Source organism: Pseudothioglobus sp. nBUS_23, from assembly GCF_051201565.1.
Lineage (GTDB): Bacteria > Pseudomonadota > Gammaproteobacteria > PS1 > Pseudothioglobaceae > Pseudothioglobus.
The window spans coordinates 1,605,817-1,721,159 of record NZ_CP179200.1 but is presented as its reverse complement, the minus strand read 5'-3'; the positions used below and the strand labels follow the sequence as shown (position 1 = coordinate 1,721,159).

107 protein-coding genes, 2 tRNA genes and 1 pseudogene (2 of these 110 only partly in view) are annotated in these 115,343 nt (G+C 38.6%); 75 read left to right on the top strand and 35 right to left on the bottom strand.

The window, feature by feature from the left end:
• From ACMAZA_RS08765 to ACMAZA_RS08665, 21 genes and pseudogenes are all read left to right on the top strand, one after another.
• Nucleotides 1-385 carry the 3' end of an ABC transporter ATP-binding protein gene (locus ACMAZA_RS08765; protein ID WP_435188794.1) on the top strand. Its footprint begins 668 nt before the window's first position, so 385 of the gene's 1,053 nt are visible here — the last part of the coding sequence; its start codon lies beyond the left edge, outside the window; it ends in the stop codon at nt 383-385.
• A gap of 13 nt (nt 386-398) precedes the next feature.
• A complete protein-coding gene (locus ACMAZA_RS08760; protein WP_435188792.1) occupies nt 399-884 on the top strand; it encodes an ester cyclase in 486 nt (161 codons plus the stop codon).
• A gap of 11 nt (nt 885-895) precedes the next feature.
• The gene (gene hisD, locus ACMAZA_RS08755; protein WP_435188790.1) at nt 896-2,206 is read left to right on the top strand and encodes a histidinol dehydrogenase; all 1,311 of its coding nucleotides are present in this window, start codon (nt 896-898) and stop codon (nt 2,204-2,206) included.
• A 54-nt stretch (nt 2,207-2,260) separates the two neighbouring features.
• Nucleotides 2,261-3,028, top strand: a complete 768-nt coding sequence (locus tag ACMAZA_RS08750) for an SDR family NAD(P)-dependent oxidoreductase (protein WP_435188789.1) — start codon at nt 2,261-2,263, stop codon at nt 3,026-3,028.
• Nucleotides 3,028-4,040, top strand: a pseudogene (locus tag ACMAZA_RS08745) (LacI family DNA-binding transcriptional regulator). Before ACMAZA_RS08750 ends, ACMAZA_RS08745 begins: the two are co-directional and overlap by 1 nt.
• 10 nt (nt 4,041-4,050) lie before the next feature.
• The gene (locus tag ACMAZA_RS08740) at nt 4,051-5,019 is read left to right on the top strand and encodes a nuclear transport factor 2 family protein (RefSeq protein WP_435188787.1); all 969 of its coding nucleotides are present in this window, start codon (nt 4,051-4,053) and stop codon (nt 5,017-5,019) included.
• A 3-nt stretch (nt 5,020-5,022) separates the two neighbouring features.
• Nucleotides 5,023-5,988, top strand: a complete 966-nt coding sequence (locus ACMAZA_RS08735; RefSeq protein ID WP_435188785.1) for a cupin domain-containing protein — start codon at nt 5,023-5,025, stop codon at nt 5,986-5,988.
• Nucleotides 5,989-6,010: 22 nt separating this feature from the next.
• Nucleotides 6,011-7,138 carry a cobalamin-independent methionine synthase II family protein gene (locus tag ACMAZA_RS08730; RefSeq protein WP_435188783.1) on the top strand — a complete coding sequence of 376 codons (1,128 nt, stop codon included), beginning with the start codon at nt 6,011-6,013 and terminating at the stop codon, nt 7,136-7,138.
• Nucleotides 7,139-7,140: 2 nt separating this feature from the next.
• Nucleotides 7,141-7,833, top strand: a complete 693-nt coding sequence (locus ACMAZA_RS08725; RefSeq protein ID WP_435188781.1) for an alpha/beta fold hydrolase — start codon at nt 7,141-7,143, stop codon at nt 7,831-7,833.
• The gene (locus ACMAZA_RS08720) at nt 7,818-8,525 is read left to right on the top strand and encodes an RraA family protein (RefSeq protein ID WP_435188779.1); all 708 of its coding nucleotides are present in this window, start codon (nt 7,818-7,820) and stop codon (nt 8,523-8,525) included. The genes ACMAZA_RS08725 and ACMAZA_RS08720 overlap by 16 nt, the downstream gene beginning before the upstream one ends.
• Before the next feature lie 58 nt (nt 8,526-8,583).
• A complete protein-coding gene (locus tag ACMAZA_RS08715; RefSeq protein ID WP_435188777.1) occupies nt 8,584-9,564 on the top strand; it encodes a hypothetical protein in 981 nt (326 codons plus the stop codon).
• A gap of 205 nt (nt 9,565-9,769) precedes the next feature.
• Entirely contained in the window at nt 9,770-10,999 is a 1,230-nt protein-coding gene (locus tag ACMAZA_RS08710; protein WP_435188775.1) for an ABC transporter substrate-binding protein, read from the top strand.
• Nucleotides 11,000-11,091: 92 nt separating this feature from the next.
• Nucleotides 11,092-12,117: a carbohydrate ABC transporter permease gene (locus ACMAZA_RS08705; RefSeq protein ID WP_435188773.1), complete on the top strand. Its 1,026-nt coding sequence runs from the start codon at nt 11,092-11,094 to the stop codon at nt 12,115-12,117.
• Between the two features lies 1 nt (nt 12,118).
• Complete coding sequence (locus tag ACMAZA_RS08700) at nt 12,119-13,000, top strand: carbohydrate ABC transporter permease (protein WP_435188771.1); 882 nt, start codon at nt 12,119-12,121, stop codon at nt 12,998-13,000.
• Between the two features lie 3 nt (nt 13,001-13,003).
• Complete coding sequence (locus tag ACMAZA_RS08695; protein ID WP_435188769.1) at nt 13,004-14,608, top strand: GMC family oxidoreductase; 1,605 nt, start codon at nt 13,004-13,006, stop codon at nt 14,606-14,608.
• Nucleotides 14,609-14,610: 2 nt separating this feature from the next.
• A complete protein-coding gene (locus ACMAZA_RS08690; protein WP_435188767.1) occupies nt 14,611-15,624 on the top strand; it encodes an ester cyclase in 1,014 nt (337 codons plus the stop codon).
• 68 nt (nt 15,625-15,692) lie between these two features.
• Nucleotides 15,693-17,213, top strand: a complete 1,521-nt coding sequence (locus tag ACMAZA_RS08685) for a trimethylamine methyltransferase family protein (protein WP_435188766.1) — start codon at nt 15,693-15,695, stop codon at nt 17,211-17,213.
• A gap of 95 nt (nt 17,214-17,308) precedes the next feature.
• On the top strand, nt 17,309-19,723 hold the full coding sequence (locus ACMAZA_RS08680; protein ID WP_435188764.1) for a GcvT family protein: 2,415 nt from the start codon (nt 17,309-17,311) through the stop codon (nt 19,721-19,723).
• A 17-nt stretch (nt 19,724-19,740) separates the two neighbouring features.
• On the top strand, nt 19,741-21,057 hold the full coding sequence (locus ACMAZA_RS08675) for a M24 family metallopeptidase (RefSeq protein ID WP_435188762.1): 1,317 nt from the start codon (nt 19,741-19,743) through the stop codon (nt 21,055-21,057).
• A gap of 32 nt (nt 21,058-21,089) precedes the next feature.
• Nucleotides 21,090-22,139 (top strand): aldose epimerase family protein, encoded by a 1,050-nt coding sequence (locus ACMAZA_RS08670; RefSeq protein ID WP_435188761.1) that lies wholly within the window; start codon nt 21,090-21,092, stop codon nt 22,137-22,139.
• Between the two features lie 25 nt (nt 22,140-22,164).
• Nucleotides 22,165-23,220: an alcohol dehydrogenase family protein gene (locus ACMAZA_RS08665; RefSeq protein ID WP_435190500.1), complete on the top strand. Its 1,056-nt coding sequence runs from the start codon at nt 22,165-22,167 to the stop codon at nt 23,218-23,220.
• A gap of 20 nt (nt 23,221-23,240) precedes the next feature.
• Here ACMAZA_RS08665 and ACMAZA_RS08660 read toward each other — a convergent pair whose 3' ends face one another.
• Genes ACMAZA_RS08660 through ACMAZA_RS08645 form a run of 4 tightly spaced genes read right to left on the bottom strand, consistent with a single transcriptional unit; the run spans nt 23,241 to nt 27,667 of the window.
• Nucleotides 23,241-24,593 carry an NAD(P)/FAD-dependent oxidoreductase gene (locus ACMAZA_RS08660; RefSeq protein WP_435188759.1) on the bottom strand — a complete coding sequence of 451 codons (1,353 nt, stop codon included), beginning with the start codon at nt 24,591-24,593 and terminating at the stop codon, nt 23,241-23,243.
• A gap of 37 nt (nt 24,594-24,630) precedes the next feature.
• A complete protein-coding gene (locus ACMAZA_RS08655; RefSeq protein ID WP_435188757.1) occupies nt 24,631-25,377 on the bottom strand; it encodes an SDR family NAD(P)-dependent oxidoreductase in 747 nt (248 codons plus the stop codon).
• Complete coding sequence (locus ACMAZA_RS08650) at nt 25,355-26,122, bottom strand: SDR family NAD(P)-dependent oxidoreductase (protein WP_435188756.1); 768 nt, start codon at nt 26,120-26,122, stop codon at nt 25,355-25,357. The genes ACMAZA_RS08655 and ACMAZA_RS08650 overlap by 23 nt, the downstream gene beginning before the upstream one ends.
• A gap of 3 nt (nt 26,123-26,125) precedes the next feature.
• Nucleotides 26,126-27,667 (bottom strand): trimethylamine methyltransferase family protein, encoded by a 1,542-nt coding sequence (locus tag ACMAZA_RS08645; protein ID WP_435188754.1) that lies wholly within the window; start codon nt 27,665-27,667, stop codon nt 26,126-26,128.
• 170 nt (nt 27,668-27,837) lie between these two features.
• Between ACMAZA_RS08645 and ACMAZA_RS08640 the strand changes: the two genes are divergently transcribed.
• Genes ACMAZA_RS08640 through ACMAZA_RS08625 form a run of 4 tightly spaced genes read left to right on the top strand, consistent with a single transcriptional unit; the run spans nt 27,838 to nt 32,735 of the window.
• Nucleotides 27,838-29,286 (top strand): aldehyde dehydrogenase family protein, encoded by a 1,449-nt coding sequence (locus ACMAZA_RS08640; protein ID WP_435188752.1) that lies wholly within the window; start codon nt 27,838-27,840, stop codon nt 29,284-29,286.
• The gene (locus ACMAZA_RS08635; RefSeq protein WP_435188751.1) at nt 29,286-30,272 is read left to right on the top strand and encodes a membrane dipeptidase; all 987 of its coding nucleotides are present in this window, start codon (nt 29,286-29,288) and stop codon (nt 30,270-30,272) included. The genes ACMAZA_RS08640 and ACMAZA_RS08635 overlap by 1 nt, the downstream gene beginning before the upstream one ends.
• A gap of 7 nt (nt 30,273-30,279) precedes the next feature.
• A complete protein-coding gene (locus ACMAZA_RS08630) occupies nt 30,280-32,022 on the top strand; it encodes a hypothetical protein (RefSeq protein ID WP_435188749.1) in 1,743 nt (580 codons plus the stop codon).
• Nucleotides 32,004-32,735, top strand: coding sequence for a hypothetical protein (locus ACMAZA_RS08625; RefSeq protein ID WP_435188747.1), 732 nt, complete (start codon nt 32,004-32,006; stop codon nt 32,733-32,735). Before ACMAZA_RS08630 ends, ACMAZA_RS08625 begins: the two co-directional genes overlap by 19 nt.
• 1 nt (nt 32,736) lies before the next feature.
• Here ACMAZA_RS08625 and ACMAZA_RS08620 read toward each other — a convergent pair whose 3' ends face one another.
• Nucleotides 32,737-34,116 (bottom strand): L-serine ammonia-lyase, encoded by a 1,380-nt coding sequence (locus ACMAZA_RS08620; RefSeq protein WP_435190499.1) that lies wholly within the window; start codon nt 34,114-34,116, stop codon nt 32,737-32,739.
• Between the two features lie 164 nt (nt 34,117-34,280).
• Here ACMAZA_RS08620 and cysC point away from each other — a divergent pair, with 164 nt between their 5' ends.
• The 6 genes from cysC (at nt 34,281) to ACMAZA_RS08590 (ending at nt 41,333) form a co-directional block, all read left to right on the top strand.
• Nucleotides 34,281-35,285: an adenylyl-sulfate kinase gene (gene cysC, locus ACMAZA_RS08615; RefSeq protein WP_435188745.1), complete on the top strand. Its 1,005-nt coding sequence runs from the start codon at nt 34,281-34,283 to the stop codon at nt 35,283-35,285.
• Nucleotides 35,286-35,316: 31 nt separating this feature from the next.
• Nucleotides 35,317-36,255: a 2-hydroxyacid dehydrogenase gene (locus ACMAZA_RS08610; RefSeq protein WP_435188743.1), complete on the top strand. Its 939-nt coding sequence runs from the start codon at nt 35,317-35,319 to the stop codon at nt 36,253-36,255.
• 162 nt (nt 36,256-36,417) lie between these two features.
• Entirely contained in the window at nt 36,418-37,542 is a 1,125-nt protein-coding gene (gene gcvT, locus ACMAZA_RS08605; RefSeq protein ID WP_435188741.1) for a glycine cleavage system aminomethyltransferase GcvT, read from the top strand.
• Nucleotides 37,543-37,561: 19 nt separating this feature from the next.
• The gene (gene gcvH, locus ACMAZA_RS08600; protein ID WP_435188740.1) at nt 37,562-37,933 is read left to right on the top strand and encodes a glycine cleavage system protein GcvH; all 372 of its coding nucleotides are present in this window, start codon (nt 37,562-37,564) and stop codon (nt 37,931-37,933) included.
• 22 nt (nt 37,934-37,955) lie between these two features.
• Entirely contained in the window at nt 37,956-40,808 is a 2,853-nt protein-coding gene (gcvP, locus tag ACMAZA_RS08595) for an aminomethyl-transferring glycine dehydrogenase (protein WP_435188738.1), read from the top strand.
• A 6-nt stretch (nt 40,809-40,814) separates the two neighbouring features.
• Nucleotides 40,815-41,333, top strand: a complete 519-nt coding sequence (locus ACMAZA_RS08590; RefSeq protein WP_435188736.1) for a glycine cleavage system protein R — start codon at nt 40,815-40,817, stop codon at nt 41,331-41,333.
• A gap of 19 nt (nt 41,334-41,352) precedes the next feature.
• Here the strand turns inward: ACMAZA_RS08590 and cysQ (ACMAZA_RS08585) are convergent, their stop codons facing one another.
• The 5 genes from cysQ (ACMAZA_RS08585) to ACMAZA_RS08565 form a co-directional block, all read right to left on the bottom strand.
• Complete coding sequence (gene cysQ, locus ACMAZA_RS08585; protein ID WP_435188734.1) at nt 41,353-42,123, bottom strand: 3'(2'),5'-bisphosphate nucleotidase CysQ; 771 nt, start codon at nt 42,121-42,123, stop codon at nt 41,353-41,355.
• A gap of 18 nt (nt 42,124-42,141) precedes the next feature.
• On the bottom strand, nt 42,142-43,347 hold the full coding sequence (locus ACMAZA_RS08580; RefSeq protein ID WP_435188733.1) for a M24 family metallopeptidase: 1,206 nt from the start codon (nt 43,345-43,347) through the stop codon (nt 42,142-42,144).
• A gap of 127 nt (nt 43,348-43,474) precedes the next feature.
• Nucleotides 43,475-44,341 (bottom strand): DMT family transporter, encoded by an 867-nt coding sequence (locus ACMAZA_RS08575; protein WP_435188731.1) that lies wholly within the window; start codon nt 44,339-44,341, stop codon nt 43,475-43,477.
• Between the two features lie 29 nt (nt 44,342-44,370).
• Entirely contained in the window at nt 44,371-45,234 is an 864-nt protein-coding gene (locus ACMAZA_RS08570; RefSeq protein WP_435188729.1) for an urea carboxylase-associated family protein, read from the bottom strand.
• Between the two features lie 41 nt (nt 45,235-45,275).
• On the bottom strand, nt 45,276-48,899 hold the full coding sequence (locus ACMAZA_RS08565; protein WP_435188727.1) for a hydantoinase B/oxoprolinase family protein: 3,624 nt from the start codon (nt 48,897-48,899) through the stop codon (nt 45,276-45,278).
• A gap of 157 nt (nt 48,900-49,056) precedes the next feature.
• Between ACMAZA_RS08565 and ACMAZA_RS08560 the strand changes: the two genes are divergently transcribed.
• The 9 genes from ACMAZA_RS08560 (at nt 49,057) to cfa (ending at nt 58,832) form a co-directional block, all read left to right on the top strand.
• Complete coding sequence (locus tag ACMAZA_RS08560) at nt 49,057-49,953, top strand: DMT family transporter (RefSeq protein WP_435188725.1); 897 nt, start codon at nt 49,057-49,059, stop codon at nt 49,951-49,953.
• Nucleotides 49,954-50,172: 219 nt separating this feature from the next.
• Nucleotides 50,173-51,279 (top strand): 2Fe-2S iron-sulfur cluster-binding protein, encoded by a 1,107-nt coding sequence (locus ACMAZA_RS08555; RefSeq protein ID WP_435188723.1) that lies wholly within the window; start codon nt 50,173-50,175, stop codon nt 51,277-51,279.
• Nucleotides 51,280-51,300: 21 nt separating this feature from the next.
• Entirely contained in the window at nt 51,301-52,551 is a 1,251-nt protein-coding gene (locus ACMAZA_RS08550) for a sarcosine oxidase subunit beta family protein (protein ID WP_435188721.1), read from the top strand.
• A 19-nt stretch (nt 52,552-52,570) separates the two neighbouring features.
• Nucleotides 52,571-52,855, top strand: coding sequence for a sarcosine oxidase subunit delta (locus ACMAZA_RS08545; protein WP_435188719.1), 285 nt, complete (start codon nt 52,571-52,573; stop codon nt 52,853-52,855).
• Nucleotides 52,852-55,890: a glycine cleavage T C-terminal barrel domain-containing protein gene (locus ACMAZA_RS08540; protein WP_435188718.1), complete on the top strand. Its 3,039-nt coding sequence runs from the start codon at nt 52,852-52,854 to the stop codon at nt 55,888-55,890. Before ACMAZA_RS08545 ends, ACMAZA_RS08540 begins: the two co-directional genes overlap by 4 nt.
• Nucleotides 55,877-56,473, top strand: coding sequence for a sarcosine oxidase subunit gamma (locus ACMAZA_RS08535; RefSeq protein WP_435188716.1), 597 nt, complete (start codon nt 55,877-55,879; stop codon nt 56,471-56,473). The genes ACMAZA_RS08540 and ACMAZA_RS08535 overlap by 14 nt, the downstream gene beginning before the upstream one ends.
• Nucleotides 56,474-56,500: 27 nt before the next feature.
• On the top strand, nt 56,501-57,085 hold the full coding sequence (locus ACMAZA_RS08530) for an HD domain-containing protein (RefSeq protein WP_435188714.1): 585 nt from the start codon (nt 56,501-56,503) through the stop codon (nt 57,083-57,085).
• 15 nt (nt 57,086-57,100) lie between these two features.
• On the top strand, nt 57,101-57,613 hold the full coding sequence (locus ACMAZA_RS08525) for a disulfide bond formation protein B (RefSeq protein ID WP_435188712.1): 513 nt from the start codon (nt 57,101-57,103) through the stop codon (nt 57,611-57,613).
• An 82-nt stretch (nt 57,614-57,695) separates the two neighbouring features.
• On the top strand, nt 57,696-58,832 hold the full coding sequence (cfa, locus tag ACMAZA_RS08520) for a cyclopropane fatty acyl phospholipid synthase (protein ID WP_435188711.1): 1,137 nt from the start codon (nt 57,696-57,698) through the stop codon (nt 58,830-58,832).
• Here cfa and thiE read toward each other — a convergent pair.
• On the bottom strand, nt 58,822-59,394 hold the full coding sequence (thiE, locus tag ACMAZA_RS08515) for a thiamine phosphate synthase (protein ID WP_435188709.1): 573 nt from the start codon (nt 59,392-59,394) through the stop codon (nt 58,822-58,824). The two genes, cfa and thiE, sit on opposite strands and share 11 nt — an antisense overlap.
• A 3-nt stretch (nt 59,395-59,397) precedes the next feature.
• On the opposite strand from thiE, the gene lptC reads away from it, so the two are divergent.
• Entirely contained in the window at nt 59,398-60,348 is a 951-nt protein-coding gene (gene lptC, locus ACMAZA_RS08510; protein WP_435188707.1) for an LPS export ABC transporter periplasmic protein LptC, read from the top strand.
• A complete protein-coding gene (lptA, locus tag ACMAZA_RS08505) occupies nt 60,341-60,826 on the top strand; it encodes a lipopolysaccharide transport periplasmic protein LptA (protein ID WP_435188705.1) in 486 nt (161 codons plus the stop codon). The genes lptC and lptA overlap by 8 nt, the downstream gene beginning before the upstream one ends.
• Before the next feature lie 9 nt (nt 60,827-60,835).
• On the opposite strand, the gene adk is transcribed toward lptA, so the two are convergent.
• The 4 genes from adk to cysS all read right to left on the bottom strand — a co-directional run bounded on the left by adk (nt 60,836) and on the right by cysS (nt 65,031).
• Nucleotides 60,836-61,489 carry an adenylate kinase gene (gene adk, locus ACMAZA_RS08500; protein ID WP_435188703.1) on the bottom strand — a complete coding sequence of 218 codons (654 nt, stop codon included), beginning with the start codon at nt 61,487-61,489 and terminating at the stop codon, nt 60,836-60,838.
• 15 nt (nt 61,490-61,504) lie between these two features.
• Nucleotides 61,505-62,749 carry a 6-phosphofructokinase gene (locus tag ACMAZA_RS08495; protein ID WP_435188702.1) on the bottom strand — a complete coding sequence of 415 codons (1,245 nt, stop codon included), beginning with the start codon at nt 62,747-62,749 and terminating at the stop codon, nt 61,505-61,507.
• A gap of 241 nt (nt 62,750-62,990) precedes the next feature.
• Nucleotides 62,991-63,674 (bottom strand): GMP/IMP nucleotidase, encoded by a 684-nt coding sequence (gene yrfG / locus ACMAZA_RS08490; protein WP_435188700.1) that lies wholly within the window; start codon nt 63,672-63,674, stop codon nt 62,991-62,993.
• Nucleotides 63,649-65,031 carry a cysteine--tRNA ligase gene (cysS, locus tag ACMAZA_RS08485; protein WP_435188698.1) on the bottom strand — a complete coding sequence of 461 codons (1,383 nt, stop codon included), beginning with the start codon at nt 65,029-65,031 and terminating at the stop codon, nt 63,649-63,651. The genes yrfG and cysS overlap by 26 nt, the downstream gene beginning before the upstream one ends.
• 158 nt (nt 65,032-65,189) lie before the next feature.
• Here cysS and ACMAZA_RS08480 point away from each other — a divergent pair, with 158 nt between their 5' ends.
• Nucleotides 65,190-65,354, top strand: a complete 165-nt coding sequence (locus ACMAZA_RS08480; RefSeq protein WP_435188696.1) for a rubredoxin — start codon at nt 65,190-65,192, stop codon at nt 65,352-65,354.
• Between the two features lie 37 nt (nt 65,355-65,391).
• Complete coding sequence (leuB, locus tag ACMAZA_RS08475; RefSeq protein WP_435188694.1) at nt 65,392-66,465, top strand: 3-isopropylmalate dehydrogenase; 1,074 nt, start codon at nt 65,392-65,394, stop codon at nt 66,463-66,465.
• Here the strand turns inward: leuB and ACMAZA_RS08470 are convergent.
• Nucleotides 66,462-67,130 carry a DNA-3-methyladenine glycosylase family protein gene (locus tag ACMAZA_RS08470; protein WP_435188692.1) on the bottom strand — a complete coding sequence of 223 codons (669 nt, stop codon included), beginning with the start codon at nt 67,128-67,130 and terminating at the stop codon, nt 66,462-66,464. The genes leuB and ACMAZA_RS08470 overlap by 4 nt on opposite strands.
• Before the next feature lie 45 nt (nt 67,131-67,175).
• Here ACMAZA_RS08470 and ACMAZA_RS08465 point away from each other — a divergent pair, with 45 nt between their 5' ends.
• The 8 genes from ACMAZA_RS08465 (at nt 67,176) to nadC (ending at nt 73,028) form a co-directional block, all read left to right on the top strand.
• Nucleotides 67,176-68,063, top strand: a complete 888-nt coding sequence (locus tag ACMAZA_RS08465) for an NAD(P)-dependent oxidoreductase (protein ID WP_435188691.1) — start codon at nt 67,176-67,178, stop codon at nt 68,061-68,063.
• 87 nt (nt 68,064-68,150) lie between these two features.
• Nucleotides 68,151-68,702 (top strand): ADP compounds hydrolase NudE, encoded by a 552-nt coding sequence (gene nudE, locus ACMAZA_RS08460; RefSeq protein WP_435188689.1) that lies wholly within the window; start codon nt 68,151-68,153, stop codon nt 68,700-68,702.
• Nucleotides 68,699-69,358, top strand: a complete 660-nt coding sequence (gene aat, locus ACMAZA_RS08455) for a leucyl/phenylalanyl-tRNA--protein transferase (protein ID WP_435188688.1) — start codon at nt 68,699-68,701, stop codon at nt 69,356-69,358. The genes nudE and aat overlap by 4 nt, the downstream gene beginning before the upstream one ends.
• A 32-nt stretch (nt 69,359-69,390) precedes the next feature.
• On the top strand, nt 69,391-69,522 hold the full coding sequence (gene lptM / locus ACMAZA_RS08450; protein WP_435188686.1) for an LPS translocon maturation chaperone LptM: 132 nt from the start codon (nt 69,391-69,393) through the stop codon (nt 69,520-69,522).
• A 12-nt stretch (nt 69,523-69,534) separates the two neighbouring features.
• The gene (gene lysA, locus ACMAZA_RS08445) at nt 69,535-70,788 is read left to right on the top strand and encodes a diaminopimelate decarboxylase (protein ID WP_435188684.1); all 1,254 of its coding nucleotides are present in this window, start codon (nt 69,535-69,537) and stop codon (nt 70,786-70,788) included.
• Nucleotides 70,775-71,074, top strand: coding sequence for a ribosome assembly RNA-binding protein YhbY (gene yhbY / locus ACMAZA_RS08440; protein WP_435188682.1), 300 nt, complete (start codon nt 70,775-70,777; stop codon nt 71,072-71,074). The genes lysA and yhbY overlap by 14 nt, the downstream gene beginning before the upstream one ends.
• A gap of 51 nt (nt 71,075-71,125) precedes the next feature.
• A complete protein-coding gene (gene lpxB / locus ACMAZA_RS08435) occupies nt 71,126-72,214 on the top strand; it encodes a lipid-A-disaccharide synthase (RefSeq protein WP_435188680.1) in 1,089 nt (362 codons plus the stop codon).
• Nucleotides 72,204-73,028 (top strand): carboxylating nicotinate-nucleotide diphosphorylase, encoded by an 825-nt coding sequence (gene nadC / locus ACMAZA_RS08430; protein WP_435188678.1) that lies wholly within the window; start codon nt 72,204-72,206, stop codon nt 73,026-73,028. The genes lpxB and nadC overlap by 11 nt, the downstream gene beginning before the upstream one ends.
• Here nadC and cysQ (ACMAZA_RS08425) read toward each other — a convergent pair.
• Nucleotides 73,025-73,780 carry a 3'(2'),5'-bisphosphate nucleotidase CysQ gene (gene cysQ, locus ACMAZA_RS08425; RefSeq protein ID WP_435188676.1) on the bottom strand — a complete coding sequence of 252 codons (756 nt, stop codon included), beginning with the start codon at nt 73,778-73,780 and terminating at the stop codon, nt 73,025-73,027. The genes nadC and cysQ (ACMAZA_RS08425) overlap by 4 nt on opposite strands.
• 92 nt (nt 73,781-73,872) lie before the next feature.
• Here cysQ (ACMAZA_RS08425) and ACMAZA_RS08420 point away from each other — a divergent pair, with 92 nt between their 5' ends.
• The gene (locus ACMAZA_RS08420) at nt 73,873-74,568 is read left to right on the top strand and encodes a Type 1 glutamine amidotransferase-like domain-containing protein (RefSeq protein WP_435188675.1); all 696 of its coding nucleotides are present in this window, start codon (nt 73,873-73,875) and stop codon (nt 74,566-74,568) included.
• A gap of 59 nt (nt 74,569-74,627) precedes the next feature.
• On the opposite strand, the gene ACMAZA_RS08415 is transcribed toward ACMAZA_RS08420, so the two are convergent.
• From ACMAZA_RS08415 to ACMAZA_RS08375, 9 genes are all read right to left on the bottom strand, one after another.
• Nucleotides 74,628-74,704: transfer RNA gene (locus ACMAZA_RS08415), tRNA-Ile, on the bottom strand.
• A 10-nt stretch (nt 74,705-74,714) separates the two neighbouring features.
• Nucleotides 74,715-76,583 carry an RNA polymerase sigma factor RpoD gene (rpoD, locus tag ACMAZA_RS08410; RefSeq protein ID WP_435188673.1) on the bottom strand — a complete coding sequence of 623 codons (1,869 nt, stop codon included), beginning with the start codon at nt 76,581-76,583 and terminating at the stop codon, nt 74,715-74,717.
• Between the two features lie 88 nt (nt 76,584-76,671).
• Nucleotides 76,672-77,634 carry a ribose-phosphate pyrophosphokinase gene (locus tag ACMAZA_RS08405; protein ID WP_435188671.1) on the bottom strand — a complete coding sequence of 321 codons (963 nt, stop codon included), beginning with the start codon at nt 77,632-77,634 and terminating at the stop codon, nt 76,672-76,674.
• A 94-nt stretch (nt 77,635-77,728) separates the two neighbouring features.
• A complete protein-coding gene (locus tag ACMAZA_RS08400) occupies nt 77,729-78,202 on the bottom strand; it encodes a glutathione peroxidase (RefSeq protein WP_435188669.1) in 474 nt (157 codons plus the stop codon).
• 101 nt (nt 78,203-78,303) lie between these two features.
• A tRNA-Gln gene (locus tag ACMAZA_RS08395) sits at nt 78,304-78,378 on the bottom strand.
• Nucleotides 78,358-79,209 (bottom strand): 4-(cytidine 5'-diphospho)-2-C-methyl-D-erythritol kinase, encoded by an 852-nt coding sequence (gene ispE / locus ACMAZA_RS08390; RefSeq protein ID WP_435188667.1) that lies wholly within the window; start codon nt 79,207-79,209, stop codon nt 78,358-78,360. Before ispE ends, ACMAZA_RS08395 begins: the two co-directional genes overlap by 21 nt.
• A gap of 1 nt (nt 79,210) precedes the next feature.
• Nucleotides 79,211-79,753, bottom strand: a complete 543-nt coding sequence (gene orn / locus ACMAZA_RS08385; protein WP_435188665.1) for an oligoribonuclease — start codon at nt 79,751-79,753, stop codon at nt 79,211-79,213.
• A complete protein-coding gene (gene trpD, locus ACMAZA_RS08380; RefSeq protein WP_435188664.1) occupies nt 79,750-80,772 on the bottom strand; it encodes an anthranilate phosphoribosyltransferase in 1,023 nt (340 codons plus the stop codon). Before trpD ends, orn begins: the two co-directional genes overlap by 4 nt.
• Before the next feature lie 2 nt (nt 80,773-80,774).
• Nucleotides 80,775-82,025, bottom strand: coding sequence for an aminopeptidase P N-terminal domain-containing protein (locus ACMAZA_RS08375; RefSeq protein WP_435188662.1), 1,251 nt, complete (start codon nt 82,023-82,025; stop codon nt 80,775-80,777).
• Nucleotides 82,026-82,072: 47 nt separating this feature from the next.
• On the opposite strand from ACMAZA_RS08375, the gene ACMAZA_RS08370 reads away from it, so the two are divergent.
• Nucleotides 82,073-82,789 (top strand): 16S rRNA (uracil(1498)-N(3))-methyltransferase, encoded by a 717-nt coding sequence (locus ACMAZA_RS08370; protein WP_435188660.1) that lies wholly within the window; start codon nt 82,073-82,075, stop codon nt 82,787-82,789.
• A gap of 18 nt (nt 82,790-82,807) precedes the next feature.
• Here ACMAZA_RS08370 and proC read toward each other — a convergent pair whose 3' ends face one another.
• The gene (gene proC, locus ACMAZA_RS08365) at nt 82,808-83,638 is read right to left on the bottom strand and encodes a pyrroline-5-carboxylate reductase (protein ID WP_435188659.1); all 831 of its coding nucleotides are present in this window, start codon (nt 83,636-83,638) and stop codon (nt 82,808-82,810) included.
• 66 nt (nt 83,639-83,704) lie between these two features.
• Between proC and ACMAZA_RS08360 the strand changes: the two genes are divergently transcribed.
• Together ACMAZA_RS08360 and bioA are read left to right on the top strand one after the other, a co-directional pair.
• Entirely contained in the window at nt 83,705-84,373 is a 669-nt protein-coding gene (locus tag ACMAZA_RS08360; protein ID WP_435188657.1) for a phosphoglycolate phosphatase, read from the top strand.
• Nucleotides 84,373-85,614 (top strand): adenosylmethionine--8-amino-7-oxononanoate transaminase, encoded by a 1,242-nt coding sequence (gene bioA / locus ACMAZA_RS08355; RefSeq protein WP_435188655.1) that lies wholly within the window; start codon nt 84,373-84,375, stop codon nt 85,612-85,614. Before ACMAZA_RS08360 ends, bioA begins: the two co-directional genes overlap by 1 nt.
• Before the next feature lie 5 nt (nt 85,615-85,619).
• Here bioA and priA read toward each other — a convergent pair whose 3' ends face one another.
• Complete coding sequence (gene priA, locus ACMAZA_RS08350) at nt 85,620-87,581, bottom strand: replication restart helicase PriA (RefSeq protein WP_435188653.1); 1,962 nt, start codon at nt 87,579-87,581, stop codon at nt 85,620-85,622.
• Between the two features lie 53 nt (nt 87,582-87,634).
• Here priA and ybeY point away from each other — a divergent pair, with 53 nt between their 5' ends.
• Nucleotides 87,635-88,075 (top strand): rRNA maturation RNase YbeY, encoded by a 441-nt coding sequence (ybeY, locus tag ACMAZA_RS08345; protein WP_435188652.1) that lies wholly within the window; start codon nt 87,635-87,637, stop codon nt 88,073-88,075.
• Nucleotides 88,076-88,082: 7 nt separating this feature from the next.
• On the opposite strand, the gene ACMAZA_RS08340 is transcribed toward ybeY, so the two are convergent.
• Complete coding sequence (locus tag ACMAZA_RS08340) at nt 88,083-88,940, bottom strand: LysR substrate-binding domain-containing protein (RefSeq protein ID WP_435188650.1); 858 nt, start codon at nt 88,938-88,940, stop codon at nt 88,083-88,085.
• A 103-nt stretch (nt 88,941-89,043) separates the two neighbouring features.
• On the opposite strand from ACMAZA_RS08340, the gene ACMAZA_RS08335 reads away from it, so the two are divergent.
• From ACMAZA_RS08335 to ACMAZA_RS08325, 3 genes are read left to right on the top strand one after another with little or no spacing between them, the layout of a single operon-like run.
• Entirely contained in the window at nt 89,044-89,463 is a 420-nt protein-coding gene (locus ACMAZA_RS08335; protein WP_435188648.1) for a rubrerythrin family protein, read from the top strand.
• A 59-nt stretch (nt 89,464-89,522) separates the two neighbouring features.
• On the top strand, nt 89,523-90,827 hold the full coding sequence (locus tag ACMAZA_RS08330) for a (Fe-S)-binding protein (protein WP_435188647.1): 1,305 nt from the start codon (nt 89,523-89,525) through the stop codon (nt 90,825-90,827).
• A gap of 22 nt (nt 90,828-90,849) precedes the next feature.
• Nucleotides 90,850-91,428 (top strand): DUF3501 family protein, encoded by a 579-nt coding sequence (locus ACMAZA_RS08325; RefSeq protein WP_435188646.1) that lies wholly within the window; start codon nt 90,850-90,852, stop codon nt 91,426-91,428.
• Here the strand turns inward: ACMAZA_RS08325 and tilS are convergent.
• On the bottom strand, nt 91,425-92,606 hold the full coding sequence (gene tilS, locus ACMAZA_RS08320) for a tRNA lysidine(34) synthetase TilS (RefSeq protein ID WP_435188644.1): 1,182 nt from the start codon (nt 92,604-92,606) through the stop codon (nt 91,425-91,427). The two genes, ACMAZA_RS08325 and tilS, sit on opposite strands and share 4 nt — an antisense overlap.
• A complete protein-coding gene (locus tag ACMAZA_RS08315) occupies nt 92,587-93,537 on the bottom strand; it encodes an acetyl-CoA carboxylase carboxyltransferase subunit alpha (protein WP_435188642.1) in 951 nt (316 codons plus the stop codon). The genes tilS and ACMAZA_RS08315 overlap by 20 nt, the downstream gene beginning before the upstream one ends.
• Before the next feature lie 67 nt (nt 93,538-93,604).
• On the opposite strand from ACMAZA_RS08315, the gene ACMAZA_RS08310 reads away from it, so the two are divergent.
• From ACMAZA_RS08310 to ACMAZA_RS08300, 3 genes are read left to right on the top strand one after another with little or no spacing between them, the layout of a single operon-like run.
• Nucleotides 93,605-94,213: a LysE family translocator gene (locus ACMAZA_RS08310; protein ID WP_435188640.1), complete on the top strand. Its 609-nt coding sequence runs from the start codon at nt 93,605-93,607 to the stop codon at nt 94,211-94,213.
• 17 nt (nt 94,214-94,230) lie between these two features.
• On the top strand, nt 94,231-95,130 hold the full coding sequence (locus ACMAZA_RS08305) for a DMT family transporter (RefSeq protein WP_435188638.1): 900 nt from the start codon (nt 94,231-94,233) through the stop codon (nt 95,128-95,130).
• 19 nt (nt 95,131-95,149) lie between these two features.
• Entirely contained in the window at nt 95,150-95,758 is a 609-nt protein-coding gene (locus ACMAZA_RS08300; protein ID WP_435188636.1) for a LysE family translocator, read from the top strand.
• An 8-nt stretch (nt 95,759-95,766) separates the two neighbouring features.
• On the opposite strand, the gene ACMAZA_RS08295 is transcribed toward ACMAZA_RS08300, so the two are convergent.
• The 4 genes from ACMAZA_RS08295 to ACMAZA_RS08280 all read right to left on the bottom strand — a co-directional run bounded on the left by ACMAZA_RS08295 (nt 95,767) and on the right by ACMAZA_RS08280 (nt 101,614).
• Entirely contained in the window at nt 95,767-95,961 is a 195-nt protein-coding gene (locus ACMAZA_RS08295) for a DUF1289 domain-containing protein (RefSeq protein WP_435188635.1), read from the bottom strand.
• Nucleotides 95,962-96,000: 39 nt separating this feature from the next.
• Nucleotides 96,001-98,418, bottom strand: coding sequence for a GcvT family protein (locus ACMAZA_RS08290; protein ID WP_435188633.1), 2,418 nt, complete (start codon nt 98,416-98,418; stop codon nt 96,001-96,003).
• 14 nt (nt 98,419-98,432) lie between these two features.
• Nucleotides 98,433-99,989 carry a trimethylamine methyltransferase family protein gene (locus ACMAZA_RS08285; protein ID WP_435188631.1) on the bottom strand — a complete coding sequence of 519 codons (1,557 nt, stop codon included), beginning with the start codon at nt 99,987-99,989 and terminating at the stop codon, nt 98,433-98,435.
• Nucleotides 99,990-100,114: 125 nt separating this feature from the next.
• Nucleotides 100,115-101,614 (bottom strand): CoA-acylating methylmalonate-semialdehyde dehydrogenase, encoded by a 1,500-nt coding sequence (locus tag ACMAZA_RS08280; protein WP_435188629.1) that lies wholly within the window; start codon nt 101,612-101,614, stop codon nt 100,115-100,117.
• 331 nt (nt 101,615-101,945) lie between these two features.
• On the opposite strand from ACMAZA_RS08280, the gene ACMAZA_RS08275 reads away from it, so the two are divergent.
• The 12 genes from ACMAZA_RS08275 to ACMAZA_RS08220 all read left to right on the top strand — a co-directional run.
• Nucleotides 101,946-102,842, top strand: a complete 897-nt coding sequence (locus tag ACMAZA_RS08275) for a sugar ABC transporter substrate-binding protein (RefSeq protein ID WP_435190497.1) — start codon at nt 101,946-101,948, stop codon at nt 102,840-102,842.
• Between the two features lie 93 nt (nt 102,843-102,935).
• Nucleotides 102,936-104,042, top strand: coding sequence for an ABC transporter permease (locus ACMAZA_RS08270; protein WP_435188627.1), 1,107 nt, complete (start codon nt 102,936-102,938; stop codon nt 104,040-104,042).
• Nucleotides 104,042-104,806, top strand: coding sequence for an ATP-binding cassette domain-containing protein (locus ACMAZA_RS08265; RefSeq protein WP_435190495.1), 765 nt, complete (start codon nt 104,042-104,044; stop codon nt 104,804-104,806). Before ACMAZA_RS08270 ends, ACMAZA_RS08265 begins: the two co-directional genes overlap by 1 nt.
• A 9-nt stretch (nt 104,807-104,815) precedes the next feature.
• Nucleotides 104,816-105,796: an inositol 2-dehydrogenase gene (gene iolG / locus ACMAZA_RS08260; RefSeq protein WP_435188626.1), complete on the top strand. Its 981-nt coding sequence runs from the start codon at nt 104,816-104,818 to the stop codon at nt 105,794-105,796.
• A gap of 11 nt (nt 105,797-105,807) precedes the next feature.
• Nucleotides 105,808-106,629, top strand: a complete 822-nt coding sequence (locus ACMAZA_RS08255) for a MurR/RpiR family transcriptional regulator (RefSeq protein WP_435188624.1) — start codon at nt 105,808-105,810, stop codon at nt 106,627-106,629.
• Nucleotides 106,630-107,427, top strand: a complete 798-nt coding sequence (gene iolB / locus ACMAZA_RS08250; RefSeq protein ID WP_435188622.1) for a 5-deoxy-glucuronate isomerase — start codon at nt 106,630-106,632, stop codon at nt 107,425-107,427.
• The gene (locus ACMAZA_RS08245; RefSeq protein ID WP_435188620.1) at nt 107,427-109,340 is read left to right on the top strand and encodes a bifunctional 5-dehydro-2-deoxygluconokinase/5-dehydro-2-deoxyphosphogluconate aldolase; all 1,914 of its coding nucleotides are present in this window, start codon (nt 107,427-107,429) and stop codon (nt 109,338-109,340) included. Before iolB ends, ACMAZA_RS08245 begins: the two co-directional genes overlap by 1 nt.
• The gene (gene iolD / locus ACMAZA_RS08240) at nt 109,337-111,193 is read left to right on the top strand and encodes a 3D-(3,5/4)-trihydroxycyclohexane-1,2-dione acylhydrolase (decyclizing) (RefSeq protein ID WP_435188618.1); all 1,857 of its coding nucleotides are present in this window, start codon (nt 109,337-109,339) and stop codon (nt 111,191-111,193) included. The genes ACMAZA_RS08245 and iolD overlap by 4 nt, the downstream gene beginning before the upstream one ends.
• Before the next feature lie 2 nt (nt 111,194-111,195).
• The gene (locus ACMAZA_RS08235) at nt 111,196-112,362 is read left to right on the top strand and encodes a phytanoyl-CoA dioxygenase family protein (protein ID WP_435188616.1); all 1,167 of its coding nucleotides are present in this window, start codon (nt 111,196-111,198) and stop codon (nt 112,360-112,362) included.
• Nucleotides 112,363-112,389: 27 nt separating this feature from the next.
• Nucleotides 112,390-113,295 carry a myo-inosose-2 dehydratase gene (iolE, locus tag ACMAZA_RS08230; RefSeq protein ID WP_435188615.1) on the top strand — a complete coding sequence of 302 codons (906 nt, stop codon included), beginning with the start codon at nt 112,390-112,392 and terminating at the stop codon, nt 113,293-113,295.
• Nucleotides 113,292-114,419: a Gfo/Idh/MocA family protein gene (locus ACMAZA_RS08225; protein ID WP_435188613.1), complete on the top strand. Its 1,128-nt coding sequence runs from the start codon at nt 113,292-113,294 to the stop codon at nt 114,417-114,419. Before iolE ends, ACMAZA_RS08225 begins: the two co-directional genes overlap by 4 nt.
• A protein-coding gene (locus tag ACMAZA_RS08220; RefSeq protein ID WP_435188611.1) for a PfkB family carbohydrate kinase crosses the window boundary here: on the top strand, nt 114,412-115,343 show its 5' portion. It continues 64 nt past the right edge of the window; only the first 932 of its 996 coding nucleotides appear in the window; the start codon lies at nt 114,412-114,414; the stop codon falls past the right edge of the window. Before ACMAZA_RS08225 ends, ACMAZA_RS08220 begins: the two co-directional genes overlap by 8 nt.

Below are 115,343 nucleotides of genomic sequence, written 5' to 3'. Positions count from 1 at the left end.
CAAACCCGCCAATAGTTTCGTTGCAAGCTTTATTGGGTCGCCAGCTATGAATCTATTGAAAGGCTCAATTAAGGATGGTGTTTTCACGTGTGAAGGCGTAAAGATTGATGGTTTGAGTAAAAAACACAAGGGCAATGTGACTCTTGGTTTTAGAGCAGAGGATGCAGTTATTGTTAAGTCAAAAGGTGCTATTTCTGCTCCAGCATTTTCAATGGAGCTTCTTGGAGATATGACAATGGTATCCATCAAATCTGGAGGAGAATTGATTTCAATTAAGTCTGACAAAAACTATCACGTTGATATAGGTTCAAAGGTTATGGCTAATATTTCTGCAAATTTATGCTTATTGTTTGATAGTGAAACTGGACAAATGCTAGACAGCTAGTTAGAGAGATATTATGAGTTATGATGAAAAATCCCAAAAAACCCTTGCAGTAATCAAGGCAATGGAAGAGGCTTTAGGGGCTAATTCAAATAGTATGGATAAGCATTTTCATAAAGATTTTCGATGGATGGGCAATCAAGGATGTGGAACAAAAAATAATCTTGAAGAGTTTCGAAACAACTGGCAGCTCCCTTTAAGAGCAGCTTTTACAGATAGAATCTATAAAACAGACAAGTTTCTTGTGGATGGTGAATGGGCTTCTTGTTTTGGGCACATCGATGCTGTTCATAGTGGAGAATTCATGGGCATTAAACCTACAAATAAGCGCGTGAAAATTCATTACACAGATTTTTGGGAAGTTAGAGATGGCCTCATTGTTGATAATTGGGTCAATGTAGATTTCCCAAGTATTCTTGCCCAACTTGGAGTTGATGTTTTTAATGGCCAGGGTTGGGAGGCTTTTGATCGGGGTGAGGCCGAACCACCCAAACCTAATTAATTGGAATTACTATGGCAATATATTATTTAAAAAAAGGAAAAACTGCTGAAGATAAAGCAATCGACGATGCTCAGGTAAGTGAGGTAGTCAAAAATACTTTAAAAGTCATTGAAGAAAAAGGTGATGCTGCTGTTAGAGAGTTCTCAGAAAAGTTTGATAATTATTCACCAAAATCATACAAACTAAGCTCAGCTGAGATTGATAATCTTATTTCAAATGTGTCTGATAGAGACATGAAAGACATTAAGTTTGCTCAAGAACAAGTGAGGAACTTTGCACAAGCTCAAAGAGACTCGATGCAAGATATTGAAGTTGAAACAATGCCAGGAGTTATTCTTGGACACAAAAATATTCCTGTTCAGTCAGTAGGCTGTTATGTGCCAGCAGGGAAGTTCCCAATGGTTGCCTCTGCACACATGTCAGTAGTTACAGCTAGTGTTGCAAAGGTTCCTAGAATTGTAGCTTGCACTCCGCCCTATCAAGGTCAGCCTAATGCAGCGGTCATTGCTGCAATGCATCTTGGTGGAGCTCATGAGATTTATGTCATTGGTGGCATTCAAGCTGTTGGTGCTATGGCCTTAGGCACTGAAACGATTGCCCCAGTCGATATGCTGGTCGGTCCAGGTAATGCATATGTGGCTGAAGCTAAAAGACAACTCTTCGGACGAGTTGGAATTGATCTTTTTGCTGGTCCAACAGAGACTATGGTGATTGCAGATGAGACAGTAGATGCTGAATTGTGCGCAACTGATCTTCTTGGTCAGGCTGAGCATGGCTATAACTCGCCAGCGGTCCTTGTAACCAATAGTCAAAATCTTGCAGATGAGACTCTTAATGAAATTGATAGAATACTCACCATTCTTCCTACAGCCGATACTGCTGGCGTTAGTTGGGAGGAGTATGGTGAGGTTGTTGTTTGTGACACCTACGATGAAATGCTTGAGGTTGCCAATGAGATTGCCTCTGAGCATGTTCAAGTAATGACTGATCGAGATGACTGGTTCCTGGAAAATATGCACTCTTATGGTGCATTATTTTTAGGACCAAGAACTAACGTATCAAATGGTGATAAGGTGATTGGAACTAACCATACGCTTCCTACAAAAAAAGCGGGGCGCTACACTGGCGGTCTATGGGTTGGTAAGTATCTTAAAACACATAGCTACCAAAAAATTACAACGGATGAAGCAGCTGTCAAGATTGGCAGATACTGCTCAAGACTCTGTATGCTTGAGTCTTTTGTGGGTCATGCAGAGCAGGCCAACATAAGAGTTAGGCGTTATGGTGGTGAAGATGTGCCCTATGGTAAAGCTGCTCAATAAGTCTAGTTTGCACTCAACCAATAAAGCCCTTGTAGTTAGCAAGGAGCGCAATAAATGATTGATTTACCTAAGACGCCTTCATTAAGACTGGATGGCCTTAGGGCGTTAGTAACTGGCGCTTCATCAGGAATTGGCTTAGGATGTGCAGTTGCTCTGGCTGAGGCCGGAGCTGATGTTGTCTTAGCCTCAAGAAATATTAAAGCTTTAAGTGAAGCAGCTGAGGCAATTATCATGAAAGGATTCAGTGCAGAGACTTTACAGATTGATATCTCAGATTTAGTCTCAATTGATACTGTTTTAAAAGAACAAAAGCCTTTTGATGTTTTGGTTAATAGTGCTGGCTTGGGTCGACATACTCCCTCGTTAGAAACATCCGCCGAAGATTTTGAGGCGGTAATGGATGTAAATCTTAAGGGAGCATACTTCCTTACACAGTCTATTGCAAAAGCTTTAATTAAAGCAAAAAAGCCTGGATCGTTGATTAATATATCTTCTCAAATGGGCCATGTTGGCGGGGTTGATCGAGCAGTATACGCGGCCTCAAAACATGCTGTCGAGGGGTTTACAAAGGCAATGGCTATTGAGTGGGGGAGGCATCAAATTAGAGTGAATACCATTTGTCCAACATTTATTCGAACGCCCTTAACACAGTCTACATTTGACAATCCGGATCGCAAAAAATGGATAGAAGACAAGATTAAACTAGGTCGAGTTGGAGAGGTTGAGGATGTGATGGGAGCAGTGGTCTTTCTTGCGTCAGATGCATCTAGCATGATCACTGGCTCTGCTTTGATGATAGACGGAGGATGGACTGCAGACTAATGGAAAATAAAAAAGTTACATCATTGGAGGTCGCTAAATTAGCCGGTGTTAGCCAGTCTGCTGTTTCTCGCGTGTTTACCCTGGAGCGTCATCTTCTAAAAAAACAGACGAATTAGTTCGTAAGGCGGCAGCAAAGCTTGGCTATAGGCCAAATGTTCTTGCTCGTTCATTGATAACAGGAAAGTCAAGAATTATTGGGCTTGTTGTGGCCTATCTTGATAATTATTTTTATCCAGAGGCATTAGAGCTTCTATCCAGTGCTCTTCAAAAGAAAGGATATCACGTTCTTATATTTATGGCTGGAAATACTGAGGATGATATTGAGGATGCAGTTGATGAAATATTAGACTATCAAGTTGATGGAATTATTGCTGCATCTGTTTCTATGTCCTCTGACTTGGCAAAAAGATGTGGATCAGCTGGAGTCCCTGTTGTCCTATTTAATAGATCTCAAGATGATGAAAGGTTCTCTGCAGTCACATCTGATAATGAGCTTGGTGGTCAGAAAGTTGCACGATTTCTTATGGCTGGGGGCCATAAGAAAATTGGATATATTGCGGGTTGGGAAGGAGCTTCTACGCAACGAGATCGAGAAAAAGGATTCGTAAATGAGCTAGCCAGAAATGGACAAGAGCTCTATGCTCGCGAAGTTGGCAACTTTAATACAGATGAAGCTAGACAAGCTGCAAGAAAAATGTTTACCAAAAAAGATTATCCAGATGCAGTTTTCATTGCTAATGATGCAATGGCCATTGCAGTGATAGATGTAATTAGGTTTGAGCTTGGACTAAAAGTCCCCGAGCAGGTCTCTGTTGTTGGATATGATGATGTCCCCATTTCATCATGGCCAGCCTACGACCTAACAACTGTTCGTCAACCTGCAAATCGAATGGTAGCAGAAACCGTTTCAATATTAATTGAAAGTATTGAGAACAAGACTACAACCGCAAGAAGAATTGAAATTGATGGCCCACTCATGGTCAGAGGGTCTGCAAGAATGTCTGAAAAATAGGAGATAATTAATGGAAGGGTTCGATTCAAAGTATGCAAATTTTCCAGATTGGATTAATGGCATAACTCATGAAATTTGGGAAGAGAGAGGTATTGATAAACTTCTGTATCTATATTCAGATGATATTATTTTAAGAGCGCCACCCTCTCTGGTGATTGGCAATAACACAGTTATCGATGCCACCAAGGCAACATTATTTGAGTTTCCTGATCGTAAGCTTTTAGGAGAAGATGTAATTTGGTCAGGCAGTCCAGAGAAAGGGATGTTGTCTTCTCATCGAATTATTTCAACAGCCTCCCATCTCGGAGATGGCTCATTTGGAAATGCAACTGGTAAAAAAGTTGTATTCAGGACCATTGCAGATTGTCATGCAATCAACAACCAGGTAAATGATGAGTGGCTAATAAGAGACCAAGGAGCTATTGTTAGACAGCTAGGCATGACTCCGCAGGATTTTGCTAGAAATCAGATAGATCAGGAGGGGGGTGTTCAGCAATGCCAGCATCCATTCAATGATTCGATGGATTTGGCTGGACCATACACTGGAAAAGGTAACCAAAATGAATGGGGAGAGAGATTCGTTGACATATTGGAGCGTATTATGAATTCAGATTCCTCAGTCTTTAGGTCTCAATATGACCGGGGCTGTCATCTTGAATATCCAGGAGGCGTCAGTGGTCATTCATATAATCATGCAGAAGAGTTTTGGATGGGTCTTCGCTCCTCAATGCCAAGTGCAAAATTTACAGTAGAGCATCAAATCGGACGCGAAGATGAACAGCTTTCTCCAAGAGCCGCGGTTCGATGGAATCTCAAAGGTAAGCATGATGGATGGGGGGTTTTTGGTGAACCTACAGGGGCTGATTTATATGTTATGGGAGTTACCCATGCAGAGTTTGGACCGTGGGGATTAAGAAGGGAATACACTCTGTTCGATGAAACAGCTTTATGGAAGCAAATAATAATCAAAACAGGCTAATTTATGACCTCGAAAGAGATGGAAAAATTTATTGTGAGATATGCTGATTTAAAGCCATGTAAGACGGCATTTATTGATGCCCATACGCCTGGCTCAAATCAAAAAGAAAATTTTACAATTATTGGTTCTGGGGTTTCTGAAAGCCCTGATCAACATGTTCATATTAAGGAGACTCCTGGCTTTAATATTGGTGCAGCTGGTCAGCCACCAGGCTGTACTAATTCATTACACTCTCACACTACAGCAGAAGTTTTTTATGTCCTTAAAGGAAGGTGGCGTTTCTTTTGGGGCCGTGATGGAAAAGATGGTGAAGTGATTGCGAATGAAGGAGACTTGGTTAATATACCTACTGGTGTTTTTAGAGCATTTAAAAATATTGGTAATTCCTATGGAATGTTAATGGCAGTTCTCGGAGGTGATGATGCGGGAGGCGGAGTGACATGGGCTCCAGAAGTCATCAATAATGCCAAAGAATATGGTTTGATATTGGGTGAAAATGGGTTGCTTTATGACACTAAAAAAGGAGAGTCGCTACCAAGCCATGTTAATCCAATGCCTCTTTTAAGTGAAGACGAGCTAAAAGATTTTCCTATCGTTACAACCGAAGAATTTCAAGAAAATTTTTTTGTTAGTGCAGCAGATCTCTTTGAAAGCTCAAAAAAAGGCTCAGTCAATGTCATAGGTAAAAACGGAATATTAAAAGATAGACCCGGTTTTGAAGTTGACTTTATTACAAATAATTCGTTTATTGATGAGTTTGATTTTCCAGACCAGTATCAAGTTAATATGATTTCAAAGGGTAGCTGGTCTTTAGAGTATGAAGGTGGTAGTTCAGAATTGTCAGAGGGGGACACATGCCTCATAACGCCAAACCTAACTTATAGAATGGTTCCATTAAACTCAAATGATGCCAGTCTTTTTCGGGTGACTAAGACTAATGATATAGCAGGGCCAACATGGAGAATGTAGTATTTATTTTAAGGAGATTGATTTGAATAAAATTTTAACCAGTCATGTCGGCTCACTGCCAAGAAGTCAGGGGGTGGTCGACTTTATTTTCGCTAGAGAAAATAATAAAAAATATGATCAAAATAGCTTTGATGAATGTATGCAAAGAAACGTTTTGAGTACAGTTGAAAAACAAAAAAACTCTGGAATTGACATTGTTAGTGATGGCGAAACCTCCAAAATTTCATATGCTACTTATGTCAAAGATAGATATACCGGTTTTTCGGGAGATAGCCCAAGAAATGCACCAGAAGATTTAAAGCTTTTTCCAGGATTTCTTCAAAGACTTGCAGATGAGGGAGGTACGCCACAATATGCTAGGCCAATGTGCACTGGAGAAGTAAAATCCAAGGGTCAGGGAGAGCTTCAAAAAGATATCGCCAATTTAAAAAATGCAATGAAAGCTCATGGAGTTGAGAGGGGTTTTATGAATGCAGCCTCACCGGGTGTCATTTCTTTATTTCTGCAGAATGATTTTTATGCAACTAGAGATGCCTACCTTGCAGCACTTGCAGATGCTATGAGAGAAGAATATGAAACGATTGTCGCTTCAGGATTAGACTTGCAACTTGATTGTCCGGACCTGGCTCTTTCGAGACATATGCTATTTAGTGATCTATCGGATTCGGAGTTCATAAAGATCGCAGAGTCGCATATGGAGGCTTTAAATCATGCTCTAAAAAATGTCCCATCTGAAAAAGTAAGAATTCATATTTGCTGGGGAAACTATGAGGGCCCACATGTCTGTGATATTGACATGAATAAGGTGTTTGGAACTTTAATGAAAGCGGATGCTCAATACACATTATTCGAGACCTCAAATCCAAGACATGCTCATGAATGGACAGTCTTTCGTGATCGAAAGAAAGAGATACCAGATGACAAAATACTGGTTCCTGGAGTTGTTGATACGACAACTAACTTTATTGAACACCCAGAGCTAGTCGCTGAGAGGATCAATAAATTTGTCAACATTGTCGGCAAGGAAAGAGTTATAGCGGGCTCTGACTGTGGCTTTGGAACCTTTGCAGGATTTGGAGCTGTAGATCCTGATATTGCATTTGCTAAGCTGAAGTCACTATCTGAGGGCGCTTTAATTGCAAGTAATTAGTTGTGAAAAGTCTAGTTATGGTTCCGGGAATGATGTGTGATGAAAGAATCTTTTCCCCACAAATAGAAGCACTGAGTCAGAACCTTGAAGTAACTATTGCAGATATTTCGAATTTTTCATCAGTCAGGGAGTTGGCCTCAGATGTGTTAAAAAAGGCTCCAAAAAATTTTTCACTCTTAGGGCATTCAATGGGCGGCATTGTTGCTATGGAAATATATTCTCAAGCACCTAATCGGATTGAGAAACTCATACTTATGGATACAAATCCTAAGGCTGAACTAGACGAAGTTAAATTAAAGCGAGAACCCCAGATAAGAGAGGTTAATCAGGGCAAGCTTCTCGAAGTGATGCGAGATGAAATGAAACCAAATTATCTTGCCGAAAGTGAAAACAAAAGGAGCGTTCTAAATGTTTGTATGGATATGGCGTTGACCCTAGGGCCAGATGTTTTTATTAATCAATCAAGAGCCCTTCAATCAAGGTTAGATCAACAGGATACTATTCAATCAATTAAAATCCCTGTATTGATTCTGTGTGGCTCGGAGGATAAATTATGTCCTGTGGAAAGGCATGAGATGATGCATAATATGATTACTGATTCAGATTTAAAAATAATAAATAATGCGGGCCATATGCCTACATTGGAGCAACCCAGAGAAACAACGGAGGTAATAAAAGAATGGCTGATGAGATAGATTCAGATTTACTAAAACTGCTTCAGTCGGTCGATACACCAACTGTCTGTAATGCGATTGAGGTTGCTCAAGGCAAACGGGGCTTTTCCCAATTTACTAGAGGAACGATGCTTTGTTCTGATGCAGACGGTGGAGCTATGGTTGGTTTTGCTAAAACTGCAAAGATTGCAGCAATAGAACCACCGAAAGAAAACCCAGAAATTATTAAAGAGCGAAGAATGAATTACTATCGCTATATGTCTGAAATAAATGGACCAACAGTTGTAGTTATTGAGGATCTTGATTTTCCAGACTGTATCGGAGCTTATTGGGGAGAAATTAATACTAAAGTACACAAGGGGTTTGGACTTTCAGGAGCTCTAACCAATGGAGTAATGAGAGATTTAGGTGATCTTGCAGAAGGCTTTCCGGTAGTCGCTGGTTCAATAGGCCCTAGCCATGGTTTTGTGCATGTCCGCGAGATAGATACCCCTGTAAATGTCTTTGGAATGACGGTGAATCCAGGCAACTTAATCCATGCAGATCGTCATGGAGCAGTTCTAGTTCCGAATGAAGTAATACCTATTTTGAAAGATTCAATTCATAAGCTGTTTGCTTCTGAAAGGCTCATATTAGACCCTGCAGAAAAAACAGAATTTAGTTTTGATGATTTTAAAAGAGCATGGGAAGATTTTGAAAAATCCCGTACCTAGTTTTATTCTATAGATCATTGAGTTACCATAAAGTTTATTTATTTTAATAGGAAAAATTATGTCGATATATGACCGTTCATTCTATTTGAAATATGCAGCGGCATTGAGCCATCCGGGAGACTTCTCTTCCAACATTGCGATTTTTTTTGGTGAGGATGCTGACATTAATGTTGTCCATCCGTTTAATCAGCTCAAAGGTGCAGAAATATACCTTAATGAATTTCTCCTGCCGCTCCAACATTCATTCGAAGGACTCTATAGGCGTGATGATATCTTCATGGCAGGAGAATTTGAGGGACAAAATTGGATCAGCTCAACCGGGTATTATGTTGGTCAATTCGAAAATGATTGGATCGGCATTAAATCGACAAAAAGTCTGAGTTATCTGCGCTATGGTGAATTCCACCGTATCGAGAATGAACAAGCTGTAGAAAGCTATATTTATCTAGATATTCCAGAACTGATGATTGCCTGCAATCAATGGCCTTTGGATATGGGTCCAGGGTATTCCCGAGGATACACCGGTCTGATTCAGGGCCCCGCGTCACGAGATGGCGTCCTAATAAATTCTCTAGACCCTGCTGAGGGGCAGCAAAGCTATCAAATTGTTACCGATATGCTCAATAAATTAGCGACTAAGAATGAGGCCTGGCGTCCTTATTGGCATAAGAATATGATGTGGTATGGACCAGGTGCATTCGGTTCTTTTATTGGCGTTGAGGAGTTTGCTTCATTTCAAGTGCCGTTTGAATCCCAGTTTGAAGGGTGGTCAGGTGGAACAAAAAATAATGGCTTTACAAAACACTTCACAAGATTTGGCGAGGGCAATTACACCTGCTCAGGAGGCTGGCCATCATTGACCGGTGTTAACGTTAAACCATTCCTAGGTCAAGGCCCAACCAACGAGCGAGTTTTTATGCGTGTTTGTGATTGGTGGCGTCGTGAAAATGAGCTCTTAGTTGAAAATTGGGTATTTGTCGATGTTCCACATGTATTGTTGCAGCTCGGCTATGACCCGTTGCCAAAATGGCAAAAGTAGTGGAATTCTGAAAAATAGTGTTCAATAATGAGGCTAATTAGTATTAAAAAAATTCTAAAGGAATATTCTGAATACGAATGCAAAATTATTTATATATTAATATAGACTGTGTTATAATTCATTGCAATCGTATGCAAAATGAAGATTTAAGGTCATTCGATGTGATACTAAGAGTATTTAATTGAGTATAAATAGGAGAGTAAATATGTTTTTAAGAAAAATTGCTACAGTTGTAGCGTTAACAACATTAGCTTCTAGTGCCTGGGCAGGATGTGGAGCATCCGATGGCCGTGTAAGCATTGTTGGAAATGAGTTCCCAGCGATCCAAACTGTTGGTGCAGGCGCTATGGAATGTGCTGGTGGAGGTGTTACAGTTGAGAAAAACTTAACTGCTGATCACCAAAAAATTAATGTGCCAGGTATGCAAGGTAATCCAGCTGAATTTACAACAGCGATTGTTGCAAACTCATCGATTGTTGCACTAATGAATAATGATGTGATTAGACCGCTTGATGATCTAGTTGCTAAGCATGGTCAAGGCCTAAAGAAGAGCCAGCTAATCACTGTTGATGGAAAGATTATGGGTATTGCCTTCATGGCAAACGCTCAGCATTTAGTTTTCAGAGCAGATGTCTTAGATCAGTTAGGTATTGCGCCGCCAACAACTTATGAAGAGATGTTAGTTGCTGCTGCGAATATACGTGCAAGTGGAATGATGGAGCATCCAGTCGGAGGTGCTTATGCTGCTGGTTGGAACTTAGCTGAAGAATTTGTCAATATGTACATTGGTCAGGGCGGTGAGTTCTTTAAGCCTGGTTCTGCTGAGATTGCAGTTAACAATCAACATGGTGAAGATGCACTTCACATGATGAGAGCGTTATCAGATTACATGAACCCAGACTTCTTGACTCACGACTCAAATGCAACGAGTGCTGAATGGAAAGCAGGTAATGTTGCGCTTATGAATATGTGGGGCTCTCGCGTTGGACCACTTAAGAGTGATGAAGTAGATCCAACAGTTGCAAATAATACTGATATTGCAGGTCCAATGACAGTAGGCGGTGGCTCAACTCCTGCTTCAACACTATGGTGGGATGGATTCACTGTTTCTAAGAACATTTCGGATGCAGATGCAGAAGCTACCTTTATGGCTATGATGCATGCAATTCGTCCTGAAATGCTAAACGATGAAACTTCTCCGTTAGCGGTTTGGCTAATTGATGGTTATCAGCCAACAGATGCTGCCAAGGGTGTATTTGCTGCAGCTGCAATGGGAACAACTCCATATCCAATGTTGCCATATGCTGGTCTAATGCATTCAGCAGCAGGTAAGGAGCTTGTTGATTTCATGCAAGGAAAAGAAACAGCTAGTCAAGCACTGGCTGACTTAGAAGCAGCTTACACAACTGCTGCTAAAGAAAAAGGTTATCTCTAAACTTTAATGTTTTGATCTCCTAAGTAGGGGCATGTTTATAGCGTGCCCCTTCTTTTTATGAAATATAGAGTGTTAAACCATAATTAACTTGTATGAAGCATAAGACTTTTTTTTGGTTCTTTTTACCTACAGCGCTTGCGATGATTTTATTCATAGCGTTGCCCCTAACTTCTGTTGTGAGCCAGTCATTTCATGCCCCCCATGACGAGGTATTGCTTGTTTCTGAAATCTGCGATCCATTCGGCTGTGAGACAGAATCGACTATTGACCATCAGGCAACCGAACAACTGAAGAAAGATCAGCCCTTAGGAAAGTGGGTTGGATTTGAAATCTATACTGATCGAAACCATCTAGCCTTTAAAGAGGTTGCCGAGTTTTGGGAAAATAGGACAAGCTTCACTGGTTTTATTTCCAGTCTTAATAATCTTCAATTTTATAGGGCAATGGGATTCACTTTGACTTATGTCATTGTGGTAACCCCTTTGGTTATATTGTTTGGATTAATAATTGCACTGGCAGTGAACTCGCTGCATCGACACCTTAAAGGGCTTATGGTGTTCTTTTCATTGCTTCCAATGATTGTAACCCCCCTTGTTGGTTCTTTAATTTTATTTTGGATGATTGATGCGAGAGGAATAGTTGGCTCAGGACTCCAAGAGATATTTTCAGATCCAAATCTATCATTAAAGGCATCAACTGGGCTAACTTGGGTAACGCTGATTGTTTATGGCGTGTGGCATTCCGCACCTTTCGCGTTTATTGTTTTTTATGCTGGTCTTCAAACGGTTCCTAAAGAAACTTTGGAGTCGGCAATGATTGATGGCGCTACTCGTTTTCAACAAGTTATTCATGTTGTAGTTCCTCATCTGTCGCCACTAGTTGCTTTCGTGGCATTAATTCAACTGATGGATAACTTTCGAGTATTTGAGCCAATAGTTGGTTTTAGTGCATCAGCACATGCAACCTCACTCTCATGGATTATATGGAATGATATTGGTCAAGAAATCAGACTTTTTTCGTCTGCAGCAACGACATCAGTTCTGACAATCATCGGAGTTGTTATTCTTCTAATGCCAGTTTTGATAAGAACGTGGCGTGAATTTAATCCGGACAAATGATATGACTTCTAATCAAATTAAGAGACCATTGGGACTTCAGTTATTGATTTATGGCTTTGTGTTGCTTTGGTTAATTCTGGCCGCCTTTCCATTCTTTTGGACAATGTGGGGATCCTTTAAGGTAGAGTTAGATTTTTTCTCAAAGGGAGACTGGAAACATGCCATATCAGGGATTAGAACGCAGGCGGTATATGGAGAATCTTTTACAGGCGCAGGCTATGAGGGTGCATGGATTCAGGAAGAGTTTTGGCGCGCTTTTCTTAATACAGCAATAGTCTGTTTTTTTACTGTACTTACCTCACTAACTATTGCTACTTTGGGAGGGTACGCGCTTTCTAGGTCAGGCTTCCGTTATTCATTTTGGCTTCTAATAATAGCTCTTGTTTTTCGTGCTTTACCGCCAATAACTTTGGTTTCAGGATATCTTCCTCCATTTTATGCGTGGAATGTTTGGGGTTTATTGCCCACTACCATCATTGTGTTAGTGGCAATAAATCAGCCATTTACTCTGTGGATGCTTCACTCATTTTTTCAAACGATTCCGAAAGAGCTTGATGAAAGTGCTAAAGTAGATGGTTGCACACAGTTTCAAGCATTCAAAAATGTGATTATTCCTGTCATGTGGCCTGGAGTAATTACGGCGGGCCTTTTCTCATTTCTTTTAGCTTATAATGATTTTGCTGTCACAGCTGTTCTTTTAAACCAAGACAATCAAACAATGGTTCCAAAAATTGCTAGTTTTATGGGTACAACTCAAACAGAGGGTAATGTGATGTTTGCTGTAGCAGCAGTTGTTTCATCTATAATCCCATTATTTCTTCTAGTATTATTTTTTCAGAGGCAACTAGTAAGCGGACTTACGGCGGGAGCTGTCAAGGGATAAACCATGGAAACATTCGATTATATTGTTATAGGCGCAGGTTCTGCTGGTTGCGTATTGGCTAATCGTCTCAGTGAAAATCCTAATAATACAGTTTGTCTTATTGAGGGCGGCGGAAGTGATAAAAGTCCTTGGGTCAAAATTCCTGCCGGCCTCTCTGTTGCTTATGATCATAAAAAACTTGATTATGCCTACAAGGGCGTTCCTCAAAAGCACTTAAATGACCGAGTCATCACGGTTAACCGAGGCAGATGTCTTGGGGGTTCAAGCTCTATTAATGGCATGATTTATATCCGAGGCAATAAGAATGATTATGATAATTGGGAAAAACTTGGATGCAAAGGTTGGTCTTATAATGATGTTTTACCAATCTTTAAATCTCTTGAAAAAGATCAAACAGGAGGAGATTCAAAGTACCATTCCAAAGATGGAGAGTGGCCAGTTGTTATGCCACAAGATATTAATAAGACTGCTAAACGCTTTGTAAAGTCTGCGGCTCATGTAGGCCTCTCTCATAACACTGATTTCAATGATGCCTCTCAATTAGGCCTCGGTATTTATAAGGTAAATCAAGATAAGGGGACTCGGGTAAATTCTTACAGAGCCTTTATTGAGCCCATTATTTCGAGATCTAACCTAACGACAATGACTCATGCAAGGGTAGAATCAATTGAAATTGATGGCGATACTGCCAAATCCATTAAACTTCAAGTTAACGGTGTTGATAAAGAATTGTATTGTAATAAAGAAGTAGTGCTATCTGCTGGCGCTATCGAGTCACCAAGGATACTTTTGTCTTCTGGAATAGGCAATAAGAAGGAGCTTGAAAAGGAAGGAATTACATGCCACCATAATGTTCCTGGAGTTGGAGAAAACCTTCAGGACCATTTGGATACCATGGTAACGGTTCGCTCAAACAAGGCAGAATCTATTGGAGTTTCGTGGAGATCATTTTTACCTCAAGTAATGACCTCGCCTTTAAGCTTTCTTTTGAGAAGAATGGGTTGGTGGACGAGTAATTTTGTTGAGGCTGGCGGTTTTGCAGCTACAAAACTAGGAACACCTGAATATCCAGATGTCCAGTTTCACTTTACGCCTATATATCGTAGCCACCGAGGAAGAAAATTTGAGTTCGGTCATGGCTACTCATTGTTTACTTGTTTATTGAGGCCTCATAGCAAGGGTTCAGTTAAGTTAAAGAGTGATGGTAACAAATATCAAGTCCTGATTGATCACAACTTTTTATCTGACTCTAGAGATGAGGCAAATATTGTTGAGGCCATCAAAAAAGCGAGAGAAGTTTTGTCATCTAAAGAGTTTGATGAGGTGCGAGGAGAGGAGATGGCTCCAGGACAATCTGTTCAGTCAGATGAGGAGCTATTGGCTTATATTCGTCGGACATCCCTTACAGTTTATCATCCAGTTGGAACCTGTAAGATGGGCACCGATGATTTAGCAGTCGTCTCACCAATTGATTTAAAAGTAAAAGGTATGAGTAACCTTAGAGTGATCGATGCCTCGGTCATGCCAAGCATTGTGAGTGGTAATACCTCTGCCCCAACGATGATGATTGCTGAGCGAGGAGCTAGAATGATATTAAATGGGATGTGAATATGAATCAGAATTTTCAAAAAGAAAAAAACTTAGTTTTAGATTATTACAAAGCCTTGGATAAGGCTGAGGGTGATGAAATTTCAAAAGTCTTAAGCAGCCATATTGGTAAAGACTATCTTTGGAGAGGGTTTCACCCTTTTAATGAACAATCTGATGTAGAACAATTATCTAAAGTTTTCTGGCAGCCATTACGCCATGCCCTTAAAAATATGCAAAGAAGAATGGATATTTTTATAGCTGGTAGAAACCAGATAGATGGATTTGAATCCGTTTGGGTCGTTTCCATGGGTCACTTGATGGGCTTGTTTGATAATGAGTGGCTTGGCATTCAGCCATCAAGAAAAATGACTTTTCTGCGTTACTGTGAATTTAATAAAGTTCAAGATGGCAAGATTACTGAAACAGCCATGTTTTTTGATATCCCTCATGTGATGATTCAAGTTGGTTTAACTCCTTTCCCGCCTCAAACTGGAGCACATCTTGTTCAGCCAGGACCAATGACTCACGAAGGTTTACTTTTTGATCCGCAGGATGCCGCTGAGGGTGAAAAAACTCTTGCCTCAATAAATTTCATGGTTGAGGATATGAGAGATTGGAAGCATACTAATGAATTACCTCTAGTTGACGAGCTTAGAAGAAGCTGGAAAGAAGATATGATCTGGTGGGGGCCTGCTGGAATTGGAGCAACCTATACCATTGAAAGATATGCCGAGCAGCATTCAGGGCCATTTAGAGCTTCTTTTAAAGATCGGATATCTAATGGACATCTTTGCAAATTAGCTGAAGGCCATTTTGGTGGCTTTTTTGGATGGCCTAATCTTACACTCACTCCAACAGGTGGCTTTATGGGTATGCCTGCAACTGGAAAGCCAGGCGATATGAGAGTCATAGATATGTACAGGAGGGAAGGAGACATGCTTGCTGAAAATTGGATCTTTATTGATCTGTTGCATTTTTGGAAACAACAGGGCGTTGATATTTTAGAAAGGATGGCTCAAAATCCAAGAAATTAATTTTTTCTTGTGTTGAGATGTAAATTCATTTAACATCCAAATTCTATACATCATTAGGTTGAGTGCCAGTGAGAAGAGGTAGAAGTAAAAACGTTAGAGAAGTTACAAACTTTCAGCAGGCTCCTTACGGTCAAAAAAAGAATCCCTTTCAACCTATGTCAATCTTTTCAGAAGATGAGATTGAGTCAATTCATCAGGCGTCATTGAAAGTGTTGTGCGACACAGGGATGGATATTCAGTCACCGCGTGCAGTCGAAATTCTCAAAAGAGAAGGCGCAATGATTGGGGGTGATGGAAGACGTGTTAGGTTTGATCCAGACTTCGTGATGGAAAAAATTTCCACTACCCCAAGTGAATTTACTCTTCATGGCAGATATAAAGAGAGGCATGTTCATGTTGGAGGTCAGTCCTTTATCAATACCATGGTCTCGAGTGCTCCAAACGTTTCTGATCTTGACAGAGGACGTATCTTGGGTAACTTTGAAGATTACTCAAACCTGATCAGGCTTGGTGAAATCTTGAATACTGTGCATGCTCTAGGCGGTTACCCAGTTGAGCCATGCGACTTAGATGTCAGAGAGCGCCATTTACATGCGGTATCAGCTGCCGCTCGATTATCCACAAAACCTCTATTTGGTTATGCTATTGGCAGTGAGAGAATGTTAGATGCCATTGAAATAGTTCGAATTTCAAGAGGCATTGATCAAGAAACGCTTTTAAAAGAGCCTTCAATTACGACTGTCGTCAATGCGAACTCACCTCTAGTTTATGATAAAGCCCTTATGGAGGGAGCAATCGAAATGGCTGAGCATAATCAGCCAGTAATCTATACCCCATTCACTTTGGCTGGCGCTATGGCGCCTATTACTGTTGCAGGAGCTCTTGTCCAGCAGAATGCAGAGTCTCTTGCTGGACTTACTTTTCATCAATGCGTAAATCCAGGTGCTCCGGCAATTTATGGAAGCTTTACATCTAATGTTGACATGAAATCAGGCTCCCCTGCCTTTGGGACGCCAGAATATACACAGGCCACAATTGTAAGTGGACAGCTTGCAAGAAAATATAAAATCCCACTTCGCGCCTCTAATGCAAATGCCTCGAATGCTGCAGATGAGCAGTCCGTTTATGAATCTCAGATGTCATTATGGGCCTGTCTTTTAGGGCAAGTCAATTTTATCCTACACGGACATGGTTGGATTGAAGGCGGGCTCTGTGCGTCTTATGAGAAGGTCATTTTGGATGCAGAGATGAGTCAAATGATGGAGGCTTTTTTAACCCCCTCTCCTGTCAATAAAGACACGCTTGGTGTTGAGGCAATTGCGGAAGTGGGTCCTGCCGCTCATTTTTTTGCAGCTCAGCAAACATTGGATCGATATGAAACAGAACACTACAACCCTCTATTGTCTGATTGGAGAAATTTTGAGTCATGGAGAGATGCAGGCTCTGAGACTGCTTCTCAGCGCGCTAATAAAATATGGAAGCAGCTCTTGGCTGATTACAAAGAACCTAAACTTGCATCTGAGGTTGAAGAGGAACTCTCAAGTTTTGTAGATAAAAGAGTATCAGAAGGCGGCGCACCACCTTTATAAGGAGCTAAATTTTTTCAATATTTTTGACTAAATTTTTTAACTTGAGTTTCGCTGTTTTTTAAATTAACATTTAATTTTAATTAGATAGATTTATTATGAAAGATCAGGCAAGAGTGGTTGTAATTGGAGGCGGCGTTGTTGGCTGCTCAATCCTTTTTCACCTTGCAAAAATGGGATGGAAGGATGTCATTCTTTTAGAACGAGATGAGCTAACTTCGGGTTCAAGTTGGCACGCTGCTGGCTCGTTTCATACAGTCAGTTCTGATCCTAATGTTTCTAAACTCCAAGACTATACAATCAATCTATATAAAGAAATTGAAGAGACCTCCGGCCATTCAATTAGTATGCATACGACGGGAGGTTACTACTTAGCCTCAAATCAAAATTGGCATGACTACCTTAAACGAGAGCGCTCTAATGCAAGATCATTGGGTTTAAATCAGGAGTTTGTCTCTCTTGATGAGGTTGTAGAAAAGCATCCATTAATTGATCCTGATCATTATGTTGCTGCCCTTTGGGATCCATCTGATGGTGACATTGATCCTTCAGGAGTTGTCTATGCTTATGCCAAATCAGCTAGAGTTCATGGCGCAGAGTTTTATACGCATACACCAGTTATAGAAACCAATCAAAGAGCAGATGGTTCGTGGGATGTTGTGACCGAAAAGGGCAATATCCATGCAGAACATATTGTAAATGCTGGCGGTCTTTGGGCTCGTGAGCTGGGTCGTATGTCTGGAATACATTTGCCAGTGGTGCCCATGGAGCATCACTACTTAATTACTGAAGAGATTGACCAAATTGCTAACTTAAAGGATGGCCAAAGACTGCCAAGTTGCATTGACTTCGAGGCCAATATTTATACCCGTCAAGAGAGCACTGGCATGTTGCTGGGAACTTATGAACCTCGATCAACCCCATGGTCTTTGGATGGCACACCACAAACCTTTGGACATGATCTACTAGAGCCAGACTTGGACCGAATTGCCGATCGATTGGAGCTTGCATTTGAGAGAATCCCGGCATTAGGAACAGCTGGCATTAAGAATATTATAAATGGCCCATTTGTTTTCTCACCTGATGGAAACCCGATGATTGGTCCTGTTCCTGGTATGAAAAACTACTGGACAGCTGTTGGCGTCATGGCAGGATTCTGCCAAGCAGGTGGCGTTGGTAAAACATTAGCCGAATGGATGATTGAGGGTGAGCCGTCAGTTGATGTTTGGGCTATGGATATTGCGCGATTTGGAGATTTTGCAACGCCTGAATGGGGCGTAATCAAGTCTTCTGAAAATTATGAGCGCCGCTTTGTGATGACTTTCCCTAACGAAACCTTGCCTAAAGGAAGGCTTCAAAAAACTACTTCAATCTATGATCGCTTGACTCAAAAAGGTGCAGTATGGCAGGATACTTTTGGACTTGAAAATGCTCTTTGGTTTGCTAACTCCCCTGAGGATGCTTATGAAGAGCCAACCTTTCAAAGGTCAAGATCTCATGATTATGTGGCTAAGGAAGTTGAAGCGGTTAGAGCCTCTGTTGGAGCAAGTGAAGTAGCGAACTTTGCTAATCATAAGTTTACGGGTAAGGGTGCTAAAGCGTTTTTGAATAAGGTATTAGCGGGTCGAATTCCAAGCCCTGGAAGGGTGAATCTGACACCTATGCTTTTAGAGAGTGGAAAGCTGAACGGCGACCTCACAGTCGCCTGTATTGATGAAGAAACCTACTATTTGTTTGGCTCAAGCGTCGCCCAAAATATGCATCTTCGCTGGTTTGAGAAGCATCTTGAGGGGGTTCAAGATGTTGTTTATAAAAATATGACAGATGACTTTCATGGCATTGCAATATCGGGTCCAAACTCTCAAGAATTGTTATCAAGGCTTACTCGAGAAGATGTGCACTCTGAAGCATTTAAATTCAGAGATATCAGGGACACATTTATTGGAGGCGTGCCATCACTCTGCGTAAGAATTTCATTTACAGGAGAGCTTGGCTATGAGATCTATGTGGCCCCTCAGTACCAACTGAAACTCTTTGAGGCTATAGAAGATGCTGGAGCGGACCTGGATCTCAAGTGGTTTGGCGGAAGAGCGTTGATGTCTATGAGGCTTGAGAAGAGTTGGGGCGCATGGACTATGGACTTTAGGCCAGACTTTACAATAATGGAGTCAGGGCTTGATTTTTTTGTGGACTGGGACAAGGACTTTATAGGCAAAAAAGCAGCCTTAACTGAGAAAAAGAATGGACCAAGCAAAAAGCTTTCAGTAATTCAAATTCATACTGATACCGATGTCAGTGGTGACGAGGCTGTAATGCATAATGGTGAGTGTGTCTCTTATATTACTTCAGGGGGCTATGGACATTCGGTTAAAAAATCTCTTGCCATGACCTATCTTCCAGTTGAATTAATTGAGTCCAATGCAAAACTTGAAGTCGAGATATTGGGAGAGTTCAGAGAGGCATCTATTGTTATGGAGCCCCTTTATGATCCGTCTGGATCTAAAATGAGGTGACGATTGAGGATTATTAAATGAGTTTTACAGCAGCTAAAAGACATCATGCAAAAATAGGCTCTCACCTAAAAGGTGAAGAGGATATTTACAGTCTAAATAAACATGCACTCGGTCCAGGAGAGCTTGCTGAGTCAGAATGGCTAAAGGCTGGGTTAGCCAATCCAGATATGACCAAAATTAGGGATTATCGACTCAAAAGAGTTCGAGAAAAACTTGTTGAATTTGACTGTGCCGGTATTCTTCTCTATGACCCATTAAATATTCGCTATGCAACGGACAGCACCAATATGTCTTTGTGGACATCCCATAACGCTGCTCGTTACGCGCTTGTTATGACTGAAGGCCCTGTCATTATTTTTGAGTTTGATGCACATGAGTTTCTTTCTAATCACAACCCCTTAATTACTGAAGTCAGACATGCCGTCACGTATCTATATTTTACTGCTGGAGATAAGAGTAAAGAGAGGGCCAAGATATGGGCATCTGAAATTGTTGATATAGTCAAGGAGCATGGCAAAGGCAATAAAAGATTGGCTCTCGATCACTGTGCACCTGAAGGGATTCACGAGCTTCAGTCAAATGGCCTAGAACTTGCAAATGGTGAAGAGGTGATGGAGCTCGCTAGGCTCATTAAGTCGGATGACGAGATGATGGCCATGAGGCGCTCAATCTTTTCATGTGAAAAGTCTATGGAGCTGATGCGTCATCATTTTAAGCCAGGCATAACTGAGCAAGAGCTTTGGAGTCGTTTTCAAATGGAGGCAGTTTCAAGGGGGGCAGAGTGGATTGAGACTAGATTACTCGCTTCGGGCCCCAGAGCAAACCCTTGGTATCAGGAGTGTTCATCTCGACCTATATTAAGCGGCGAATTAATGGGTTTTGATACAGACCTAGTTGGCTCTTACGGCTACTGTACTGATATGTCTCGGACATGGCTATGTGGTGATGAAAAGCCTAATGATGAGCAAAGAGAAATCTATACCATGGGCTATGAGCAAATTCAAAACAATATCGAGTTGTTAAAACCAGGCACCACATTTAAAGAGTTAACACTGAACTCTAAAGAGTACTCAAAGGATGAGTTTCGCCATTACTCGGTCCTTTTTCATGGCGTAGGTTTGTGTGATGAGTTTCCTGCAATACCATTTAGCTGGGAGCTCAATGAGAACAGTTTTGACGGGGTTCTTCAGCCTGGGATGGTGATGTGTGTTGAGACTTATGTTGGAAGATATAGCGGAGGACCTGGTGTGAAACTTGAAGAGCAGGTGTTAATCACTGAAAGTGGCTATGAACTATTAACAAGTTATCCATTTGAAAAAGATTTGTTAAGCTAAACTTTAAGAGATTAATTTCTACTCAAGAACATATGAAAATTACCAAAGAATTAATTTCTAGCATAGATAATCAGGCTATTTATCTTGTTAGTATTACAAATGAAAATAATTTCAGTGTTTCATTTTCAAATTTCGGTGGCTATATCCATCAAGTTTTAATTCCTTATGAAAATAATCCAGAATTAACTGAGGATGTAATTCTCGGCTATGAAGATCCTTTAGGTTGTATAACGGATAGAAGCTTTTTCAATGTAATTACTGGAAGAGTCTGCAATCGAATGAAGGATGCTAAATTTACACTTAACAATAAAAAATATAAATTAAATAATAACAATGGAAATAATCATCTTCATGGAGGAAGCACAGGCTTTAATAAGAGGCTTTGGTCGATAGATTCAATTGATGAGAATAAAGACGAAGTCATCGTATCAATGTCCTATCTATCTTCACATCTAGAAGAAAAATATCCTGGTAATTTATCCTGCACTACTCAATATAAGTTCAATAGCAAGAACGAATTTTCAATTTGTTACTCGGCTACGACAGATGAAGACACTATTGTCAACATTACGAATCATAACTATTGGAACTTTCATGGTCACAATGATTATTATGGAAAAATTCTTAACCATAGTGCTCAGATTTTTGGGAATCAGGTTTGTGAGGTAGAGTCAGACCTAATACCCAATGGCAATCTCTTAAATGTTGCTAATACCAAATATGACTTCCTAGAAAGCAACCCTATTTCGAAAGAGCTTATAGATCAAGGCGGTATTGATATTAACTATGTTGTTAATAACGAAAAAGAAATGAAGCCAGTGGCAAGGGTATGGAGTAATCTAACAGGGATGGGGGTTCAGTACTCAAGTGACCAACCTGGACTTCAGTTTTATACGGGTGGCAACATGCATCCTGAGTACCAAGGCAAGAATCAGAGAACTTATGGAAAAAATTATGGTCTTTGTATGGAAACTCAATTTTTTCCTGACGCAATCAATCAGGATAACTTTGAAAGCCCAATTTTAAAAGTGGGCGAAACCTACACTTCAAATACTATAATTAAATTTTCAAATAATAATTAGAAGCATGAGCATAATCCCAAAAACAATGAACGCAGTTTTGACAACTGGCCATGGTGGTTATGAGGTGCTTGAGTACCGAAATGACATTGAAGTCCCCACCCCTAATTCAGATCAAGTTTTGATCAAGGTTTTAGGGGCAGGTATCAACAATACCGATATTAACACCCGAACTGCTTGGTATTCAAAGTCAGTCAAAGGCGAAACCAACGCTAGTAATTCCCAAGGGGAAGATGGAGATGGAAGTTGGTCTGGTGAGCCTTTAGAATTTCCAATCATTCAGGGCGCAGACTGCTATGGAGAAATCGTTATTGTTGGAGATGATGTCGATGCTGGTCGAATTGGTGAGCGAGTATTGGTTAGGACAATGCAGCAGTATGCAGTAGATTACAGGCCCTATGAGTGCTGGACAATGGGCTCTGAGTGTGACGGGGCTTTTGCTCAGTATATGGTCGCTTTTAGTGATGAAAGTTTCAAGGTTGAAAGTAATTGGTCGAATGCGGAACTGGCATCTATACCCTGTGCATACTCGACAGCAGAAAACCTAATGGAGCGTTCAGGTGTTAAAGAGGGTGAAGTTGTTCTTATAACTGGAGCTTCTGGAGGTGTTGGGTCAGCTGCTATAAAGCTGGCTAAGAGACGGGGCGCTAGTGTTGTTGCGGTTTCAAGTAAAGCGAAGTCAGATTTAGTACAAGAGATCGGTGCAAATGCCGTTGTTAATAGAGAGGATAAATTAACAGACTCTATAGAAAATGAGAGTATTGATGTGGTTATTGATCTAGTTGCAGGGGAGCGCTGGGGAGATTTGCTAGATGTATTAAAAAAAGGTGGAAGGTATGCAGCAGCTGGGGCTATCGCAGGACCAATTGTTGAACTTGATATTAGAACACTTTACTTAAAAGACTTGGTTTTGATAGGGTGTACTTTTCAAGATCGAAAAGTTTTTGAAAATTTAATTGGATATATCGAAAGAAACGAAATAACACCCCTCGTTTCTAAGACTTATCCTTTAAAAGATATTATTGCTGCTCAAAAAGACTTTGTATCAAAGAAGTATGTGGGTAAGTTGGTTCTCTTGCCATAATGAAGAGTTATTAGAATAAGTTATTTTTCTTTTCCTGCCATAAGCTCTTTCCAACGCATATAGCTATTAACACCAAACCACATGAATGGTTTCGGCATTAATTTTTTTGGCCCTTCTTCGTCAACAAAGTCGGGAATAAGGCTATTGACGGTTCCAGTTATTTTTTCAGCTGTAATGACACCAATCGCAGTTCCTTTGGCAGTCCCAAGACCATTTTGACAGCACGCAGAGTAGATGCCTTCGTCAACCTCACCCTGAGCAAAGACGTTGTTGAGACTCAGGCAAAGACGTCCTCCCCATGAGTAGTTCATAGACACTTTATCAAGCATTGGAAAGCGTGCTTTAAATGATTCATTATGACTATTAGCAGCTGCACTCATAAATGAATCTGAGGCTTCCATGCTTGGATTGTATGACCATCTATTTCGAACCAGGATTCTATTACCGCCGATTCCAGAAATGCGCCTTACTGAAGAGCCCATAGCGTCAGCTGAAGTTAATCCCCAATCTTGAGTGCCGCCCAGCATATTTGACTCTTCAGAAGTTAGCTCTCTTGATAGGGATGAGTAGGTAAAAATAGTCATTAACCTATTCTGAAAGTATCCAAATTTTTCAACTAATCCGTTGACTGCTAAAATAACTTTTGGGCTTGATATTGATCCAAGACTGGTTTTAGCTTTCCATACTTTTTGTCCATCATGCATTCCTTCCTCTTCAAGAGAAATGACCGGAGAGTTTTCATAAATCGTTGTATTGGGACTCTTAGAGACGCCATCTGCTAGTGACTGAATATAAAGCGCTGGTTGTAGCATTGCAGTCCCTGGTGTCCATAGACCGTTTAGATAATAATCTATTCCAGTCAGGTCTTTCATTTCTTGAGAGTCTAGCATCTTATAGCTTTCACTTGTCTTGTCCAGATGCTTTGCATACTCTGTATTGAAATTCATTCCTTTTGGGGTGGCTGCTGCGTTCGTTTTTCCAACCAGCTGAATTGCCTCAGTAGGCATTTCGTATTCTTCAGAGGCGCTTTTAGCAAATTCAATTGCAGAGCGATTAATGAGAGTTTGTTCACGATCTTTATCTAGGCTTCCTACGTAATCATCTGAAGCTAAGTTGTGTGGTAAGTCAATCATAAAGCCCGAGTTTCTACCAGCGGGGCCTTCCGCAATTTCACAGGCTTCGAGCAGAGCAATTTTTGCTTTATAATCGATTTGAATTAAACGCCTAGCTGCAGAGAGGCCAGCAAAGCCTCCGCCAATAATCAAGAAGTCTGCATTGAGATGATCTGAAAGCTTTGGATTGACCTTCCTCTCAGGAAGGATTTCTTTCCAGCCTGTATCACCAGGATTTTTAGGAAGCTTAATCTGACCCATTTCTAATTTAATCTACCGACAAAGTTCATAAATTCTCCTAAAGAGTTGGCAGGCTAATTTTTGCCATCCTGCCTCCATCAATAGTATATACCTGCCCTGTTACAAAACTTGATTCTGTTGATGCAAGCCAAGCAACTAAAGAGGCAACTTCTTCTGTTTTGCCTGTTCTATTTACTGGGTGGATACTTCCAATATTATTTCTAAATTGCTCTGAATCTGGCATCGAATTAATAAATTCTTCGTTCAACTCGGTATCTATCCATCCCGGCGCTACTGCGTTGCATCTCACATCATCCTTCCCATGGTCAACCGCTATGGCGCGCGTAAGACCATGAAGCCCTGCCTTACTTGCACAGTAGGATGCGTGATTCGGATTAGCGCCAATACCTTCAATTGAACCAATATTCACAATAGAGCCTTTTGACCTGATCAGAAAAGGCATGCAAACCTTCGTAAGCAAAAAAGGAGCTGTAAGATTTACCGCCAAAGTTTTATTCCATTCTTCAAGAGAAGTATCAAGAATTGATGACTCTTTCATCATTCCAGCATTATTAACTAAAACATCAATACGACCATGCTTTTTAATAATGGCATCAATGCTCACAGAGCAGTCTTGTTCTTTACTTAAATCAAACTCAAAAGAATCAAAGAGACTTGAGTGACCTCTTTGAATAACACACACGATTGCACCTTCCTTTTTCAGTCGTTCTGCGCAGGCCAAACCAATCCCTTTTGTGGCTCCTGTAACAACGACAACTTTATTAGTAAACCGCTTTTCCACCATTGATCTCCACTAAGGATCCACAAATATATCGAGCTTCATCTGAACTGAGAAAAGCCACAACATCAGCAATCTCCTCCGGCTCAGCAATATGGCCAATTGGAACTGATTGATTTAATTCTCTAATAGCATCATCAGGATTTAATCCTCTGATCTCAAAGCCCGTTCTCAGCATTGGCGTATTGACTTCATTAGGGCATACTGCATTAATTCGAATGTTTTGATGTGCGTGATCTCTGCCCAAGCATTTTGTCATTGCTGCCAAGGCTGCTTTTGTCGTACAGTAAATTAGATGATTTGGTCCTGGGTTAATTCCCCAGCATGATGAAATATTCACGATAGAGCCTCCACCAGACTCAACCATAAGGGGAATCGATGCTCGAATTAATCTAAATGGAGCCTCAACGTTAATCTTCATAGAAAGCTCATAATCCTCATCACTGGTTTGAGTAATATCACCACGCCTCATTAAGCCAGCATTATTAATGAGTATGTCAATGCTACCCAGTTTTTCTTTGACCTCAGTAGCAAGGTTATCAGAATAATTTTGATCCAGTAGGTCTCCAGGGAATGCCATTGCCTTTCCATTGCCGCGATTGATTTCATGCACAAGTTTGTTAGCCTGTTCTTCGTCCTTATCAGCAATTGCTAGTGTCAAACCTTGCCGTGAATATTTATTTACTATAGCTTTTCCAATGCCGCCATTGGCTCCGGTCACAAGAACAACATTTGATTTATCTTTGTCCATAGTCTAATGCTCCTGATTCAGCGCCTCCATTTTAGGAATTGTTGTTTCCCTTTTAGCGATGTAATCCAAGAGCTCTTCATCTTTTGCTTCATCCAGCTTTGGTTCTTGATAATCTTCAAGTAGTTTTTTTGCTCCTTCAAGTCCTCTTTGAATTGTATCTTTGCTTCCATCAGCCTGCCATTGCTCAACAGAATTATTGTCAAATAGTTTAGGCATAAAAAAGGCCCTTTGAAAGTTCTCCATTGTGTGCTGATGACCCAGGTAATGACCACCAGGACCTACATCTCTAATCGCAGCTAGACCCTCCTCAAAGTCGTCCCATCGAACTCCTTCAGCCATTCTATATCCCATTTCACACTGCTCTGCATCCACCACAAATTTTGCCATTGAGCAGTGCATTCCTGCCTCATTCCATCCTGCAGAATGCCAAATATAGTTTGCACCAGATAAAAGAACAGCCATCATTGTTGATGCACTCTCATATCCTGATTGAGCATCGAATACTTTTGAGCCACCCAAAGTATTTGAGCTTCTCCAGGGAACTTTATAATGTCTTGCCATTTGACCAATCATAAAGTTCATTAGAGAGATTTCGGGCGTCCCTGCCATTGGAGCACCAGACTGCATTGATACTGTAGCTAAATAATGACCATAGATCGCAGGTGCTCCTTTTCGGATAACCTGAGTGTATGCGAGTGCTGATAAAGCCTCCGCATTGACTTGTGCCACAGTTGGAGCAACACTGGCTGGAGTGTTAGCGCCACCAAGAACAAAAGGAGAGCAGAGCACTGGCTGATTGTGGGCAGAAAAAACTCTCAGTGCAGAGAGCATAGTTTGATCCCATACCAGTGGAGAGTTTCCATTAATATTTCCAGTAACAACGGCATGACTATCTATGAACTTTTCACCAAAGAGAATCTTGCACATCTCAATTACATCTTCAGCATTCTTGCCACTACTAGTCATCCCCATAAAGGTTTTATCAGAGTGTTTCATGGATGAATAAGTGATTCTTAGATGCCTATGAGAAATTGCATGATCCATGGGTTCTACGATGTGATGGGCGCTTGAATGAATAGCAGGGAGCATGTGAGAAAGCTTATGAAAATTAGCAAGATCATCCAGCGTAGGCATGCGCCTATTATTTTCAAGGTCGGTAAGGAAAGGCGCCCCTGTCATTGGGACAAATATAGAGTTATTACCACCAATTTCTAGTGACTTCTCTGGATCTCGCGCATGCATTGTGATGCTTTCTGGAATAGACGCTATTAGTTCACGAATCAGGCCTCTATCGAAGCGCACCCTCTCACCCTCTACATTAGCTCCAGCTTCCTTCCATTGTTCTAGTGCAATAGGATCATGAAATTCTACACCAACCTCTTCCAGAATGGATAATGAAGCATCATCCATTTTCTCAATCTGCTCTTCATTCATCGGCTCAGTAAGAGGGATATTTCTCTTCAGAGTAGGGAGCATTTCAATTTTTACTTTCAGACGGTCAGATCTTCTTGCTGCTCGACCGAGTCTTTCTGCAGAGGTTGACATATCGTTATTAGACTATATTTAATATAGGTATCGTAGATTAATTATTTAGTTGATGCAACAGTTTTTTTTCATAGAAAGGTGAAAAATACTATATCAACTAAAATGCTTATATTCTTGATATATCAATAATTAAGAGTAAAATTTGCCATTTTGAAAAATGAATTAAAATAATGTCTAATCTTTCTAATAACTACATAGCGGGCGACTGGGTAAAAGGCGCAAGTTCAATCTCGAATATTAATCCATCCAATACAAATGATATTATTGGAGAATTTGCTCAAGCTAGCAGTGCTCAATTAGAGGATGCTCTCAATTCGGCGCAGGTTGCACAAAGACAATGGGCTGCAACAGGCCTGGAGCAGCGTCAAGCCGTATTAATGAAGATTGGTGAAGAGATGATGGCTCGCAGTGCTGAGCTCGGTGAGCTCCTTTCTAGAGAGGAAGGCAAGCCTGTAGCAGAGGGCAAAGGAGAAGTTTACAGGGCAGGCCAATTTTTTACTTACTACGCAGCTGAAGTTTTAAGACAGGGTGGTGATACAGCTGATTCAGTCAGACCGAATATTGAAATTGATGTTCGTCGTGAGCCTATGGGGACTGTTGCAATTATCTCACCATGGAACTTTCCAACTGCAACAGCGAGCTGGAAAATTGCGCCAGCACTAGCCTTTGGCAATGCTGTTATATGGAAGCCTGCGAACCTAACACCTGCAAGTGCGGTAGCATTAACTGAAATTATCTCAAAGCAAGACATTCCAAAAGGTTTATTCAGCTTGGTCATGGGGTCTGGATCATCAATCGGTCAATCATTAGCTGAGAGCCCTAAGGTGCACGCAATAAGCTTTACTGGTTCTTACGACGTAGGTCTTCAGATTGCGAGTGCGGCGTCAAAAAATTTAACAAAGTTTCAGTTAGAGTTGGGCTCTAAGAACCCTCTCGTTGTAATGGATGATGCGGATATGGATGTTGCAGTTGCAGCAGCAACAGCGGGTGCTTTTGGATCTACTGGACAAAAGTGTACCGCGTCATCAAGGCTGGTCGTTCATGCCTCCATTCATGATGAGTTTGTGGATCGTATGAAAGAATCAACTTCTGCTCTCAAGGTGGGGGACGCTCTTCAAGAGGGAACTCAAATCGGTCCAGCTGCAAGTCAGCAACAACTTGACTCTAACCTTAAATATATGGCACTAGCTAAAGAAGAAGGATGCGAAGTCGTCTGTGGTGGAGAAAAACTCGAACTAGATAATCCAGGTTTCTATATGCAGCCAGCCTTATTAATTGGTGGAAACAACTCAATGAGGGTTAATCGGGAAGAGCTTTTTGCGCCTATGGCATGTGTCATTAAGGTTGCGGACTATGATGAAGCACTATCAGTTGCAAATGATACTGACTTTGGACTGGTTTCAGGGATTATCACCCAGTCATTGTCTACAGCAAGCCACTTCAGAAGAAATGCAGAGAGTGGATGCGTTATGGTTAATCTTCCAACTGCTGGCACAGACTATCATGTCCCGTTTGGTGGTAGAAAAAATTCAAGTTTTGGTCCTAGAGAGCAAGGTTCATATGCTAAAGAGCTTTATACACAGGTCAAAACCTCTTATATTTTTAGCGGTAATCCATAATGTCTCATCCTTCATTATTTATTGATGCGCTTCAATACAATAATTGGAGTGAGGAAATATTTAAGCAAATTAACCAAGGTGGTCTAAGCGCTGTTCACGTTACAATTTGTTACCACGAAGACTTTCAAGAGATGGTGCAAAATGTGATTGATTGGAATCGTCGTTTTGAAGACTTCTCGAATTTGATTTTCCTGGGTCGAACAGCGGCCGATGTAGTCAAGGCCCAGAAAGAAGGAAGAACAGCTATATTTTTTGGTTTTCAGAACTGCTCACCGATTGAGGATGATATTGGTCTAGTCGAAGTGTGTCACCAGCTTGGTGCAAGATTCATGCAGCTAACCTATAACAATCAAAGCCTTCTGGGGACTGGCTGCTACGAAGAGAATGATCCTGGAATTACTAGAATGGGTAAACAGGTCATCAAAGAAATGAATCGTGTTGGTTTGGTGGTTGATATGAGTCACTCTGCCGAGAGGTCAACTCTCGAGGCAATAGACATTTCAGAACGTCCAATTGCAATCACTCACGCCAACCCAACTTTTTGGCACCCTGCTTTAAGAAATAAGTCAAATGAGGTTCTTAAAGCGCTTGGAGAGAGTGGAAGTATGCTTGGATTTTCCGTCTATCCACATCATCTCAAGGATGGATCTGATTGCACATTAGAAAGTTTTTGTAATATGATTGCTGATACAGCTGATATTATGGGCATTAAAAATATTGGAATTGGTACCGACCTTTGTCAAAATCAGCCTGACAGCGTAGTTGAGTGGATGAGAAATGGCACGTGGACCAACGATCGTGATTATGGTGAAGGGTCAGCAAGTTTTGCTGGCTTTCCAGACCAGCCTGAGTGGTTCAGAGACAATCGTGATTTTGTAAATATTGCAACAGGACTTCGTTCTGTCGGTTTTTCAAATGATGATGTTGATTTAGTGATGGGCAAAAACTGGTTAAATTTTTTCGAATCTTCTTTTGAACCTTTATAATAAATTTATGTCTAGTGAATCTGTATTAATTGATATCGAATCTGATTTTATGAGATCACCCGAAAAGGTTATGCGCCTTGATAGAATGGGTTCTTCATTTCCTACTCGGCTGAGCTTCATGAGAACTCTCATTAGGCGGATGTCGAAGGAGAATTGGCAGTTTAAGAGGACGCTTCGTAAGGTTGATAAAGATGGATATGGCGTCAGTGTTTATTCTGCCATTACGCCAAAAAGAACTTATTCATTAATCGCATTCACTCAAGAGATACCTGCTGACATGAGAACAGACAGGGTTATTGCTGAGGTATGGGATGCGACATTCAGTCTCTTTGACGGTGTGCCGACGCAAGAGGATATTGATTATTTAGCTGAAAATACCCCCCTTCAAGAAGGCGGAAGATACAGGCCGAGTGAGCTTGTTTTGGCAAGAGCAAATAAAAGTCTAAGAGTCTTTGAAAATATAATTAGTGCTCTGGCTTCAGGTAATCAACCTGATATTGAGTTGATATCTTCGGTTGGCTACCTAATGAGAACGACTGCGGTCTATGGCAGCGGCAAATTTGGTTGTGCCGATAGAGCAAAGATTGCGGATCGACCTGAGTGCAGAGCACCATTTCAAATTGAATTATTGGCAGTCTATTTGATTCGATGGTTTACTATTGATTTGGTTGAAGAGCTTGCTAAGGAAAGAGGCGGAAAGCAGGCAGTTCGTTTGGATCAAAACATTAGTAGGTTCATTGGTGTTGGAAACTCAACTGGGCTCGGTATGGCACCTTTTTTACTGAAGCATCCAACCCTCATTCACAACTGGGTTGTTGCAAAAGAAACAGCATTAGCAAGAGTCAGGTCTATTGAAACTGCATTACCAGGAACCCTCGAGGTTTTCCTAAAGTCTCTGCTTCAGGCGAGTCAACATATTGATGAATGGAGTGTTGCCGACGAAGTTCAAACAGCAAGAATTACTTGCCTGACTGATGAAATACAATCGCTCAGAATGTGGTGTGAAGATGAGTCAAATATTTTTAGACCTTACCCATGGAATGGAATTTATCAGTTCGTTGAGGACAACTTTTCTCTGGAGTGCCAAGAGATGATTGTTTCATTAATAATTGAGCCTCATGGCTCAATTGTGGATGACCTTGCAGACACAATGTCGACAACTACAATACCCAAATTTAAGGCAGCTATGAGCTTGGCTCAACTTAAGGAAGTTGTTGCTGATGCATACAAATGGGCAACAACTATTGATTTTAGTTTAGAAGAATCCCAGCACCACTTTTGGTATTACTCAGAGGATAAATTAGAGCCAAGATTTGGATCGAAGGGTGTTGATGATGGCGTTGATCAAGAAATGCCGCTTGCAATTGGTCGTGATGTTCATGACTTAAATGAGGTATTAGCAACCACTGATGAAGATATGCCGATAGGTGAATTTGCAATGAATTATCCTCAGTTCAGACATATTATTCGCCGAATTCAGAATACTTTTGAAAGACCTTATTCTGAAGTTCAAGATAATTTACTCAGTGAGTCTATGAGGCCGTTAGACTTATTGCGATTCAAATTGGCATTCTTTGGTGCCTCAAAGTTTGATCCAAAGTCTGATCTCTGGACTCGCATTTCGATGTATCAGGGCGCTCCACTACCAGAGCAAATTCAAGATCCAAACCATGACTGCTGGTCTTTTCCAATTGCTGGGCGTTCTCAGTCTTACCCATGCATTAGTTGTTCATGCCAAAAAGCGATTTAACGATTTCGTTAAACGAAGTTCTGTTTTATTTCACTCGTGCCGGGTTTGGTGTTAAAGCACCTATTGGTGTTTCAGAAGATTTTGCAAGAAGTAATATTTGGGCTGCACAAAATGGCTTTGATCCATCCGAGTGCAGTATTCTAGCGCTGGATAATCTTGATCTAAAAAAAAGTAGTCTCTCAATCAAATTTGAAAAAAATAGTAAGAGTAGTCATCTTTTTTGCACAGAAGAAAAGGTATTGTCATCTTTAGAGGCTTCAGTAAGCTGTGTTGACTGGATTGAATTCAATGGCCTTGATGGTGAGTTAAAAATTTCCAATGTCGACTGCCCTTTTCTCATTATTGCCTCTCTTGGAGCGAGCCAGTGTTCAGGGGTCAAGGCGTCTTGGACAGATCAATATAACAACAGTTTTGAAGTAAATTTCATTGATGATAGTAAATGGGAAATGATCTCTTCATCAGAGACTTCAATAGAGTTGAGCCATTATGCTGATGTTTATATTTCCTCTTTGGATGCTGTTAAATCTAAGATTCAAAATGGAAAAAACAAAACATTTAATCTTGAAAATGAAAAGCTAAAAGTCCTGAACAATGGAGTCAAAGTTGGAGAAAAATGGCCAGAAATCTATGAGTATTTTTCTCGATGTCTCGTTAAATCAAGCGCTGAATCAAGAGCTTCTGGTGCAGGCGCAGGTCTAGTCGATACTGACTAAATTAGCACTCAATAAAGCTTACTGCTAAACCGCCGAGAGAGGTTTCTTTATACTTGTTAGACATATCAAGGCCTGTCCTCTTCATGGCTGCAATGCATTGATCCAGGGATATTAAGTGCTCACCGCTCTCTCTTAAGGAGAGTGAGCTTGCTGTATAGGCTTTAACCGCTCCAAAGCCATTTCTTTCAATACATGGAACCTGAACAAGTCCCTTTACTGGATCACAAGTCATACCGATATGATGTTCAAGAGCCATCTCAGCAGCATTTTCAATTTGTTCACTTGTGCCACCTCTTGCAGCGCACAACCCTGCGGCTGCCATAGATGATGCAGAGCCAACCTCACCCTGACATCCAACTTCCGCTCCAGAAATTGAACTATTATGTTTGATTAGGCCACCAATAGCAGAGGCTGATAAAAGGAATTGCCTGATTTGCTCTGGCGTAGCTGCCTTGTGCTTGTAGTAATAGTATAAAGTCGCCGGTACAACCCCTGCAGCACCATTAGTAGGAGCTGTAACAACCATATGTCCAGCAGCATTTTCTTCATTAACAGCCATGGCATATGCGCACAGCCAATCGCTAGAGCCAGCATTTTCTTTATCATTTTGAAGGCTCTCATGTAATTGCTTTGCTCGCCTTTTGGTATTCAGTCCTCCAGGCAAAATCCCCTCAGTTGTTAGGCCTCTCTCAACACAGGTTTTCATTGCATTCCAAATTTTGTCTAGCTCTTGATTCAGTATCTTTTCTGGAATATTTTCTAGCTCATTGGCTTGCTTCATTTCCCAAATCGTTTTGTTATGTTCTTTTGACATTTCAAGCATTTGATCTGAATTGTCAAATGGGAATGGATAAGCTGAACTTGGCTCTGCAGCAATTGGTGCTTCAACATTATCAATTTCTTCTAACGTAGATATAAAACCACCTCCTATTGAAAAATAGGTATTTGAAATTAGCAAGTTATCAGATTTATCGAGTAGTTCAAAAACAATGCCATTTGGGTGTTGCTTTAATGAGTTGCGAGTATCGAAAATAATATCCTCTCCAGCAAAGAAGTTTGCTTGCATGTCATCAGTAATTTCTATAGTCTTTGAATTCCATGTTCGGTCAATGACCTCATCCATATTCTCATCAATTATGGTATTTGGGAGGAAGCCATTAAGGCCTAATACGACTGCCCTATCGGTAGCATGACCGACACCAGTATAGGCTAATGAATCTTTTAAAGTGCATCTAACATGATAGCCATTGTTGCTAGGATTTGTCTCAATAAAATGACGCACATCACTCAGAAATGCATTAGCCGCAACCATAGGACCCATAGTATGAGAACTGGAGGGACCAATGCCAACTTTAAATAGGTCTAAAACACTGATAAACATGGTAAATTTAATGACACAAAAAATTGCCATTCTACATTATGAAATAAACTCTAGCCATTAAAAAATTCACTAAATGTTGAATTGTTTTAGAGCACTTTTATCATCAAGTAATTAACTATAATACAAACACTAACTCCATATTTTATTGACAAATAAGCTACAAAATGAATGACCATTTAAATCGACTTCATAGCCTTCTTGATAGATTTCATGCTGGAAATGAAAAAGCTAGTCATCCTGAGGCTCAGCCTAGTGAATCAGATCAGTTAGCAGCTTATATCGTTTGGCTTGATATTGAACCAATGATACCCGAGCGAACTTATAGTATTGATTTTCAGACTGAGACTACAACTGTCCAAGTAACTGATCTTAGCTTTAAAATTGATGTCAATTCACTAAGTCAGCTTGCAGCCAAAAAGTTGGAGCAAGATGAGATTGGTTATTGTAAGCTGTCCCTGGGTCAGAGGGTTTCTTTTGATACATACTCTAGCAATCAAAAAACAGGCTTTTTTACAGTTTTGGATACATTTAACAATTCGATTATTGGCGTAGGATTAATTGATTTTTCTTTAAGGCGCGCTCAAAATATCAGCTGGCATAAAACAAATATTACACAAGAGATTCGTTCTAAAAATAAACAGCAAAAGCCATGCGTTTTATGGTTTACAGGGCTTTCAGGTTCAGGAAAATCAACTATTGCCGACGAACTTGAGAAAAAACTCCATGAGCTTGGGAAGCATACAATGCTTCTCGATGGTGATAATGTTCGTCATGGCTTGAATAAAGATTTAGGATTTACAGACCAAGATAGAGTTGAGAATATTCGCAGAATTGCAGAAGTTTCAAAACTCATGGTTTCTTCTGGATTAATTACTATAGTTTCATTTATATCACCATTTCGTTCTGAGCGTTTAATGGCGAGGAAATTATTTAACGATGGCGAGTTTATTGAAATTTTTATTGATACTACAATTGAAGTTTGTGAAGCTAGAGACTCTAAAGGACTCTATAAAAAAGCAAGAGCTGGACAATTAAAAAATTTCACAGGTATTGACTCCAATTATGAGGAACCTGAGATGTCAGAAATTGTTCTTCAAAATAGTGACTCAAATATTGATGATCTTGTGGATAACATTCTTGATTATCTTAGAACAAACTCAAATATATAATAATTAATTAACTATTTAATTAGCATCTACAATGGCAATATTATTAGCATCTACTGATTTCTGGGAAGATATGGAGGTTTGGTCTAGTGGCCTTCAAGATGCTATGCCAGAGATGGATGTTAGAGTCTATCCGGATGAGGGGGACGTTAATGATATCGAGTATGCAGTCGTCTGGAAACATCCAAGAGGAATTCTCACAAGATACCCGAATTTAAAAGCAATCCTATCATTAGGTGCAGGAGTGGACCATGTCATTAGTGATCCTGAATTGCCCGATGGGCTTCCTATAGTTCGCCTGGTCGATAAAAAATTAACCCATGAAATGATCCTTCATTCTCTGCACTGGGTTTTGCATTTTCATAGTGACCAGTATCTTTATAGAATTCAGCAACAAAGTCGTGAATGGATTCAGCAAAGCTCAGTGCAATCAGAAGATCGTACTATTGGAATCATGGGTCTAGGCAACATTGGCAAAGCAATTGGCGACTCACTTATTAATTTAGACTTTAAGGTTATTGGTTGGGGCGCAAGTCCAAAAAGTTCACTTGGGGCTATTGAATATTATTATGCCCAGGAGCAGCTATCTGGGTTTCTTAGTCAAACTGATATACTCATTAATGTTTTGCCATTAACTGAAAATACTAAAGATATATTGACCAAATCTGAGCTTAGTTATCTTCCTAAAGGCTCGTTCATCATTAACATCGGAAGGGGCGGTATTATTAATGAGAATGACCTGTTATCTATATTAGATACAGGGCACATAGCTGCTGCAGCTTTGGATGTTTTTGCAGAAGAGCCACTCCCTGAAAATAATTCACTTTGGAATCATCCTTCTGTCTATGTGACTCCTCACATAGCGGGTCAAAGCAACCCTAGCTCTGCGGCAAAAACAATTGCTGAAAATATTCGACTTTTAGAAAAGGGTCAAGACCCCTATCCCATCTATAGCTTGAATAGTGGGTATTAATCAAATCTGCATTTAGCTAAATTACTTGACAAAATTTGATTCTAAATTAGAAGATTTACATTTAGTTTCTAGTAATCAATTTATTTATATGAATTCATGGGCAATTGAATTCAACTAAAAAGACTAATCTTATATAATATTGTTTTTTTGAGACAAAATCTAATGTCTATTGGAAGTGAAATAAGAATAACTCCATTCCATCAAATGCATGTTGATGCAGGAGCAAAAATGGTTCCTTTTGCGGGCTATGAAATGCCTGTGAGTTACCCCCTTGGAATAAAAAAAGAGCACAATCACACAAGAGAAAGGGCTGGGCTGTTTGACGTATCCCACATGGGACAAATTAGATTATCTGGTGAGCATGCAATGAGTGCCTTGGAGTCATTAGTTCCAGTTGACATTATTGATTTGCCCTTAATGAAGACGCGCTACGCCCTTTTCACAAGTGAAAATGGCGGCGTATTGGATGATCTCATGGTTACAAATCTTGGAGATAACACTTTATTTCTAGTTGTCAATGCCGCATGTAAATATGATGACTATGAGCATTTAAAGCGCCACCTGGGTTCAAGCTGTGAATTAGATTTACATGATGATTTAGCTTTGTTGGCCTTGCAAGGTCCAAAAGCTAATAAGGTTTTAAGTGAGCTTGCTCCTTCGGTCAAAGAGATGACATTTATGACTGCTAAGCAGGTGAAGATTAATGAAATCGATTGTTTCATTACGCGCTCTGGATATACAGGAGAGGATGGTTTTGAAATCTCAGTGTCAAATCAAGATGCTGAAAGCCTTGCAGATATTTTATTGTCAAGTGAAGAGGTTGAATGGATAGGATTGGGTGCAAGAGATTCATTACGTCTTGAAGCAGGCTTATCTCTCTATGGGCATGAACTTGATACTAACCACAGTCCAGTTGAGTCCTCCTTAAATTGGGCGCTTTCAAAAGTAAGAAGGCTAGGTGAAGAGCGCGAGGGTAATTATTTAGGTGATAATATTATTTTAAAGCAACTTGAAAATGGTTCTGATACAAAAGTAGTTGGCTTACTACCAGAAGGAAGGATGCCGGTTAGAGATGGAGCAATAATTCAAGATGAAAATGGAACTCAAGTTGGATATGTCACAAGTGGGGGTTTTGGCCCAACTTTAAATAAGCCAATATCTATAGCAAGACTAGAGACAAAAGTATCAAATAGCCAGTCCAAACTTTTTGCGCTGGTCAGAGAGAAGAAAATAGCAGTCGAGATTATAAAACTGCCATTTGTTAAACACAACTATTACAGAGTTTAAACATTAATAAGGAGAGGTAATGAGTATTAAGTATTCTAAAGATCATGAATGGGTTGATGCTAAAGAAGATGATTTAGTAGTAATTGGAATCACGGATTTTGCTCAAGAGCAATTAGGTGATTTGGTTTATGTTGAGCTGCCTGAGGTTGGTGATGAGTGCACAAAGGGTGAAAATATATCTGTCATTGAATCAGTGAAAGCTGCTTCTGATCTGGTTGCACCTGTTTCTGGCTCAATTATTGAGGTGAACAGCAGATTAGAGGATGAGCCAGAGATTGTGACTGAGGATTCAATGGGCGAAGGTTGGTTTATTAAGGTTAAGTTATCAGACCCAGCAGAGCTTGATGAGTTGATGGATGAAGAGGCATACAACGCATTTATTGAAGAATAGAAGAACTGAAAGAGAGAAGTTAATGAAGGATAAGATTGAAGATTTATTGAATAATGACGCTTTTACCAATAGGCATATTGGATCATCAAGCGCACAAAAAAATCAAATGCTCGATTATCTTGGTTTTGATAACTTAGATAAATTAATTGATGAAATAGTGCCAGATGTTATTCGTCGAAAAGAGCCAATGAATATTGCTGATGGGATGTCAGAGCTTGCTGCACTTAAACAGCTAAGAAATCTAGCAAGAATGAATATTCGATACAAGTCTTTCATCGGTCAGGGCTATTACAATTCAATCACCCCTCCAGTCATTCAGCGAAATGTTGAAGAAAATCCAGCTTGGTACACTTCTTATACGCCCTATCAGCCTGAGATTTCTCAAGGCCGTCTTGAGGCATTAATGAACTATCAAACCATGGTTTCAGATTTAACTGGTATGGATTTAGCCAACGCCTCCATGCTTGATGAGGCGACTGCTTGCGCTGAAGCAATGACATTGAGTCATCGCGTTAGCAAGTCAAAAAGTAATGTTTTTTTTGTTGCAAATGATTGTTACGCCCAGAACCTTGAGGTTATTAAGACAAGAGCAGAGCCATTGAACATTGAAATAGTTTTTGGTGATCCTCTAGTTGATTTAAAAGGTCTTGATTGTTTTGGTGTTCTGCTTCAGTATCCAAATACCTATGGGGCTTTTAGTGACTATTCAAAATTGATAGACTCTATTCATGAAAAAAAGGCACTTGTTACTGTGAGTGCGGATCTGCTTGCATTAACTCTGCTTAAACCACCTGGTGAAATGGGCGCAGATATTGTGGTTGGGAATACTCAGAGGTTTGGAGTTCCAATTGGGTATGGCGGCCCTCATGCTGCTTATATGTCGACTAGAGACAAATTCAAACGTTCTATGCCAGGCAGAATTATTGGTGCGTCAGTTGATACAAAGGGAAGGCTTGCTTATCGATTGGCACTGCAAACTAGAGAGCAACATATACGCCGAGAGAAAGCGACAAGTAACATTTGTACTGCTCAAGCACTATTAGCTATTATGGCTAGTATGTATGCAGTCTATCATGGTCCAGAGGGACTTAGAAACATAGCGCGTCGTATTTATAAATATGCCAGTGTTTTTGCTGATGGCATGAAAGATATGGGATTTAATGTCATTAATGACTCTTATTTCGACACCCTCTCTATTGAAGTTAAAAATTCAGATGCAGTAGTGATGCAAGCTGAAAAAAATGGCTACAACATTAATGTATTCAGTAAAACCCTTGTCTCAGTTTCATTTGATGAGCTCAGTACTCCTGAAGACATAGAGTTCTTATGGAGAATTTTCAATACTGAGTCTGAATTGAGCGCACAGTTATTATTTGAAAAAAATAAATCAAAAATCAAAAAGAATTTAAAGAGGGAATCTGATTTTCTGACGCATGATGTTTTTAATACTTATCGCTCGGAAACCAACATGATGAGATATATTCGTTATCTGGGAGATAAAGATATCGCACTCGATCGTTCTATGATTCCGTTGGGCTCTTGCACAATGAAACTGAACGCAGCAGCAGAATTGATTCCAGTGAGTTGGCCAGAATTTTCTCAAATTCATCCCGCTGTTCCTATGAACCAGGTGATTGGTTACCAGCAAATGATTAGTGAGCTTGAGGAGATGTTGTGTGAGGCGACTGGTTATTCAGCAATTTCACTTCAGCCCAACTCTGGTGCGCAAGGAGAGTATGCTGGATTAATTGCAATAAGAGGATATCATCGAAGCAGGGGTGATGAAAATCGAAATATCTGTTTGATTCCATCATCAGCTCATGGCACAAATCCTGCTTCTGCTCAGATGGCTGGAATGAAAGTTATAGTGATTGATAGTACAGATGATGGCAATATTGATCTTGATGATTTAAGAGCAAAAACGAAAGAGCATGAAGAAAATCTAGCTGCAATAATGATTACATATCCTTCTACTCATGGTGTTTTTGAAAAAGATGTGAGAGAGGTATGTGATATTGTTCATGATGCAGGCGGCCAAGTATATATTGACGGCGCGAATATGAATGCTATGGTTGGGCTCTCTGCTCCAGGGGAGTTTGGCGGGGATGTTTCTCACCTGAATCTTCACAAAACGTTTGCTATACCTCACGGTGGAGGGGGTCCGGGTGTCGGCCCAATTGGAGTGAAAGAACATCTTATAGATTTTTTACCAAGAACGCCACTCAATAATACTGATGTTGGTAGTATTTCAGGTGCCCCTTGGGGATCAGGCAGTATCCTCCCTATAAGTTGGATGTACATCGCAATGCTCGGAAAAGATGGCCTTTATGAGTCAACATGCAACGCTATCCTAAATGCAAACTATATCGCTAAGCGACTCGGGGAGCACTATCCGATTCTTTATAGTGATGAGAATGGACGGATCGCACACGAGTGTATTATTGATATTAGACCGATTAAAGACTCAGTAGGAATAAGCGTTGATGATGTCGCTAAGCGTCTAATAGATTTTGGTTTTCATGCCCCTACAATGTCTTTTCCAGTTGCTGGAACGTTGATGATTGAGCCAACAGAGTCTGAGTCTTTGGATGAGCTTGATCGGTTCTGTGAGGCAATGATTCAAATAAGAAAAGAAATCAAGAAGGTTGAGTCGGGTGAATATTCTACAGAAGATAATCCATTAATTAATTCGCCACACACTTTAGAAATGGTAACATCAACCCAATGGGAGTTTTCGTATTCCAGGGAAGAGGCAGCATATCCTGTCGAGAGTTTAAGGCGAGTGAAGTACTGGCCGCCAGTTTCTAGAGTGGATAATGTCTATGGTGATAAGAATTTAGTTTGTTCTTGTCCAAGTATTGAAGATTATAAGTAGACTTTTATGAAATCATTTTTGATTAGCGTTTTGGGAGACGATAAGCCTGGGCTTGTTGACGGCCTGTCAAAGATTATTGTTTCAAACAATGGTGACTGGATTGAGAGCAATATGTCTAGTTTTGAAGGCAAATTCGCTGGAATTCTTAAAGTCAACGTGCCATCAAGTGACGCTTCTAAACTAAAAAAAGATTTAACTTCCGCATCTTTAGGTCTTCAAATTGCTTGTGAGGAAACTCTGCCAATTGATGAGCTGAGTAATGTTAAAAGTTATAGCATCGAGCTTATTGGGCAAAATCATGTTGGAATTATTAATAAACTTTCCCACGTTTTGGCGGACGAGTTGAAAGCTAATGTTGAAGAGTTAAAGACTGAAATTATTGATGCCTCGATGTCAGGAGAGCAGCTTTTTAAGGCTCAAATTACACTTCATATACCTAGTGATCTTGATGAGCATCTTGTCAGAGACAAGCTCGAGCTTATAGCTGATGAGATGATGGTAGAGATTTATTCATACGAGAGCTAGGTCAGCTCTAGAACTTCAATTAAAAATTTCCATGTGCAATAAAAGCGCTATTTCTATAGCTTTGTTTGCCATAATTGAATGGTTCGCTATTCGGCATTAAGACTTTGCCACCTGCGGACCTTAATACAGCATCTCCCGCTGCAGTATCCCACTCCATTGTTGGGCCAAATCTAGGATATACATCTGCTTCACCACAGGCCACCAGACAAAATTTCAATGATGAGCCTATTGAAATGGTTTTGTTGACATTGTTAATTGTTAGCCATTCATCTGTGGTCTCATCACGATGAGATACACTCGCAACGGCTACAGGGCCAGAATTTGGAACCGCTCTTATTTTAATCTCCTTAGTGTCACTCGCTGACTCCTCAAAAGCGCCTGTCGAGATTGATGCAAAGAACATACGATTAAGTGCTGGTGCAAAAACAACCCCTAAAGTTGGGATGCCATTTTCAATAAGGCCAATATTCACAGTAAAAGAACCAAGGCCATCTTTCTTTAGAAACTCTTTTGTTCCATCAAGCGGATCAATCAGAAAAAATTGATTACTAGCCTCTAATTTATGGCTATTGGTATTCTCTTCAGATACTATTGGGATGTCAGGAGTGATTTTTTTGAGTCTACTTAAGATGACTTTTTCAGCAGCCTCATCTGCAAGAGTAACCGGCGATCCATCATGCTTATAGTTAACATCAATAGAACTTTCATAGATCTTCATTATTTCACTGCCAGCGTCTCTAGCCACTTCTCGCAATTCAGTGAGTAGTTCGGAATATTCTATGTTTAGCATTTCTTAATAGGAGTGATGCTACTTGATAATGTTATGCTCTGGCCCAAACGGAAACTTAGTGATGTCATATGCACTGTCCTCAGTCAAAACCATCACATCATGCTCTCTGTAGCCTCCGGCACCAGGTTTACCTTCAGGAATCATGATCATAGGCTCCATGGATACGACCATATTTTTTTGAAGGACGGTATCGATATCTTCTCTCAGTTCTACGCCTGCTTCACGGCCATAGTAATGAGATAGAACACCAAATGAATGGCCATAGCCAAATGTTCTACTTTCAAGCAAGCCATACTCTTCAAAAATTTTATTAAGTTCAAGAGCTATATCTTTGCAAGCAACCCCTGGCTTGATTAGTTTCATCCCCTCTTCATGAACTTTTACATTGATCTCCCAAAGCCTCAATGACTCATCATCAACATGGTCATAAAACAGGGTTCTTTCAAGTGCAACATAGTAGCCCGCAATCATTGAAAAACAGTTAAGACTGAGGATGTCTCCTTTTTGAACTTTTCTTGTTGTCACAGGGTTATGCGCACCATCAGTATTGATTCCAGACTGAAACCAAGTCCAGGTATCCATGAGCTCTGAGTGAGGATAGCGTTTAGCAATTTCTCGAACCATAGCTTGAGTAGAGTGAAGAGCCACTTCGTGCTCAGGAACGCCCTCTTTAATCGCTTCAACAAGAGCCGCCCCACCAATATCACAAACGTTAGCACCCTGAATAATGTGAGCTATTTCTTCATCTGATTTAACTGATCGCATTTTCATGCAGTCAACAGAAATATCAATAAATTGTGATTGGTCAAATGCAGCCTGGAGTTTATCTAGACGCTCCTTGGTGATATGATCAAACTCAATCCCGATTTTTCCACCATTATTCACAATCTGCTGTAGTGCGTAAAAAAAGCTATCCTTTTGCCAGTCTGTATAAACCAGGTTGTCTCCAAACGTTCTTCTGAATGGCTGACCACCATCAATATTTGCTGTCACCGAAGTTACTTTATCTTGAGTAACAACCAGTGCGTATGGCCTCCCAAAAGAACAGTAAAGGAAGTCACTGTAGTAATTGATGCCATGTATAGAGGTAAAGATTACTGTGTCTATATTGCTTTGAGCCATATGTGCCCTTAGTTTTCTTTGTCTATTTTGGTATTCTTCATCACTAAATGTGTGAACTATATTCTCACCATTAGGAATGTGAATTGTTCTTGGCATGTTCATAGTAACTCCTGTGTTTGCGTTAATTTGTGCGGATGTTAGACAATTTCGCTAAGTATAGCAAGCTTTTTATAAACAAAATATTTTAAGTTTTTATACATGAAGTGATGGTTTTTTAAAAGATTTAAATTTATTGTGATTTTTTTAAAACAGTTTCACGAACGAATGTATAAAGTCCTGAGGCTACTACAATCGAAGCTCCAATTAGAGTTAAGCCATCTGGATTCTCATCAAGAATGATAATTGCAAGCAACATAGCAAAAACTATCCTTGAATATCTAAAAGGAGATATAACTGACATTTCACCAATTCTTGAAGAGATAACAAGAGAGTAATAAGCAATTACACCAAAGGCAGATGCGCCAATAAAATAAATAATTTGATTAGATGTAGGAAGTACCATTGGCGAGTTAAATGGAATGATTAGAATGCCTGAGATTCCAAAAGCTATGAAGGCATATAGTGCTATTGTTACCGAAGGAAGTTTAACTTGCATAGCGCGAGTTGCTAAATCTCGAGCTGCAAGAAAGACGGATCCAAGTATTGCAAATATTGATGCTGGCATAAATCCCTCGAAGCCAGGACGAACAATCAATAATACACCTATAAAGCCAATAAATACAGCTGTCCAACGCCTCCAACCTACTTTTTCTTTAAAAAATACTACAGCACCAATTGTTACTAATAATGGCGATATTTGTAGAATTGCTGTGGCAGATGAAAGAGGTGTTAAAGCGATTGCTGTAACAAAAAAAACTGCTCCTAAGAGTTCACAAATTGTTCGAATTATTACGTGTTTATTTAATAAATCTTTATGAATAATTGGTGCATTCTGTAGAAGTGCAATAATGAAGAATATAAATGTACCAGTAAACCCAAGAATTATTATTACTTCTGATATTGGAAAATAAGTTGAGAGCAATTTAATAAAAAGATCCTCAAATGCAAAACCTGCCATAGCGAGAATCATAAATAAAATGCCCTTTAAGTTCTCCATCTTAATTCATCCTAATTCAAAGTTGAATTTTAACTGGAGCCGTGATTTCTTGAGTACTTATTTATTGCTTGGGGTGACCATTGTTTTACTGCCCCTTCAACTGGTTTAAAAATCTCAACTTGCAGGGGATAGCATGCAGCCGCATCACTCGAGTGACTGGAGCTGCAATCACCACCTGGACATGCTGACAACCCGCAAACAAGATCAATTTCGGCAAAGAATTCTATATAGTCATCGGGGCGAACTGGACTAGCTTTCATAAAATACTGATGCGTATCTTTGGTAAATCCAGTGCACATAAAGACGTTAAGTACATCATGAACAAGATGCTCAATTTCATTAATTGGTTTTTGTTGATGAGATGAAAGTGCCCTGCATAAGTTAGAGTGACAACAGTAATGGTACTCCTCACTATTAAGAGCAACATGGGTATAAGGGTCACAACGAGTTCCAATGACATCATGGACGCTACCACCATCATCATCGTAACCATACCAATCCAAAGTGTCATGAGTAATAGTGGCCATCGGTCTTAGAAATGGCAGGTTTGAATAAAGTCTATCACCAGTGCTTACATGAGTCCCGTAAAGCGCTCGTGTTTTGCCACTGAAGAATCGTTCATTCATATTATTCTTATGCCATAGATTTAAATCACCGACCTGTGGGCCTTCTCGACTAATAATTCGAAAAAAGTATCCAGCCGGAACTTCAAAAGTTTTTGCATCTCTTGGGGGAATAATGATGGACTCCACGAGATCCATATTTGAACTGGCATTTATATAAAAATCTTGATCAAAGGCTGGCAGATTATCAATAGGATAAGAAATGACTGGCTTCATTGCTCGTCTAATTTCAGCGTCATTGGGTTCTGGGCTTAGGTTAATTGTTTTCATAGTTGTCTCCTATTAATAGAGCTAAATTTGTTGTCTCTAGTTTATATGGTTTTTCCAAAACCACCACCTCCAGGCGTTTTAAGTATAAAGAGATCATTTTTACCTACTTCAATTTGTCCTTTAGTTTCAAGATGTGTCACGCTCTCATCAGAATGAATGACATAGTTTTCACCAAGAGCACCTGACCCTCCTCCAGATAAGCCATATGGCGGTATTTTTCTATGACCCGCGATGACATTAACTGTCATTGGTTCAAGAAAGCGCAGCCTTCGATCTACTCCATTTCCCCCAGGGTGCAAACCTTTGCCACCTGAACTTTGCCTGATACTAAAGGATTCCAGTTTCACTGGGAAGCGCCATTCCAAAACCTCAGGGTCAGTGAGTCTTGAGTTAGTCATATGGGTATGAACTGCACTACAACCTGGCTGATTGATACTAGCCCCTGAGCCACCACAGATAGTTTCGTAATTTTGAACTTTGTCGTTACCCCAAATAAAGTTATTCATTGTTCCTTGTGAAGCTGCATAATTTCCAAGAGCACCAAGCAAGGTATCAACAATGTATTGAGATGTTTCCACATTGCCTGAAAAAACTGCAGCAGGGTATTCAGGGTTAATCATTGATTTTTTGGGAATGACTAAATTTAAAGGTTTTAAGCATCCCGAATTTAGGGGGATATCATCATCGACTAGGCAGCGAAAAACATAGAGTACTGCTGCATAACAAATTGCGCTGGGTGCATTATAGTTTCCTGGGTGTTGGTCGCTAGTACCTGTAAAGTCAATAGTTGCAGATCGATTCAATTTATCTACTCTGATAGATACTGAGACTTGATGACCATCATCCATCTGGTAGGTAAAACTTGAGTCACTGAGAACATCTAGCACACGTCGAACCGATTCCTCTGCATTGTCTTGTACGTGACCCATATAGGCATGAACGACCTTTATTCCATATTGCTCAATGACTTTTTGAAGCTCTTGAGAGCCTTTTTCTGCCGCTGCAACTTGAGCCTTTAAATCCGCAATATTTTGAACTATGTTTCTTGCAGGGTAGTCCGCTTGAGTCAATAAGTCAGTTATTTCATCTTCAAGGAATATACCTTTAGAGACGATCGTAAAGTTGTCGATTAAAACACCCTCCTCCTTAATATGAGTTGAATTTGCTGGGGCTGAGCCCGGAACTGTCCCTCCTATATCGGCATGATGCCCTCTTGTTGCAACATAGAAAATCACCTCCTCATTCGAGTCATCAAATACAGGCTTTATTAGGGTGATATCTGGCAAATGAGTGCCACCATTGTAAGGCGCATTAATTAGAAAGGCGTCTCCAGAACTCATAGTCAGTGAATTTTCACGAATAATAGTTTTGATGGATTCACTCATCGAACCTAAATGAACTGGCACATGAGGTGCATTTGCAACGAGCTCACCTGTCGGAGAGAATATTGCACAGGAAAAGTCTAGACGCTCTTTGATGTTCACAGATGAGGCCGTATTCTCAAGAACCATACCCATTTGTTCTGCAACATTCATAAATAAGTTATTAAAAATTTCTAACATGATAGGGTCTACACTTGTTCCAATTGCATTCTGCCTCAGAGCTTTTTGTGTACGAGTTAAAATTAAATCCTTACTGTCTTTGAGGATTGCCTCCCAGCCTGGTTCAATTATGAATGTTGAGGTTGGCTCAATAATGACAGCAGGTCCAGAGATTTTTTCATTTGGTTTGATGTTGTCTCGATTATAAAAAATAGTTTTTTCGAGTTTCCCATTCATAAATACATCTTGAGTTGTTAGAGACTCAGTGATTAATGTATTGTGAGAATTTACCTGAGAATTCAATTGCCCACTTTGACATGCCACCTCTGTCTGAATTGATTCAATGATGATGGCCTTTTCTGGCGATATGAATCCAAACCTTGAAATATGAGTCCTCTCAAAGTTTGATTTCATGACTGAAAAGTTAGCAAATGTAACTGGTAAGGATGTGTCCGAATCTTTATATCTTAGATAGACTCGATCAGTATATTGGAATAGTTTTTCGTTTAAGTTTTGAGAAACTAGCTCTTGTCGACCATTGGCATGAAGCTTTTTAAAGTCCTTATTCAATAGATCTATTAAGCTTGCCTCTAAAGGTAATTCAACTGCTAAATCATTGATTGTGCGGCTATCAGCAAGTCCAATACCGTAGGCAGATAAAACCCCTGCATAGGGATGGAGGTGTATTTTTTTGATGCCTAATTTGTCTGCTACCATGCACGCATGTTGTCCTCCAGCCCCGCCAAAACAAGAGAGTGTGTAGTCGCTGACATCATAACCACGCTGAACTGATATTTTTTTGATTGCATTTGACATGCTATCAATAGCAATGGATAAAAAGCCTTCGGCAACTTCGAGCGGAGTAACAGTTGTCTTAGTGCTTGATGAAATTTCTGTAGCTAGAGAGGTAAATTTTCTTTTAACAATATCAATATCAAGTTTTTGATTGCCATTAGGGCCAAATACGTTTGGAAAGTAATCTGGGTTTAACTTGCCAAGCATCACGTTACAATCTGTGACTGTCAAAGGACCACCGTTGCGATAACAGGCTGGACCAGGAAAAGCTCCAGCTGATTCTGGACCGACGCGATACCTCGCTCCATCGAAATGAAGAATAGAGCCTCCACCTGCTGCAACAGTATTGATGAGCATCATTGGCGATTTGAGTCGGACACCGGTAACCTCAGTCTCAAGAGTTCTCTCATATTCTCCGCTGTAGTGACATACATCAGTTGAGGTGCCTCCCATGTCAAAACCTATCAGTTTTCTTAGTCCAATTGTTTCTCCAGTTTTGACCATTCCAACCACGCCGCCTGCTGGACCTGAAAGAATAGCATCCTTCCCTTGAAAATAATTGGCATCGGTTAAACCGCCATTGGATTGCATAAACATTAATCGACCATAGTTCGATTGGCTGGGTCCAAGTTCAGCTCTCACTTGATCAACATAGCGACGCAGAATAGGAGACAAGTAGGCATCGACTACTGTGGTATCTCCTCGAGGTATGATTTTCATTAGTGGACTTATTTGATGACTTACAGAAATTTGGGTAAACCCAATTTCTTCAGCAATTAAGCTAATTTGCCTTTCATGCTCTTGATATCGGTATCCATGCAACAACACAATTGCAATAGATCTAAAGCCCTTAATAAAGGCCTCGGTTAATATTTTTTTTGTATCTATAGTGTTAAGCTGTTTTAATACTTTCCCTGCCTTATCAACTCGTTCATCAATCTCAACCACTTCAGAATATAGCATTTCAGGGAGCTGAATATCTAAAGAAAATAATTTAGGTCTTTGTTGGTATCCAATTCTTAAAATATCTGCAAACCCTTTCGTGGTTGCCAATAGTGTTTTTTCTCCTTTTCTTTCAAGGAGTGCATTGGTAGCAACTGTAGTGCCCATTTTGATAGACTCAATTTGATGAATTGGAATAGCTTCTTTATCTTTTAACGATAACAAGTCTCTAATGCCCTGAATTGCAGCATCCTTATAGTGCAGAGGGTTTTCAGATAACAGCTTGTGGCTTGAAAGCTCACCATCTGGATTTTTACTGATGATATCAGTAAATGTTCCACCTCTATCAATCCAGAATTGCCACTTTGGTTTTTCACTAATATTCATCAAAAACTTAAATCAATTGACTCGATACATGAATTATATAGGCAAAAAATTATTGTGATTTTCTTAACTTGAGTATTAAAAAATGATTGACATGAAATTATTTTAGGAACAAAATGCGGGAATTAGTTTTAGTCAAATATTAAAAGGGGTTAATCAGTTGAAGAATAGCTATTTACTGGGTTTTTTTCTTGTTGTTGTAAGCGGTGTTATCTGGAGCTTTGGAGCGCCACTCGTAAGATATCTCGAAGATGCCGAAAGTTTTAGGCTGCAGTATTTGCTATACAGAGGTTTAATCATAACTTCAGTCATACTCATATTTGTTCTTTTTAGGGAAGGAAGGAACTTTTTCCAGACCTTCAAGAGAATAGATTCATGGAGCCTTATTGGTAGTCTTGTTATGTCTGTTACATTCTTTGGTTGGATTTATGCATTAACTACAACCACAGTCGCAATCACTCTGCTCATGCTTGCCGTGTCCCCAGTTTTGTCAGCATTTTTGGGATACCTTATTCTTGGCGAGAGACTGAGTAAAAGCACACTACTTAATATGCTCATTGTAGCGATAGGCATTACCATAATGGTTTGGGATACTGATAAGTCAGCAACCATCATCGGCGTTATCTACGGATTTTTTGTAGCTCTAGGTTTTGCTATATATACCATTACGATCAGAAAGAACCCTGAGGTTCCTAAGTTATTAACCCCTGCTCTTGCTGGATTCTTTTGTATGATCTGGGCAACAATTCTTATTCTTTTAACTGGTAGTGGCTTTGAGATGCCATCAGCTAATATTGGTATCAGCATGACACACGGTCTTGTTGTTGGTATTGGTCTAATATTGTATGGGCTGGGTGCAAAATACCTGCCTAGTGGAGAGCTCGTCATGCTCTCTCTGCTTGAAGTTGTATTGGGTATTTTTTGGGCATGGCTTCCAGTTCTTGGAATTCATGAAGTCCCAACAAGAAATACGTTGATTGGAGGGTTAGCAATTTTATTTGCGATCATTATGCAGGGAGTCTATGCTCGAAAAAAACACCACATTCCAATGCCATAAACTACTGTATTAACTGTGTTTTTTTGTTTTGAATGAAAGATTGCTTTAGCAAGCTTTAATTGTTAAAATTCCCACATTTTTATCTAATAACAATTCAATAATTAATTAGATATATTTACATTTTTCGTAATTAATAATTACCTACATGAACCAGCGTTTATAGAGTTATTAATAGACTCTGATGCTACAATTGAGTGTTTTAGAATGGGCGTAAGTTGAATGAACGAATTAGTCTTTCCAAACATTAATATAGAGGGCCTTGCTCGATGGACGGGAGATGTTTCTCCGCTGGAATGTATTCATATAAAAGATGAAACACATAATGTAAAAAGTTTTACCTTTAAATCGAAGAAGGATGCTTGGTTTCAATTTTTACCAGGGCAGCACACAACCCTTTTTCTGAAAATTGATGGAAATGATGTGATGCGAACTTACACTATTGCATCAACTCCAACAAGACCTAACACCATTACTATTACAAACAAACGAATGGCTGAGGGTGTTGTGACAAACTGGATGCACGATAATTTGAAAGTTGGTGACTGTGTTGATGCTCTTGATATCGGTGGTTCTTTCAGCGTAGCACTAGATAAGCCAAAGCCTAAAATTTTGTTTTTATCAGGGGGAAGTGGCATTACTCCAATGCTCTCGATGATAAGATATTTTTATGATCTTTCAATCGATGTGGATATTGCATTTGTTCATAATGCACAATCTGAAAAGGATTTGATTTCAAAAGACGAGCTTGAATTTTATGAATCAAACCAAAGTGATTTGAAAAGCCATTATGTTTGTGATGTTTCTAGTGAGGGTTGGCAAGGACCCACTGGTTTTTTGAGCCACGAGATGCTCCTCAAGCTTGTTCCAGATTTTGTGCAAAGAGAAATCTATTGTTGTGGACCAGAGCTTTATATGCAGAATGTGAAAAAAATACTTGAATCAGCTGCTTTTGATATGAATTTCTACCACCAAGAGAGCTTTGATATAGAGAGTTCAACTGCTCAAAAAAATATGGCAATCAATGCCGAATTGCCGGAACATAAAGTTACAAAAAGTGAAATAAATGAATATAATGTCACGCTTAAAAAGAGCGGCGATGTTTTGCCTTGTGGAAGCAATACAAGTATCTTAGTTTCTATTCAAAAACAAGGTATTACTGTTCCATTTGCATGCTCACAAGGTTTGTGTGGAACTTGTCGAACAAAAATGCTAGATGGAACTGTTGAAATGGATGCTCAAGGCGGACTTTTAAAGTCGCATGAACAAGAGGGATATATTTTGACTTGTTGCTCTTATCCAACAAGTGATATTGTGCTTGATTTATAGATTATTAGTTGAGTTAACGTTATGCAAAAAAAATATTCATGGTATTCGCTATTAAAAGCAGGATTAGCTAACCAGGACTGGGATAAGGCGATACCATCATCAAAGCCTAAATCAAAATATGATGTCATTATTATTGGCGGTGGCGGACATGGTCTTGCTACAGCTTACTATTTGGCTAAAGAGTGCGGTATTACTAATGTAGCTGTAGTTGAGAAGGGTTATATAGGTGGAGGTAATACTGGAAGAAATACGACAATTATTAGATCCAATTACTTGAGAGATGAAGCATCCAGTCTTTATGAGCACTCAATGAGACTTTGGGAGGGATTAAGTGAGGATTTAAATTTCAATGTTATGTTTAGTCAAAGAGGTGTATACAATCTTGGACATACACTCCAGGACATGAGGGATATTGAAAGAAGAGTCAATGCAAATGTTTTAAATGGTGTCGATGCTGTAGTTGTTGACCACAAAGAAATCAAAGAACAAATTCCAATAATTAATACATCGAAAAATGTCAGGTATCCAATTATGGGTGCTTCTTTTCAGGCTCGTGCAGGGGTTGCTCGACATGATGGCGTAGCCTGGGGGTTTGCTCGCGCTGCATCAAACCTTGGTGTCGATATTATTCAAAACTGTGAAGTAATTGATATTGAAGTTGAAGAGGGTCGCGTCAAAGGAGTTAAAACTACTCAGGGCGATATATTAGCAGACCGTGTAGGATGCGTTAGTGCTGGCCACTCATCTGTCATAGCAAGAATGGCTGGATTGAGATTACCTGTAGAAAGTCATCCATTACAAGCTTTTGTTTCGGAGGCAATGAAGCCAATTCTCCATACTGTTGTCATGTCCAATGCTGTTCATGGGTATGTTAGTCAGAGCGACAAGGGCGACCTAGTTATTGGCGCTGGTATTGATGGTTATAATTCTTATGCTCAACGTGGCAGTGCGAAAATAGTCGAACATTGTGCTGCAGCAATTCTTGAATTATTTCCAATTTTTTCTAGAGTTCGTATGAATCGTCAGTGGGGAGGAATTGTGGATGTCTGTCCTGATGCCTGTCCTGTGATTAGCCCAACAAAGGTTCAGGGGCTTTATTTCAACTGCGGTTGGGGTACAGGGGGCTTTAAGGCCACTCCTGGGTCAGGCAATGTTTTTGCTCATACAATTGCTCAAGACAAGCAGCATGATTTAGCTGTGCCATTTCATATTGATCGCTTTACAACGGGTGCTCTGATTGATGAGCATGGCGCTGCTGGCGTAGCCCACTAGTTTATTTGAAGGTAATATTATGTTTTCAATTCACTGTCCATATTGCAAAGAACCTAGAGACCAAAATGAATTTTCACCTGCAGGAGAAGCGTTTATAGCAAGACCTGAAAATCCTGAAGCCTTAGGTGATGAAGAATGGGCTGATTATGTATTTTATAGGACTAATTTAAAAGGTGACCACTGGGAGCAATGGGTACATACTTCTGGGTGTCGAAAATATTTTTTAGTTAAAAGATCTACCATTAGTCACGAAGTTATCGAGGTTGCGACTTTTGAGGAAATAGATAGCGAGAACGCGTCATGAGAATAGAGAAACATTCAAACAGCCTTATCGATTACAACCAGCCCTTAAGCTTCGTTTTTAACAATAAAGCCTATAAGGGTTTCAAAGGCGATACTTTAGCGTCAGCCCTAATTGCCAACAATGTTTTATATTATGCAAGAAGTTTCAAATACGGACGAAAGAGAGGCATTATTGGTGCTGGAGTTGAGGAGCCAAACGCCCTAGTTTCGCTTGAAATTGGTGGCAGATATACGCCTAATATGAAGGCAACTGAAATCATGCTTTATGATGGCTTAAGTGCGGTCAGTTCAAGCAACCCGCATTCGATTGACTTTCGTGCAATGATTAAGCCACTGCATCGTTTTATGCCAGCTGGTTTCTACTATAAAACCTTTATCAAGCAGAAGGTTTGGTCAATTGTTGAGGATCGTCTCAGGTCATTATCAGGCTTCTCAAAAGCGCCTTCAGAGATTGACGAAGATGTTTATGATCATATTTTTCAACATACCGAGGTGCTCGTAATCGGCGGTGGTGCTGCAGGAATGAGCGCCGCACTTGAGGTTCTTTCTAGTTCAAAGAAAGCCAGAGTTATCTTGGTAGATGAGCGAGAGAATTTAGGTGGTGAATTAACCAATGAATTTACAACTGATCAAACTGCAACTCTTTGGTATCAAGAAACTAAAGAAAGACTTTTAAAGTATAGAGATGAAGCAGGCTCTAGGCTAAAAATTCTAACATCTGCAACTGCTTATGCATGGTATGACCATAACTATATTGAAGTATTGCAGACTATTGGAACTGGCCAGTCAATGATTCAAGAGGGCGTTCAGTCTGCAAGAAAAGTACTTCATAAGATTAGGACTAAAGAAGTCATCTTGGCGACAGGTGCGCATGAGCGCCCTATGTTGTTTGAGACAAATGATTTGGCAAATATTATGTTAAGTCAGTCTGTAAGACGATACGTAAACGAATTCAATGTAGTTGCAGGAAAAGAAATTGTTTTATATGGTAATAATGACAGTATTTACAATACCGCAATTGATTTAAGAAAACATAATGTTGAGTCTAAGGTCATTGACGTTAGAGCATCTGGCGTCGAAAGTGACATTGTTTTAGAGGCAAGAAATTTAGGAATAGAAGTTTTTCAAGGTTTTGCTATTCTTAAAGCAAAAGGCAAAAGTAGAGTTACTGGTATTGAAATCTCTAAGGTGGAAATGCAAGCTAAACCTCCACATTGGAAGTCAAAATGGAGGTTGACTGGAGATACTCAAACTTTAAATTGCGATTTATTAGCAACGTCAGGAGGATTTAATCCGGTAGTGCATTTAGATTGTCATTGCGGTGGAAAAACATATTTTGATGAAAATTCACAATCATTCTTGGCACAAAAAGATCGCAAGAATAGACAGTTATGTGGAGCTGTAAACTCTATAGGGTTCTGGAAAGATGCAATAGCTGATGCAAAGAATAAAGCACAATTAACTCTGCTCTCTCTGGGTGAAGATAATAAAGTCAATCCACAAGAACTCACTAACCAAAGCCGCAATTATTTCAATGTTGATCAGTTTTTTACTCCACTTGAAATTCTCAATAAGCCAAAAGTTTTTATTGATCTTCAAAACGACGTCACTACTTTGGACGTTTCACTTTCTATTAGAGAGGGATACCAATCAATAGAGCATATTAAGAGATATACTGCAATGGGCTTTGGAACTGACCAAGGAAAAACTGGAAATATTAATGGTATTGCTGTAGCCGCAGAATTTCTTGATGCCCCTATGTCTGAAGTTGGCACGACTACATTTAGACCAGCTTATACAGGTGTTGATTTTGGAGCAATGGCTGGAAGAGAATTAGGGGATTTTTTCGATCCACAAAGGTTCACAACAATTCACGACTCACATGTCAATAGTGGTGCTGAATTTGAAGTGGTTGGGCAGTGGTATAGGCCATGGTATTATCCAAAAGATGGTGAGGACATGCATCAAGCCGTTAATAGAGAGTGTCGTGCTGTTAGAACTTCACTCGGAATGATGGATGCTTCAACTCTTGGAAAAATCGATATTCAAGGTAAGGATGCTAGAGAATTTTTATCAAGAGTCTACACCAATGCATGGATGAAGTTAGCACCAGGTAGCTGTCGCTATGGGCTCATGTGCAATGAGAAAGGAATGATTATTGATGATGGTGTTTCAACTTGCATTAATGATAACCATTTTATTATGACAACTACAACAGGTGGTGCTGCAAGTGTATATTCGACACTAGAAATGTGGCTTCAAACTGAGTGGAGTCATTTAGATGTGCATCTAAGTAGTGTAACAGATCAGTTTTCAACAGTTGCTGTGGTTGGGCCGAATGCGCGCAAATTGATGAAAAAGTTATGTTCAGATGTTGATTTTGACAGCAAAAATTTTAAGTTTATGCAGTGGCGCCCGGGAACTGTCTGTGGTGTTAAAGCAAGAATTATGAGAATCAGCTTTTCTGGTGAGCTGGCTTATGAAATAAATATTGAAGCAAACTTTGGGCGTTTTATATGGGATGAGGTTGCTCGTGAAGGTAAGGAATGGAACATCACCCCATATGGAACTGAATCAATGCATGTTTTGCGGGCTGAAAAAGGCTTCATTATAGTGGGGCAGGATACAGACGGTTCAATGACGCCGATGGATGTTAATATGAACTGGATTCTAGCAAAGAATAAGCCTTTTTCTTATATTGGGCGTCGTTCATTTAGTATATCCGCACTAAAATCGGAAGATAGATTGCAATTAGTTGGCCTTCTAACCAAAGATGATCAGGTTGTGCTTCCTGAGGGAGCACATATTATTAATAATAAGGGCGTCTCTGTTGGTTATGTAACTTCAAGCTACTACAGCCCAGCTCTTGGAAGATCAATCGCATTAGCTCAACTTAAAGGTGGACTTTCAAAAATGTCTGAGACTGTCCTTGTGAAGATTGTTCAGGAAAAGCAGGGCCTTAAGGAGATACCTTGTGAAGTTTCAAGTAGTGTCTTTTATGATACTAATGGAGAAAAGGTAGATGGCAATGAGTAAAAATAGTAGTCATGAGAATATGGAACCAGAATTCAGATCAACTTTCAATACACTAATTGACGAAGAAGGCTTTTTAGTCAACCAGGAAGGCGTCAGTTGTCAAGAAGTGATAGATCAATCTCTACTCATTTTAAGAACATCTAAAGACTCTAAAATGAATATCAAAGTAGCAAAAGATATTTTTAATATAGAGCTTCCTGGGCCATTACTAGCGACCTTTGGCGATTCAGATTTAAAATGCTTTTGGGTCAGTCCAGATGAATTTTGGATCTCCCTAAGCGCTCAACAAATGTTGGAAATTGAAGAGAAGACTAATAAACTTCCTCTTGGTATTTCTATCACAAACAATTCAGCTGCATATGGAACTCTTGAGTTTAGAGGCGATAAAACCACTGACCTATTGAGTCGATGGATGAGTTATGATCTCGAAGGGTCCCTTCAAGATGGAAAAGCTGTTTCAACTACTTTTGGACAAGCACCAGTTTTTGTCTATCGTGAAAAAAAGAATATATTTATGATGATCAGACATTCATTTTCACACTATGTCGCCGGATTATTAAAGGACAGCGCTAAAAGAATTTAGGGCCAATATTACTGTAAGATGTTAGCCATGGATAAAGTCAATTTTATTTGCATGGAGGATGGCACAGCGGAAGAGTATGCCTTCCTTGATACACTAGAATCTCAATATGTTCAAGACTTACCTTCTAGGCTTATTGATGCTCTAAAGGCTTTGGATTCAAGTCTATCAGGCTATCAAATTAGTCGATTAGAACACTCTCTCCAAGGTGCAACTAGAGCACTATTAGCTAAAGAGGATTTAGAAATGGTGATGGCAGTTTTATTTCATGATATTGGTGACTCTCTTGCACCATACTCGCATTCTGAAATGGCCGCTGCTATTCTAAGGCCATTTGTTTCAGAGAAAATATATTGGATTATTAAGCATCATGGAGTATTTCAGATGTACTATTACGCTCATCACTCAGGCGGTGATAGAAATGCCAGAGAGGCATTTATTGACCACCCTTGGTATGCTGAGGCAGTAAGGTTTTGTCATGATTATGATCAAAACTGTTTTGATCCCAATTACGATTCAAAGACATTGGAGTTTTTTATACCTATGGTAAATGAGTTTTTTTCACGACCTAAGCTCGATGACCCAGAGAGAGTTGCCAGGTTTGGTCAGGAATAAAGCAGAGAAATATTGATGAATTTATTAATAAGTAACTTTTCAGCACGTCAAATCCATTTAATCATTTTCTTGATTGTTGGATCTCTACTTGGCTATGCTGCTTACAGTATGAAAATTTTAGGGCTTGAGCCATGTACCCTGTGTATTACTCAGCAGTTTTTTTATAGCCTAATCGGATTAAGCTCTTTTGTTTCTTTTTTGCACAACCCAGGCTTCAAAGTCAGCAGAGTTTATTCGTTTTTTTTATCTCTTTTCGCACTAGCAGGTATTTGGATTTCTGGTCGTCAAGTATGGCTTCAAGGCCTACCTGAAGACGAGGTGCCATTGTGCGGACCCCCTTTAGAATATATTATTGACGTGTTTCCTTTTGCTGATGTAATAAATGCCTTATTTATGGGCGATGGAAATTGTGCAGAGATACCTTGGGAGTTTTTTGGTCTAAGTATGGCTGGATGGTCTCTCGTTTGGTTTGTAATCATATTCTTTTTGAGCCTTTCATCTTTTATTAAATCAAAAGCTTCAACTTAGATTTCTGTAAGTATTACGCATTTCCAAATTGATTTATTCTATGGTAAGATTTGTAGGAAGTGGGGTAAGTTATTTTTAAGATTTGGCTGATTTTAAAGAAACAGTAAGCACGCTATTAGAGTCAGTTGATATTCAGGTCAACGGCACTCGTCCATTTGATATCCAAGTACACAATAAACTTTTCTATTCCCGAGTCTTATCTGGCAAGTCGTTGGGGCTTGGGGAAAGTTATATGGATGGTTGGTGGGACTGTGAGGCATTAGACCAATTTTGTTATCAGATGCTATGGGGCCGGATTGATAAACAAATAAAAATTAAAAATCCAGCCTTTCTTTTACATGTTTTAAGAGCTTATTTTTTAAATGCTCAGTCAAAAAAGCGTGCCTATATTGTTGGCAAAGAGCATTATGATACTGGCAATGATTTATTTGCTTTAATGCTTGACCAAAGAATGATTTACTCTTGTGGTTATTGGGATGGTGCAAATAATTTGGATCAAGCACAGGTCAATAAATTAGACCTCGTCTGCAGAAAACTGCATCTAAAGGCAGGAATGAAAGTACTCGAAATTGGCTCTGGATGGGGAGGCTTTGCGAAGTATGCAGCTGAAAACTATGGCGTGAGTGTCCATGGAGTAACAGTGTCCAAGGAGCAAATGGAATATGCACAAGAATCTTGCAAGGGTTTAGACACCTCATTTGAATTAAAAGACTATAGGGATTTATATGGCACCTATGATGCAATAGTTTCAATAGGAATGTTTGAGCATGTGGGATATAAAAACTACAGAGATTATATGCAGGTTGCTCGAAGATGTTTAGACGATAACGGGCTTTTTTTGCTACATACAATTGGCAGGAACACACCTTCAAGATCGACAGACCCATGGACCAATAAATACATATTCCCAAATGGTATGATTCCATCACCAGCACAGATAAGTAAATCTGCTCAAGGGTTGTTTGTTATAGAAGATTGGCATAATTTTGGGCAAGACTATGATCCAACCCTTATGGCTTGGAATGAAAATTTTCAAAAAAACTATGATGGTTTGAAGGATAAATACGATGAAAGATTCAAGCGGATGTGGGAGTATTACCTCTTGATGTGTGCAGGTACATTTCGCTCTAGAAGAAATCAGTTATGGCAATTAGTTCTGTCAAAAAAAGGTTTAAAAGGTGGCTACTCATATCAAAACGCCCACAGACTTAATCCATAAATAGACCTTCAATCATTGCAACCGAGCTGCATCCAGATTGGTATACGACATGTTGATTTGTTAGGTTGATGCCACCAATACCTACGATCGGAATACTAATAAATTTTTTGATTTCTTCAACTTTAGTGAGAGGGCAATGAGTAGCATTGGGCTTAGTGCTTGATTTAAAGATAGCGCCTAGTGCAACGTAGTCAGCACCATTTTGTTCTGCTTTAATTGCAAGCTCCAAACTATTATGGCATGTCACACCAATAATAAAATGATTGCCCAGTCTCTCTCTGGCAGATTTTGCATCCATATCATTTTGGCCAAGATGAATGCCATGAGCACCTATATTCTCACAAAGGTTCACATCATCATTGACTATAAATAAAGTATTATGTTCTTTGCATAGATTAAGTAGTTTTTTTGCTTCTTCGACCTTGTGTTCTATGTTGACTGCTTTTCTGCGATACTGGAGAATATTGATATGATGTTTTTTTATGGCATTCTCAATAATGTCTATGTTAAGGTTTTTGTCTGGTGTAATTCCGTACAATCCTTGTATTCTTTGATTTAGCATAGTATGGGACTTTTTCGATCTAAGAAAATTCAATCACTTCTGATTTTCATTATAGCCGTGGTGGCGATTCTTTGGATATTTCAAAAAAATTTGATGAATATCTTTGTTTTTAGTCAACCGCCCCCCAATGAAGAAGTTGTTGAATCTCAGAATACAGACATACCCTATCTTGAAAAAATAGATAATTTTATTATCAAGGAGTATTCAAATAACCAGGTTTTATTGCATACTATTGAAGCAGACGTTTATAAAAGTTTTAAGAATGCCCCTGTTCAGCTTGAAACTGTAAAAGTAACTACTTTTGATGAATTGCAAAATAAAAATCTAACTTTGAAGTCTGATCGTGCAGTTATTTTTAAATCAGGTGCGATTCATTTTATAGACCAGGTAGAAATTAAAACTATGAGCGGCATTTCTCATGAGATTGATACCGAGCTTTTAATTGTTAAAGATGGGCAAATTAATAGCAACCGCAGAATTGTGTATTTAGGTGAGACTGCAAAAATTATTGCAGAGGGTATGGATATGGATCTTGATAGAGATATAATGAATTTAAATGGTGAAGTTCAAATTCTCCAGGATACAGGTGCAATAATTGATACTAAGGATTTATTAATCAATCAGGAAGGCGGCGTCAAAAAATATGTTAGCAAGGAGCCTACTGTCTACCGATCAAATCAAAATATTGTAAATGCAGACAAGGGCATAGATGTAGATATGAATTCAAAATTAACAAAACTTCTTGGGAATGTTGATATTTTGGACGGTTCAGGAAGTTCACTTAAGAGCTATGATTTGATAATTGATCAGTCAAATGGAGGTGAAATTTTTATGTCTGATTCGCCAAGCCGTTTTAAATCTAGCACTGTTGACATAAAGTCAAAAAAAATGCATTATGATGCTATTTCAAAGAAACTTAAATTAATGGATGAGGTTGTTGCTGTTTATGAATAAATTGATTTTACTAATGGCTATATTTTGCTCAACTTTTGTATTTGCTTTGTCTGAGGATGCTGAACAGCCAATTGAAATTGAGGCTGAATCAGTTATGGTTGATGAGACAACTGGATTTAATGAGTTCATTGGCGATGCTGAAGTAAAGCAAGGCTCTTTGGTAATGACAGCTGACATCATTCAAGTTCAGACCAATGCTGATGGAGTGGAGACCATGATTGCTAAAGGTACTCTTGACAAACCTGCAAAGTATATTCAAAGTCAAGAAAATCAGGCGCGATTCATTGAGGCTACTGCAACTTTAATTACTTATGATGTTAATGAGGGCATGATCTTTCTAGTTGGTGATGCATATCTAGTCCAAGGCTTTGATTCATTCAGTGGGGATTCTTTAACATATGACATCAATAATGATAAAGTCCTAGTTAAAGGCTCTGAAGATGGGACTAAAAGAGTCAAGTTTAAGATTGACTTATAGAGTCGTTTGTTAACTTACTAATGCGGTTGAAATTCTATCTTTAACCTCTTCCAGAGTGCCAACGCCATTAATAGCAATGAATTTAGTGCCAGTTTCGGGATTATCTGCGTCAGTCCGATAGTACTTGACTAATGGTTCAGTTTGTTTATGGTAAATTTTAAGTCGACCTCTGACGATCTCTTCATTATCATCAACACGCTGAATTAGATCACCTCCAGTAATGTCATCTTTGTTGGGTTCTTGAGGTGGATTAAATTTAATGTGGTATGTCCTTCCGGAAGATAAGTGAACACGACGACCAGACATTCGCTCGACGATATCATCGTCAGGAACTTTCACTTCAACACAATAGTTGATTTTTATGCCTTCAAGTTTAAGAGCATTGGCTTGATTAATGGTTCTAGGAAATCCATCAAGTAAATAACCATTGTGACAATCAGGTAAATGAATTCTTTCTTTAACCAAAGAAATAATCAATTCATCAGATACAAGATTCCCAGCATCAATTGTTTTTTTTGCTTCCAGGCCTATCGGTGAGCCAGCATTGACTGCTGCACGCAGCATATCACCAGTCGAAATCTGAGGTATATTAAACTTTTCACAAATATGTGCCGCCTGAGTGCCTTTTCCAGCACCAGGGGGTCCTAATAAAATAATATTCATATGAACGCCTTTTATTTACACTTCAAAGGGGGGCAACTTTTTGCTTACCTTTGTTTTTTTCATTACGACATATTCTGGCAAACCATTATTATACGGTGGATAATTCTCACCTTCAATAAGTGGAAGTAAATATTCGCGACATGAATCAGTTATAGAAAATCCATCATTTGAAATAAAATTTTCAGGCATCATTTTTTCCACATTTGCTATGTCCTTTAATTCGCCATAGCCAATTTCCCATTGGTATGGGTTACTTGATTTTCTAACAATAGAAGGCATGATTGAATTCTTCCCATCTAGGGCCATTTCTACCGCAGCTTTTCCAAGAGCGTAGGCTTGTTCTACATCAGAGTTAGAAGCTAAATGTCTTGCTGAACGCTGCAGATAGTCAGCAACAGCCCAGTGAAACTTATAGCCCAGAGATTTTTTAATGATATTCGCAACAACAGGCGCTGCTCCGCCAAGTTGAGCATGTCCAAAGTCGTCTCGAGTACCCTGTTCTGCTAGGAAAGAGCCATCAGGCCACTTTGTTCCTTCAGATACAACTATGGTGCAATATCCAAATTCTTTTACATTTTTGTCAACCTTGGCTAAAAATTTCTCTTCGTTAAAGTCAACCTCAGGAAACAAAATTACTACTGGTATTGAGGAGTCTACTAACCCTCCAGCTGCTGCAATCCAGCCAGCATGGCGGCCCATGACTTCTAATACAAAGATTTTTGTTGAAGTTGCTGCCATTGATGCTACATCAAAACTTGCCTCCATTGTTGAAACGGCAATATATTTTGCTACTGAACCAAATCCAGGGCAGTTGTCAGTTACTGGAAGGTCATTGTCTACAGTTTTGGGTATATGAATTGCCTGAATCGGATACCCCATACTTTCAGATAATTGAGAAACTTTTAAGCAAGTATCTGCTGAGTCACCCCCGCCATTATAAAAAAAATAACCGATATTATGAGCTTTAAAGACGTCTATTAAGCGCTCATATTCAGCTCTATTGGCCTCGAGTGATTTCATCTTATACCGACAAGACCCAAAACCACCTGACGGTGTGTGATTAAGTGCCGCAATATCAGCATCCGATTCCAATGAGGTGTCAATTAGGTTTTCAGTTAAAGCCCCAATAATTCCATTCTCTCCAGCGTAAACTGTACCAATTTTGTCAGAATGTTTTCGAGCTGTTTCAATCACTCCACTGGCTGAAGCATTAATTACAGCAGTTACTCCTCCAGATTGAGCATAAAAAGCATTTTTCATAATAATTTAGTTATTAAAGGTTAAGATTCAAGTATGCAAATTTGACTATCGCATACAGATGCACTTCAGAGTTATTAAAAAAGTATAACATTTGGTATGGATCCAGTATTCAATAATTCTAAAGTATTGTTTAATTATATTAAGTTAGAATTTTCTGGTTAAAAAAAATATTTTAGAATGTAAGCTGGAGGAGATTGTTACAAATTGTTTCATAGGAAATGGTAATTAAAATGACGATTACTTAATGTGGCATAGCCTCACCAAAGTTTTCAATATTCCTAAAGCCTGGCACATTTTTTTTCACAATCTTAGTACTTGGCTTACTGATTGCAATAACATTTTGAATTTTAAATTTGGCAGCCGCCTCTAAAACATCTAAAGAATCATCAAAGAAAATTGACCTTTCTTTATTGAAATCGATTTGCTTGTCTAGCTCTTTCCAAAATTTTTGCTGTTGTTTTGGAACTCCAAAGTCATGTGATGAAATAATTTCATCAAAAAAACCTTCGATTTTAGACATTTTCATTTTAAGTTTAATGCCTTTTCTATGGGCATTTGTAACTAAATAAATACGCTTATTTTTATCTTTTGCACGTTGAAGAAAAGTTAAGGCATGATCATGAACTTGAATCAGATGTGAGATGTCAGTTTTTAGTTTCATAATATCTAATTCAAGTTGTTTTTCCCAATAATCCAAGCAATACCAGGTAAGCTTCCCTTCTTGAGAATTAATCTTTGATATGATTATTTCTTTAGCTGTCTTAAAGTCGATGTGATTTTGTTTTGAGTAAACCTGGGGAATATATTCCAACCAAAACTCTAAATCAAAGTTTAAATCTAAGATAGTTCCGTCAAGGTCTAGCAAGATTGTATCAATTTGATTCCAATCCAGGCTAATATTATTTTCTTCGCCAAGTTGTTCCATTTATGCTGTCTTCGAGGATAATACCAAGCTCCAAAAGCTCATCTCTGATTTGGTCTGACATTGTAAAGTCTTTAGAGTTTCTTGCAGCCTCTCTTTGGTTAATTTTTTTAGAGATTTCAGATTCAGACAACTCCGATCCTCGTTTCAAGTATTCATCAGCATTATAATTAAGAATGCCAAGGTTATTTCCGAGCTGGACAAGTTGACTCGATAGTGTGTTCGCTTTATTTGGGTTAGCTGCTCGTTCAATATTGATTTGTTTAGCAATTTCAAAAAGTACACTTAGGGCCATAGGTGTATTGAAATCATCATTTAAAGCTGCATTAAATCTTGCTTCATAGTCAAACTCAAGAAGTGACGAATCTACAGAATTATGATTTAGGCCTTTTATGGCGTTATAAAGTCTAATTAAAGCTGATTGAGCGCTCTCAATGTTTGTTTCACTATAGTTTAAAGGCGAACGGTAGTGGCTACTTATAAGAAAATATCTTAGGGCCTCTCCATCATATTTTTTTAATACATCACGAATAGTAAAAAAATTATTGAGAGATTTGCTCATCTTTTCGTCATCAATATTAACAAAACCAACATGCATCCAAGTATTTACAAATGTACAATTATTAGCGCCTTCAGATTGGGCAATTTCATTTTCATGATGCGGAAATGTCAAGTCCATGCCGCCACCATGTATGTCGAAATGATTCGAAATAAAATGATTAGACATTGCAGAGCACTCAATATGCCAACCAGGCCTACCGTTACCCCAGGGTGACGGCCAGCTGGGTTCGCCAGATTTAGCTTTTTTCCAAAGAACAAAATCAAGAGGATCTTTTTTATGGTTTTCAACATCAACCCTTGCACCAGCTACCAGGTCATCTAAGTTTTTTCCAGATAGTTTCCCGTATTCTTTAAATTTTCTTACTGAATAAAATACGTCACCATTGGTTCCTTGATATGCCAATCCTTTTTTTGATAAAGATTCAATCATATCAATCATCTTGTCAATCGAATCAGTAGCCCTAGGCTCAATATCTGGACTCAGGACACCCAAAGACTGTTCATCTTCATGCATCGCATCAATAAACCTATTAGTTAAGGAGTAAATATCCTCATTATTTTCAATAGCCCTTGTGATGATCTTGTCATCAATATCCGTGATATTCCTGACATACTTTACATTAGGAAAGTTTCGTCTCAAATGCCTTGTTATGACATCAAACATCACCATGACTCTAGCATGACCCATATGGCATAGGTCATAAACGGTCATACCACAAACATAAATTCCAACTTGGTTCGCATCAATAGGTTGAAACTCTTCCTTTTGATTGCTGAGGGTGTTATAAATTTTGAGCATTGCAATATTTTATACTGTATTTTGTAATATCACTTATATTAGTTTTGATGTTGAAAGTAGCTATCAATTTTGATTATCAATTTATGATTAACAAAATGTATAATCACCTTGCAAAGGAATTGACCAGCATTAATAACTTTTCCTGTTAAAAACTTATTATGAAAAAATTTCAATGCACCATGTGTGGATGGATCTATGACGAAGAGAAAGGGGCTCCAGATGAAGGAATTGATCCTGGAACGACCTGGTCCGATGTTCCTGAAGACTGGGAGTGTCCAGTTTGTGGATCAGGCAAGGAAGATTTCGATATGGTTGAAATATAACTACATCTAATTTATAAACGTATATTAGGAAACTAAAATGTCAAAAATACTGATTCTGCCTGGCGACGGCATAGGGATAGAAATTGTGGCTCAAGCCGTTAAAGTCATTGATTCATTAAATAGGAATCATGCAATGGAGATGACTCTTGTCAATGGACTCCTTGGTGGAGCAGCTTATGATGAAACAGGTTCGCCTTTTCCTGATGAGACGATTAGGATTGCAAAAGAGTGCGACTCAATTTTGCTGGGAGCTGTTGGGGGTCCTAAATGGGAGTCACTCGAAAGAAGTTTAAGGCCAGAAAGAGGTTTATTGGGCATACGTTCTGAGCTTGAGCTTTTTTCAAATCTAAGGCCAGCAATCCTATATCCACAACTAGCTTCTGCATCCAGCCTTAAAAATGAGATTGTATCTGGTCTTGACTTAATGATTGTTCGCGAGCTTGTTGGAGGTATCTATTTTGGAGAGCCAAGAGGAGTTGAAATCAAAAATGGTGAGCGCTTTGGAGTCAATTCTGCGACCTATTATGAATCTGAGATTGCAAGAATTGGACATTCTGCTTTTCAGATAGCTCAAAAGAGGAATGGTCGAGTCTGTTCTGTTGATAAAGCAAATGTTCTTGAGGTTTCTGAGCTTTGGAGAGATGTGATGGAGGAAGTATCAAAAGAATATTCAGATGTAAAACTTTCTCATTTATACGTTGATAATGCAGCTATGCAGCTCGTGAGAGATCCTAAGCAGTTTGATGTCATGGTTACTAGTAATCTTTTTGGAGATGTTCTTTCTGATTGTGCAGCAATGCTAACTGGCTCGATCGGTATGCTGCCCTCAGCATCATTAGATAAAAATAACTTTGGTATGTATGAGCCTATTCATGGTTCTGCCCCAGATATAGCTGGTAAAGATATTGCAAATCCATTAGCAACTATCTTGTCTGTGTCTATGATGTTGAGATACTCGCTTAACCAAGCAGAGCTGGCTGAAAAAATTGATTCTGCGGTAAGCGATGTCTTGGATCAAGGATACAGAACAAAGGATATTGCTGGCGACAGTCAAAAAGTAGTTGGAACAGAAGAAATGGGTGATCTTGTTGTTAAGGCTTTAGAGTCTTAGTATTGAACATCTTCACTGTCAATAGATTTCCATAGAAACCAGCACGCAACGCTTCTATAAGGCTTCCATTGTTCAGAAATTTCTATAATCTGATTCTTGCTAAGAATATTTCCGTCGCCATAAATCTGATTCATAGCTCTAATAATTCCAATATCTTTTATTGGAAAGATGTCTTTTTCGAGTAAATAAAACATACCAAACATTTCAGCAGTCCAAGGACCCACTCCTTTAATGGTTATTAATTCTTGATAGACGCTCTCAAATGACCGGTCCTCCCAGTGTGAATGATCTTTGATTGAGAAAGAAATAAAATGATTACATATATTAATAAGATATTGAGTCTTTTGTTTTGATAGGCCACAGGCCTTGAGATCATCAAAACTTAATGAAAGTACATTTTCTGGCTTTATTTGTCCAATTTTATTTGCCAACTTTCCCCATACACTCGCAGCTGCTTGGACAGATATCTGCTGACCAACTATTGCCCTAAGTAAAGTTTCTAATGCCTCACCCCTAGATGAAATAATGTAATCATCGTGCTTCAAGAGCAGCCCTTCTAGGCTAGGGTCAACTTTAGATAAAAATTCTTTGGATTGTTGCCAGTATTTGGGTTCAGTCATATGGAAGATTTTTTGAATTAAGTGGCGATTTAGTATAGAAGACATTGTCGTATAATTCATAGTAATTGAACAAAAAATTAGGATACATCTATGGGCAGTAAAAAAAATGTAACTTTCATCGGTCTAGGCACAATGGGATATCCAATGGCAGGACATTTATCAAATTCTGGACTTTTCAACGTCTGTGTTTTTAATCGATCATTAGAAAAATCTGCTAAGTGGGGTAATGAATACCAAGGTAAAGTTGCTCAAACAATTGAAGAAGCTGTCTCAGATGCTGATGTAGTTATCACATGTACTGGCAGGGACGAAGATATGATGGAAATTGTATTTTCGAAAGGTGGGATGTTGTCCTTTCTAAAAAGTGGCTCTGTATTTATTGACCACACGACGACATCTTGCAAACTCGCAAAGCACTTAAATGAATCTCTGGGTGCTAAAGAAATTGACTTTATTGATGCACCGGTTAGTGGTGGCGAAGCTGGCGCTATAAATGGTGTTCTAAGTGTTATGGCAGGAGGAGATCAGGCTGTTTTAGAGTCATGTGAATCTATTATTAATACATATTCAAAGAGTATTACTTTAATGGGGGAGGCTGGGTCAGGTCAATTAGCGAAAATGGTTAATCAAATCTGTATTGCTGGACTATTGCAAGGACTATCAGAGGGTTTGCTTTTTGCCGAGGCTGAAAATCTAGATATGGATAAATTATTATCTGCTATATCTGGAGGCGCTGCCCAATCATGGCAAATGGTGAATAGGGGCAAAACGATGCATCAAAGGGAGTTTGATTTTGGTTTTGCAATTAAGTGGATGGTGAAAGATTTAGGGTATTGTTTGGATCAAGCTCAAGGAAATGCAACTAATTTAACTTTTACTCAAGAGGTTTATGATAGATACATTAACCTAATGGATAAAGGCCATACATATAGTGATACATCAGCATTAATGGTCTTTGATGAGCTGAATCGAAAGTAATAAATTGAATGATTATTTTTCCTTTACTATTGAAAAATAATCAATCATTAATTTATTCTAAATTACAAGCAATGGCATAATATGACTATGAGGAAAATGCCCAAACTTACCAATATTCACACTGTCGCTCAGAGTCGAATTTTTAATCTTGAATCCATGGATGTTGAGTTTTCAAATGGAGCAACTCGGGTTTATGAAAGATTAATGTCAAGAGGTAATGGAGCTGTTCTAGTTATCCCAATGATTGATGATGAAACAGTTTTAATGATATATGAGTTTTCTGGTGGAACTGAAAGATATGAGTTAGGTTTGACTAAGGGCAAAATTGATAAAGGAGAAACCCCAGTTGAGGCTGCTGGGAGGGAGCTTAAAGAAGAAATTGGTTACGGCGCAAACAAATTAACTTTTTTAAAAACAATCACCCTTGCTCCAGGCTATCAGTCTAGCGAAACGCATATTGTTTTGGCTGAAGAGCTTTACGAAGAGACTGCAGAAGGTGATGAGCCAGAACCGTTAGAAATTGTTCCTAAAAAACTTTCAGATATAGAGCAGTTAACATATTCAGAGGATTTAACCGAGGCTAGAAGTATACTTGCACTCTACATGGCAAGGGATATTATCAATAATCGAAAAGAGTGATTCAAATCCCCTCATCCTTTTGGCTTAATGCTGATGAAATAAAATTTCCAGATATAAAATTAGCTCTCAAAGAACCAAATGGCCTAATAGGAATAGGTGGTGATTTATCTGTTGAAAGATTATTACATGCTTATTCAAATGGAATCTTTCCTTGGTATGGAAAAGATGAGCCAATATTGTGGTATTCTCCTGACCCTAGAATGGTCATTACGCCTGAGGCTTTTCATCTTTCAAAAAGCTTAAGAAAGACTATTAACTCATCAAGATTTAATGTCTCAGTGAATACTGTTTTTCCTGAAGTAATGCACCAGTGTCAAAATGTCCCTAGAGCTGGACAGTCTGGAACCTGGATAAGTGATGAGATGATTTCAGCTTACTGTAATCTTTATGATGCAGGATATGCGCACTCCTACGAAGTTTTTTTGGATAAAAAGCTGGTGGGCGGTTTATATGGAGTTGCGTTAGGAGGTGTTTTTTTTGGAGAGTCAATGTTTTCACTCGTTAGCAATGCTTCAAAAGTTGCCTTTGCTTACCTTCTCCAAAATAGTGATTATAAATTGATAGACTGTCAGGTGGAAAATAAGCATCTTGAAAGTCTAGGTGCTTTTAATATGCCTAGAGATTTGTTTATACAACAGCTTAAAGCCTTTGTGTAAAATGATACCTTTGATAAAGTGATGGTGACGCCATGAGAAACCAAATTAAACTTTTTTTACTTGTTTCGCTTGTTATTACTCTAGCTGCGTGTGGCCGAATGGGCGATTTGGTTCCAATCGATGAGTCACAAGCTGGTTCAATTGAAGCATCTACTAGTAGCTAATAGAATAAACAATTGAACGCATTCAATTTTCAAAATAATTGTCTTTATGCTGAGTCTTTACTTGTTAAAGACTTAATTAAATCTTATGGTTCGCCGCTTTATATTTATTCAAAAAGTCAAATAGAGTTCAATTGGAATCTATTCAAAAAATCTTTTGGAGATCATCCGCATTTAATTTGTTATGCGGTCAAGGCGAACTCTAATATTGCAGTCTTAAATACTCTAGCAAAACTCGGTTCTGGCTTTGACATCGTATCACTTGGAGAACTTGAAAGGGTAATTGCTGCAGGAGGAAATCCAAGCAAATGCGTTTATTCGGGAGTTGCTAAAAATGAATACTCAATACAAAAAGCTCTTGAATATGGCATCTATTGCTTTAATGTCGAGTCTGAAGGAGAGCTAGATTGCATTGATTCAGTGGCTTCATCATTGAATATGACTGCACCTATTTCGATTCGGGTAAATCCGAATGTAGATGCAAATACTCATCCTTATATTTCAACAGGCCTAGCAGAAAATAAGTTTGGCGTTGGCGCTGATATTGCCTTCTCAATGTTTAAAAAAGCAGCTTTATCAGAAAATTTAAAAGTTTGTGGGCTTGATTATCATATAGGTTCACAAATAACTGATGTGTCTCCTTTTATAGAGGCGCTAGATCGAGCATTAGAGCTTGTTGAAAAGCTAAAAACTGAAAACATTTTGATCGACCATCTTGATATTGGTGGAGGTATTGGAGTTAGCTATGACCAAGAGGAAACAATCAATATTGAGGACTATTTGAATTCTGTTACTAATAGAGTTGATCAGATCAAGATATTAGTTGAGCCTGGACGTTCAATTGTTGGCAATGCAGGAATATTTGTAACAAAAGTAGAATACTTAAAGCAAAATAATCTAAAGTCGTTTGCAATTGTTGATGGTGCTATGAATGATTTAATTAGGCCTTCATTGTATCAGTCCTATCATCAAGCTGTCTTGATTGACGATAACTCGAAGGGTATTAATGATACTTGGGACATTGTTGGCCCTGTTTGTGAGTCTACAGATTTCTTAGCGAAAGATAGAAATCTTACTTTAGAAAAAGGAGATTATATTGCTATCATGACAGCTGGCGCATATGGATTTGTCCTAAGCTCTAACTATAATTCTAGGCCAAGGGTTCCGGAGATAATGGTTAGTGGCAATAAACATAGCACGATTAGAAAAAGAGAAACAATTGATTCCCTTTATGAGAATGAGAGTTTATTTGAAGATGAAATTGACTAATAATCAAAAAAAATATTTAAGATCAATTGCTCATGATTTGAAGCCTTTTGTGATGGTTGGTCAAAATGGCTTAAGTGATTCAGTATTGGCAGAAATTGACTCTACATTGCAAAAGCATGAGCTAATAAAGATTAAGTTAAGAGTGGATGATCGTGATGTGAAACAAAACATCATTGAGCGAATTATGGAATTTTCTCACTCACAATTAGTTCAAGTTATCGGCGGGGTTCTTGTTATTTACAGGCCTTTTGATGATAACCCTGATATTATCTTACCTAGATCTTAATATTTTAAGAGTGTAACAAAGATAAATATGCCCTTGCATTAATGAATTGAAATGAAGATTGCCCTCAGCGCTGCAGAAACTTCAGGTGATTTGATTGCTTCATCACTAGTGGTTGCTTTAAAGCTTAATGAGCCAAATTGCATGATTGATGGTTTAGCTGGGGATAAGATGATCAAAGCAGGTTGCCATAGATTATGGCATATGAATGAAGTCAATGTAATGGGCCTGAGTGAAGTTTTGAGAAAATTGCCATCTATCTTAAAACTCAGAAAGCGAATTTCTAAGCACTATCTTGCAAACAAGCCTGATGTTTTTATCGGCGTTGATTCACCTGATTTTAATTTTAAGTTAGAGCGAATCCTTAAGAAAAACGGTATAAAAACAATTCATTTAATTAGCCCATCAATATGGGCTTGGCGCTCTAATAGAATTAAAAAAATTAAGCAATCAACAGATTTAATTCTATGTCTATTTCCTTTTGAAGTTGATTTCTACAGAATGCATAATCAAAAAGCAATCTTTGTAGGGCATCCACTTGCTGAAACTTTAAAGCCAAGAAAAGATTATCAGTCTAACAATAATGTTCTATTGATGCCTGGTTCTAGAGAATCAGAAATTAAGTCTTTATTGCCAGAGCTTTTAAAAGCAGCCAAATTAATGAAAGATGAAAATCCAGATCTGATCTTTAATATATCCCTTGCAAACAATCAGCAATTAGACTGGGTTACTAAAAGTATTGATGGGATAGAAATAGGGGTTAGTGTTGGTGATGCACATGCAAAAATTAGTAACTCAGATTTAGTTATTGTTGCATCAGGAACTGCCGCTCTGGAGGTTGGCTTGTTGGCCGTACCCATGGTTGTTGTTTACAAACTGTCATATATCAGTTATCAGATCGCGAGCCGTTTGCTTCATACGAGTGAAGTATCTCTTCCAAATAAAATTTTAGGAAGTAATATTGTTCCAGAATTAATTCAAGAGAATGCTAATGGAAAGAATATCTCTGATCATGCTATGAAGTTATTAGAATCAGACAATACCAAACTTATTAGAGAATTAGGAAGGATTCATAAATTATTGAAACTCCAATCTAGCACTAAATCAGTTGATGCAATTATTGACTTTGTAAATGAAAAATGATATCAAAAAAATAGTTCAATTAGCTATCTTGGAAGACATTGGAGGTGGAGATTTAACTTCGACTTTGCTTGAAAATAAAATGATTGTAGCTGAGATTGTATGCAGAGAGAATGCAGTCATATGTGGTATTGACTTTGCCAATCTATGTTTTCTGTCAATCGACCCCAAAATTCAAATTACTTGGAATGTTGAGGATGGCTCTAATGTTATTCCTGGTCAAATAATATGTAGAATTTATGGGCTTGCAAAAACTATAGTTACTGCCGAGAGAGTCGCTCTCAATTTCTTACAAATATTAAGTGCTACATCAACTAAAACTGCTGAGTTAGTTGGGTTAATCTCTGGAACAAAAGCAAAATTACTTGACACAAGAAAAACAATACCAGGTCTTAGAAAGGCTCAAAAATATGCTGTAAAGTGCGGCGGCGGGGTCAATCATAGAATGGGCCTTTATGATTGCATAATGCTAAAAGAGAATCATATCTTAACAATTGGCTCACTAGAGGATTCAATAAAAGACGCTGTAATTAATTTTCCTAAAATACCAATAATTGTTGAGGTTGAATCTCTTGATGAGCTTAAATCTGTTCTTTCGATGACGAATATCACGCGTATATTGTGTGATAATTTTTCTATTCCTGATCTAATAGAGGCTGTCCAAATTTCAAGTGGAGTCTATCCAATCGAGGCTTCTGGTGGGATTAATGAAGATAATATAATTCAATACGCTGAAACTGGCGTTGACTTTATCTCTATTGGATCTCTTACAAAAGATATTAGATCGATTGACCTTTCTTTAAGGTTTTCAGACTAGGCAGTTGCTATAAATGATGGACTAATAATATCCTCAGTTAGGTTGAACTTTAAGGCTTTATTATCTAGATTAACTACTGACCCTCCTGCACCTTCGAGTATGCATATACCTGCTGCTGTATCCCACTCAGAGCAACGTCCAAATTTGGGATAATAATGGTAAATTCCCTCAGCAATTAGGCAAAACTTGAGAGCACTCCCAAGTTTAAATGTTTCAAAATTAGTTTTTAGTTTTAAATGTTCTTTGAGTCCTTTATTATTGATTGAATATCTGCCTACAACTATTTTTTTCCATCTCTTAGGTTTTGATGTCAGTATCTTAAATGATTTTCTATTTTCAACCTTGATTGAAGGCTGGTTATCTAGCCGGTAGTAATGGACTTGATTAAAGGGCGAATAAATCAATCCAAAAGTCGGATAGTTGTTTTTAATCAAAGCAATACTGATACAAAAGTCGGGAGAGCCATCTATAAAGTCTCTAGTGCCATCTAATGGGTCAATCAACCAGTATTCTTTCCATGATGTTCTGACAGAAAACGGAATATGCGATGACTCCTCTGAGAGAATTGGAATATTTGGCGTTAATTTTGATAGGGCATTTAATAAAAATTCGTGTGAAGCTTTATCAGCTTCAGTGATTGGTGTATTGTCATCTTTAACTGAAAATTCAGTAGAATTTTTGCGAATATCCATGATTATTTCACCCGCTTGAGAACTTATATTTAGAAGCTGGGAAATTAATGCTTTATTCATTAAAACATTATATCATTGAGTACATAATTATTTTTTGTTGACCTGAATCTTAAGTAAAATTTATTTTTCTTCAACATATTTTTACAATAAAAATGAATAAACAAGTTTTAGCTATGGGTGGTGGAGGCTTTACCTCAAAACCTGAAAATCTAAAGTTAGATAAGTATCTGTTATCTCTTAGCAATAAAAAAAACCCAAAAGTTTGCTTTATACCTACTGCGAGTGGAGATGATGAAAGCTATAGAAGACGATTTTATTCATCATACAAAAAATTAAACTGTGAGACTAGTCATCTTTCACTGTTTTGGCCTCCAGAGGGAGATTTGAGAGAGTTTGTTTTAGATAAAGATATCTTTTATGTGGGTGGAGGTAATACTCGCAACCTTATGGTTCTTTGGAAAGAGTGGAGTCTTGATCAATATTTACTTGAAGCTTGGAATAACGGAGCTATCATGGCAGGTCTGAGTGCCGGCTCAATATGCTGGTTTGAAAAAGGGCTGACTGACTCCGTGACTGGAAAACTATTGCCACTGGATTGTCTAGGCTTTTTACCGAACAGTAATTGCCCACACTTTGATAGCGAACCACAACGCAGGCCTGAGTATCATAAGGCTATATTAAATGGCTCAATGATGAAAGGCATTGCATGTGATGATGGTGTTGCAGCTCATTTTGTTGATGGTGAGCTCGAATGTTGTGTTTCATCTTTACCCAATGCTAAAGCATATTACGTGAGTAATAATAACGGTGTTATTAATGAATCAATAATTGAGCCAAACTACCTTTGAGCCCTTTAAATAAAGCTTCAAATATTAAAAAACCTAGCTTAACTAGGCTTTTTAATATTTGGTGGGCCTACTTGGACTTGAACCAAGGACCAATCGATTATGAGTCGACTGCTCTAACCAACTGAGCTATAGGCCCGGGTAAAGAGCTATTCTAAAAAGCTTTGAAGCTTGTGTGCGCGAGAAGGGTGACGCAATTTTCTAAGCGCTTTTGCTTCAATTTGTCTTATTCTTTCGCGTGTAACATCAAATTGTCTTCCGACTTCTTCGAGTGTATGATCAGTGCTCATATCGATTCCAAATCTCATCTTAAGAACTTTTGCTTCTCTAGGAGATAAATTTGCTAAAAGATCACCAGTTGTTTCTTTTAAACTTTCCCTGGTAGTAACTTCTACAGGTGAGGACAATTTTTCATCCTCAATAAAATCACCTATTGTAGAATCTTCATCATCACCGACAGGATTCTCCATAGAAAGTGGCTCTTTTGCAATCTTTAGAATCTTATTAATTTTATATTCTGGCAATTCCATTTCAACAGAAAGTTCTTCAGGTGTAGCTTCTCTTCCAAATCTTTGCAATAATTGACGCCTCACTCTATTAAGCTTATTGATGGTTTCAATCATATGTACAGGTATTCTTATAGTGCGAGCCTGATCAGCAATTGATCTTGTGATAGCTTGTCGAATCCACCAAGTTGCATATGTGGAAAACTTGTATCCACGGCGATACTCGAATTTGTCAACTGCTTTCATGAGTCCAACATTACCTTCTTGGATAAGGTCTAAGAACTGCAAGCCACGATTCGCATACTTTTTAGCAATAGATATTACAAGTCTTAAGTTGGCTTCAATCATTTGACTCTTTGCATTTTTAGCTTTTCTATCACCCTGTCTAAGTTTTTTATTGATTTCTTTAAGTTCTCCAACCGTAATTTGCATCGCCTCTTGATTTTCTAACAGGCTTTTTTGAGAATAGTAAATCTCATCTTTGCACTTTTCTAGAGATTTTAAAGTTGTTTTATCAATCTCTTTGCTTTTGAGCCAATCAAAGTTAGTTTCATTTCCAGGGAATAGTTTGTAAAAAAGCTCTGAGCTCATGCCTGCATCAAGACAAGCATTACGAATCAAGTTTTCTTCTTTTTTAACTACAGAAACACGACTAGAAACAACATCCATCATTGTGCTAACAAGCTTTGGTGCGAGTCTTAACTCTGAAATACAGCCTGAGAATTTTTGTCTTGCCTTGACTGTCTTGGCATCAAGATAGCCATTCTTTTTGCAAGAATTGACGTAACTTTTATGCGATTTTTGTATTTTATCAAAGCGCTCATAAACTTCACCTTCATCCGGTCCAGTGTATTCTAACTCATCAAATTCATCTTCGTCTTCGTCCAGCTCATCCTCATCAGCATCTAGATTCATTGCCTCTAGTTTTGCATGTTTTTCATCAAGAAGCGCTTGTTTTTCAACAATCAATGCTTGTTTTTCTTCAAATTCTTCAGCATCACCTTGGTAACCAATAACCACATCAGTCATTTTACATTTGCCCTCTTCAAGCCTTGTATAGGCCTTAAAGAAGTGATCTGCAATTTCTGGATAAAGTGATATTGCCTGCATTATTTGATAGACACCAGCTTCAATTTCTTTTGCGATTCTGACTTCATCACTTTGCTCTAATAGTTCAACAACCCCCATTTCACGCATGTACATTCTTACCGGATCTGTTGTTCTTCCAAACTCTGAATCTAGTGCGGCGAGAGCAGCTACAGCAACTTCTGCTGAATTTGCTTCAGCTTTGCCACCTTGGTGCATAACCAAAGTGTCAGCATCTGGCGCCTCATCAGCTACCACAATGTCTAACTCCTCAAGAATAGTCACAATTGGCTCTACCTGCTCTGGAGTCAAGAGATCCTCAGGCAGAAGGTCATTAATTTCTGAATAGGTAAGGTAGCCTTGTTCTTTTCCAATGACGATAAGACTATTTAGGGCGGTTTTATGAGCTTCAGTAGTTGTCTTCATAGTATTGTTTTTTAAAAACAGAGGTGGAATTATACCTAATTCATCAATTATTTTTTAGTCAATAATTGACTGTTGGAATAGCTTTGATTTAGTTAGATTCAGCAAAAATTTTACTTATGGATTGTTCGTCGCTGATTCTTCGAATTACATCAGCAAGGGTTTTGGCAATTGATAATTGTCTAATTTTATCGCATTTATTTGCATTTCCATTCAAAGGGATGGTATTTGTAATCACTAACTCATCAAGCTTTGAGTTGGAAATATTATCTATAGCACCTCCAGAAAGGACTGCATGAGTAGCATAAGCAACAACTTTTTTAGCCCCTTTTTCTTTTAAAATCTCAGCTGCTTGACATAGTGTGCCAGCAGTATCAACCATATCATCAATCATAATGCATGTTCTTCCAGATACATCACCAATTACATTCATAACCTTTACTAGATTAGGTTCTGGGCGCCTTTTATCTATGATTGCAAGATCAGCGTCATTAATTCTTTTTGCGGCAGCTCTGGCTCTTGCAACTCCCCCAACATCCGGTGATACCACTACAACATCATCATATTCATGGTCTAGTATGTCCTGAACGAGAACGGGTTGAGCATAAATGTTATCAATTGGTATATTGAAGAAACCTTGGATTTGATCAGCGTGAAGATCCATTGTAAGAATTCTGTTCACCCCAGATGTTTCAATCATTTGAGCCACAAGCTTTGCTGTAATTGGAACTCTAGTTAGACGAGATCGCCTATCCTGTCTCGAATAACCAAGATAAGGAACAACAGCTGTTATTCTTCCTGCGGATGATCTTTTGAGTGCATCAACCATAATAAGTAGCTCCATTAAGGTTTCTGCTGACGAAGGTCCACATGTAGGTTGAATAACAAAAACGTCACAACCACGGACATTGTCAAGAATTTCTACATGAGATTCTCCATCACTAAATTGGCCAACAAAAGCCTTGCTTTGGCTTATATTCAGGTTTTCAATAATTTCAGAAGAGAGATCAGGATTTGCGTTACCGCTAAAGATTTTTATTCTATCTAAAGACATCTACTTAGATTCTTATGGTTGATTGCATAATTATACAAAGAAATCATACGATTGAATCAAGTAGTTTAGCTAGTAAGTATTTTTTTTATTTTATTTAAATAAGTTCGTCGATAAATGGCTTTATTTCCTCAGGCTCAACTGTTGCGCTAAAGCGTTTAAAAGGGACCCCGTTCCGATCAATTAGAAACTTTGTAAAATTCCATTTGATGCTATCATTTAGTTTACCTTTAAGCTCAGATTTAAGGTATTTGAAGGCTGGGTGAGCGTTTGAGCCGTTGACTTCAATTTTTTCAGACAACTCAAAGCTAACACCATAGTTAGATTCACAAAAGTTTTTTATTTCATCTGCTGTTCCTGGCTCTTGCTTTCCAAATTGATTGCAAGGGAATCCAATAATTTCAAGACCGGCATCCTTATATTCTTGATATAGTCCTTCCAAGCCTTTGTAATGATAAGTTAAACCACAGTTGCTTGCAGTATTTACAATTAAAACAACTTTGCCCTCAAAGTTTTTAAATGAAACATCTTTTCCATCAATATTTTTAAAATTAAACTGATATATGCTCATTTCTAGATGTGCTTTTTTAGTAAAAAATACAATTGTACTCACTTCAAATGAATTTGAAGTGTTTAGTTGATGAAGATGAGCTATTAACTGATAGCAAAATTTGGCTGGGATGGCAGGATTCGAACCTGCGAATGACGGGATCAAAACCCGTTGCCTTACCGCTTGGCGACATCCCAATTGTATAGAGGTGATTTATCAATCGCTTTCGCGACAAAACCAACCCACTTTGATGGCAATTCTTTGTTTGCTATCAATGCATCACTTTCATTTTCAAATGCTACGAAAACACACGAGCCGCTTCCTGTCATTCTTGCTTCATCAACATGCTTTCTAGTTGAATTCAGATACATCAAAGCATCTTTTATCTCACTTTCCAAGTCAATTGCAGCATCCAAACAGTCGTTATGTGGATTTGAAACTAATGAAAAATCGGTTATTTTCCTTTGTAGCGGTGACATTGTCAATGCTTTATGGCTGAATATTTCTCGTGTAGAGATTTGTTTATTGATTGAAACAACCAGATAGTAGTATTCTGGCAAATTTAATGGAGTAAGAATTTCACCAATTCCTTCTGCCCATGAGCTTCTTCCTTCAATAAAAATAGGAACATCTGCCCCAATATCTTTTCCTATTGAGATCAGCTCTGTATTTGTTAATTTTAGATTCCAAAGTTTATTGAGAGTAACAAGAGTGGTTGCAGCATTTGAACTCCCTCCACCAAGTCCCCCACCCTTAGGAATCCTTTTTATAATTTTTATATCCACTCCAAAATTTGTTGCACTATATTGTTTTAACTTTTTAGCGCTCTTAATCATTAAGTCATCACTGATAAGAATATCTTCGTTGCCTGAGGTGCGGTTTATTTTTCCATCATTTCTTAAACTAAAATCTATCTCATCATAAAAATCTAATAGCTGAAAAATGGTCTGTAAGTTGTGATACCCATCATCTCGTTTTGAGGTGATATGTAAGAATAAATTAATTTTTGCTGGCGAAAGGTAAGTCAATTTATGCTTTTATAAAGTGCTCTCTGTAGTGCTTCAATTCATCAATGGAGTCATAGATATCTGACAAAGCTAAGTGTCTAGATTTTTTGAATGAGCTATTGATGATTTCTGGTTTCCAGCGATCAGCCAGTTCTTTTAGTGTTGAGACATCGATATGCCGGTAATGAAAAAACTTTTCAAGGGTAGGCATATAGTTATACAAAAATCTTCTGTCTTGACAAATTGAATTGCCGCACATAGGAGAAGCTCCCGAATCAACGTATTGAGAGAGAAAATTAAGTGTTTGAGATTCTGCTTGAGCGACCGAAATTGAACTTTCTTTAACTCTTTGCACTAATCCAGAGCGATTATGTTGATTTGTATTCCAATCATCCATACCATCTAGTAATTCAGTTTTTTGTTTAATAGCCAAAGATGGACCCTCACCAATAACATTCAGATTGGCATCCGTCACAACAGTTGCAATTTCAATGATGACGTCACTCTCGGGAATTAGCCCTGTCATTTCAAGATCTATCCAGATTAGATTTGTTTTTTTATTCATTGTTGCTTATTACTTGCATGAATGTATGCATCAAGCTTATCTTGCGCAGAACCGTCTGATAATATTTGATTAGCATTTATGATGCCCTCATCTAATGAGTTTACTAGGCCACTCACGTAAATTGCAGCTCCAGCATTTAATGCAATAATATCTCTAGCTAAACCTTTCTTTCCAGAAAATGCTTCATGAATCAAAGCAAGAGATTGCTCAGCATTGTCAGCTTTAATTGAATCTAGGCTTCCTTCTTCTAGCCCAAAATCATGAGGATGGACATCATAAGTTGAAATTTTATTATCTTTTAGTTCCGCCACATAAGTTTTGTTGGCAATGGAGAACTCATCAAGACCATCTTCGGAGTGGACCACCATAACATGTCGCGAATTGAGACCCTTTAAAACATTAGCAATCGGCTCAACTAAATTTTTATCAAAAACGCCCATAATTTGGTTTGGTGCTTTGGCTGGATTTGTCAAAGGACCCAATACGTTAAAAATTGTTCTTATTGCGAGCTCTTTACGAGGCCCAATTGCATGTTTCATAGCGCTATGATGAGCTGGTGCAAACATAAAACCCACCCCAATCTCCTCAATACACTGACTAATCAATTCTGGATTTAAATTGAGATTGATACCAGCAGCTTCCAGTACATCTGCACTTCCAGATTTTGAGGATATTGAACGATTTCCATGTTTTGCAACTTTTCCACCAGCCGCTGCGACTACAAAAGCTGAAGCTGTTGAGATATTAAAAAGACCGAGCCCATCTCCTCCTGTGCCACAGGTGTCAACCAAGTACTCATCACTGCTTAATTTGACTGATGTGGCAAGATCTCGCATTACTTTTGCGCTTGCAGTAATTTCCTCAATTGTCTCACCCTTCATTGAAAGGCCAACAAGAAATGCGCCGATCTGAGCATCAGTAGTTTGTCCTGTCATGATGCTATTCATGACGTCATGCATCTCACTTTCATTCAAGTTTTGTCTTGAAATAACCGCTTTGATTGCCTCATTTATATTCATAACTATTGCCGACTCATTAATTGTTCAATTTCATTAATCTCTTTAGCTGCTTTTTGGGAGAGAACATGGTTTCCTTTATCAGTCACTAGAACATCGTCTTCTATTCTGACTCCTATGCCCCAGTATTTAGGGTCAATTTTATCATCCCTTCGGATATAAATTCCAGGCTCAACAGTTGTTACCATACCACTTTTAAACTCACGGAACTCTCCATTAACTAATTTACTGCCTACGTCATGTACATCTAGTCCGAGCCAGTGCCCAGTGTTGTGCATATAAAATTTAGTTAAATCCTCAGGCGATTTCATAATTCCTAGCTTGATAAGGCCATCCGTTATTATTTGACAGGCAGTCTCATGCGGCTTATTGGAGCTGACTCCAGGCCTAATAGATTGAATAGCAGATTTTTGCGCACTTAAAACAAGATCATATATCTCTCTTTGAGCATCATTAAACTTTCCATTAATCGGAAAAGTTCTCGTAATATCTGAGGCATAGCCATTAATCTCGCAACCTGCATCAATCAAAAGTAGATCCCCATTTTTCAACTCTTTATTGTTTTCAGTATAATGCAAAATGCATGCATTTTCTCCACTTGCAACGATTGGAGGGTAGGAGTGTTCAGAGTTGCCATTCCTAAAATGTGAGTCAAACACAGAGGCAATATTATGCTCAAAAAGTCCAGGTATAGACTCTTTCATTGCATTTATGTGGGCTTCAGATGCTAGGTCTGCAGCATCCTGCATATTTTTTATTTCTTCCTTGTCTTTTATAAGTCGCATTTCTGAAACAAAAGGGTTTAAGGGTTTTAGCCTACTTTCAAAAAGAGAATGAATGCGTTTATTATGAATATTTGTGCTGGAATGGTCTTTCCAGCCACTACCTCCCGGTGCATCATAATAAATGGCAGAGTCTTTTTTAGTGAAAGAGTCAATATGATCAAAAAAAGTATCGATGTCATATGCCTGATTCACTAACAAAATTTCTGGTGCAAGTTCAGCTCCTAGTCTGATTCCATTCCAAATCTCTTTGGTCTCGTCCTTAGGTCTTAAGAACATGACATAGCTATCTTTGCTAAATACAGCTATTGCATCAGGCTCTATAAATCCAGTTAGATACCAAAAATTACTATCTGGACGAAATGGATAAGTCACATCACTGTTTCTTTTTTGTTCGCTATTGGTTGATACAATGACCACTGCATCATGACCCAACATGCTTAACAACTCCTCTCTTCTTTTTTGATGTATCATTTTATTTGGTGTATTAATTCTTAGATATACAACGCAAGAAAGATACCATGAAAACGATACGACTTTACCAAAATACACCTTTTGCTGAGGGTAAAACAGCTGAATTAAATAGTGATAATAGTCACCATTTAAACAAGGTTTTACGTTTTCCAGTCGGCAAAAATATTACAGTATTTAACGGTGACGGTTTTGATTACAAAGCGTTAGTTCAAGATGCCAAAAAAACAACCAGCCTTAAAATCATTTCTAAAGCAAAAAACAATTCAGAATCAACATTAGATTTAACTCTCGCTCAGGGGATTGCAAAAGGTGAAAAAATGGATTTTTTGATCCAAAAAGCAGTGGAATTGGGAGTCACAAGAATAATACCAATGAAATTAGAGCGTTGCGTTGTTCGACTAAGAGATGAAAAAGTTCAAAAAAAAATTGATCATTGGCAAAAAATTGCTAACCATGCCTGTGAACAGTCAGGTCGTTCAGTCATTGTCAGCGTGTCTGATCCAGTTTCGCTCGAAGGGTTATTAGAAGAAAAGGGCCACAATGGCTTTGTTTTGCACCACCGAGCAGAAATCGGCCTCAGTCAAGTGCAGGAAACTTCAAATGCAACTATATTGATTGGGCCAGAAGGTGGTTTGACCGAAAAAGAAGTTAGTGATTCTGAGTTTGCGGGATATCAGTCAGTCCATATTGGAAAGAGGGTTTTGAGAACAGAAACTGCTTCTCTAGCAGCGATTGCTAACATGCAGTTATTATGGGGGAGCTAAAAGGAAATAAAGAAAGTCCTAGTCAATGTTGCCTAGTTCTTGACTGAGCTCCCGTGCACGGTCGTAGGCTGCTCTTGTTGCAGCTGCAACAATCCCTTCAAAGTTCTGATCTTGAAAGGTTTCGATTGCTGATTGCGTAGTTCCATTTGGTGATGTAACTTCCGCACGAAGTGTGCGCGAGTCTTTGCCAGAGTTAGTCGCCATGATGCTTGCACCCAGACTGGTTTTGATACTCAAAGCATCAGCTGTATCTTCATCTAGACCCAGGGCCATAGCGGCCTGCTTCATGGACTGCATCATTAAGAAAAAATAAGCGGGTCCACTGCCTGAAATCGCTGTAATTGCATCCAAGAGGTTTTCCTCATTGACCCAAAAACATTCTCCCACAGCAGATAACAACAAGTTTACTGATTCTTTTTGGATGTCATTGACGAGTTCGTTCGCATAAAGACCTGTGACTCCAGACTGAAAAAGAGCAGGCGTGTTAGGCATTGTTCTAACGAGTGCAAAGTCACCGCCAAGCCATCGATTAATATCTTTACTTTTGATGCCAGCTACAATTGAGACAAAGAGTTGATCTGATGAGGCTTTATTTTTGAGCTCATGGCAAACCACAGAGAGCACTTGAGGTTTAACAGCAAAAACGACAATATCACTATTAGTTAACAATGAGACATTGTCAGGTTGGACAGTCACTCCTAGTTCAGAGCTGCGTTTTTCTAGAAGCTCAGTATTGGCGTCACTAACATTAATATTCTTGGCTTCAAAACTATCACTCAATAGCCCCTTAATAAGAGCATAGGCCATATTGCCAGCGCCAATAAATCCAATGACTGTTTTGTTTTCCATATAAAATATCTTTGTTTTCAGTGCTTAATTCAATTCTACCAAAGTTGCAATAAATATAGAACATTAATGACAATATTTCAGCCAAAACTAGTAATGATTGATGTCGACGGAACTTTGGTCGATAGCGTCCCTGATTTGGCTTATTGTGTTGATCAGATGATGGTCGCTCTGAATATGCCATTAAGAGGAGAAGATACAGTTAGGCATTGGGTTGGAAATGGCGTCCCTAAGTTGGTGGAAAGGGCTTTGACAGGTGAATTGGATGGCTCTCCAAGTAAAGAGGCGTTCGATAAAGCTTATCCAATTTTTTTAGATTTGTACGCCCAAAATTCATCCGTTAGGTCCACTCTTTACGAAGGCGTAATAGAAGGCTTAGAGTATTTAAAATCTAAGGACTACCTTTTAGGTTGCGTTACAAATAAAGCCGAGCAGTTTACTCATCCATTGCTAAAATCTTTAGGGATTTTTGACTATTTTGGGGTAGTTATTTCAGGTGACACGTTAGAAAAAAAGAAGCCAGACCCAATGCCACTGATTCATAGCGCTGACTTTTTTAATGTTAAGCCCAACGAATGCCTAATGCTGGGCGACTCAATTAGCGACGTGAAGGCCGCTAGAGCAGCAAATTTTCAGATTATTTGCATGTCATATGGATACAATCATGGCAACAATATCGCTGATGAAAATCCTGACCTCGTAATCGATTCAATGAAGCAATTGCGAGACTACCTATAGTGAATATTGAAGAAAATCATATCTGGCACCCTTATGCCAATATCCCAAACAAGGTCCCAACATACCATGTAGAGAGTGCAGAAGGGGTATACCTTAATTTCAAGAATGGAGCGCGCGTTATTGACGGTATGAGTTCTTGGTGGTGCATGATACATGGCTACAACAACCCCTACATAAATGATGCCATTAAGTTTCAGATTGATCAAGTGTCCCACGTTATGTTCGGGGGTCTGACTCATCAACCAGCCATTGACTTATGTGAAAAGCTAATTAATTTGACGCCCAAAGGCTTAGATAAGGTGTTTTTTGCCGATTCGGGCTCTGTCTCAGTTGAAGTGTCTTTAAAAATGGCCATTCAGTACTGGCAAAATAAAGGCCATAAAGAAAAGTCATATTTTTTAACGCCCAGGGGTGGTTACCACGGCGATACTTTTGGCGCTATGAGTGTTTGTGATCCCAAAAAAGGTATGCATCACCTTTTTAGTGAGGTTTTGCCAAAGCATTACTTTGTTATGCAGCCTAAACATCATAACACTGATGAGGCGCTCTCTGATTTGGAGTCTAGGCTAAGTAAAAGCCATAAAAAAATTGCGGCCATGATTCTTGAGCCAATAGTTCAGGGCGCCGGAGGAATGAATATTTATGATGAAGATTACCTGAAAGGCGCTAGAGTATTATGTGACAAGTTCAACGTCCTAATGATTGTTGATGAGATAGCCACTGGGTTTGGGCGAACAGGCAAGTTCTTTGGCTGTAATCATGCAAATATTTCTCCAGATATTATGTGCGTTGGAAAGGCTTTGACAGGCGGCTATATGACAATGGCTGCTGCTATAACTAACAAAGATGTTTCCGAAACAGTTGGCGTACTAATGCATGGACCAACCTTTATGGCGAATCCTTTGGCCTGTTCTGCAGCGATTGCAAGTATTGATCTTCTTTTAACTAGTAACTGGAAACAAAGAGTCACCGAAATTGAATCGATTTTAAGAGATCAATTGATGCCCCTTAAGAATCATCAATCTATACTTGATGTCAGGATTATTGGTGCAATCGGCGTAGTAGAGTTCAATGAGGATTTGGATATGAAAAAAACTCAGGAGGAGCTGATAGAGTCAGGTGTTTGGCTCAGGCCTTATGGAAAGTTGCTCTACACTATGCCACCCTTCGTAATATCAGACGAAGAGTTGCTGGCTATTACTCAGGCTATGCGTAAGATTGTTGGCGACTCGTTAGAGTAATTTATCTATTCAACAGGATCAATGTCAACAAACCATCGTACTGATGAGCTTACCTTGATAGTTTCTATATGCTGATAAAAAGTCTGAATTAATCTGCGAAGCTGCCCCCTATCTTCTGATTGTAAGTAAAGATTAAAGTAATAGTAGTCTGATTTCCGTTCAATGACTCCAGGAACTGGACCCCAAATTTCGACTGATTCAATCTCAATACTATTAATTAATTGAGCAACTTCGTTCAAAAAATTCTCTGCTAAATTTTTGTTTTTAGCATTCGCACAAATCAATGCTTGATGAGCAAAAGGCGGCAGTTTAGTATCTTTGCGCTCCAGTAAAAGAGTTTTGGCATATTCAATATAGCGCGAATCTTTTACGAAGTTGAATATCGGATGATTAGGATAACGGGTCTGTATATTGACCTCTCCTTTATATTGCCCTCTTCCACATCTTCCTGAAACTTGAACTAGTAGTTGAGCTAGATGTTCTGTGGACCTAAAGTCAGTTGACATGAGTCCAACATCAACATCTAAAATACCCACAAATGCGAGGTTAGAAAAGTCATGACCCTTGGCAAGCATTTGAGTTCCGATAATGATGCAGGGCTCACCTGAGTTGATTTTTTTTAAGTGAGTCGCAAAAGCTTTTTTCTTGCGCGTAGTATCTCTGTCAATTCTGATGACTTCGGTACTCGGAAAGAAAGATTCTAGGTTTTCTTCCAGCCTTTCGGTTCCATAGCCCAGAATTTTGAGCTCCTGACTGCTACAAGAAGGGCACGAAGATTCGGGAGATTTTTCTAATCCACAGTGGTGACACTTGAGTCGATTAATACTCCGGTGATAAACTAGCCTTGAGTCACAACTGGTGCACTCTGACTGCCAACCACACTCTGTACAATAGTATATTGGTGCATAACCTCTTCTGTTGATGAATAGCATGACCTGTCTGCTTTCTGAAAGGTGATGCTTTATTCTGGCAATGAGTGGCTTTGATAATGGCTCTGAAGGTTGGCTTCTCATATCTATTAGATCAACGCTTGGCATTATTGCTTCGCCAGGGCGAGAAGTCAGAGTTAGTCGAGCGAGCTTTTTTTCGATCACATTTTTTAAGGTTTCTAAAGAAGGTGTTGCGGTTCCGAGTATGAGTGGAACGTTGGCCAATTTAGCTCTCATAAAGCTGAGGTCCCTAGCAGAGTATCGAAAGTTTGATTGTTGTTTAAAGGAGTTGTCGTGCTCTTCATCCACAATCACGAGTCCAAGATTAGGTATAGGTGTAAAAATAGCAGAACGAGTACCAAGAATAACTTTTGCATCACCATCCTTTGCCAACAGATAAGCATCTTGTTTTTGCGTGTCATTGAGTTGGGAATGAACAGCCACAACCCGACCCTCTATTCTCTGTTCAAAACGTGAGATCATTTGAGGGGTTAGCCCTATTTCAGGAACTAAAACAAGAACTTGCTTTCCTTTTTTTAAAAGTTGCTCCGTGATACTGAGGTAGACTTCGGTCTTGCCACTCCCTGTAACGCCGTGTAGCAAAAAGCCATTAAACTCAGATGAACTCTTAAGCACTTCAGTAATCGCAAAACTCTGCTCATTAGTTGGCTTTATATCAGTTGATGACATCTTGACTTCGGATTTACCCGGCTTTTTGATCAGTGCTGGCTTACCATTTCTCAAGTTTTTTGGTATCGCATTGGATAGAACTTCGCCAATTGGGTGGTGATAATAGTTAGCAGACCAAGATAAGAATTCAAGAATTTCCTTTGATAAGAGTGCTTCATGATCTATTACTTCTTCAACTTCCCTCAGTTTTGAAAAGCTGCTTTTGTCCTTGTGAGAGAGAACAATGCCTGTCACTTTTTTAGATCCAAAGGGAACTTTTACTCTTGAACCAATGCACACTTTTTCTTTACACAAATAATCAAACGTATTGTGCAATGGAACCGGAATTGCAACTTCAGTGATTTGCATCAAATAAAAAAGTTTTAGGGATAAAATAGCTATTTTAGCAATATTAACTTGCCATGGTAGTTATTCAAAATATCATTAATGATTCAAACGTTGACGAGGATAGTCTTAGCAAGGTATGCCAAGATTTTTTAAATGAAAATGCTTTAGAGGACTCAGAATTATTGATTCGTCTTGTTTCTCCCGTTGAGATTCAAGTTCTTAATAAAGAGTACAGAGATAAAAATCAGGTTACCAATGTACTCTCTTTTCAGAGTGACATTCCAGATGAGGTCGAAGAGTCAATACTTGGTGATGTTGTTATTTGTGTCGACGTAGTGAGGGAGGAGGCACTATTTGGCAACAAAAAATTTGGTGATCACCTTACTCATATGGCAGTTCATGGCATTCTCCATTTGCTTGGACATGATCATGAAGATATCACCTCAGCAAATAAAATGGAGTCAATAGAGATTGATTTTTTAGGCAAGCTTGGCATCAGTAACCCTTACATCTAGAGCTATCTTAGCTAGTCATTAAAAGCGTTGCCAGTTTTATTATGTTTTCTTCTTGCGGGTTGTTTTTTCTGTAAATGACGCCAATATCTCTTTTAGCCTTAGTGGATTTTAGGTCTATATTTATATTCGGATAGTGACTCAGTACTCCAAAATCAATTGCCATTCTTGGTAAGAAGCTCACTCCAATATTCGTATCCACCATTGCAACAAGTGTTGAAATGCTTGTGCAAGAAAAGTTGGATATGTGTTTGGTGGAAATTTCGTTGTTTTGTAAAATGTGGGAACGAAGGCAATGACCTTGTTCAAGCATTAATAAGGAGCCATTATCAATTTCTTTTGATTTGCGATTTTTGTGTTGAATAAAATAGATTGGGTCAGCAAAGACTCGATAACTCTCAATATAATCTGGCAATTCATAGGGGAATGCAAAGATTGCAAAATCGATTTGAGCTTGATCAAGATATTTAAGTAAGTTTTCACTAGTATCCTCTTTGAATGAAACTCTAAGTTTTGGATGCGATTGAGTGATATTCGACAGAAAGGTTGGGAGTATATATGTAGAGATTGTTGGAATAACACCGATAGTAATTTCAGACTCAAAAAAATCTATTTTTGAAGTGCTCACCAATACATTCATCTCTGCCAAAACTGACTCCGCTTGCTGGGTAACACGATTTCCAGCTGATGTAAAGCGAACATTTTTATTGTCCCGCTCAACTAGCTTGACTTGAAGATCATTTTCAAGTTTTGAAATTCCGGCACTGAAAGTCGAAGCACTGACAAAGCACTCCTTTGCCGCGTTAGAGAAGTGATTCGTTTTTTTTAGTGCAACGAGGTACTGTAAATTTTTAATAGAAGGTGTCATTTTTATATTCGTTTTTAACGAATATAATATACAGTATTATTCAATTTAACTTTATATAAATGAATGGTATGATTGTGGCTCATTTAAACAATCGGAGGTAAAAATGAATTTAAGTGGAAGTAAGACTGAACAATCATTAAAGGATGCATTTGCTGGAGAATCTCAAGCAAATAGACGCTATTTATATTTTGCAAATCAATGTGACGTTTTAGGAGAGCCAGATATGGCAGCTCTTTTCAGATCAACTGCTGAAGGTGAGACGGGTCATGCCCATGGCCATATGGAGCACCTAATTGAAGGTGGAGTGGGCGATCCAGGTACTGATATGCCAGCCAAGGAAGTCAAAGACATGCTTGCAAGTGCGGTTCATGGTGAAACTCATGAGTACACTGACATGTACCCAGGTATGGCTAAAACTGCTAGAGAAGAAGGATTTGATGAAATTGCGGACTGGTTTGAAACCCTAGCGAAAGCTGAGCGTTCTCATGCTAACCGCTATCAAAAAGCATTAGATAGTATGTAAAGTCACTGCTACCATAGATATAGTCTGTGGTAGCAATAAACCCTTAAAACTAATTCAATATGTCTAAATTTAAAGAAGGCAATTTAGAGGCTCCCACTCGTTACCCTCTAAATTGGAAAGATAAAGATTTTTATGATGAAGATTCTCTCAATAATGAACTTGAGAGGGTTTTTGACATTTGTCATGGCTGTAGACGATGTGTAAGTTTGTGTCAGTCTTTTCCAACACTATTTGACTTGATTGATGAGTCCGAAACGTTTGAGGTGGACGGTGTCGATAAGGCTGATTATAAAAAAGTTGTTGACCAATGTTATTTATGTGATCTGTGCTATATAGCGAAATGCCCTTATGTGCCGCCACATGATTTTAATGTTGATTTTCCGCATCTGATGCTTAGAGCAAAAGCTATACAGTTTAAAAAGGGCGAAACTAAGTTATCACACAAGGTGCTAACATCGCCCCAAAAGGTAGGGGCAATTGCATCTAAGCCAGTCATATCTCCTGTGGTCAACTGGTCAAATAAAAACAAAACTCTCAGAAAGGTCACTCAAAAGGTACTTGGTGTTCATGAGGAGGCAGTTGTGCCAACTTATCACTCCAAAAGGTTGTCAAAGGTTTTTGTTGAAGAGAGCTCTGATAGTCAATTTAAGGTGGCAATTTTTGGAACTTGTTATGGTGAATATAATGATCCAAAAACAGTTATTGATTTGGTCGATGTATTGAGACACAACAATGTTGAAGTCAAGCTGATCAAAAAGACGCAGTGTTGTGGAATGCCCAAAATGGAGCTTGGAGATCTTGACTCAGTTGTCAAATATGCCAACGAAAATATTGACCCATTAATCGAGTTAGTCAATGAGGGCTTCAAGCTTATCGCACCTATACCATCTTGCGTCTTGATGTTTAAGAATGAACTACCAATGATTTTGCATGATAATGAAGACATTAAAGCCATCTCTGAAGCATTCTTTGATCCATTTGAGTATCTATCTTTACTGATTGAAAATAATCAGTTTGATGATAAATTTAAGGCAATTGATAAAGAGATTCTTTATCAAGTGGCATGTCATCAAAGAGTCCAAAATATTGGGGCACACACAAAAAAAATCTTGGGATTAATTCCTGATTTAGATGTCAATATTGCTGAAAGATGTTCTGGCCATGATGGCACCTATGGAGTGAGAAAGGAAACACATACTTACTCGGTAAAAATTGGAATGCCGGTTGCAAAAAAAATTAATGACACTACCGATCTTGTTGTCAGTGACTGCGTCATGGCAGGTAACCATGTTGCTCACATTGCTTCACAAGACATAGAGTCAATTCATCCAATTAGCTTGGTGAAGTTGGCTTATGGTTTATAAATAAAATCTGAGGAAAATAATAATGCTAGAAAGACAAGACCTATTAACTCTTGAAGAGTATGCAGACAAGCGCTCATCTATCCGCCAGGAAACAATTCAAGTTAAAAAGCTTAGAGAGGTTCACCTGGGTAGTCACATCAGAATGATATTTGAAAACAAACAAACAGTCCAATATCAAATTCAAGAGATGCTTCGAATTGAGAAAATTTTTGAATCAAGTGAGATACAAGAAGAGCTTGATGTATACAATGCGCTCGTACCCAATGGCTCTAATCTGAAGGCCACAATGATGATTGAATACCCGGATGTTGCTGAGAGAGTTGTAGCTTTATCAAGGCTCATCGGTGTTGAAAAAAGTATTTATTTTCAAGTAGAGGGTCACGAAAAAGTCTTTCCAATTTGTAATGAAGATCTAGAAAGAGAAACCGATGTAAAAACTTCAGCAGTCCACTTTATGAGATTTGAATTTGACCAAAATATGATTGCTGATTTTGTTTCTGGTTCCAAAGTAAAGGTTGGGTCTACGCATTCAAACTACGATTATGAAACCTCATTAGATTCAAAATCCCAAGAGGCATTAAGCGAAGATTTTAAAAGCTAAACATCAGTCAAAACTTCAGACATTTCGCCTATAGATTCCATGGCTTTGAGTTGACCATCAACATAATACATTCGTAATTTATCTCTTTCCCAGGGCGGAATGTTTGATTCCTGAAGAACTTTTTTAAGTGAGCTCGAGTGATCTTTGCCTTTGAGTTTTACACGCTGTCCATCTTTTCTGAAGCGAACTTCAAGATTTGATATGTGCTGTAGTTTTTTAAAATATGGGCATTGTAATTTCACACCTTCATGCTCAGTATCAAAGAAATACAATTCTCCGTTATAGCGCCTTACTTCATAACAGTGCCATTTTAAAAGGACTTGTGCATCACTTTTAGCACTCATCACTGTGAGTAGCTCATCAAGTACTTTATTTGAAGGCATCAAAAAACCTCTTTGATTGATATAGAATCTAAGGACATTTGTAATTCTCTCAGATGACAGTTTAATCAAATGATTGATTTGAATTTTATTATCAACTATGAGATTAAATCTTGCTATATCAATCTCAGCTAAATCATGCAAAAGAGTTAATGCTTCAGCCTGATGAGCAGCACTTCTCGAAATATTTTTGATTATACTCTCAAAGCTATTTTTCAACTTAGGAATCAGCTCAACTCTTAATAAGTTTCTTTTGAATTGAGTGTTGTCATTACTGTCATCTTCTACCCATTGCAAATGATGAGATGCCGCGTATTCAGAAATTTGTTGTTTACCGATATTTAACAGGGGGCGATATAAATATGCCTGACCAAAGCTTTTTAATTTTGGCATTGAGGCAAGACCTGCAACTCCACTGCCTCTAAATAACTGTAGCAGTAATGTTTCAGCCTGATCATCTTGATGATGTGCAGTGCAAAGCACTTCATTCTTTGATAAATTAGATTTTAGTGAATTATAGCGACTTATCCTGGCATTTTCCTCGATATTAGATGATTTTTTAATATTTATATCGATACTCTTGAAGTTTATATTGTTATTCTTACAGAGCTCAAAACAGAATTTGGACCAGTCATCACAGAATTTAGAAAGGTGATGGTTAATGTGAATAGCTCTTACATTTCCAGAGTAGTTTGAGCAAAGGTAATGAAAGAGAACAACAGAATCAATTCCACCACTTAAGGCAATAACAATTTTTTTGCCTACTAAGTAGGGATCTTTATTCGCTAAATCTTCCAAAGCTTAATAATTTTTCATGCCTATCTTCTAAAAGCTTCTTAATTGGTATTTCTGATAAGTTTTTAAGCTCTTTAACCAGTGCTTTTTTGAGAAATTTAGAGGCTTTCTCTGGGTCTCTATGGATTCCACCCAAGGGTTCAGGAATAACTTTTTCAATTAGTTTATTTTTCTTTAAATGTTTACTTGTTAACTTAAGTGATTCAGCAGCAATTGGCGCCTTTGAGGCATCTTTATAAAGAATTGAAGCGCACCCTTCAGGTGAAATGACAGAATAAATACTGTATTCAAACATCATCATGGTGTCGCATAGTCCAATAGCTAGGGCCCCTCCAGAACCACCTTCACCTATGACGACAGAAAGAATTGGAGTCTTAAGCGTAGACATTTCGAATAGATTTTTAGCAATTGCCTCACTCTGACCTCTTTCTTCAGCTCCAATTCCTGGATAGGCCCCTGGCGTATCAATAAAAGTAATTACTGGTAAGCCAAATTTTTCTGCCATCTTCATAAGCCTTAGCGCTTTTCGATAACCTTCAGGTCTAGTCATTCCAAAATTATGATAGATTTTTTCTTTTGTAGATCGACCTTTTTGTTGACCAAGAAACATAAATGTTAGATCGTCAATTTTTGCAATTCCACCAATTAAAGAATGGTCGTTTGCATAAGCTCGGTCTCCACATAGTTCAGTAAATTCATCAAAAATAGTCTCAATATAGTCTAATGTGTATAGTCTTTGAGGGTGCCTAGCTAGTTGTGAGATTTGCCAATCAGTCAGTGATGAAAAAATTTTCTTAGTTAAGAGCTCGCTTTTAGCCTTCAGAGATTCCATCTCTTTTGCAATATCTGCATCATCTTTGATACTTTCAAGGGCATCAATTTTTTCTTCAAGTTCTGCAATTGGTTGTTCAAAGTCTAAGTAGTTTAAGTTCATTTAATGCACTAATAGAGGTAAAAAATTTAATGATAATTATAGCAGATGCAATGTTTATAATCTTGCAATGGATTTCCTTACCCTACTTTCTCTGATGATTGCCACTTTCGTTTATGCAATTTCACCCGGCCCTGGTTTATTTGCAGTGTTGGCGATTTCTACTCGATTTGGACCAATCCCTGCAATTTGGGTTTCTATAGGCCATACAGTTGGTGATATTATTTATGTAGCTCTTGCAATGCTAGCTCTCAATGCATTGGCTGATTTGATTAATGAGAGTATGCTCTATGTTAAGATCCTTGGGGCATCCTATTTAATATTTATTGGGTATCAACAATTTCGCTCAAAAGGAATTAGCTTTGAACCTTCCAGTAAAAAGAGTTCAGTCATAAAGCTTTTAATAGCTGGGTTTGTTGTTGGAGTAACTAATCCAAAAACAATTATCTTCTATCTATCCTTCCTTCCAATTTTTATAGACTTAAATAACCTGACTTTAAATACTGAAGTTCAAGTGATAGTAGCAATTGGCTTAACTGTTTTTTTTGTTTTAAGTTTGGCAAATATTTTAGGTGTTAGACTAAGAAGCTATATTGAAAATCCTGATAGCATCAGGAGGATAAATCAAGTGACTGGCGTGACTATGATTCTTGTTGGTGTTTTTGTCGCACTTTATTGAATAAAAAAAGGATGTAGATGTTTCAATCTGAAAAATCAATGACGCTAATTATGTTCCTTGTTCCATTGGTATGGGCATTGTCAGGAGTTTCAGCAAAATATCTGTCTTTCTATATCAGTGAGGATGAGGTGGTCGTCTATAGATTTTTTCTGTCCGCGCTTTCAACATTCCCTTTGCTTTTATGGATGAAAATTCCTATAAAAATAAGTTTAAAAAACTTTGTGATTTGCATTCTTTTGGCTTTTTTTCTGATCGGAAACTATAGAACCTACTTCATGGGGATGCAGAGGGGTGCGGTTGGTTTAGGCGCTGCTTTAGTAACCGTTTTAATTCCAATTTTTGTTTATGTCATGATGATTTTTTCCAAAAAATCAAAACCTATTTTGAAGGATTGGCTCGCACTGACAATTGGAGCAATAGGTGTCGCTTTAATGCTTAATCTGGAACAAATGAATCTTGATACACTTGTAAGTGGGGGTAATATTTATTTTGTATTGGCTGCTCTTACCTATGCAATGTTCACTGTAGCTGCCTCTTATATGAAAAATATTCATGTTCTGACTATTAATCTTTATGTCTGTCTTATAGGCTTTTTGATTGATTGGAATTTATCTTATGATAGTAATCATCTTTTCACATTATGGACTATGGATTTTATATTTTGGATTAATATGCTTTTCGTATCATTTATTGCTGGAACTGCGATAACAGCACTCTACTATATGGGCATTAGAATTATTGGCTCAAAAAAGAGCTCCGCTTTTAGTATATTAACTCCATTCTTTGCAATCGCACTGGGCGCAATTTTCTTTGAAGAAATGATTACTATAAAAAATGCAATTGGGATCTTAATGGCTGTTTCGGCTCTCGTTGTCCTTAACGATTTGAAGTTAAAAAATATGATCCCTTTTCAATAATTATGAGTATAGATAAATTATGGAAATAAGTATTTTTTTAGTCCTTGGCTTTACTCTTTTCATTTTTGCAGTGACCCCAGGTCCTGGGACTTTGGCACTTCTCTCTATTTCAACGTCAAGAGGCCTAGCCTCGGCAATATTCTTTTCTCTCGGAATGACGCTCGGTGATTTGTCTTATTTAACCATTGTCATTTTTTCTCTAAACGCCCTCGCTGATTTGATTACGCCTGTTACAAATGCGATCCAATACTTTGGTGCCTGTTACTTATTTTATTTGGGCTACTCCCAATGGAAGGCTGGAAAATTTAGTATGAGCAATGATATTTCAGCTCAATCTCATTTGAAAGAACTTTTGATGGGCTTTCTCTTAGCTGGAACTAATCCAAAGGTGATGATTTTTTATTTATCTGTTCTTCCATCTTTGATTGATCTCAATCAAGTTAGCTTATCTTATGGATTGAAAATCGTAGCTACGGTTGCTATTTCACTGTTGTTCGGTTTATTATTTATCGGTATTCTAGGAAAAAAATTAAGGCAAATAATAAGTAGTGAAAAAATGGCCATGAGAGTGAACAGGACTTTTGGGGTAATTATGATTGGTGTTGGCTTAAGCCTTTTTTACTTTTAAACAATGAATTATTGACTTTCAGCATCAATATCGCGGGTCAATAGATCTGCCATGATTGCAGTTCTCATGTCATCAGAAAAATCAAACCAATCAAAAATTTCATTCATGTGACGTTTGCAACCCACACAGAAATTGTTCTGATTGTATTTACATATACTCACACAAGGGCTTTTGATTTGTTTTAGTCTGGCTTGTTCACTCATAACTTATTTTTTTGAGAAGCATTTTAGTATAGTTGTCATTTACGAGCGAAGTTTTTCATTATCGTTATCGTATGCAGCATTCAGAGAGACATGACAATTTCGAGTTCCCAGAGATGTTTCTACTCTGAGCGCCTTTCCTTCAGAGCAGTGGCTCGGGTTGAGGTAGGCAAAAGCGATACTATGGCCAACTCTATAGCCATATGCACCACTTGTGATTATTCCGCTAAGTTCATCTCCATCAAAGACAGCCTCGTTTCCAAAACATTCTGCCGGAGTTTCATCATCAAATATCAGGTACGCTAATTGAGTTTTAACTCCATCAGATTTACGTTGTTTGATATTGTCAGAGCCAATAAAGTTTCGACTCAGATCAAGAAATCGATCCATACCAGCTTCGAGCGCAGAAATCTCTTCAGTAAACTCAGCTCCATATGCTCTATACATTTTCTCAAGCCTCATGCTATTAAATGCCAGACCACCAAAATCTCTAATGCCAAAAGTCGAGCCCATTTCAAATAAAGATTCATAGATAGAGATTAACTGCCAGCTAGGCATATGGAGTTCCCAGCCCAATTCTCCAGCATATGAAACTCGCATTGCAAAAACGTCTGCCGAGTCAATTTTTACAGTTTTACAACTGAGCCAAGAAAACCCATTATTGCTGAGATCTTCTTGAGTGCATTGGCTCAAAACATTTCTGGCTTCAGGCCCAGTTAATAGAATTCCACCCCAGTCTTCAGTTAAATTTTCAATGGTTACATCTAGACCATCCACATTCCATTCAAGCCATTGATAGTCTTTGACTTCAGATCCAATGGCACCCATTAATAGGAATTCTTCTTTACTAATACGACTGATTGTTTGCTCTGCCATAATGCCTCCTTTCGGAGCATGAAAAAGTGTCAAACCAATTCTTCCATCCTTTGCGGGCAGTTTGTTGCAAGACAACTTGTCAAGAAAATCAAAGGCATCTTTACCAGTGATTCTAAATTTTGCCGTACCACTGATGTCGGTAATGCCACAAGAGTTTTGAACTGCTTTGCACTCCTCTTTGATGGCTTCATGTGCTTCAGTGTGAGCCCAGGATAAAGTCTCACCTCTAATCTCATCTGTTGCAAACCAAGAAGGTTTTTCAAAGCCAGTATTGACTGTATGTATAGCGCCTTTTTGACTCAACAAAGTATGAAGAGGACTTACTCTAATTGGTCTTCCATGAGGGCGATTTTCGTTTGGCGCTGCATAGGCGTACATGCGTTCATATGATTCAATTGCACGTGTTGTGCAATATTTTTTGTCAGCCCATCTATCAAATCGACGACTATCAAGCGAGGCCATATTGAGCTCAGTTTGACCATGAACCATCCATTGAGCTAAATATTTACCAATTCCACCTTGAGCAATTCCAATACTTGCGCCGCAGAGATTCCAAAAGTTCTTAAGTCCTTTCGCAGGTCCAACAAGAAGATTATCGTCAGGAGTATGTGTGATTAATCCATTAATTACAGTATTGATTCCAACTTCTTTAAAGAGAGGAAAAATATCCATACACCTTTCAAGCCATGGCATGAGCCTCTCTAAATCACCTTCAAAGAGCTCGCGATCAAATGACCAATCAACTCCATCAAGCGCCCAAGGTTTAGAGCCTCTAGTTTCATATGGACCAATTAAAAATCCATTTCCTTCCTGCCTTATATATGAGGCCGCAATTGAATCGCGAGTTACAGGAAGCTCCTTTGAAAGAGCTGCAATTTCTGGATGGCTATCAGTAATCAAATATTGATGTTGAAGATTAACCAAAGGGACATAGGAGCCAACCATTTCACCAACCTGAGGAGAAAAACAACCGCCAGCATTGACCAAATGCTCAGCAATAATGTTGCCTTGCTCAGTGACCACTTCATATTCACCAGATTGGAGAACATTAATATCTAATACACGATTGAAGTTGCTTACCTCTGCGCCAGCTTTTTTTGCTAATTGAGCTAATTGTGTGACAACAGTCGTCGGGTCAACATGACCGTCATTTGGCGTATGTAAAATATTTCTTGCCTTCGTAAAATCCATCATTGGATTGATGATTGATGCTTCTTCTTTAGAGACAAAATGCATTTCACAGCCAACGTGATTGGCGCGACTAAGGATGTTAGTGAACCACTGCTCTTCAACTTCAGTGTAGCCAACCCTTAGAGAGCCAGTCTTATGAAAAGATGACGGGAGCCCTGTTTTTTCAGGGAGGATTTCGTCATACAGTTTAATTGTATACTCGTGAATATTGGACAGAGTGTGATTGCCATTAAAGTTAGGACAAAGCCCAGCAGCATGCCAGGTAGAGCCACTGGTGAGTTCACCCTTTTCGATTAGAACAACGTCAGTCCAGCCTTCTAGTCCAAGGTGATACATTAGATTTACACCTAACGATCCACCACCAATGATGACTACTTGAGCATGTGATTTCATAATACTATCCTTGTCTAAAGTGGCTTACGACCAATGTTCTTTCTACTTAATTTAATATTGAATTTATTTCTTATTTTTTGATCTACATCATCACTGATATGACTAGGAAAATATTCAGATAAAATTTCATTTTTTTGCTGGATTGCTTTTTCCAAAATAACCGGTTTTCCCATATCAGCCCAATCATTTGGACTATCTCTATCGCTCAGTTCAGGATAGATGTATTCACTTTGCATCACATCAATTGTTTGTTCTGAGCCTAGATAATGTGCCTTATCGTTTAAACAAACATCTTTGATAGTTTCAAAGCACAGAGACTCTTCGCTATCATCACTAAAGCCTTTAGTCATTCTCATGGAGGCTCCAAGTAAATCATTATCTAATAGGAGGCTTTCTGGACATGTACCAAGTAAGCTTGCATACATCCCAGCAGATTCATATACGATATTCGCTCCTGCAATCGCAGTGACAGCATGAGTTGATGCTCTTTCAGATCCAGCCTGGAAGTCAGGAAATTTTGAGTCAGTCATTCCGGCTGGTGTTCCAGTAGGCAGATTAAAATGATTTCCCATTTGCGCACAAGCAGCTGAAATCAAGCCTTGCTCTGGAGAGCCGCCACACATTGCTCCAGTTCTAAGATCGGATACAAATGGCCATGTACCAAGAATAGCAGGAGCTCCTGGTTTAATTGCATTCACATAAACTAAGCCACCAAGGCATTCAGCCCATGCCTGAGATACTACCCCTGGTAATAATGGTGGCGCGGTAGCACCAGCCTGGCCAGCTGACAAAAGTAAAATAGGCATACCACCCTCAACCCCAACACGTACACACTCCAATGATTCTTCTGCAAATTTCATTGGCGGAACTACATGACAGTTGCTCATACTAATAAAAGGTCTTTCTCTCCACTTTTCCTCACTCCCAGCAATCATATGAAGCATCTCTAGGGCATCAGTTACATGTTTAGATTCTGTAAAGCTAACACCAGCATGTTTTTCAGTTCCCATCGCAACACAATAAACTGAGTTTTGATCCATCTCTCTTGGGCTAGCAATATCTCTTAGAACGCAAGTTCGTTGAAACATATGAATATGCTCACACTTATCGGCGATTCTTGCCATGTCGTATAAATCTTGACTCTCAGACTCTCTGTATTCATTGTTTTCAGGATCAGCAATAAGAACTGCAGCACCAGCAGTTGAAAAATGAACTCTAGATCCACTGAGATCTAAATCATGTTTTGGCGATTGACCAAAAAGCGTTAGATTACTTTGCGAAAGATTGATTGCCTTGTCAACAATTTCTTTGGACATTCGTAACCTTCCATCGTCTCCAAGTGTTGCTCCAAAAGCGACACAGGTTTCAATACAATGGGGAGTTGCATCACCAAATCCAACCTCTTCAAGAATTCTATAGATATTGGCTTCAATATCCCCAACCTGTTTGTCACTTAAGGGTTTGTATCTGCCACCTATTTCACCTGCATTGACAGGTTTTTCTTCTTCTTTTAGTGGCGCATTTCTTAGAGCAATTCTAGCTTCTCTTCCACCTGATTTTCGTCTAGTCATGTTCGTAGATTGAGTTTATGTATAAACTGCATTTTGATACGAAATTTAATCACTGTCAACTGTTTTTTTACAGCTGTAAGTTAGAGAAAATATGGAATAAAATTTACAGAGAAACTAGAAGAAAATTAAACGTCTTTTCCACTCTCAAAATTGAACTGAGCGCCCTTTCTAATGCCAGATGGCCATCTCGAGGTAATCGTTTTAAGCTGCGTATAAAACCTTACGCCTTCCATTCCATGAATCGAGGAGCCGCCAAAAAGAGATCTCTTCCAACCGCCAAAACTATGCATTGCTACAGGAACAGGGATGGGTATGTTAACGCCAACCATGCCCACTTTCACATTTGTTGTAAAGTGCCTAGCAGTATCACCGTCCCTTGTAAAAATGGCTGTGCCGTTACCATATTCATGGTCATTGACAAGCTTAAGCGCTTCATCATAACTTGAGACTCTAACCACAGAGAGAACTGGACCAAAGATTTCATCAGTGTAGATTGACATCTCAGAGGTGACATTGTCAAAAAGACATCCGCCTACAAAGAAGCCATCTCTTTCTGTCTCAGACCTGCCATCCACTTTTAGATCAGCACCGGCCTTGAGTCCAGCATCAATATAAGAGACAATTTTTTCCTGACTTTCTTTGGAGACGACTGGGCCCATCTCAACACCAGGCTCATCGTAAGCGCCAATTTTCAGTGACTTAACTTTAGGCGTCAGAGACTCAATCAGCTGATCTGCTGTTTCATCTCCGACTGCAACCACAACAGAGATAGCCATACATCTTTCACCTGCAGAGCCATAGGCTGCTCCAATGATTGCATCACTGCTTTGATCAAGATCAGCATCGGGCATCACTATCATATGATTTTTAGCGCCGCATAATGCTTGAACTCTTTTGTTATTTTTTGAGCCTTCTTGATAAATGTACTCACCCACACCAGTCGAGCCTACAAAGCTCACTGCTCTCACTTGAGGGTTGGTTAGGATTTCATCGACTGCTTCTTTATCGCCAACGATTGTATTTAATACGCCATCTGGAAGACCAGCTTCATGCATGAGTTCAGTGAGTCTTAACCCACATGAGGGTACTTTCTCTGAGAGTTTTAATACGAACGTGTTGCCACAGGCAATCGCTACTGGGTACATCCACATCGGCACCATCGCAGGGAAGTTAAACGGAACAATACCCGCACAGACGCCAAGCGCTTGACGCAGATTATGGCTATCAATGCCTCTGGAGACATCCGCACTAAAGTCAGACTTCAGATGATTGTTAATTGCCGTGCAGTACTCCACAATCTCAAGGCCTCTTCCCACCTCGCCCTGTGCATCTGCAAAAGTCTTTCCATGTTCCTTTGAGACAAGTTCTGCGAGTTCATCGGTGTGCTTAATAATAAGCTCACGATAAGTAAACATGATTTGAGCCCGTTTAGAGGGAGGAACTTGACTCCAATCTTCAAAGGCATTACTTGCTACTTGAATCGCTTTGGCTGTATCTTTTGCACTAGCAGCTTCAATGGTTTTTGTAACTTGGCCAGTGGCAGGATTAAAAACACTTAGTGTTCGACCTGATGATCCAGAATATTTCTTGCCACCAATAATATGTTGAAGATTGTTTGAAGACATAAAAGTAATTTTATTAAATGTAATGAGTTAATATACCAAGAAGTCATTTCTTGGATTATTTTTTTTATAATTCTAGTTTAATAATAGGGTGATAAAGATATTAATCTATAACAAATTATAACATATGTTCTATTTTTCAAAAAATAGAAAAAAATATAACAAATTAAAATATTTGATGTATACTAAATTTTCTTGCGGCAACTTTTGTCTCAAGCTTGATATCAATTTTGATATTTAATTTATATATAAATAGGAGAAAAACATTATGTTTAATATCTACAAAAACACTGCAAAAGTTTTTCTAGCAGTGTCTGTTCTTTTTGGAGCAACAATGTTTGGCAGTTCTGCTGCAGTTGCATCTGGAGAGAAATTTGTACTAATCAGCCATGCACCAGATTCTGATTCATGGTGGAATACAATTAAAAATGCAATAGGAATTGCAGGTGAGCAAATGGGAGTCGATGTGGATTATCGTAACCCAACTACAGGAGACCTTGCTGATATGGCTCGCATTGTTGAGCAAGCTGCTGCAAGTAATCCAGATGGAATTATTGTTACAATTGCTGATTATGATGTCCTAAAAGGTCCAATTACTTCAGCTATTGCTAAAGGAATTCCAGTTGTAACAATTAACTCAGGTACTCGTGAGCAGTCTGAAATGCTAGGAGCATTAGCACATATTGGTCAGCCTGAGTATGATGCTGGCTTTGGAGCTGGTAAAAGAGCAAAAGCTGCTGGAGCAACAAAGTTTTTATGTGTTAATCACTTTTTTACCAATCCAGTTTCAGTTGATCGTTGCCAGGGATATGCAGACGCACTTGGTGTTGATTTAGGTGATCAAATGATTGACTCAGGTCAAGATCCAACTGAAATTAAAAATAAAGTTATGGCTCATCTTAGATCGCATCCTGATACAGACGCAATTCTTACTTTAGGTCCAACTTCTGCTCACCCAACTCTATCAGCTCTTGATGATATGGGACGCTCAGGAGATATGTACTTTGGAACTTTTGACCTTTCAGGTGAAATTGCTGCTGCTGTTAAGTCAGGTGTAATTTCATTTGCAATTGACCAGCAACCGTACCTTCAAGGCTACTTGCCGGTAGTTTTCTTGACTAACATGTCAAGATATGGTGTATGGCCTTCTGGCGCAATTAACTCTGGTCCTGGATTTATCACTAAGAGTAACATTAGCTTAGTTGAGCAATATGCAGGCGTCTACCGTTAAAAGTTAGTTGACCTCAATAATGCTACTCACTTTAGAAAGAATAAGTGAGTAGCATTTTTTTTTAAATTAGATATAAATTCAGTGGATTAAATCATGTCAAATGATGTAAAGAATAATTCAAATCTCCGTAGTAATTTTAGAACTGTTATGCTAAGGCCTGATCTTGGTGCAATAGTTGGAGTTATATTAGTATTCCTTTTCTTTTTTTTAGTGGCTCGCGATACAGGAATGTTTTCCTTAGAGGGCTCAATGAACTGGGGAATAGTCTCGTCTCAATTTATAATTATTGCAGTTGGTGCTTGTCTATTAATGATTGCAGGAGAATTTGATCTATCTGTTGGATCTATGATCGGTTTTGCTGGGATAGTTATTGCTGTTACCTCAGTAGTGTGGGGTTGGCCTGTTTGGCTAAGTATAATTTCAGCCTTTGCTATATCAATGGCTATAGGCGCATTGATAGGCTATATTACTATCAGTACAAATCTACCTTCTTTTATTGTGAGTTTAGCTTTTCTGTATATCTTGAGAGGCCTAACTATTTTTATTGCAATAATAAGTACAAAAAAAACAATCATAGGCGGTGTAACTGAGGTTGCTCAGGATGATTGGTTGGCACCGATTTTTGGTGGAGAAATTTTCACTGGTGTATTTCAATGGCTCGCTGAACAAGGCATAATTCAAACATTTGTTGCAGGAACAAAAGCTGGACAGCCTGTTGTTTCTGGAATACCAATGATGATGGTCTGGGCTTTAGGATTAATTGTTTTTGCTCATTTTTTATTAACAAAAACTCGTTTCGGAAATTGGATTTATGCTTCTGGTGGAGACGCACAAGCAGCAAAACACATTGGAGTTCCAGTGAACAGAGTTAAGATACTAATGTTTGTATTTACAGCTTTTTGTGCAACCGTTTTCGCGACGACACAGGTTATGGAGTTTGGATCAGCTTCTGCAGATAGAGGAGTCCTCAAAGAGTTTGAAGCAATTATTTCAGTAGTTATTGGGGGGGCTTTGCTAACTGGAGGATATGGATCAGTTATTGGAGCCGCACTTGGTGCTGTGATATTTGGAGTTGTTCAACAAGGTTTATTCTTTATTGGTGTAGAAAGCTCCTTATTTAGAGTTTTTCTAGGTGTGCTTCTTTTACTAGCTGTCATACTTAATACCCATGTTCGTAAGTTAATAACGGGAGCCAAATGATGAGTAGTTCACCTCTAATGGAACTTAAGGATATTCATAAAAGCTTCGGAAATGTTGACGCTCTAAAAGGAGTCTCAATTTCTATAAAAGCAGGTGAATGTCATTGTTTACTCGGTGACAATGGAGCTGGTAAATCAACTTTTATTAAAATTATGTCTGGCGTACATCAGCCAACGAAAGGCAAGATTAATATTAATGGAAAAGAAATAGAAATCAACAACCCTCGTGAAGCGATTGATGTTGGGATTGCGACAGTTTATCAAGATTTAGCATTAATTCCTTTGATGTCAGTCTCACGTAATTTTTGGCTTGGTAGGGAATTAACAAAAAAAGTTGGCCCGGTCACACTCATGGATTTTGAAAAATGTGATTCAATTTTGATGTCTGAAATGGATAAGATTGGAATTAAATTAAGGGATCCTGGCCAATCAATAGGAACTCTATCAGGAGGCGAAAGACAAACTGTAGCAATTGCACGAGCTGTGTTTTTTGGAGCTAAGATTTTGATACTGGATGAACCAACATCAGCTTTAGGTGTATATCAGACTTCAAATGTATTAAAAACGATTGAAAGAGTCCGAGAAAAAGGTGTTGCTGTTGTATTTATTTCTCATAATGTTTCTCATGCTTTAGCTGTTGGAGATAAGTTTACAGTCTTATCTAGAGGCGAAACTCTTGGAACTGCAAAAGCCGGTGAGATTGATTTTCAAGAATTACAACTCCTGATGTCAGGCAATAAAGAATTGTCAGAACTAAAAAAATAGGAATGAGTCATGAATATATGTTTAATTGGAGCTGGTAGAATTGGAATTGTTCATGCAATTGCTATTGCTAGTGAAAAAAATGCAATTCTTCATTCTGTAGTTGATGTTAACCAACCAGCAGCTGAGGACTTGGCAAAAAAATATAGTGCTCAAGTTCTAACAATTGATGAAGCTTTTAGCAATGAAGACATTGATGCTTACATTATTGCCAGTAGTACCGCAACCCATGCTGATTTAATAGAAAAGTGCTCTGAAGTTGGTAAGCCAGTTTTTTGCGAAAAGCCAATAGATCTTAGTCTTAAAAGAGCAGAATCTTGTGCTAAATTGGTAGAGCAAAGTGGTATTGTCTGCATGCTTGGGTTTAATAGACGATTTGATCCTAATATGGCAAACTTAAAGAGCAAAGTGGATTCAAATTTTATTGGCTCTATTCAATCATTGGTGATCACCTCCCATGACCCTGCGCCACCTTCAATCGATTATATTCAAAGCTCTGGTGGTTTATTTCACGATATGATGATTCATGATTTTGATATGGCCTGTTGGATTTTAGGTGATACTCCGGATAGCATCTATGTATCAGCAACTGCCAATAATGAAGATATCAAAAAGGCTAGAGATGTAGATACAGCTAGTGTCATCATGAATATGAAAAAAGGGGCAATAGTTACTATTCTTAATGGTCGACAAGCTTCCTTTGGTTATGATCAAAGGATTGAGGCTTTTGGTGAGAAAGGCATGCTTCAGGTTAAGAATGAGTTAGAAGATAAAGTAGTTCTGAGTAATGCCGATGGCATTACCCAATCTAAAGCTAAGCATTTTTTTCTAGAGCGATATGAAAAGGCATACCATAATGAGCTGCTTCATTTTATGGAGTCCTATCATCAAGGCATTAAGCCAAGTGTGGATATTTCAGATGGTGTTCTTGCTTTAAAAATCGCAGAAGCTGCAACAAAATCTCTTAAATCTGGCTTGCCAGAAAATTTATAACTCGTAATTGAATGAGTCCCACTAATATTAATGAATTAAATAATTTGCTTCAAGAAAGTTACCCTTCCTTGAGTAAGAAAATGAAGTTGATTGCATTCTATATCATTGATCAGCCTCAAAATCTAGCAATTAATACACTTGCAGTAATTGCTTCAGATATTGGTGTGTACCCGTCAACACTAGTTCGATTTGCAAAGCATTTCGGGTTTAGTGGATTTGCTGAATTACAATCATTATTCAAAGTAAGAATTGCTCAAACAACAATAAATTATCAGCAGCGAATTACAGATGTAAAAAATATCACTGAAAGTGACACTGCAACAGACTCGTCCAACATCTTTTATGATATTACAAAACGTAATGTTGCTGCAACTCAACTGCTTGCTGAAAATACTGATATTGATTTAATAGAAGATTCAGTTTTGGCACTATGTGAGGCCAGTGAAGTTATTTTATGTGGCACAAATAGAGCACAACCTGTAGCCAATTATTTCTACTATATGTTGAATAATCTTGGTATTAGATGCCGAATAACTAATGATACAAATGAAGTAGAAAACTTATCAAATTGGCTCGACGAAAAAACAGTATTTATTGCTATTACTTATAACCCATATAATGAAAATACTACTCAGGCAGTTAAGGCTGCTAAAAAGGCTAACTCAAAGGTTATTCTCTTAACTGATACCGAGTTAAATCCAATAGCACATCTTGCGGATTTTTTATTTAGTATTCATGAAGCTGAAATTCATACATTTAGATCCTTGGGGGCAACGATGTGTTTAGTTCAAGCAATATGTATTTCAATTGGCTATCATCAACAAGGAAATTAAATGTCATTATTAAGTCGACCAAAAAATGGTAAAGGTAGTTGTTATCAAAAAATTACTCCCCAATCTGCAAATTGGGATTTTGTAGGTTTTGAAGCTCATGATCTTAAAGAATTTGAGTTATTAGATTGGGAGGATGAATCCAATGAATGCTGTTTAGTGATTTTATCTGGAATGGCGAATATTAGCGTTGATGAGCAAGAGTTTAAAAGTGTGGGAGAGAGGATGAGTGTTTTTGATGATATCAATCCTCATGCTATATATGCTCCAAATAAAAGCAAAATAAAAATTGCTGCTCTAACTAAATTGGAGTTAGCTATTGCAATTGCTCCAGGATTTGGTAACTTTCCGGCGAGACATATTAAGCCTGATGAAATGTCTAGCGAGGTTAGAGGTGAAGGGAGTAATCAGAGATTTATTTGTAATATACTCCCAGAACAAGAAAAGGCTGATAGTCTCCTTGTAGTTGAGGTTAAAACGCCTTCGGGTAATTGGTCTAGCTACCCACCTCACAAGCATGATTCAGACAATATCCCAGTCGAGACCTATTTAGAAGAAACATATTATCATCGAGTTAATCCACCTCAAGGGTTTGCTTTTCAAAGGGTTTATACTGATGATCTATCCATCGATGAGACAATGGCTGTCGAGGATAAGTGTGTTGTTCTTGTTCCAAAAGGATATCATCCAGTTGGTGTTCCGCATGGATACGATTCATACTATTTGAATGTAATGGCAGGTCCTAAAAGGCAATGGATATTTAATAATGACCCTAAACATGAGTGGATGCTTGAGAAATAATGAAGTCAATTGATATTATTTGTTTAGGTAGGGCCGCTGTAGACTTTTATGGCCAACAGATTGGCTCTAGCCTAGAAAATATGGGTAGTTTTGCCAAATATTTGGGGGGATCATCAGCAAATATAGCTTATGGCTGCTCTAAACTTGGTCTTAATTCAGCCATGCTTACTCGTGTTGGAAATGAACATATGGGACGATTTGTTCGTAATGAGCTAGAGAGCGTTGGCGTAGACACCTCACATGTCATTACCGATAAAGAGAGACTAACTGGTTTAGTTGTTTTAGGGATACAGGATAAGGAAACCTTTCCACTTATTTTTTATCGCAAAGATTGTGCTGATATGGCAATTAGTGAAAATGATTTCACTAAAGACTATATCGCAAGTAGCAGGTCTTTGCTTATCACTGGAACACATTTTTCTTCAGACAGCACTTATCAAACGAGTATGAAGGCAATTGAATACGCGAAAGCCTCTGATACTCAAGTTATTGTTGATATTGATTATCGTCCTGTGCTTTGGGGGTTAACAGAGCTGGGTGATGGTGAATCGCGATTTGTAGCAAGCGATGATGTCAGTCAGCACTTACAAACAATACTTCCTTACTGTGATGTTATTGTTGGAACTGAGGAAGAGATTCATATCGCAGGTGGAAGTGAAGATACCATTTCCGCACTAGTTAAAATTAGAGAGCTGAGTGATTCAATTATTGTTTTAAAGTTAGGTCCATTAGGGTGCACCGTTATTACTAATGATATCCCAGAGAGTGCAGATAACTTCAAAGTAATACGTGGAAAACAAGTGGACATTCTTAATGTTTTGGGTGCTGGCGATGCATTTATGTCAGGATTTCTTCGAGGTTATCTAAGAGGGGAAAGTCTTGAAACAAGTGCCAATTATGCAAACGCTTCTGGGGCATTAGTAGTATCCCGTCATGGATGTGCGCCTGCAATTCCTGGGGAAGTAGAATTATTCTACTATCTAGAAAATGCTACCAAAATACCTAATCCAAGTTCAGATTTAACCTTAAACCATCTTCATAGAGTCAGCTTTAGAAGTAAAGAGGAACCTGAGATTTTTGGTTTCGCTTTTGATCATCGAAAACAGCTATTGGATCTTGCTAAAAAGTATGGAGTGGATTTTAAACAAATCAGTAAGATAAAAAAACTATTCATTAAGTCAACTCAAAAAGCTATTGATAAACTCAATATCCCAGAAAAAAATATTGGCGTGTTAATTGACGATACTTATGGAGAGGATGCACTAAATTCAATTGCTGAAAAGTCATGGTGGATTGGAAGGCCCGTAGAGCTTCCAAGCTCAAGACCACTCAAGTTTGAAGGTGAACAATCTATTGGTTCAAAGATACAATCTTGGCCCCTAACGCATACTGTTAAGTGCTTATTTTTCTATCACCCAGATGATTCTGAAGAACTAAAAAATAAACAAGAACAAAAAATTAAAGAACTCTATTTTGCTTGTCTACAAAGCGGCCATCAACTTTTGCTTGAAGTTATTCCGCCTTCAGAATTTGAAAATGATGAGATAGCTATTCCAAATATCTTACAAAGATTTTATGACTTAGAAATTAAACCCGACTGGTGGAAACTTCCGTCAATGATAGAGAGTTCATGGAAGCGAGTGAGTACTATCATAAACACGAGTGATTCACACTGTCAAGGTGTATTATTATTAGGACTTTCTGCACCTATCGACACTGTTAAAAAGTCATTTGATGTGGCATCAAAGTATCCTATTTGCAAGGGTTTTACGGTAGGTAGAACAATTTTTTATGATCCAGCTAAACTATGGATGCAAAATAAAATAACTGATGAAGAGCTAGTTGATTCTGTGTCAATGAATTACATTGATTTGATTAAAGCTTGGAAAAAAAATAGGGAGATCCAACAATGAAAACTATAAGATTAACAATGACTCAGGCAATAGTTAGATTTTTATCATCCCAATTTATTGAGACTGATGAAGGTGTGCAGCCAATATTTGCTGGTGTTTTTGCAATTTTCGGCCATGGAAATGTTGCTGGAATTGGTCAGGCCTTGACTGAATGTCAGGATCAATTGCCAACCTACCGTGGCCATAGTGAGCAAGGCATGGTCCACTCAGCAATCGCATATGCAAAAGCTAATAATCGTCAAAGGATGATGGCATGCACCAGTTCAATAGGCCCTGGAGCTACTAATATGGTAACAGCGGCTGCATTAGCACACGTAAATCGCTTGCCTGTTCTGTTATTACCTGGTGATTACTTTGCGAGTAGAACACCAGATCCAGTACTTCAGCAATTAGAGGATTTTTCTGATCCAACAGTTAGTGTTAATGACTGCTTTAAACCTGTAAGCAGGTATTTTGACCGCATCATGAGACCAGAACAAATTATTAATAGTTTGCCTGTAGCTATGCAAACACTCTTGGATCCTGAAAATTGTGGACCAGTAACAATATCACTGCCTCAGGATGTTCAAGCAGAAGCATTCGATTATCCCGAGGAATTTTTTAAACATCGAGTACATACTATTCGGAAGATAAAGATTGATGAAGATGAGTTAGTTCAAGCAGTTGAAATCTTAAAAAATTCAAAAAAACCTTTGATTATCGCGGGCGGCGGCGTTCATTATGCTGATGCATGTAACACACTTAAAGAATTTTCAAAAAAATATAAAATTCCTGTTGCAGAAACCTCTGCTGGAAAAGGCGCAATTGCATGGAACCATCCAGGCTATGTAGGAGCTATAGGGGTTACTGGGTCAAATGCAGCTAATAACCTAGCAAGACAAGCTGATACAGTTTTAGCAATTGGAACAAGGTTGAATGATTTTATTTCAGGATCAAGGGCGTTATTTTCTGATAAAAAACTCATTCAATTAAATGTAGCAAGGTTTGACACAATTAAACATAATGCATACTCTTTATGGGGCGATGCAAAGCTTGGGATAGAAAAACTTGATGAGCAGCTAGATAATTGGGGAGCATCAAAAGATTGGTTTCAAGAGTCAGAAATAGAAGCTTCAAATTGGAACGACTACTACGAAGATATAACTTCTATAAATAATCCTTCTGATAAGGTGGATGATTTACCTACAGATGCTCAGGTGCTTGGTGAGGTAAAGAGAAATGGAGAGGCAAGTGATATTGTAGTTTGTGCAGCTGGGAGTTTACCGGGTGAGCTTCATAAGCTTTGGAGAACCGAACAAATAGGGGGATATCATTCTGAATATGGTTTTTCATGCATGGGTTATGAGATTGCAGGAGGGCTGGGTGTTAAGATGGCACAGCCAGACAGAGAGGTTATAGTTCTTGTTGGAGATGGGTCATACCTTATGCTCAATTCAGAGTTAGCTACCAGCGTCATGCTAGGCCAGAAAATTATTGCTGTGGTTCTTGATAATAGAGGTTTTTCATGCATCAACCGTCTTCAAAATGCAACAGGTAATCGTTCTTTTAATAATTTACTAAAAGACTGCAACACTGCAGATGAAGGTCATCCAGAAATTAATTTTGCATTGCATGCAAAATCACTTGGAGCTCACTCAGAGCATGTTGAGGATATTACTGAATTAGCTGCGGCTTTAAAAAGGGCAAGAGCGTCTTCAAAGTCCTATGTAATAAGCATTGTAACTGACTCTCATAAAATAAGCCCTGAGGGGGGCTGCTGGTGGGAGGTTGCTGTGCCTCAGGTTTCCTCAAATGAAAAGGGCGATGAAGTTCTTAGTGCCTATAAGAAGTCGAAGACTAATCAGCCTTATTAGAAATGAAAGCAAAATCTACTAAATCAAATCAAGTGTATTTTAGTGAGTCAGATATTGATTATGATGAGTTAACCAATATTTGTTCTCAGGAGACTTTAAAAGACGACTATCCGCTATCAGATTCAATTTCAAACAATGTCGTTATATATGATGCGAAAGACTTTGTCTCTTTTGTTGGCAATATTAAACAAGAAATAAAACTGAAAACTGAGATGCATCAAGTTCTAGAAAATGGACCAGGTGTCTTTGTAATTCGAAATCTTTACAGTGAAGATGTAATAGATCAAAGTAATGCCATTTTTGAAAAGATTGTTAAAAGAGAAAACGGTTCTAGTAATGACCACTTTGCCTCGGGGACTAACACCAGAATCTGGAATAGCTTTCAAAAGGTTGCGTTGGATAACGCAGACACCTTTATCAATTATTATTCTAATGATTTAGTAAAAATAATTGCTGAGTCATGGTGTGGTCCTAATTCGCAAATGACAGCCCAAGTAAATATTGTTAGACCAGGCGGGGAGATGCAGAAGCCGCATAGAGACTATCATTTAGGTTTTCAAGAAAATAAAGTCGTTGAAAAATTTCCAATCTCAATACATCGACTTTCAAACTATCTTACTTTGCAAGGCGGTATTGCTCATACTGATATGCCCTTAGAAAGTGGGCCTACTATTGTACTGCCTTATTCACAACAATATGATTTAGGTTACTTGACTTGGAGAGATTCAAATTTTGGTGAATTTTTTAACCAATTTGCAGTTCAAAATTCAATGTCTAAGGGAGATGGGATTTTTTTTAATCCTGCTATATTTCATGCAGCTGGATCAAACAATACAAATGATTTTCATAGAATGGGCAATCTCCTTCAGATCTCATCAGCCTTTGGAAAGACAATGGAGCATATAGATTATTTTAAAATTATTACCCATATCTATCCTTCTTTGTTAAATCATAAAACCCTCTCAGACAGACTGATTGAAAATGTTCTTATTTGTGCTACAGATGGGTATGCTTTTCCGACAAACTTAGATTCTGATAAAAATTCTGATTCCAAACTTCAGGGTATGAGTATGTTTGAGTTGACAAAACAATCACTTTTGGATTCAGTGAGTCCAAAAAAATTTAATTCTAAGCTTTTGGAGCACCAGCAGGTTAGGCTTGCTGGATAAATATTACTAACAATTTGGAGATAATAAATGAGTGTGAAAATTGGTGTTAGTCCAATATCATGGACTAATGATGATATGCCAGAACTGGGTCGTGACACAACTGTGGAGCAATGTCTGCAAGAAGGAAAACAAGCTGGATATCGTGGATTTGAGTTAGGTGGCAAATGGCCTCGTGAGGTCTCAGTACTTGAGCCTTTATTCAGCAAACATGGTATGGATGTTGTTTCAAGTTGGTTTTGTGGAGGCTTACTTAAAGACACTATTGAGGGTGAGATAGAGAGAATTAAACCACATATGCAACTTTTGAAAGACCTTGGTACTGATGTCATCGTCTATTGTGAAATGGATTCCTGTGTTCATGGAGACATTGAATCGCCATTATCAAAACGACCCATTCTTAATGACGAACAATGGAAGGAATGGACAGAAAAGTTAGATCAACTAGCAAAATACACTTTGTCTCATGGAATGAAACTTGCCTATCATCATCACATGGGTACAGTGGTTCAAATAGAAGAAGAGGTCGATAAATTAATGGCAATGACTAGTAATGATTTAGGATTAGTATTTGATACTGGCCATTTTATATATGCAGGAGCTGACCCTTTGAGCGTATATAAAAAGCACAGTAACAGAGTTCTACATATTCATTGTAAAGACGTCAGGGCAGAAGTATTAAATGGCGCGCTCGAGTCAGATTCAAGCTTTTTGAATGCAGTATTAAATGGAGTTTATACAGTTCCAGGAGATGGAATGTTTGATTTTCCTGAGCTTTTTAAAATGGTGAGTGAGAATGACTTTAAAGGATGGATTGTAGTTGAGGCTGAGCAGGATCCTGCCAAAGCTCATCCATTAACTTATGTAACTATGGGCTATAAAAATATCGAAAGTTACTGTAATAAATTTGGAATTGAAATAGAGGAAAGAGAATGAAAACAATTGGTGTAGGAGTTATTGGGACAGCTTTTATGGGTAAGGCGCATTCAATTGCATACGCTGCTGCAGGAAGTGTTTTTGGAGATGGGTTAAGGCCAAAGCTTGAAATGATCTGTGACTACAATCCTGATAGGGCTGAAGTTATGAGAAAAGAAATGGGATTCTCAAGATGCACTAGCTCATGGATGGAACTGGTGAATGATCCTAAGGTAGAGCTTATCTCCGTTTGCGTACCTAATTCATTGCATAAAGAAATTTCTATAGCAGCTTTAAAGTTAGGGAAGCATGTATGGTGTGAAAAGCCAATGTCGACCAATTTATCTGACTCTGAGGCAATGCTTGCAGCTGCTCAAGAAGCATCAAGTTCTCAAACAATACTAGGTTATAACTACACTCAAAATCCAGCAGTTCAAAGTGCAAAAAAACTCATTGATGAAGGTGTGATTGGAAGAGTAATAGGATTTTATGGTGTTTATGACGTAGATAATGAGGCAGATCCAGATAGACCACATTCTTGGCGAATGAGTCGTGAGGCATCTGGAACAGGGTCAAATGCAGATGTTATGTGTCATTTAGTAAGTATGGCTCACTATATGACTGGGAGCGAAATAACTCGACTAGTTGGTGATTATGACACAGTTCATAAAGAACGGTCAGATCCAAAAAATCCAGGAAAAACACTTGTGGTTGATAATGATGATGTTTGTACAGCTATGGCACACTTTGAGAGTGGAATCAAGGGGACTCTCAGAGTCAGCAGAGTTGCTTGGGGTAGAAAGTGCGGTTTAAGCTGGGAGATTCATGGGTCTCAAGGGATGATATGCCATGATCAAGAGCGCTTAAATGAGATCAAACTTTATACTCGTAGTGAAGACCCAAGACAGGAGGGCTTTAAAACTATTTTGAGCGGTCCAGCTCAACCACCATATGATGCTTTTTTACCAAATGCTGGCCATAGTCTGGGCTATATTGATGTTAAAGTCTGTGAATTAAAACATCTTCTTGATGCGATAGAAACAGGTCAATCTGTTTGGCCTAATTTTTCAGATGGATTAAAAATTGAAAGAGTTATGGACGCTATCGATCGATCTGCTCTTTCTGGACAATGGATTGATGTCTGAGCAAATTCAAAATATCATTTATCAAAAACCTAGAAAGTGGAGTGCACTTGTTGTTGGAAGAGCAGGCCTTGATCTTTATCCGCAGCCATCAGGATCAAAAACTAAGCTGGCTGAATCATTTGCAAGTGATGTGGGAGGCTCTGGAGGGAATATAGCAATAGCTATGAAGAGGTCTGGAGGAAACATTGGACTAATTTCCGCACTTTCAGATGATCCAGTTGGTTCTTTTGTTAAGAATCGACTAATCGCGGAAGGTATAGATATTCATTTATTACAGACAACTCGTGGTAATGAAAGAACAAGTCTTGCAATTGCTGAAGAGCGTCCGACTGATTGTGAGGTTGTAATTTATCGTAATAATCCAGCAGATCTTCAAATTGTTTTTGATAAAAATGTTGAGTTGGCAATTCTAAATAGCAGTAATCTTGTGGTGACTGGAACCAGTCTGATTGATGAACACTCCAGAAAACAAGTATTGAAAATGATGAGTCATGCAACAAAAAATGACTGCAAAGTTTGGCTGGATTTAGATTATAGGCACTGGAATTGGCCTGATGAGGGAGCTACAAGGTCAGCATATCAGAAGGCAGAAAAGTTATCAGACGTGATAGTTGGAAATGAGGAGGAGTTTAAGATTCTTAACGATGATTTAAATATCCAAGTTAAGGAGTGCATTTCTAAAAATAAGATAATGATTTTAAAGAAAGGAGAAAATGGGTGTACTTTATTTTCAGGTAATTGCACTTTAAAAACAGGTATTTATAAATCTAAGATTATGAAACCATATGGTTCTGGTGATGCCTTCCTTGGAAATTTAATCATGAATTATATGGCTTTTGGAGATTGGAAAAAAGCAGCTGAGGCTGGCAGTGCTGCAGCCGCAATCGTTGTCTCAAAGAAAGGCTGTGCAAGTGCAATGCCATC

Bases quoted from the DNA above. Each gene is read 5' to 3' on its own strand.
- ACMAZA_RS08740 (WP_435188787.1), top strand. From the start codon at position 4,051: ATGGAAGGGTTCGATTCAAAGTATGCAAATTTTCCAGATTGGATTAAT.
- ACMAZA_RS08645 (WP_435188754.1), bottom strand. From the start codon at position 27,667: ATGTCAACCTCTGCAGAAAGACTCGGTCGAGCAGCAAGAAGATCTGAC.
- ACMAZA_RS08495 (WP_435188702.1), bottom strand. From the start codon at position 62,749: ATGAAAAATGCTTTTTATGCTCAATCTGGAGGAGTAACTGCTGTAATT.
- yrfG (WP_435188700.1), bottom strand. From the start codon at position 63,674: ATGGAACAACTTGGCGAAGAAAATAATATTAGCCTGGATTGGAATCAA.
- ACMAZA_RS08650 (WP_435188756.1), bottom strand. From the start codon at position 26,122: ATGGACAAAGATAAATCAAATGTTGTTCTTGTGACCGGAGCCAATGGC.
- ACMAZA_RS08665 (WP_435190500.1), top strand. From the start codon at position 22,165: ATGAACGCAGTTTTGACAACTGGCCATGGTGGTTATGAGGTGCTTGAG.
- ACMAZA_RS08675 (WP_435188762.1), top strand. From the start codon at position 19,741: ATGAGTTTTACAGCAGCTAAAAGACATCATGCAAAAATAGGCTCTCAC.
- hisD (WP_435188790.1), top strand. From the start codon at position 896: ATGGCAATATATTATTTAAAAAAAGGAAAAACTGCTGAAGATAAAGCA.
- ACMAZA_RS08245 (WP_435188620.1), top strand. From the start codon at position 107,427: ATGAAGTCAATTGATATTATTTGTTTAGGTAGGGCCGCTGTAGACTTT.
- ACMAZA_RS08405 (WP_435188671.1), bottom strand. From the start codon at position 77,634: ATGTCTTTAGATAGAATAAAAATCTTTAGCGGTAACGCAAATCCTGAT.
- ACMAZA_RS08635 (WP_435188751.1), top strand. From the start codon at position 29,286: ATGTCTCATCCTTCATTATTTATTGATGCGCTTCAATACAATAATTGG.
- ACMAZA_RS08630 (WP_435188749.1), top strand. From the start codon at position 30,280: ATGTCTAGTGAATCTGTATTAATTGATATCGAATCTGATTTTATGAGA.
- lpxB (WP_435188680.1), top strand. From the start codon at position 71,126: ATGAAGATTGCCCTCAGCGCTGCAGAAACTTCAGGTGATTTGATTGCT.
- ACMAZA_RS08305 (WP_435188638.1), top strand. From the start codon at position 94,231: ATGTTTCAATCTGAAAAATCAATGACGCTAATTATGTTCCTTGTTCCA.
- ACMAZA_RS08735 (WP_435188785.1), top strand. From the start codon at position 5,023: ATGACCTCGAAAGAGATGGAAAAATTTATTGTGAGATATGCTGATTTA.
- cysS (WP_435188698.1), bottom strand. From the start codon at position 65,031: ATGCTCAAAATTTATAACACCCTCAGCAATCAAAAGGAAGAGTTTCAA.
- yhbY (WP_435188682.1), top strand. From the start codon at position 70,775: ATGAAATTGACTAATAATCAAAAAAAATATTTAAGATCAATTGCTCAT.
- ACMAZA_RS08265 (WP_435190495.1), top strand. From the start codon at position 104,042: ATGAGTAGTTCACCTCTAATGGAACTTAAGGATATTCATAAAAGCTTC.
- ACMAZA_RS08465 (WP_435188691.1), top strand. From the start codon at position 67,176: ATGGGCAGTAAAAAAAATGTAACTTTCATCGGTCTAGGCACAATGGGA.
- ACMAZA_RS08525 (WP_435188712.1), top strand. From the start codon at position 57,101: ATGAATTTATTAATAAGTAACTTTTCAGCACGTCAAATCCATTTAATC.
- ACMAZA_RS08300 (WP_435188636.1), top strand. From the start codon at position 95,150: ATGGAAATAAGTATTTTTTTAGTCCTTGGCTTTACTCTTTTCATTTTT.
- ACMAZA_RS08290 (WP_435188633.1), bottom strand. From the start codon at position 98,418: ATGAAATCACATGCTCAAGTAGTCATCATTGGTGGTGGATCGTTAGGT.
- ACMAZA_RS08315 (WP_435188642.1), bottom strand. From the start codon at position 93,537: ATGAACTTAAACTACTTAGACTTTGAACAACCAATTGCAGAACTTGAA.
- ACMAZA_RS08280 (WP_435188629.1), bottom strand. From the start codon at position 101,614: ATGTCTTCAAACAATCTTCAACATATTATTGGTGGCAAGAAATATTCT.
- ACMAZA_RS08575 (WP_435188731.1), bottom strand. From the start codon at position 44,341: ATGGAGAACTTAAAGGGCATTTTATTTATGATTCTCGCTATGGCAGGT.
- lptM (WP_435188686.1), top strand. From the start codon at position 69,391: ATGAGAAACCAAATTAAACTTTTTTTACTTGTTTCGCTTGTTATTACT.
- iolD (WP_435188618.1), top strand. From the start codon at position 109,337: ATGAAAACTATAAGATTAACAATGACTCAGGCAATAGTTAGATTTTTA.
- ACMAZA_RS08330 (WP_435188647.1), top strand. From the start codon at position 89,523: ATGTCTAAATTTAAAGAAGGCAATTTAGAGGCTCCCACTCGTTACCCT.
- ACMAZA_RS08625 (WP_435188747.1), top strand. From the start codon at position 32,004: ATGCCAAAAAGCGATTTAACGATTTCGTTAAACGAAGTTCTGTTTTAT.
- ACMAZA_RS08705 (WP_435188773.1), top strand. From the start codon at position 11,092: ATGAAGCATAAGACTTTTTTTTGGTTCTTTTTACCTACAGCGCTTGCG.
- adk (WP_435188703.1), bottom strand. From the start codon at position 61,489: ATGAATATTATTTTATTAGGACCCCCTGGTGCTGGAAAAGGCACTCAG.
- ACMAZA_RS08720 (WP_435188779.1), top strand. From the start codon at position 7,818: ATGGCTGATGAGATAGATTCAGATTTACTAAAACTGCTTCAGTCGGTC.
- cysQ (WP_435188676.1), bottom strand. From the start codon at position 73,780: ATGAATAAAGCATTAATTTCCCAGCTTCTAAATATAAGTTCTCAAGCG.
- ACMAZA_RS08690 (WP_435188767.1), top strand. From the start codon at position 14,611: ATGAATCAGAATTTTCAAAAAGAAAAAAACTTAGTTTTAGATTATTAC.
- gcvP (WP_435188738.1), top strand. From the start codon at position 37,956: ATGAAGGATAAGATTGAAGATTTATTGAATAATGACGCTTTTACCAAT.
- ACMAZA_RS08550 (WP_435188721.1), top strand. From the start codon at position 51,301: ATGCAAAAAAAATATTCATGGTATTCGCTATTAAAAGCAGGATTAGCT.
- ACMAZA_RS08620 (WP_435190499.1), bottom strand. From the start codon at position 34,116: ATGTTTATCAGTGTTTTAGACCTATTTAAAGTTGGCATTGGTCCCTCC.
- ACMAZA_RS08660 (WP_435188759.1), bottom strand. From the start codon at position 24,593: ATGGGTCAGATTAAGCTTCCTAAAAATCCTGGTGATACAGGCTGGAAA.
- priA (WP_435188653.1), bottom strand. From the start codon at position 87,581: ATGCAAATCACTGAAGTTGCAATTCCGGTTCCATTGCACAATACGTTT.
- iolG (WP_435188626.1), top strand. From the start codon at position 104,816: ATGAATATATGTTTAATTGGAGCTGGTAGAATTGGAATTGTTCATGCA.
- ACMAZA_RS08285 (WP_435188631.1), bottom strand. From the start codon at position 99,989: ATGACTAGACGAAAATCAGGTGGAAGAGAAGCTAGAATTGCTCTAAGA.
- ACMAZA_RS08655 (WP_435188757.1), bottom strand. From the start codon at position 25,377: ATGGTGGAAAAGCGGTTTACTAATAAAGTTGTCGTTGTTACAGGAGCC.
- ACMAZA_RS08325 (WP_435188646.1), top strand. From the start codon at position 90,850: ATGCTAGAAAGACAAGACCTATTAACTCTTGAAGAGTATGCAGACAAG.
- leuB (WP_435188694.1), top strand. From the start codon at position 65,392: ATGTCAAAAATACTGATTCTGCCTGGCGACGGCATAGGGATAGAAATT.
- ACMAZA_RS08310 (WP_435188640.1), top strand. From the start codon at position 93,605: ATGGATTTCCTTACCCTACTTTCTCTGATGATTGCCACTTTCGTTTAT.
- ACMAZA_RS08420 (WP_435188675.1), top strand. From the start codon at position 73,873: ATGAATAAACAAGTTTTAGCTATGGGTGGTGGAGGCTTTACCTCAAAA.
- ACMAZA_RS08275 (WP_435190497.1), top strand. From the start codon at position 101,946: ATGTTTGGCAGTTCTGCTGCAGTTGCATCTGGAGAGAAATTTGTACTA.
- ACMAZA_RS08640 (WP_435188752.1), top strand. From the start codon at position 27,838: ATGTCTAATCTTTCTAATAACTACATAGCGGGCGACTGGGTAAAAGGC.
- proC (WP_435188659.1), bottom strand. From the start codon at position 83,638: ATGGAAAACAAAACAGTCATTGGATTTATTGGCGCTGGCAATATGGCC.
- ACMAZA_RS08570 (WP_435188729.1), bottom strand. From the start codon at position 45,234: ATGAAAACAATTAACCTAAGCCCAGAACCCAATGACGCTGAAATTAGA.
- ACMAZA_RS08335 (WP_435188648.1), top strand. From the start codon at position 89,044: ATGAATTTAAGTGGAAGTAAGACTGAACAATCATTAAAGGATGCATTT.
- gcvT (WP_435188741.1), top strand. From the start codon at position 36,418: ATGTCTATTGGAAGTGAAATAAGAATAACTCCATTCCATCAAATGCAT.
- ACMAZA_RS08760 (WP_435188792.1), top strand. From the start codon at position 399: ATGAGTTATGATGAAAAATCCCAAAAAACCCTTGCAGTAATCAAGGCA.
- ACMAZA_RS08680 (WP_435188764.1), top strand. From the start codon at position 17,309: ATGAAAGATCAGGCAAGAGTGGTTGTAATTGGAGGCGGCGTTGTTGGC.
- gcvH (WP_435188740.1), top strand. From the start codon at position 37,562: ATGAGTATTAAGTATTCTAAAGATCATGAATGGGTTGATGCTAAAGAA.
- ACMAZA_RS08590 (WP_435188736.1), top strand. From the start codon at position 40,815: ATGAAATCATTTTTGATTAGCGTTTTGGGAGACGATAAGCCTGGGCTT.
- ACMAZA_RS08545 (WP_435188719.1), top strand. From the start codon at position 52,571: ATGTTTTCAATTCACTGTCCATATTGCAAAGAACCTAGAGACCAAAAT.
- ybeY (WP_435188652.1), top strand. From the start codon at position 87,635: ATGGTAGTTATTCAAAATATCATTAATGATTCAAACGTTGACGAGGAT.
- ACMAZA_RS08370 (WP_435188660.1), top strand. From the start codon at position 82,073: ATGAAAACGATACGACTTTACCAAAATACACCTTTTGCTGAGGGTAAA.
- ACMAZA_RS08400 (WP_435188669.1), bottom strand. From the start codon at position 78,202: ATGAGCATATATCAGTTTAATTTTAAAAATATTGATGGAAAAGATGTT.
- ACMAZA_RS08715 (WP_435188777.1), top strand. From the start codon at position 8,584: ATGTCGATATATGACCGTTCATTCTATTTGAAATATGCAGCGGCATTG.
- ACMAZA_RS08470 (WP_435188692.1), bottom strand. From the start codon at position 67,130: ATGTCTTCTATACTAAATCGCCACTTAATTCAAAAAATCTTCCATATG.
- ACMAZA_RS08480 (WP_435188696.1), top strand. From the start codon at position 65,190: ATGAAAAAATTTCAATGCACCATGTGTGGATGGATCTATGACGAAGAG.
- ACMAZA_RS08535 (WP_435188716.1), top strand. From the start codon at position 55,877: ATGGCAATGAGTAAAAATAGTAGTCATGAGAATATGGAACCAGAATTC.
- ACMAZA_RS08255 (WP_435188624.1), top strand. From the start codon at position 105,808: ATGAGTCCCACTAATATTAATGAATTAAATAATTTGCTTCAAGAAAGT.
- ACMAZA_RS08225 (WP_435188613.1), top strand. From the start codon at position 113,292: ATGAAAACAATTGGTGTAGGAGTTATTGGGACAGCTTTTATGGGTAAG.
- ACMAZA_RS08580 (WP_435188733.1), bottom strand. From the start codon at position 43,347: ATGAACATGCCAAGAACAATTCACATTCCTAATGGTGAGAATATAGTT.
- ACMAZA_RS08670 (WP_435188761.1), top strand. From the start codon at position 21,090: ATGAAAATTACCAAAGAATTAATTTCTAGCATAGATAATCAGGCTATT.
- nudE (WP_435188689.1), top strand. From the start codon at position 68,151: ATGAGGAAAATGCCCAAACTTACCAATATTCACACTGTCGCTCAGAGT.
- ACMAZA_RS08555 (WP_435188723.1), top strand. From the start codon at position 50,173: ATGAACGAATTAGTCTTTCCAAACATTAATATAGAGGGCCTTGCTCGA.
- thiE (WP_435188709.1), bottom strand. From the start codon at position 59,394: ATGCTAAATCAAAGAATACAAGGATTGTACGGAATTACACCAGACAAA.
- cysQ (WP_435188734.1), bottom strand. From the start codon at position 42,123: ATGCTAAACATAGAATATTCCGAACTACTCACTGAATTGCGAGAAGTG.
- ACMAZA_RS08295 (WP_435188635.1), bottom strand. From the start codon at position 95,961: ATGAGTGAACAAGCCAGACTAAAACAAATCAAAAGCCCTTGTGTGAGT.
- trpD (WP_435188664.1), bottom strand. From the start codon at position 80,772: ATGAATATAAATGAGGCAATCAAAGCGGTTATTTCAAGACAAAACTTG.
- rpoD (WP_435188673.1), bottom strand. From the start codon at position 76,583: ATGAAGACAACTACTGAAGCTCATAAAACCGCCCTAAATAGTCTTATC.
- ACMAZA_RS08375 (WP_435188662.1), bottom strand. From the start codon at position 82,025: ATGATACATCAAAAAAGAAGAGAGGAGTTGTTAAGCATGTTGGGTCAT.
- ACMAZA_RS08530 (WP_435188714.1), top strand. From the start codon at position 56,501: ATGGATAAAGTCAATTTTATTTGCATGGAGGATGGCACAGCGGAAGAG.
- ACMAZA_RS08750 (WP_435188789.1), top strand. From the start codon at position 2,261: ATGATTGATTTACCTAAGACGCCTTCATTAAGACTGGATGGCCTTAGG.
- iolB (WP_435188622.1), top strand. From the start codon at position 106,630: ATGTCATTATTAAGTCGACCAAAAAATGGTAAAGGTAGTTGTTATCAA.
- lptC (WP_435188707.1), top strand. From the start codon at position 59,398: ATGGGACTTTTTCGATCTAAGAAAATTCAATCACTTCTGATTTTCATT.
- ACMAZA_RS08270 (WP_435188627.1), top strand. From the start codon at position 102,936: ATGTCAAATGATGTAAAGAATAATTCAAATCTCCGTAGTAATTTTAGA.
- ACMAZA_RS08340 (WP_435188650.1), bottom strand. From the start codon at position 88,940: ATGACACCTTCTATTAAAAATTTACAGTACCTCGTTGCACTAAAAAAA.
- nadC (WP_435188678.1), top strand. From the start codon at position 72,204: ATGAAAAATGATATCAAAAAAATAGTTCAATTAGCTATCTTGGAAGAC.
- lptA (WP_435188705.1), top strand. From the start codon at position 60,341: ATGAATAAATTGATTTTACTAATGGCTATATTTTGCTCAACTTTTGTA.
- ACMAZA_RS08695 (WP_435188769.1), top strand. From the start codon at position 13,004: ATGGAAACATTCGATTATATTGTTATAGGCGCAGGTTCTGCTGGTTGC.
- ACMAZA_RS08540 (WP_435188718.1), top strand. From the start codon at position 52,852: ATGAGAATAGAGAAACATTCAAACAGCCTTATCGATTACAACCAGCCC.
- ACMAZA_RS08565 (WP_435188727.1), bottom strand. From the start codon at position 48,899: ATGAATATTAGTGAAAAACCAAAGTGGCAATTCTGGATTGATAGAGGT.
- ACMAZA_RS08710 (WP_435188775.1), top strand. From the start codon at position 9,770: ATGTTTTTAAGAAAAATTGCTACAGTTGTAGCGTTAACAACATTAGCT.
- cysC (WP_435188745.1), top strand. From the start codon at position 34,281: ATGAATGACCATTTAAATCGACTTCATAGCCTTCTTGATAGATTTCAT.
- ACMAZA_RS08610 (WP_435188743.1), top strand. From the start codon at position 35,317: ATGGCAATATTATTAGCATCTACTGATTTCTGGGAAGATATGGAGGTT.
- ACMAZA_RS08700 (WP_435188771.1), top strand. From the start codon at position 12,119: ATGACTTCTAATCAAATTAAGAGACCATTGGGACTTCAGTTATTGATT.
- ACMAZA_RS08235 (WP_435188616.1), top strand. From the start codon at position 111,196: ATGAAAGCAAAATCTACTAAATCAAATCAAGTGTATTTTAGTGAGTCA.
- iolE (WP_435188615.1), top strand. From the start codon at position 112,390: ATGAGTGTGAAAATTGGTGTTAGTCCAATATCATGGACTAATGATGAT.
- orn (WP_435188665.1), bottom strand. From the start codon at position 79,753: ATGAATAAAAAAACAAATCTAATCTGGATAGATCTTGAAATGACAGGG.
- ACMAZA_RS08360 (WP_435188657.1), top strand. From the start codon at position 83,705: ATGACAATATTTCAGCCAAAACTAGTAATGATTGATGTCGACGGAACT.